Source organism: Alteromonas sp. ABH4_457, from assembly GCF_056160625.1.
In genome coordinates, this window is record NZ_JBSWXN010000007.1 from 57,672 (window position 1) to 173,014 (window position 115,343).

Annotated in this window: 97 protein-coding genes and 1 pseudogene (2 of these 98 cut by a window edge); 37 read left to right on the forward strand and 61 right to left on the reverse strand. The window is 48.5% G+C overall.

Features of this window, described 5'->3' with window-relative positions:
* Positions 1-970: the 5' portion of a sugar porter family MFS transporter gene (locus tag ACXAGR_RS18070; RefSeq protein ID WP_474851731.1), read on the reverse strand. Its footprint begins 470 nt before the window's first position; 970 of the gene's 1,440 nt are visible here — the first part of the coding sequence; it begins with the start codon at positions 968-970; its stop codon lies beyond the left edge, outside the window.
* Between the two features lie 271 nt (positions 971-1,241).
* On the reverse strand, positions 1,242-4,526 hold the full coding sequence (locus ACXAGR_RS18075) for a DUF5107 domain-containing protein (RefSeq protein ID WP_474851733.1): 3,285 nt from the start codon (positions 4,524-4,526) through the stop codon (positions 1,242-1,244).
* A 268-nt stretch (positions 4,527-4,794) separates the two neighbouring features.
* Here ACXAGR_RS18075 and ACXAGR_RS18080 point away from each other — a divergent pair, with 268 nt between their 5' ends.
* Positions 4,795-5,712 (forward strand): AraC family transcriptional regulator, encoded by a 918-nt coding sequence (locus ACXAGR_RS18080; protein ID WP_474851735.1) that lies wholly within the window; start codon positions 4,795-4,797, stop codon positions 5,710-5,712.
* Positions 5,713-5,878: 166 nt separating this feature from the next.
* On the opposite strand, the gene ACXAGR_RS18085 is transcribed toward ACXAGR_RS18080, so the two are convergent.
* The 5 genes and pseudogenes from ACXAGR_RS18085 to ACXAGR_RS18105 all read right to left on the reverse strand — a co-directional run bounded on the left by ACXAGR_RS18085 (position 5,879) and on the right by ACXAGR_RS18105 (position 11,677).
* Complete coding sequence (locus ACXAGR_RS18085) at positions 5,879-8,662, reverse strand: sugar-binding domain-containing protein (RefSeq protein ID WP_474851737.1); 2,784 nt, start codon at positions 8,660-8,662, stop codon at positions 5,879-5,881.
* A 330-nt stretch (positions 8,663-8,992) separates the two neighbouring features.
* A pseudogene (locus tag ACXAGR_RS18090) lies at positions 8,993-9,179 on the reverse strand (transposase zinc-binding domain-containing protein); the annotation flags it as partial.
* 253 nt (positions 9,180-9,432) lie between these two features.
* Positions 9,433-9,771 carry an AzlD domain-containing protein gene (locus ACXAGR_RS18095; RefSeq protein ID WP_474851739.1) on the reverse strand — a complete coding sequence of 113 codons (339 nt, stop codon included), beginning with the start codon at positions 9,769-9,771 and terminating at the stop codon, positions 9,433-9,435.
* Positions 9,768-10,493, reverse strand: coding sequence for an AzlC family ABC transporter permease (locus ACXAGR_RS18100; protein WP_474851740.1), 726 nt, complete (start codon positions 10,491-10,493; stop codon positions 9,768-9,770). Before ACXAGR_RS18100 ends, ACXAGR_RS18095 begins: the two co-directional genes overlap by 4 nt.
* A gap of 77 nt (positions 10,494-10,570) precedes the next feature.
* Positions 10,571-11,677 (reverse strand): ROK family transcriptional regulator, encoded by a 1,107-nt coding sequence (locus tag ACXAGR_RS18105; protein ID WP_474851742.1) that lies wholly within the window; start codon positions 11,675-11,677, stop codon positions 10,571-10,573.
* Between the two features lie 156 nt (positions 11,678-11,833).
* Between ACXAGR_RS18105 and ACXAGR_RS18110 the strand changes: the two genes are divergently transcribed.
* Positions 11,834-13,090: a YbiU family protein gene (locus tag ACXAGR_RS18110; protein ID WP_474851744.1), complete on the forward strand. Its 1,257-nt coding sequence runs from the start codon at positions 11,834-11,836 to the stop codon at positions 13,088-13,090.
* Between the two features lie 16 nt (positions 13,091-13,106).
* Here the strand turns inward: ACXAGR_RS18110 and ACXAGR_RS18115 are convergent, their stop codons facing one another.
* The 4 genes from ACXAGR_RS18115 to ACXAGR_RS18130 form a co-directional block, all read right to left on the reverse strand.
* On the reverse strand, positions 13,107-13,808 hold the full coding sequence (locus ACXAGR_RS18115) for an SOS response-associated peptidase family protein (protein ID WP_474851746.1): 702 nt from the start codon (positions 13,806-13,808) through the stop codon (positions 13,107-13,109).
* A 60-nt stretch (positions 13,809-13,868) separates the two neighbouring features.
* On the reverse strand, positions 13,869-14,777 hold the full coding sequence (locus ACXAGR_RS18120) for a hypothetical protein (RefSeq protein ID WP_474851748.1): 909 nt from the start codon (positions 14,775-14,777) through the stop codon (positions 13,869-13,871).
* Between the two features lie 77 nt (positions 14,778-14,854).
* Positions 14,855-15,835 carry a sialidase family protein gene (locus ACXAGR_RS18125; RefSeq protein WP_474851750.1) on the reverse strand — a complete coding sequence of 327 codons (981 nt, stop codon included), beginning with the start codon at positions 15,833-15,835 and terminating at the stop codon, positions 14,855-14,857.
* Between the two features lie 301 nt (positions 15,836-16,136).
* Entirely contained in the window at positions 16,137-16,583 is a 447-nt protein-coding gene (locus ACXAGR_RS18130) for a DUF3859 domain-containing protein (protein WP_474851752.1), read from the reverse strand.
* A gap of 146 nt (positions 16,584-16,729) precedes the next feature.
* Between ACXAGR_RS18130 and ACXAGR_RS18135 the strand changes: the two genes are divergently transcribed.
* Both ACXAGR_RS18135 and ACXAGR_RS18140 read left to right on the forward strand, forming a co-directional pair.
* On the forward strand, positions 16,730-17,587 hold the full coding sequence (locus ACXAGR_RS18135) for an alpha/beta fold hydrolase (RefSeq protein ID WP_474851754.1): 858 nt from the start codon (positions 16,730-16,732) through the stop codon (positions 17,585-17,587).
* A gap of 111 nt (positions 17,588-17,698) precedes the next feature.
* A complete protein-coding gene (locus tag ACXAGR_RS18140; RefSeq protein ID WP_474851756.1) occupies positions 17,699-18,349 on the forward strand; it encodes a sulfotransferase family 2 domain-containing protein in 651 nt (216 codons plus the stop codon).
* A 22-nt stretch (positions 18,350-18,371) separates the two neighbouring features.
* Here ACXAGR_RS18140 and nadK read toward each other — a convergent pair whose 3' ends face one another.
* The 5 genes from nadK to ACXAGR_RS18165 form a co-directional block, all read right to left on the reverse strand.
* Positions 18,372-19,247 carry an NAD(+) kinase gene (gene nadK / locus ACXAGR_RS18145; protein ID WP_119500923.1) on the reverse strand — a complete coding sequence of 292 codons (876 nt, stop codon included), beginning with the start codon at positions 19,245-19,247 and terminating at the stop codon, positions 18,372-18,374.
* 71 nt (positions 19,248-19,318) lie between these two features.
* Complete coding sequence (locus tag ACXAGR_RS18150) at positions 19,319-20,083, reverse strand: 3-hydroxybutyrate dehydrogenase (RefSeq protein WP_474851758.1); 765 nt, start codon at positions 20,081-20,083, stop codon at positions 19,319-19,321.
* Positions 20,084-20,092: 9 nt separating this feature from the next.
* The gene (locus ACXAGR_RS18155) at positions 20,093-21,091 is read right to left on the reverse strand and encodes an extracellular catalytic domain type 2 short-chain-length polyhydroxyalkanoate depolymerase (protein WP_474851759.1); all 999 of its coding nucleotides are present in this window, start codon (positions 21,089-21,091) and stop codon (positions 20,093-20,095) included.
* Positions 21,092-21,143: 52 nt separating this feature from the next.
* Positions 21,144-22,370 carry an E22 family MetX-like putative esterase gene (locus tag ACXAGR_RS18160; RefSeq protein ID WP_474851760.1) on the reverse strand — a complete coding sequence of 409 codons (1,227 nt, stop codon included), beginning with the start codon at positions 22,368-22,370 and terminating at the stop codon, positions 21,144-21,146.
* 20 nt (positions 22,371-22,390) lie between these two features.
* Positions 22,391-23,686, reverse strand: coding sequence for a GntP family permease (locus tag ACXAGR_RS18165; protein WP_474845483.1), 1,296 nt, complete (start codon positions 23,684-23,686; stop codon positions 22,391-22,393).
* Positions 23,687-23,874: 188 nt separating this feature from the next.
* Between ACXAGR_RS18165 and ACXAGR_RS18170 the strand changes: the two genes are divergently transcribed.
* The gene (locus ACXAGR_RS18170; protein WP_303574594.1) at positions 23,875-26,196 is read left to right on the forward strand and encodes a TonB-dependent receptor; all 2,322 of its coding nucleotides are present in this window, start codon (positions 23,875-23,877) and stop codon (positions 26,194-26,196) included.
* A 119-nt stretch (positions 26,197-26,315) separates the two neighbouring features.
* Complete coding sequence (locus ACXAGR_RS18175) at positions 26,316-26,957, forward strand: response regulator (RefSeq protein WP_474852139.1); 642 nt, start codon at positions 26,316-26,318, stop codon at positions 26,955-26,957.
* A gap of 55 nt (positions 26,958-27,012) precedes the next feature.
* Here ACXAGR_RS18175 and ACXAGR_RS18180 read toward each other — a convergent pair whose 3' ends face one another.
* The gene (locus tag ACXAGR_RS18180) at positions 27,013-30,405 is read right to left on the reverse strand and encodes a PAS domain-containing hybrid sensor histidine kinase/response regulator (RefSeq protein ID WP_474851763.1); all 3,393 of its coding nucleotides are present in this window, start codon (positions 30,403-30,405) and stop codon (positions 27,013-27,015) included.
* A gap of 235 nt (positions 30,406-30,640) precedes the next feature.
* Between ACXAGR_RS18180 and grpE the strand changes: the two genes are divergently transcribed.
* From grpE to dnaJ, 3 genes are all read left to right on the forward strand, one after another.
* Positions 30,641-31,255, forward strand: coding sequence for a nucleotide exchange factor GrpE (grpE, locus tag ACXAGR_RS18185; RefSeq protein WP_474851765.1), 615 nt, complete (start codon positions 30,641-30,643; stop codon positions 31,253-31,255).
* Positions 31,256-31,365: 110 nt separating this feature from the next.
* Positions 31,366-33,294, forward strand: coding sequence for a molecular chaperone DnaK (gene dnaK / locus ACXAGR_RS18190; protein WP_474851767.1), 1,929 nt, complete (start codon positions 31,366-31,368; stop codon positions 33,292-33,294).
* A gap of 181 nt (positions 33,295-33,475) precedes the next feature.
* The gene (gene dnaJ / locus ACXAGR_RS18195) at positions 33,476-34,606 is read left to right on the forward strand and encodes a molecular chaperone DnaJ (protein WP_119500929.1); all 1,131 of its coding nucleotides are present in this window, start codon (positions 33,476-33,478) and stop codon (positions 34,604-34,606) included.
* 54 nt (positions 34,607-34,660) lie between these two features.
* Here the strand turns inward: dnaJ and ACXAGR_RS18200 are convergent, their stop codons facing one another.
* Positions 34,661-36,187, reverse strand: a complete 1,527-nt coding sequence (locus ACXAGR_RS18200; protein ID WP_474851769.1) for a DUF3369 domain-containing protein — start codon at positions 36,185-36,187, stop codon at positions 34,661-34,663.
* A 190-nt stretch (positions 36,188-36,377) separates the two neighbouring features.
* Complete coding sequence (locus ACXAGR_RS18205; RefSeq protein ID WP_474851771.1) at positions 36,378-37,346, reverse strand: ATP-binding protein; 969 nt, start codon at positions 37,344-37,346, stop codon at positions 36,378-36,380.
* Between the two features lie 294 nt (positions 37,347-37,640).
* Between ACXAGR_RS18205 and ACXAGR_RS18210 the strand changes: the two genes are divergently transcribed.
* The 3 genes from ACXAGR_RS18210 to ACXAGR_RS18220 all read left to right on the forward strand — a co-directional run bounded on the left by ACXAGR_RS18210 (position 37,641) and on the right by ACXAGR_RS18220 (position 41,643).
* Positions 37,641-37,976 (forward strand): DUF3718 domain-containing protein, encoded by a 336-nt coding sequence (locus ACXAGR_RS18210; protein ID WP_119500934.1) that lies wholly within the window; start codon positions 37,641-37,643, stop codon positions 37,974-37,976.
* A 132-nt stretch (positions 37,977-38,108) separates the two neighbouring features.
* On the forward strand, positions 38,109-38,702 hold the full coding sequence (locus ACXAGR_RS18215) for a class I SAM-dependent methyltransferase (RefSeq protein WP_474851773.1): 594 nt from the start codon (positions 38,109-38,111) through the stop codon (positions 38,700-38,702).
* A 142-nt stretch (positions 38,703-38,844) separates the two neighbouring features.
* Positions 38,845-41,643 (forward strand): rhamnogalacturonan lyase family protein, encoded by a 2,799-nt coding sequence (locus tag ACXAGR_RS18220; protein ID WP_474851775.1) that lies wholly within the window; start codon positions 38,845-38,847, stop codon positions 41,641-41,643.
* A 24-nt stretch (positions 41,644-41,667) separates the two neighbouring features.
* Here the strand turns inward: ACXAGR_RS18220 and ACXAGR_RS18225 are convergent, their stop codons facing one another.
* Genes ACXAGR_RS18225 through ACXAGR_RS18250 form a run of 6 tightly spaced genes read right to left on the reverse strand, consistent with a single transcriptional unit; the run spans position 41,668 to position 48,186 of the window.
* The gene (locus ACXAGR_RS18225; RefSeq protein WP_119500937.1) at positions 41,668-42,342 is read right to left on the reverse strand and encodes a response regulator; all 675 of its coding nucleotides are present in this window, start codon (positions 42,340-42,342) and stop codon (positions 41,668-41,670) included.
* A gap of 2 nt (positions 42,343-42,344) precedes the next feature.
* Entirely contained in the window at positions 42,345-43,952 is a 1,608-nt protein-coding gene (locus tag ACXAGR_RS18230) for a sensor histidine kinase (RefSeq protein ID WP_474845500.1), read from the reverse strand.
* An 18-nt stretch (positions 43,953-43,970) separates the two neighbouring features.
* The gene (locus ACXAGR_RS18235; RefSeq protein WP_119500938.1) at positions 43,971-45,488 is read right to left on the reverse strand and encodes a tripartite tricarboxylate transporter permease; all 1,518 of its coding nucleotides are present in this window, start codon (positions 45,486-45,488) and stop codon (positions 43,971-43,973) included.
* Positions 45,489-45,491: 3 nt separating this feature from the next.
* Positions 45,492-45,962: a tripartite tricarboxylate transporter TctB family protein gene (locus tag ACXAGR_RS18240; protein WP_119500939.1), complete on the reverse strand. Its 471-nt coding sequence runs from the start codon at positions 45,960-45,962 to the stop codon at positions 45,492-45,494.
* Entirely contained in the window at positions 45,959-46,921 is a 963-nt protein-coding gene (locus ACXAGR_RS18245; protein WP_119500940.1) for a Bug family tripartite tricarboxylate transporter substrate binding protein, read from the reverse strand. Before ACXAGR_RS18245 ends, ACXAGR_RS18240 begins: the two co-directional genes overlap by 4 nt.
* An 11-nt stretch (positions 46,922-46,932) precedes the next feature.
* A complete protein-coding gene (locus ACXAGR_RS18250) occupies positions 46,933-48,186 on the reverse strand; it encodes an OprO/OprP family phosphate-selective porin (RefSeq protein ID WP_474851777.1) in 1,254 nt (417 codons plus the stop codon).
* Between the two features lie 259 nt (positions 48,187-48,445).
* On the opposite strand from ACXAGR_RS18250, the gene ACXAGR_RS18255 reads away from it, so the two are divergent.
* On the forward strand, positions 48,446-49,948 hold the full coding sequence (locus ACXAGR_RS18255) for a carboxylesterase/lipase family protein (protein ID WP_474851778.1): 1,503 nt from the start codon (positions 48,446-48,448) through the stop codon (positions 49,946-49,948).
* A 98-nt stretch (positions 49,949-50,046) separates the two neighbouring features.
* Here the strand turns inward: ACXAGR_RS18255 and ACXAGR_RS18260 are convergent, their stop codons facing one another.
* The 6 genes from ACXAGR_RS18260 to ACXAGR_RS18285 all read right to left on the reverse strand — a co-directional run bounded on the left by ACXAGR_RS18260 (position 50,047) and on the right by ACXAGR_RS18285 (position 57,781).
* On the reverse strand, positions 50,047-51,177 hold the full coding sequence (locus ACXAGR_RS18260; RefSeq protein WP_474851780.1) for a ThuA domain-containing protein: 1,131 nt from the start codon (positions 51,175-51,177) through the stop codon (positions 50,047-50,049).
* Positions 51,178-51,188: 11 nt separating this feature from the next.
* Positions 51,189-51,788, reverse strand: coding sequence for a gluconate 2-dehydrogenase subunit 3 family protein (locus ACXAGR_RS18265; protein ID WP_474851782.1), 600 nt, complete (start codon positions 51,786-51,788; stop codon positions 51,189-51,191).
* Positions 51,788-53,479, reverse strand: coding sequence for a GMC oxidoreductase (locus tag ACXAGR_RS18270; RefSeq protein ID WP_474851784.1), 1,692 nt, complete (start codon positions 53,477-53,479; stop codon positions 51,788-51,790). The genes ACXAGR_RS18265 and ACXAGR_RS18270 overlap by 1 nt, the downstream gene beginning before the upstream one ends.
* Before the next feature lie 348 nt (positions 53,480-53,827).
* Positions 53,828-55,012 (reverse strand): AGE family epimerase/isomerase, encoded by a 1,185-nt coding sequence (locus ACXAGR_RS18275; RefSeq protein ID WP_474851786.1) that lies wholly within the window; start codon positions 55,010-55,012, stop codon positions 53,828-53,830.
* Between the two features lie 83 nt (positions 55,013-55,095).
* Complete coding sequence (locus ACXAGR_RS18280) at positions 55,096-56,523, reverse strand: GGDEF domain-containing protein (protein WP_474851788.1); 1,428 nt, start codon at positions 56,521-56,523, stop codon at positions 55,096-55,098.
* Between the two features lie 64 nt (positions 56,524-56,587).
* A complete protein-coding gene (locus tag ACXAGR_RS18285; protein ID WP_474851790.1) occupies positions 56,588-57,781 on the reverse strand; it encodes a LysR family transcriptional regulator in 1,194 nt (397 codons plus the stop codon).
* A gap of 132 nt (positions 57,782-57,913) precedes the next feature.
* Between ACXAGR_RS18285 and ACXAGR_RS18290 the strand changes: the two genes are divergently transcribed.
* Genes ACXAGR_RS18290 through ACXAGR_RS18300 form a run of 3 tightly spaced genes read left to right on the forward strand, consistent with a single transcriptional unit; the run spans position 57,914 to position 60,735 of the window.
* Complete coding sequence (locus ACXAGR_RS18290) at positions 57,914-58,606, forward strand: 4-carboxy-4-hydroxy-2-oxoadipate aldolase/oxaloacetate decarboxylase (protein WP_119500948.1); 693 nt, start codon at positions 57,914-57,916, stop codon at positions 58,604-58,606.
* Positions 58,603-59,700 carry a 4-oxalomesaconate tautomerase gene (locus tag ACXAGR_RS18295; protein ID WP_474851792.1) on the forward strand — a complete coding sequence of 366 codons (1,098 nt, stop codon included), beginning with the start codon at positions 58,603-58,605 and terminating at the stop codon, positions 59,698-59,700. Before ACXAGR_RS18290 ends, ACXAGR_RS18295 begins: the two co-directional genes overlap by 4 nt.
* A gap of 15 nt (positions 59,701-59,715) precedes the next feature.
* Positions 59,716-60,735: an amidohydrolase family protein gene (locus ACXAGR_RS18300; protein WP_119500949.1), complete on the forward strand. Its 1,020-nt coding sequence runs from the start codon at positions 59,716-59,718 to the stop codon at positions 60,733-60,735.
* Positions 60,736-60,886: 151 nt separating this feature from the next.
* On the opposite strand, the gene ACXAGR_RS18305 is transcribed toward ACXAGR_RS18300, so the two are convergent.
* The 3 genes from ACXAGR_RS18305 to ACXAGR_RS18315 form a co-directional block, all read right to left on the reverse strand.
* Complete coding sequence (locus tag ACXAGR_RS18305) at positions 60,887-61,879, reverse strand: patatin-like phospholipase family protein (RefSeq protein ID WP_474851794.1); 993 nt, start codon at positions 61,877-61,879, stop codon at positions 60,887-60,889.
* Positions 61,880-62,028: 149 nt separating this feature from the next.
* Complete coding sequence (locus tag ACXAGR_RS18310) at positions 62,029-63,405, reverse strand: alkaline phosphatase PhoX (RefSeq protein ID WP_474851796.1); 1,377 nt, start codon at positions 63,403-63,405, stop codon at positions 62,029-62,031.
* 106 nt (positions 63,406-63,511) lie between these two features.
* Positions 63,512-66,220, reverse strand: a complete 2,709-nt coding sequence (locus tag ACXAGR_RS18315) for a M14 family zinc carboxypeptidase (RefSeq protein WP_474851798.1) — start codon at positions 66,218-66,220, stop codon at positions 63,512-63,514.
* A 210-nt stretch (positions 66,221-66,430) separates the two neighbouring features.
* Here ACXAGR_RS18315 and ACXAGR_RS18320 point away from each other — a divergent pair, with 210 nt between their 5' ends.
* Complete coding sequence (locus ACXAGR_RS18320; RefSeq protein ID WP_474851800.1) at positions 66,431-67,735, forward strand: porin; 1,305 nt, start codon at positions 66,431-66,433, stop codon at positions 67,733-67,735.
* A 77-nt stretch (positions 67,736-67,812) separates the two neighbouring features.
* Here the strand turns inward: ACXAGR_RS18320 and ACXAGR_RS18325 are convergent, their stop codons facing one another.
* From ACXAGR_RS18325 to ACXAGR_RS18335, 3 genes are all read right to left on the reverse strand, one after another.
* Positions 67,813-68,565 (reverse strand): copper resistance protein B, encoded by a 753-nt coding sequence (locus ACXAGR_RS18325; RefSeq protein ID WP_474851802.1) that lies wholly within the window; start codon positions 68,563-68,565, stop codon positions 67,813-67,815.
* The gene (locus ACXAGR_RS18330) at positions 68,558-70,354 is read right to left on the reverse strand and encodes a copper resistance system multicopper oxidase (RefSeq protein WP_474851803.1); all 1,797 of its coding nucleotides are present in this window, start codon (positions 70,352-70,354) and stop codon (positions 68,558-68,560) included. The genes ACXAGR_RS18325 and ACXAGR_RS18330 overlap by 8 nt, the downstream gene beginning before the upstream one ends.
* Before the next feature lie 63 nt (positions 70,355-70,417).
* Positions 70,418-70,726, reverse strand: coding sequence for a hypothetical protein (locus ACXAGR_RS18335; RefSeq protein WP_474851805.1), 309 nt, complete (start codon positions 70,724-70,726; stop codon positions 70,418-70,420).
* 249 nt (positions 70,727-70,975) lie between these two features.
* Between ACXAGR_RS18335 and ACXAGR_RS18340 the strand changes: the two genes are divergently transcribed.
* Complete coding sequence (locus ACXAGR_RS18340) at positions 70,976-71,104, forward strand: hypothetical protein (RefSeq protein WP_269748665.1); 129 nt, start codon at positions 70,976-70,978, stop codon at positions 71,102-71,104.
* A gap of 4 nt (positions 71,105-71,108) precedes the next feature.
* Here the strand turns inward: ACXAGR_RS18340 and ACXAGR_RS18345 are convergent, their stop codons facing one another.
* Entirely contained in the window at positions 71,109-72,332 is a 1,224-nt protein-coding gene (locus ACXAGR_RS18345; RefSeq protein ID WP_474851807.1) for an MFS transporter, read from the reverse strand.
* Positions 72,333-72,374: 42 nt separating this feature from the next.
* Positions 72,375-72,863: a GAF domain-containing protein gene (locus ACXAGR_RS18350; RefSeq protein WP_474851810.1), complete on the reverse strand. Its 489-nt coding sequence runs from the start codon at positions 72,861-72,863 to the stop codon at positions 72,375-72,377.
* Between the two features lie 226 nt (positions 72,864-73,089).
* Here ACXAGR_RS18350 and ACXAGR_RS18355 point away from each other — a divergent pair, with 226 nt between their 5' ends.
* Complete coding sequence (locus tag ACXAGR_RS18355) at positions 73,090-75,939, forward strand: response regulator (protein ID WP_474851811.1); 2,850 nt, start codon at positions 73,090-73,092, stop codon at positions 75,937-75,939.
* 41 nt (positions 75,940-75,980) lie between these two features.
* On the opposite strand, the gene ACXAGR_RS18360 is transcribed toward ACXAGR_RS18355, so the two are convergent.
* From ACXAGR_RS18360 to ACXAGR_RS18370, 3 genes are all read right to left on the reverse strand, one after another.
* On the reverse strand, positions 75,981-76,505 hold the full coding sequence (locus ACXAGR_RS18360; RefSeq protein ID WP_474851813.1) for a response regulator transcription factor: 525 nt from the start codon (positions 76,503-76,505) through the stop codon (positions 75,981-75,983).
* A complete protein-coding gene (locus ACXAGR_RS18365; protein WP_474851815.1) occupies positions 76,505-77,566 on the reverse strand; it encodes a hypothetical protein in 1,062 nt (353 codons plus the stop codon). Before ACXAGR_RS18365 ends, ACXAGR_RS18360 begins: the two co-directional genes overlap by 1 nt.
* A gap of 108 nt (positions 77,567-77,674) precedes the next feature.
* Positions 77,675-79,798 carry a TonB-dependent receptor plug domain-containing protein gene (locus ACXAGR_RS18370; protein ID WP_474851817.1) on the reverse strand — a complete coding sequence of 708 codons (2,124 nt, stop codon included), beginning with the start codon at positions 79,796-79,798 and terminating at the stop codon, positions 77,675-77,677.
* A gap of 272 nt (positions 79,799-80,070) precedes the next feature.
* On the opposite strand from ACXAGR_RS18370, the gene ACXAGR_RS18375 reads away from it, so the two are divergent.
* Together ACXAGR_RS18375 and ACXAGR_RS18380 are read left to right on the forward strand one after the other, a co-directional pair.
* Positions 80,071-80,601, forward strand: coding sequence for a hypothetical protein (locus ACXAGR_RS18375; protein WP_474851819.1), 531 nt, complete (start codon positions 80,071-80,073; stop codon positions 80,599-80,601).
* Between the two features lie 412 nt (positions 80,602-81,013).
* Positions 81,014-81,400, forward strand: coding sequence for a response regulator transcription factor (locus ACXAGR_RS18380; protein WP_474851820.1), 387 nt, complete (start codon positions 81,014-81,016; stop codon positions 81,398-81,400).
* 58 nt (positions 81,401-81,458) lie between these two features.
* On the opposite strand, the gene ACXAGR_RS18385 is transcribed toward ACXAGR_RS18380, so the two are convergent.
* Entirely contained in the window at positions 81,459-82,445 is a 987-nt protein-coding gene (locus tag ACXAGR_RS18385) for an endonuclease/exonuclease/phosphatase family protein (RefSeq protein ID WP_474851822.1), read from the reverse strand.
* 262 nt (positions 82,446-82,707) lie between these two features.
* On the opposite strand from ACXAGR_RS18385, the gene ACXAGR_RS18390 reads away from it, so the two are divergent.
* From ACXAGR_RS18390 to ACXAGR_RS18415, 6 genes are all read left to right on the forward strand, one after another.
* On the forward strand, positions 82,708-83,310 hold the full coding sequence (locus tag ACXAGR_RS18390) for a BON domain-containing protein (RefSeq protein WP_474851824.1): 603 nt from the start codon (positions 82,708-82,710) through the stop codon (positions 83,308-83,310).
* A 407-nt stretch (positions 83,311-83,717) separates the two neighbouring features.
* A complete protein-coding gene (locus ACXAGR_RS18395) occupies positions 83,718-83,885 on the forward strand; it encodes a hypothetical protein (protein ID WP_161599134.1) in 168 nt (55 codons plus the stop codon).
* A gap of 53 nt (positions 83,886-83,938) precedes the next feature.
* Positions 83,939-84,280, forward strand: coding sequence for a hypothetical protein (locus ACXAGR_RS18400; RefSeq protein ID WP_474851826.1), 342 nt, complete (start codon positions 83,939-83,941; stop codon positions 84,278-84,280).
* Positions 84,267-85,169, forward strand: a complete 903-nt coding sequence (locus ACXAGR_RS18405) for an MlaA family lipoprotein (RefSeq protein WP_474851828.1) — start codon at positions 84,267-84,269, stop codon at positions 85,167-85,169. The genes ACXAGR_RS18400 and ACXAGR_RS18405 overlap by 14 nt, the downstream gene beginning before the upstream one ends.
* Positions 85,120-87,567: an efflux RND transporter permease subunit gene (locus ACXAGR_RS18410; RefSeq protein WP_474851830.1), complete on the forward strand. Its 2,448-nt coding sequence runs from the start codon at positions 85,120-85,122 to the stop codon at positions 87,565-87,567. Before ACXAGR_RS18405 ends, ACXAGR_RS18410 begins: the two co-directional genes overlap by 50 nt.
* Before the next feature lie 90 nt (positions 87,568-87,657).
* On the forward strand, positions 87,658-88,209 hold the full coding sequence (locus tag ACXAGR_RS18415; RefSeq protein ID WP_474851831.1) for a DUF6942 family protein: 552 nt from the start codon (positions 87,658-87,660) through the stop codon (positions 88,207-88,209).
* A gap of 43 nt (positions 88,210-88,252) precedes the next feature.
* On the opposite strand, the gene ACXAGR_RS18420 is transcribed toward ACXAGR_RS18415, so the two are convergent.
* Together ACXAGR_RS18420 and ACXAGR_RS18425 are read right to left on the reverse strand one after the other, a co-directional pair.
* Complete coding sequence (locus ACXAGR_RS18420; RefSeq protein ID WP_119500971.1) at positions 88,253-88,447, reverse strand: hypothetical protein; 195 nt, start codon at positions 88,445-88,447, stop codon at positions 88,253-88,255.
* Between the two features lie 30 nt (positions 88,448-88,477).
* Complete coding sequence (locus tag ACXAGR_RS18425; RefSeq protein WP_474851833.1) at positions 88,478-88,654, reverse strand: DUF1328 domain-containing protein; 177 nt, start codon at positions 88,652-88,654, stop codon at positions 88,478-88,480.
* Positions 88,655-88,948: 294 nt separating this feature from the next.
* On the opposite strand from ACXAGR_RS18425, the gene yfbR reads away from it, so the two are divergent.
* Complete coding sequence (gene yfbR / locus ACXAGR_RS18430) at positions 88,949-89,593, forward strand: 5'-deoxynucleotidase (protein WP_119500972.1); 645 nt, start codon at positions 88,949-88,951, stop codon at positions 89,591-89,593.
* Between the two features lie 24 nt (positions 89,594-89,617).
* On the opposite strand, the gene ACXAGR_RS18435 is transcribed toward yfbR, so the two are convergent.
* The 14 genes from ACXAGR_RS18435 to ACXAGR_RS18500 form a co-directional block, all read right to left on the reverse strand.
* Positions 89,618-90,079, reverse strand: coding sequence for a ferritin family protein (locus tag ACXAGR_RS18435; protein WP_474845572.1), 462 nt, complete (start codon positions 90,077-90,079; stop codon positions 89,618-89,620).
* 229 nt (positions 90,080-90,308) lie between these two features.
* The gene (locus ACXAGR_RS18440) at positions 90,309-90,854 is read right to left on the reverse strand and encodes a type II secretion system protein (protein WP_474845574.1); all 546 of its coding nucleotides are present in this window, start codon (positions 90,852-90,854) and stop codon (positions 90,309-90,311) included.
* Positions 90,855-91,005: 151 nt separating this feature from the next.
* Positions 91,006-91,581, reverse strand: a complete 576-nt coding sequence (locus ACXAGR_RS18445) for a CC0125/CC1285 family lipoprotein (protein WP_474845576.1) — start codon at positions 91,579-91,581, stop codon at positions 91,006-91,008.
* Between the two features lie 9 nt (positions 91,582-91,590).
* Positions 91,591-91,848, reverse strand: a complete 258-nt coding sequence (locus tag ACXAGR_RS18450) for a hypothetical protein (RefSeq protein WP_303574544.1) — start codon at positions 91,846-91,848, stop codon at positions 91,591-91,593.
* Positions 91,845-92,423, reverse strand: a complete 579-nt coding sequence (locus ACXAGR_RS18455; protein WP_474851835.1) for a hypothetical protein — start codon at positions 92,421-92,423, stop codon at positions 91,845-91,847. The genes ACXAGR_RS18450 and ACXAGR_RS18455 overlap by 4 nt, the downstream gene beginning before the upstream one ends.
* A 1-nt stretch (position 92,424) precedes the next feature.
* Entirely contained in the window at positions 92,425-92,754 is a 330-nt protein-coding gene (locus ACXAGR_RS18460; protein WP_474845580.1) for a DUF883 domain-containing protein, read from the reverse strand.
* A gap of 175 nt (positions 92,755-92,929) precedes the next feature.
* Positions 92,930-94,981, reverse strand: coding sequence for a response regulator (locus tag ACXAGR_RS18465; protein WP_474851837.1), 2,052 nt, complete (start codon positions 94,979-94,981; stop codon positions 92,930-92,932).
* Positions 94,982-95,018: 37 nt separating this feature from the next.
* Positions 95,019-95,471 carry a response regulator gene (locus ACXAGR_RS18470; RefSeq protein WP_474845584.1) on the reverse strand — a complete coding sequence of 151 codons (453 nt, stop codon included), beginning with the start codon at positions 95,469-95,471 and terminating at the stop codon, positions 95,019-95,021.
* Positions 95,461-96,972, reverse strand: coding sequence for a sensor histidine kinase (locus tag ACXAGR_RS18475; RefSeq protein ID WP_474845586.1), 1,512 nt, complete (start codon positions 96,970-96,972; stop codon positions 95,461-95,463). Before ACXAGR_RS18475 ends, ACXAGR_RS18470 begins: the two co-directional genes overlap by 11 nt.
* Before the next feature lie 6 nt (positions 96,973-96,978).
* A complete protein-coding gene (locus ACXAGR_RS18480) occupies positions 96,979-97,203 on the reverse strand; it encodes a histidine kinase dimerization/phospho-acceptor domain-containing protein (protein ID WP_119500980.1) in 225 nt (74 codons plus the stop codon).
* 11 nt (positions 97,204-97,214) lie between these two features.
* The gene (locus ACXAGR_RS18485; protein ID WP_303574538.1) at positions 97,215-98,549 is read right to left on the reverse strand and encodes a sigma-54-dependent transcriptional regulator; all 1,335 of its coding nucleotides are present in this window, start codon (positions 98,547-98,549) and stop codon (positions 97,215-97,217) included.
* Between the two features lie 92 nt (positions 98,550-98,641).
* Positions 98,642-100,498, reverse strand: a complete 1,857-nt coding sequence (locus ACXAGR_RS18490) for a putative bifunctional diguanylate cyclase/phosphodiesterase (protein ID WP_474851839.1) — start codon at positions 100,496-100,498, stop codon at positions 98,642-98,644.
* A gap of 178 nt (positions 100,499-100,676) precedes the next feature.
* Positions 100,677-101,594, reverse strand: a complete 918-nt coding sequence (locus tag ACXAGR_RS18495; RefSeq protein WP_119500983.1) for a LysR family transcriptional regulator — start codon at positions 101,592-101,594, stop codon at positions 100,677-100,679.
* Positions 101,595-101,725: 131 nt separating this feature from the next.
* A complete protein-coding gene (locus ACXAGR_RS18500; RefSeq protein ID WP_349585776.1) occupies positions 101,726-102,076 on the reverse strand; it encodes a rhodanese-like domain-containing protein in 351 nt (116 codons plus the stop codon).
* Between the two features lie 207 nt (positions 102,077-102,283).
* On the opposite strand from ACXAGR_RS18500, the gene ACXAGR_RS18505 reads away from it, so the two are divergent.
* Positions 102,284-102,604: an ArsR/SmtB family transcription factor gene (locus tag ACXAGR_RS18505; RefSeq protein WP_119500985.1), complete on the forward strand. Its 321-nt coding sequence runs from the start codon at positions 102,284-102,286 to the stop codon at positions 102,602-102,604.
* 44 nt (positions 102,605-102,648) lie between these two features.
* Here the strand turns inward: ACXAGR_RS18505 and ACXAGR_RS18510 are convergent, their stop codons facing one another.
* Both ACXAGR_RS18510 and ACXAGR_RS18515 read right to left on the reverse strand, forming a co-directional pair.
* Entirely contained in the window at positions 102,649-103,398 is a 750-nt protein-coding gene (locus ACXAGR_RS18510; protein ID WP_474851841.1) for a PRC-barrel domain containing protein, read from the reverse strand.
* 223 nt (positions 103,399-103,621) lie between these two features.
* Entirely contained in the window at positions 103,622-103,978 is a 357-nt protein-coding gene (locus ACXAGR_RS18515; protein ID WP_303574533.1) for a MaoP family protein, read from the reverse strand.
* A 316-nt stretch (positions 103,979-104,294) separates the two neighbouring features.
* Between ACXAGR_RS18515 and ACXAGR_RS18520 the strand changes: the two genes are divergently transcribed.
* The 8 genes from ACXAGR_RS18520 to ACXAGR_RS18555 all read left to right on the forward strand — a co-directional run.
* Positions 104,295-104,459 carry a hypothetical protein gene (locus tag ACXAGR_RS18520; protein WP_474845595.1) on the forward strand — a complete coding sequence of 55 codons (165 nt, stop codon included), beginning with the start codon at positions 104,295-104,297 and terminating at the stop codon, positions 104,457-104,459.
* Positions 104,460-104,585: 126 nt separating this feature from the next.
* A complete protein-coding gene (locus ACXAGR_RS18525; RefSeq protein ID WP_119500988.1) occupies positions 104,586-105,419 on the forward strand; it encodes a LysR family transcriptional regulator in 834 nt (277 codons plus the stop codon).
* A gap of 247 nt (positions 105,420-105,666) precedes the next feature.
* Positions 105,667-106,818 carry a peptidase M16 family protein gene (locus ACXAGR_RS18530; RefSeq protein WP_474851843.1) on the forward strand — a complete coding sequence of 384 codons (1,152 nt, stop codon included), beginning with the start codon at positions 105,667-105,669 and terminating at the stop codon, positions 106,816-106,818.
* A gap of 8 nt (positions 106,819-106,826) precedes the next feature.
* Entirely contained in the window at positions 106,827-107,192 is a 366-nt protein-coding gene (locus tag ACXAGR_RS18535) for a DUF2750 domain-containing protein (RefSeq protein ID WP_474845599.1), read from the forward strand.
* Between the two features lie 58 nt (positions 107,193-107,250).
* Complete coding sequence (locus tag ACXAGR_RS18540) at positions 107,251-107,484, forward strand: DUF2789 family protein (protein WP_303574528.1); 234 nt, start codon at positions 107,251-107,253, stop codon at positions 107,482-107,484.
* A 172-nt stretch (positions 107,485-107,656) separates the two neighbouring features.
* Positions 107,657-109,822, forward strand: a complete 2,166-nt coding sequence (locus ACXAGR_RS18545) for a S46 family peptidase (protein WP_474851845.1) — start codon at positions 107,657-107,659, stop codon at positions 109,820-109,822.
* 143 nt (positions 109,823-109,965) lie between these two features.
* On the forward strand, positions 109,966-111,273 hold the full coding sequence (locus ACXAGR_RS18550) for a ribonuclease J (protein ID WP_474852141.1): 1,308 nt from the start codon (positions 109,966-109,968) through the stop codon (positions 111,271-111,273).
* Between the two features lie 262 nt (positions 111,274-111,535).
* Positions 111,536-115,343: the 5' portion of an EAL domain-containing protein gene (locus ACXAGR_RS18555; protein ID WP_474851847.1), read on the forward strand. It continues 356 nt past the right edge of the window; the window shows 3,808 of its 4,164 coding nt (coding positions 1-3,808); the start codon lies at positions 111,536-111,538; its stop codon lies beyond the right edge, outside the window.

Genomic DNA, 115,343 nt, shown 5'->3' on the forward strand with positions numbered 1-115,343 from the left:
CAACTAAAGGTAAAGCGAGTAAAGTAAAAATTAAGTTCACAGAGCCGGTTGCTACAATGGATTTTAGTGTATCGTCAATATCAAATCCTGCGCTTGTAAAAATTTCCTGCGCGTAATTAAATACTACGTTGATGCCACACCATTGCTGAAATGCAGCCAGTACTATACCAATGATTAACACGGGTTTAAGTGATAGCAAATCCTCAAATCCACTGCCATGCTTTACTGACAAATTAGCCTTTAGTTCGGTTAGAACCTTACTTGTGTAGCTGCTACTACCAATTTTAGCCAACACTTCTCGCGCTTCAGTAAAGCGAGCTTTTTGCGTTAGCCAGCGTGGTGATTCAGGGATTAAAATGGCCAGAATTAAAAATAACATTGCCGGAACTAGCTCAGCCGCAAACATATAACGCCAGCCAATTTGTCCGTTCCAGGTATGCATTAGCTGAGCTTGAGTCGCAGCCGCCGAGTTTGGCTCTGCAATCACTAAATTGATGAGTTGTGCTGCTAATACACCAATAACTATCGTTAACTGATTAATCGAAACTAACTGTCCGCGTTTTTCAAGCGGACTCAGCTCAGAGATATACATAGGCGAAACAGTTGACGCTATGCCAATTCCGACCCCGCCGATAATTCTGGCCCAAACAAAAACATCCACATTGTCGGCCCATGCAGTTGCTGCGGCTGAAATAACAAACAAGACGGCAGACAATAGCAATGCTTTTTTCCGACCAAATGTATCTGAAATTTTGCCAGATAAAATAGCGCCGAAAATACAGCCAATTAATGCAGATCCCATTAACCACCCCGAAACTGAAGGGTCAGACACCGCAAAAAAAGCTTCATAAAATGGTTTAGCACCACCAATTACTACCCAGTCATAACCAAATAAAAAGCCACCGCATGCTGCGGTTAAACTGATCATCCAGATATAAGTCATATTGAGGTCGTTTTGTTTTGATTTCATTATGTCAGTTGCACACTATTTTACTTGAATGCCATTAAATAATTGTAGCCTGCTTATTATCTCGGGCTGAGTCTATAGGATTAATAAGCTTAAAACACTTTGTATTTAGGAATTAATGTTATAGGTGATGCCTTGCATGTAAATGGAAATACCAATTATTTTCGATGGATTATCTTATAAAAATTAACAAAAGTTACATTTACAAACTATACCTCAAAGAGTTAAAGCACCTCTCATAGATCTAGATTAAATGCTATGAGAGGGTGTCAGGTCAGAAACTGCGGGTTAAAATACTTATTTTTTCCGCTGGATTATTCTCACATTCAGCCAATAAGGCCAACCCTTTTTTTGCTAGGCTAGCAATCAGATCCAGCATTTGATCACGGCTTTGCTGAATATCGTCTTCAAACACAAGTAGATTTGGTAGAGATGTAGCAAAATAAGGGATTTTAGCTTGTGTTTGTGTTTCTGTTTCAACATAAGCCAACATGTCATTAAACAGTTTTTGCGCCTCACTGAACTGAGTTAATGCAATCAAGGCTAATCCTTTAAAATAAGATAATTCAGAAAAACTGACTACGGCCATATTCTGAAAATCGTTATTTTCATTGGCACAAGCTTCAAATGCATTTTTTGCCAGTTCAATTTGTCCTAATTGAGTTAACGTCATGCCCAGCCAATAGTTAACTTCTGCTTTGGCTTGCAATAAATGGTACGCTTCGCCTAAATTACCAGGTGTTTCAAACGCAAATTCAAAGTGAGCCAGTGCCTGCTCGAAATTAGCCTGAGCAAACGCTTGCTGGCCAAGTTTAATTTTTGCTCTAGTGTACTGTGCTAGCACTTTCCCTTCACCGCCTTCCCAAGGATGGAAACGACGTGTAGTCAAAACGTCTAAAGCAGCTGTCATTTGGCCGCTATCGTTTAACAAAGCACAGTATTCAATACAGGCATCATCACGACGCAACACTAAATCCAGATTTGATTGCATATATTGCAATCTATGCTCTACTAAATCGCCACTGCGTTTAGTTAACTGGTCGTATTCAAATACCAAGCGGGCATCACCACCAGCAAACTTAAGTGCCGTTAAATAGGCTTCTCTTGCTTTTACTTCATCCTGCTCAATATTCCAGTAGGCAATACCTAAATTACGAAACACAGTTGCATAGTCGCAATTTTGAGCAGCCTTTTCCCACGCCTCGATTGCGTCTTTATGTCGGCGTTTATCATAATAATAATTACCTAAACCATAGCCGATTAACCAATGCGAATTATGCTCTGCTGCCCATTCAAGCAATACCTGTTCCTGTAAGCGAAACGGGAAAAAATAATCTGCATTTTGCGCACACGCCTTTGAAAGCCATTGCGCAGATTCATTATTATTACCTTTTTGCTCAAACAACCAGGCTTTTAAAAATAAAATAACCTGAGATTGTTGCAATGGATTCGGCACTGAAGTTGGAACAACCGGATTAGCTAAATGAAAATCGATTAGTTCAAGTGCCGAGTCATATGCTTTGATTGCGACATACTCAAATGCCAAATCTAAAATAGTTTGCGCATCGTTTCGATATTGACAGGCAAATTTAGATTTAGCCGAATTATCTGCTTTAGCTAATTCCCAGCTAGCCCATACATCCAAGCCGTCTGTTCCAAGCAATTGCTGTAATATTTTTTCAGCTCCCTGATTATCTCCTAACTGACTGTGGCAAATCGACATTAAAGTATATGCGTTGTTATTTTCAGTATTGTTTTTTACACTAAGCTTCAAATGCTCTAATGCGCTGGTATAGTCCTGATTGGCCATATCCAACCTTGCTAGTTGGTAATAACCTGCACTGCGCCATTCAAAATTCCAAATTGCTTTATAAAAGCGACTATAAGCCAACTCTACCTTACCAAGATAATATGCAGCTAACCCCGAAAAATAATGAGCTTCTCCCGTTTCTGGATTAGGATGATAGCGAGTCAATTTAGAAATTGCTTCATTTATATAAGCAAGAGATTTTTCAAATTCGCCGCGTTTAAGCGCTTGCTTGCCTAGCGATAAATTACAACGAAAATCAGCTGGGTCACGTTTTAGCGCTTCCAACCAATAAATTTCTGGCATACGTGTAGGATGCTGATATTGGCGTAAATGCTCACCGATTAAATACAGTTCATCAATTGTCGCTATTTCTGCTGGTGGCAGAGGCTCCTGTGCTACTTCTCTAGTTTGACTAATACTATTTTCATCAATTGGACTAAAGCCACCTAAACATTTACCAGTTGCATCAAACACACTAACAACAAGTTGTGTACCTGAGGTATGGTTTAAACTGTTATTTTGCCAAACTTCACCTGGTTTTAATGATAATAGCTCTTCGTGAATAGACTGGTCATTCTCTGTTACTCTAATCAACAGCTTTTCGTGAACAGCAGACACGTTTAAGCCTAACTCAATTTGACCTGTTTTATTTATTTCACATCTTAATGCAATATTTTCATTCGCTTCTTGCACAGGACCAATTTGCTGAATCGGCCACCAGAATTGAGAAAAAGTTTTGGTTTCATACGGTAGTAAATATGAAAAATCTGGTTGGTTATCTGTATACACACCCGCCATTAATTCAACATATGGCCCACCTTCATCTGTTAATTCTCTATCCCAAGCCCAGCCAAATTCACTGTTCCCCCAAGTCCACTGTTTTTTACCTGGTGCAATATGGCGATTAGCAACATGCACAAAACCACCCTGCTTAGAAAAGTCGTAACCACCAAAAAAATCAGCTGCGGTTTCACACACCATATAACTGGTTGGCACTGGAATATTTTTATACCAACTTAAATCATTGGCGCCAGTGCGACTAGCGTAATCAATTCCATAATAATCATTATTAGCAACCGGAAAATAACTCATGGCTCTAACGGCATGATCTGCAACATAGCGCACATCTGGCGGGAAAAAGCTTTGATAGTCGTCATGCACTTCAGCAGCAACATTCGCCCACCATAAAAAGTTTTGGGTAAAAGAAGTACGATTAAATAATCTAACCTTTAATTCAATAACAGAACTGCCAGGGCGTAAACAAACACCGTGCATGCCTTTCATACGTAATAAAGGATCGTGATCCGACATCCATACAGTTTTTGAACCGTCTGCCTCTTCTTCAATAAATACATCGGTTGGCATATAAGTGCCTGGTCTGTGATGTTGCGGCCAGTTAAACTCAACTCCACCAGATAACCAAGGTCCAGCTAAACCAACCAGCGCTGGTTTAATCACATCCTGCTTATAAAAAAAATCGTAATTGTGATTAGTTTTATCTTGTCCTTTGAAAATACGTCCGCCAATCTCAGGCAAAATTTCCAGATAAATGAATTCGTTTTCTATAATAGCAACCTGATATTCAATATCTTGGGTAGAATTGTGTACTTCATCGACATAAGGTAATGGGTACACTTTACCGCTTTGGCCCTGATATACCCGTTTCTCAAAAAACATTGGGTTCTTTTCAGGTATCCCTAGTGTATATGTAGGTAACGTTGTTTTAGTTAGTTTTGCCGAAACAGTCATTCGATTTTTCCTTTAATAAAGCAAAAATATTTAATCAATTTTTTACAGTTCAGCTGAGGTTTGACTCACCTCGAATATACAACTGCACCGCTTAACTCAATAAAAAACGTTAGATTAGATTAGATTTGGCTTTGAAAAAATGAACTAACTTACCCAAATTGATGGATAATCTTATTTTAACGGGTTTTATCCCTTATTTATCTGTTAAAATTCATTGCGCTTATTGAAACAAAATACACATTTACGACACATAACTTCAGGAGCTGAATTGAACAAAAATATTGAGGCTAAACATATGGCAGAAGATACCATTGCAGAAGGGTTCCCAAGAGAAACCCTGGTGCATGTTTCGATTGAGTCTGTAAAAGCCATGCAGCAACTGCCTTTATGCCGAGCATTATACGTGACCGATGCAGGCCATTTTCCAGAAGCCAAATATCACAAAGTAAATCGACCAGATGGCTGCCCAAATTATATTTTGATTTTTTGTTTAGGTGGCAATGGCTACATAAAAATTCATAACAAAAATGAAGCGGTTGAAGAAGGTCAGGCATTTTTAATTCCGGCTGATACTGCACACGAATATGGCAGTATTGCAAACGGAAGCTGGCGTTTATATTGGGCTCATTTTAATGGTTCAGAAGCCGAAGGGCTTTACCAAACTTTATCAAACAACGGTGAAGATATAACCTTAGTTTTATCCAATCCAGCGCCAATTAGTAAAGCCTTTGAAAACACTATCCGTTGGGTACAAAGAGCTCAAACCATCAATGCGTTAATCTCTCTTTCCGGTAGTGTCGCCAATTTATTTGGTATTTTATCTGATTTAAAACGTTCAAAAATCAAACAAGTTCGCCTAGCTGAAGAACGTATTAGAAACACAATTATCACAATGGAACAAACCCTACGTATACCTATGACATTGGAACAATTATCAGAAGAAGCACTCATGTCTGTCCCTTATTATTGTTCACTATTTAAAAAACAAACGGGGTCAACACCAATGCAGGTTTATACAAAATTAAGAATTAAAGCTGCTTGCCAACTATTAGGTGAAACTCAATTGACTGTTAAAGAAGTCGCTGCGGAGGTCGGTTATGATGACGCTTATTATTTTTCTCGCGCCTTTAAAAAAGTAATGGGAATGAGTCCGTCTCATTACCGGGGCTATTTAGGCTTTATCTGAGGAACAATTGAAATTAACAAACACTCATTTATTTACAAACCAACAATGGATTATTTTAATTTATAAAGTATTTATCAAGTATGTTTATATAGCTTAATTACTAAGCGGTTAAAAAAGTACAGGAAAACCAAAAAAGCTGAGTTTTCCTGTACCAGAGGTCAATCGATTAGTTTGAAAGTAGCGCTTTCAAACTCTCCAGACTTGCCGCTGTAGATGGATTGAATGCATCATTCTCCATATAGTTCAGCAGACTGCTTCTCAGCTGTCTCGCAGCTGGTCGTTCTTTCAAGTTTGAAGTAAGGTCAATTGATGAAAAAATCAATTTACCAGGGCCAACTTTCGCTTCAACTACATTTGCCAAATGACGGTTAGACACAAAATTATCAATAACCCGCACAATTGAAGTTACTTGAGACTCATCCACTTCAATCGACTTGGATTGAATGGCTAGATCCCACCACTGCCAATTGGTATGAGACTCTGTCGGGAAGTGTGCAAAAGCTTGGTGAGCCGGGTCCACTAGCATTCCCATAGTACCGGCTTGGTCAGGAAACTGTACCGGGCTCCAGAAAACTGGAACAAAGCGACCCTCTACACCTTTCAGCTTTTTAAAATCCGGATTTAACAGTACTTTTTTACCTTGTTTTAAGGCTACTTCCGCTTCGTCAAAAGAGGTAGTTATTAGTACTTTGTCAGACTCTAGCTCAACGTTTTTAGGGTAAACCCAGAACGACCAGGCGTTCTTGTAGTCTGTACCAGGTAAAGTCAGTTCTACAGTCAATTTATCGGCTTTGTTGACGTTCAGGTCTAATGAAATATTACCTAACGCAAGATTATTACCGATCGCGAGGTTAAGCTTAGTAAGCTCACCCTGCTTAATAACATTGCCAGCAGAGTTGGAAATAGACCAGCGAATATTCTGTTCTTTTAACTCTCTAAAGAAGTTTGCGACCTCAACAGATGCCACGAACGTTTCACCGTTTTCATACACGGCTTTTTCGAAGCGTATAAGAGGAACAACTTCGCTATTAAATGTCCGGAACTCTTCTGCACTAATAGCCCCTTTAGATTCCCAAAATACATTCAAAAGACCCACAAGTGCGGTTCCCTGACCCGGAAAGTCCTGCAATTGTAATAGATGGAAACCATCAAACCCTGGCGTTTTAAGCGCGCGCTCAATTTCCTCTTTGTAAAGGAGTGCAGCCAATTCTCCTGATGCTGACGTAAAGCTATCAGCTAGTTGGAGCAGGTTTTTCTTTTCCAGCTCCTGTTTGACTGCAATAAAGTTTACAGGTTTTAACACACCAGTGTATTTCGGAATTTCGCTCATATCAGGGAATACAGCATACTGGCCAATTTCATGAGCAATGATGGGTACGTCGATGTAATCACTGTTCTGGCTATGGTCCATATCGAATGAAGGCGCATTATCATTGAAGAAGCCCTGACCACGTATCCAGCCTTTTTCTGTACGACTGGCTACATAGAATTGATCGACATCAAGCGGCCATAACGAACGTGGTTTATGCAATGTATAGGAGGTAGAGGTAAAAAGTCTGCGGTTATCCAGCTTTTTCAGATTGCTTACCAATGATCTAATTGTATCAACATCTCCCTGGAGTTCGTTGCCCATGGACATTAGAATAAATGACGGGTGATTACCATAGGTGTTAATAATTCGCACACTTTCCTGTTTAAGAAAATCAGCTGCAGCTTTGTCGGCTCCCACTGTATGGCTCCAATGCGGTAGTTCTACCTGAAAGTAAAAGCCGATTTCGTCTGCAGCTTCAAACGCGCCTTTTGGTGGGGTCCATGAGTGAAATCTAAAATGATTTAAACCATAGGTTTTAGCTAGCTCAATAATTTTGGTCCATTCTTCTTTTGTGGTAGGCGGATAACCTGTCAATGGGAAAGTAGCTGTATCTAAATTACCGCGAAGGAAAATACGATGATTATTCAGCATCAATTGCCCGTCCCGGCTATGAATTTCGCGGAAACCGAATTTTGTACTTATAGTACTTTTACCTTGTTCATTACCAGATTTTATTTCAAGCTTATAGAGGTTAGGGCTAAATTCATCCCAAAGGGCGACTGCTTCAGGTTTACTAAGTGAAAAGCTTATTTCGCTATTATTGACTTTGGCGTTATCTACAGAGCCATTAGCTACAACGCGGTTTTCCAGGTCGCTTATTTTATAAGAAAGTCCATCAATCATAGGCGCTTGTTGGGTATAACGGACAGCAAGGGTATTATTTTTAATATCAGAATACACTTGTAGATTAGACGGTTGATTGTAAGGTGTAGCAGTTAACTTAAGCGCTCCAACCACGCCATTCCACTTTATTTGGGTATGATTGGTATACGCGTGAGAAAGCTGTTTGCTAGGCTCAAGCGGATAGTTCTCGCTTTTATAGTTAATGGTTGGATGCTGGTCGCTATTGTCGATTCGGATCGTGATCAGATGCTTACCAGGAGTCAACCACTGGGTTAAATCATAGTCATGTGACGCTATCAAACTATCTTTCTTCCCAGCAAATTCACCATCGACGAATATACTTGATTCCCAGATAACACGCTCTAGAGTAAGCATGATTTTAACCCTATCCCAGTTATCAGGAATAACAATTTCTTTTTGGTACCAGGCAACACCAATAAACTCATGTGCACGTGTAAGATGAGACAGAACGTCATTATTTATAACAGGCTTAAGTGAACTTTTAGCACCAAGCTTAGCGTCATCCAAGGTACCCGGAAGAGAAATAGTCTCTCCAGACAAGCGCATTCCGCTCCAACCTTCAGAGTTGCCTTTTCTATCAGGATCGAGCTTCACGACCCAGCTTCCTTCGAGAGACAATGTATTGCTTTGAGGTTTGATATTGTCGAACACAGTACATGCACATACGACTAATGCAAGCGTTACACAGAGGACAATGTGCTTTATTTTATTCATATAATTTCTCACTTTTTAACTACCACAAATTGGTTCCGCGTAGCTTTAACCATGCAAATTAACGACTTTGAAAAAGATTCAGACGCTTACTGGTTTTTCATTAAGCAATTTTAATCCAACAACTTTTGCTGCATTGCTTCGAAGAACTTGTAGCTATTCAATTTTATTTTTATGTTGTTATCGAATGTTGGGGCGTTTGTTACAATATTTAACACCGGTGCTCGACGAAAGAGAATGCTATATTTGCGCATTCATGATGGATTATTTTATTGTCATTAACCTGCAGCATATATAAAGCGGGCGCCTGCGTGTAGCGGCAACGATTAACTGCATTTGATACATTTTTCCTTTGTTGTAAATCGCAGTTGCGCCACCTCGCCCGGTAAGGTAAACACCACATGGTAATACTTTACCGGCAACAACTGTTGTTCTCTGGCCTGATACCTGCGTTTGGCACTCGCCCCTGACGCTTCGGAAAGCGCCGGTTACGACAGGAGTTGTACGCAATCAGCCCGGTATGACAACTATCGCAACCCTACGGGAATTCAGGACGGCATTGCCCTTTATTCAGGATAGAAGTGCAATACAAAATCAGAATAAAATTAGAGATGTGGGAGCGAGAATCTTACCACGGAGCGGTTTAGTCCATTGTCCATTCCCTGTCTTGTGAAAGGTTTATACATCCCCTACAAATTCCGCCAGACAAAGAAAAACTAAAAGATACTCTTAGAGTTCCCGGGCAGTTGACCTTTCCCGCATAGCTATTTTACTCACCCCAAAACCACCTTCATTGCCCCGAACACCACCACCCCCGTGAGAGTGGGTAAACCCATTGAGCGGGTTTTCGACCAAACAATCAGTGTTGCCAGCAGGCCTGCTACTGTCGCTGTCCATGAGGGGATGGCGAGGTGGACCGGTACCAGCGAGCTGCCGAGCATGGCGGCTATCATTGCCGGGCCGGATACGGTGAGCCAGTCTGGCATATCGGGTGTTGTTTCATCATTTGCATGTTTAGCGAGTTTTTTGCGCATCCACAAATAAGGAAGCAGTCTGATTAAATAAGTGCCAACGGCAATACTGACGAGGGTCAGCCACATTTCCTGGCTCATTTCTGGCTCTCTTTCGGTTGAATAGCCTTCATCGCATGAAACACGATGGTGCCGGCTAAGGCGGCAAGGGGAATGGCTGCATTCGGGTAACCGGCTATTTTGCACAGCATAGACAGCACCGCAGCAGTGATAAGAGTGGTGGTCCACAACATGCTGTTGCAGCGCGGGGCAACTAAAACCGCAAACAGGGCGGGCAGGGCGAACGGCAGGGCTTCATTTACGAGTGGCCAGCGTTGGGTAAGTGTATCGCCGGCTAGTGCGCCAAGCGCTGTACCGCCAATCCAGCTGAACCATGCCAGCAAGCCTAAGCTCGTATACCATGCCATCCGATGTGCTTTGGGCAGTTGTGGCAAGCGCACCAGTGCCAGTGCAAATACCTGATCGGTAAGCCCGTGCATCAAAGGAAGCCAGCGCTTATCTGAATCCATGTACCTGGCAATATTCGGTGCATAAACCATATGGCGGGCGTTAATCAGCAATGTCATCAGTACAACAAGTGGCAGGGGAGCACCGGATGCCACCATGGCCACAAATAAAAATTGTGAAGCGCCGGCATAGATAAATGTTGAGATCAGAATGGTTTCAAATACGCTGAAACCGGCCTGTATTGAAATTAAGCCGAAGGAGATGGCTACGGGAATATAACCCCCGAACAAGGGGAGGGCATCCTTCAGCCCCTGACGCCATGGCGAAAAGTCCGGCGTTACTGTAAGCGTATTCATTCCGCAGGTTCCTGTATGCATTTACCGGTCACCCGGTCATAGTGAAAATAGTGTGTCATGTGCAAGGTGAGATGAAATTAAACGTTCCGGGTGTAACCGCGCAGTACAGGGGCGGTGGGATCCAGTAAAGCCAGTATCTCCAGCGCAAGTTCTCTGGCACCGGCAGATGCGCCGTATAACGGTGCTTTTTCCGGCTCTGACGTAACAGAAATAGCTGTACCGGCAATATTACTGGCCAGTGCATCTTCAATACAGGCTTGCAGTGCCGGATGGTGACAAAGCTGACCGCCGAGCACCACCTTTTCCGGGTTGGTCAGTACGCAGGTGGCAGCCACCACCTTACCGGTGGCATTCAGCAAATCAGCGGGCAAAGCGTTGCCGGATGTCAGCGCCATTTCATAAAAGTGTTCAGTATACAGAGATTCAAGCAACGGCGGCGCAGCGCCCAGCCTGACATAACCAATTTCACCGGCCATACCGTCAGCACCACGTACAATATTACCGTTGAGCATAAGGCCGCAGCCTATGCCTCTGCCAAGATGGATATAAGCAAAATTCTTACAGCCGGAATTCACATATTCCATGAGTGTGGCCCAGTTTACATCGTTATCGACGGTCACGGGGCACTGGTAACGATCGCCAAGCAGCTGTGCAAACTGAAGGCCGTGTGCCAGCGGAAAAGGAGAGTGAGGCAGGGCCAGCACATTGCCGGTAACCGGACTGACAGGATCGGCCACCGACACGCCGGTGGCGAGCAGCGGTGCGTTTGTTGCCGCCAGGGTTTTGTCTGTGAGGGTGAACATATCCTGCACGAAATCTGCCTGCAAACGCCCTTTGGAATAAGTCAGATACTCTTCAGAAAGTGTATTTCCGGTAAAATCCGTAATCCGTATCCAGGTGGCATTTTCTTCCAGTGCGAGGGAGAGCAGGGCCCCGAAATCCGGGTTTACTTCATAAATGACCGACGGACGCTTCGATGACACGTTATCCATTTCAGATGCGGTTTTAATCAAGCCTTTATCAGTCAGCCTTTGTGCAGATTCTGACACCGTGGGTTTGGAGATCCCGGTCATTTTGGCTATGGCTGCACGGGACAAACGCTGCGCTTTCTCCAGACACTGAAAGAACTGCTGGTCTGTGCGCATGGCCAGGCTGCCGGGCCGGTGATCAGGCTTGGCTGACATCGTGTGCTGTTTCCTTTCTCTTAAATCTGCTTTGTTAACGAAATGAAAAAATGTCTTTACTCAATGCGGTGCCCAGACTAGTATAATTTAACAAGTTAGGAAACCTTACTTATTTAATTGTGAGGTTAATGATCTATAAAATGAGAGGGAAGTACTGTGAGCGAACCGACGTCTAAATCGTATCTGCCCGACGATATCGAAAAAGCCATTAAAGACACTAAACAACTATGGCGGGCGCGCATTGGCGATGTGCCTGCTTTGCTGGACAATATTGTCGCGGGTCTGGAAAGAGACATTCGAGCTATTGAACAGGATATGCAAAATGGCAACACAGGCTGGCCCGAAGCAAACTACGAAGATATTGCCGCCGGTACGGTCTCCGCGGATGTGATGGCCCTTGTAAAACAACGGGGATGTCTGGTGGTAAGGAGGCACTTTCCCCGTGAACAGGCTGTTAAGTGGGACAAAGAGCTGGTGGATTATGTGGAATCTAACGATTTTGATAATCAGTACCGGGGTCCGGGAGATGACTTTTTCGGGACCTTGTCGGCGTCCCGTCCTGAAATATTTCCCATCTACTGGTCTAAACCTCAGATGGAAGCGCGGCTCAGCAGTCGCATGCAGGATGTACAGGTATTTTTAAATTCATTCTGGAAAACGGAATCGGAAGGCAGGAAATGGTTTGATCCTGCATGTAATTATATTTACCCCGATCGAGTGAGACGCCGCCCGCCCGGCGTGACATCCGGCGGTCTGGGGCCCCACACCGATTCCGGCGCGCTGGAAAGGTGGTTATTACCTGCGTATCAGAAGGTGTTCCGTCATATTCTGGACGGCGACTTTGATAAGTACGACCCCTGGGATGCTGCCTGGCGACCGCTCGTGAATGAGTATGAAGGCGGAACAACGAAATGTTCGGCGTTCAGAACGTTTCAGGGCTGGACGGCATTAAGTGACATTAAACGGGACCAGGGCGTGCTGTTTACCATTCCCGTGCCGGCTGCGATGGCGTATTTGCTTATTCGCCCGTTGCTGGACGATGTGCCGGAAGACAGCTTATGTGGTGTGTCGCCCCGTAAGGTGTTGCCGGTGGATGAGAAATGGCACAGCTTGCTGTTGCGGGCGAAGGCAACCATCCCCGATATGTCGCCGGGAGATTCGGTGTGGTGGCATTGCGATGTGATCCACGGCGTAGAACCGGTTGAAAACCAGCAGGGGTGGGGGAATGTAATGTATATTCCTGCTGCGCCGGGTTGTGATAAAAACCGTTTATATGCACAGCGTTGTGCCGGAGATTTTAAAGCAGGCAGATCGCCGGATGATTTCCCGGAAGAGCATTACGAAGAAAGCTGGGACAACAGAGTAAAATGGTCAGACTTATCTGACGCAGACAAAAAAGCATTTGGTGAATAAACCGGACAGTGCCGGCTCATACGATATCCTCACCGGACGGTACCAGAAAGCAGGAGTCACCGGTTTTCTCACCGCCTTTAAAGGTTTTCACCTCACTGACGGTGAGGCCGGTGTATAGTTTGGGGTCGTCCAGAATGGCATTAACAACAGGATCATCAGGTCCGCCATTTAACCAGGCGTTCACAGCGTTGCGGTTGTGGGGCAAAAAGCACGGAATGGATTTTTCGTGAAACTGGCTGAAACGAGGATGGGGTGGTCTGGTGATCACCGCACAGGCAGCCGTGCCGTTGTCGAACTGCCTGTACACCGCACCGATTAACATGGCGTCCTGCGCTTCCATCAGGTAATGCACTTTGCCTTTTCCCCGCGGATTGGACTCGCCAACTGCGGTGGCAACAACAATACCTCTTTGAGAGCGTACCGCATGTTTCCAGAAAGGACTGTCGAGATTGCGCGCATTGAAAGTAGTACGGTCACCAATAACCAGTCCGTCGCCCTCTGGTCTGGCATCAAACCACCAGGTCGCATCAATGACGTTGTCAGGCGCTGTTATCAGATTGGTGATTTTACGGGCCGGATTTTTACCAAAAGCGGGATAGAAATTCAGTACCCCGCCGCTTTCTTCCTTAAACAAGGGCAGTGTGGTGGTTAAGCCAACTTCTTCTAGCAGGTCAATGACGGCGGGGCAATCTGTCACCCGCTGAATGAATCCGCACATAGCAATGCCTTTCTGAGAATAATCATTACACAGTACAGGACAATCGTGGCGATAACACAGTTATTTGCCGTCTGTGACATCCGGCAACACGAAAGACACTTTATTCGGGTGCAGGCGGAACCATAAACCGGGATTCTCATCAAGCTGTGCCTGTGCGGTGGTTTCGTCTTTGCTGACGGATGTGTTCAGCACCTTTGCATAGGTCACCTTTTTGGCCGGTGCGGTGCTGGCATCCACCACTGACTGAACCAGTTTTTTCGCGCCCAGAATAGCGGCCGGTCCGAGGGTTAAAATCATCCCTGCTGCGCGGCATTCTGCTTCGTCCTGCGGGCTGATTGCGCTGCCACCGGCTTTAAATTTACTGATGTGGTGCTCAAGAATACTGGCAGAAATGGGAATGAGGCCTGCCATGTGTGAGGCTTTTGCGCCGGAGAAAGGCTTGATATAAGCCAGGTGAGACGCCGCATTGTCTTCCGGACCGTGACCGATAAAGAAAATGTCCAGACCACCAAGGCGTTCAAGTTTTTGTAAGTAATCTTTCAGACCTGCCTGTACATCTTCAAGATCCGTTTGCATGGGGGTGAAGCTTTTGATTTTGGCAAAGAATGCATCGCCAAGAATACGCTCGAAATCCCGCACAAAACTCAGGCTGTTTTGCATGCTCATGGGGGCCAGTGCATCCTGTGTGAATACGTTCAGCCGCGCAAGTACATCATCCAGTTCGCCGCTTTTTGCTTTTTCTCCCAGCAAACGGTGAAATGCCTGAGCGCCACGCCCGCCAAGCAGGGCAATGTTAATATCGCCGTCTTTGCCTTCTGCTGTTTTCAGTAATTCTTCCAGCATGGCTTTACCCACTTCCGCTTCTGATGGCAGAACAACGGGGGAAACACCATAGTCTTTGTAGTTGCTGACGGTCGCTTCGTGCTGACTTAACCAGACGTTTTTTTGTTTATTTGCTTGCTGAGTCACTCATTTCACCTGTTAAAACGATTCGGTTCTGTACCCGCTTTATCGATACATAAAAAAATGCCACCGGTAGCATAGCATTAGTCAGGGTTTGTTTCGAGGCTATCCTGAACGCGCAAACTACTCACCGGTATTCTGGTGACGGCTATATCTTCTTTGTTGACGGCATAGCTAATCCAGAGTGCATCACGCCAGACAATACTCTTCGGATAGCTGTAACCGGTGCGTTTATATTTTCCGGCGAATTTCATCGGCGGCAACGTAGATTCATCTCTGGCGAGCAGGGCATGATCAAAGTGTTTGCCGTCACGGCTGAGTGTGACAACCAGCGGCAGCCGGTCTTTTGTGCCGGAGGGGTTATTTACCAGATAGGCGGTGCCATCGGGTAAATTACCGGCGCTCTGTTTGGCCCGTGAATCAGGCATATTGGTAACCGCAGGCAAAGACCAGGTGTCACCGTTATCTTTACTCGCCGATGCCAGCACACGAAAGCTGCCGGCCTGATCGCGAAACGTCATAACAATGTTGTTGTCTGCATCAACAAAGGATGACGGTTCAAGCTCCCTGCTGATGGTGTCTTTGTGGGGTAAATGGGTGAAACTGCCCGCTGTCCATCCTGACGTGGCTGAGGGGTCTTCAGTGTAATAAGGTGTCGCATGCAAACCCGGTTGCATGTGAAAAGCCGTAAGAATGCGGCCTGACGGCAAGGCTTTCAAATCCTGCTCAATAATACCTTGTACCGGGCGTCCGCCGGCACCGGTAACCGGTTTAAATGCACTCCAGTTTATGCCATCTGAACTAGTGGCATATTCAGTATGCCCCTGCTTTTGTGGTGCATCGTCTGGCCATACATTAATAAACGCAATTAAAGTATCACCCTGCATCCACCAACCGCCGCTGGTAACAATGGCGTGCTCCCTGGCCGGTGCAAGCATACGGGACTTATTCCAGTGTTCTCCGTCCTCACTGACACTGTAAATGACATGGGTGCCGGGTCCGTCTTCATCTTTTCCCGACGTTTGCCACTGGCAGAAAAGTTGGCCTTTAAAGCCGGTGAGCACAGCGCCGTGGTTGTAGCCCGCCTGAGTTTCAACACCTTTAAATACGGTAAAGTGCTGTACGCCATCCGGCGATTTAAGTGCAGGGAAAGTGTCGCCGTGCTTTGTAAATAGCGTCGGATTGACGGTAAACGGCGCCGAGGGCTCAGCGGATTCTTCTGAAAACGCACTGAACGGATAAGTGAGGACAAGTAACGCAAACAGAATACGCAGATCTACTTAACGAAAAGCCGTCTGGCGGAATGCAAAGAGGGAAGCTGAGAATGGGGATTGAAACATGGCAGATATTAACACCCCGGGCCGGTTACCAGCGCTTCAGTTTAGGTTTGCGGCGTTGCCAGAATTGAGCGCCTTCGTATGGGAGTTCATGTTCTACAGTGAAGGTTTTGTCGGCAATAATGCTGCCGTTTAGTTCCAGTGTCATACGCCAGTCACCGGCTTTATCGTCAAGGGGCTCCCAGAGAGTATCCCCTAAATAAAAGTCCCAGTCGTTTGAGCGTACATATTCCTCACCGTCGAAGGGCGCCATGGGCTCTCCGTCTTTACCCGGTATGTCGGGGTGATAAATACAGTACCGGACCTTTTGATTTTTCGCCCGCTTGATATTCACAATGAAGCCGAATTCAATATCCAGTTCAAGGGGGATATCAAGGGTAAACGTCTTTATCTTAGGCAACGCTTTGTCTGCAGCATCCCATTTTGAATGGATACCAAAAGTCAGCATTTCTATAACGGGTTCAGGTCTGGCCATGGTCTTATCCGGCTGGGGTAAAATCGCAGGAATGGTATCAAATCCCGTGCCGGTCTCACAGTCTGTTTGAACCCTGTAGAATGCTGGTGGCGATCAACTATACTGTGATAAATGCAGTAAACAGAGTCTGACAGGTGGTTAGCAGTATGAAAATGACAGGCATTGTGGCGGTGTGTGTTTTATTACTGACAGGGTGTGGTGGTTCGGGAGACAGCACCAGCCGGCCAGTGCCGGCTGATAGTGTGCCTGACACAACAGTGACAGAAAATGTCAGTTACCGTCAGGTGCTGGCTCTGAATGCCACATCCCCTGATGTAAATATGGCTTATGGCGAAGAGCCATTGCAAACAGGCTATTTGTGGATGCCCGCAGACGTTGTATCACCGCCGCTGGTGGTTATGATCCACGGCGGCTGCTGGTCAAATCAGTACGGACCGGAACAACTCTATCCTCTTGCCTCAGCGCTTCAGGAAGACGGTTTTGCTGTGTGGGTGCCGGGTTTTCGTCGCAACGGGGATGAGGGCGGCGGCTGGCCGGGTACGCTGGAAGATGTCGTGCAAAGCATCAATTATATTTATCAGCAGAACGAGTTCCGGTTTGACGAAACCAGCGTTACGCTGGCCGGACACTCTTCAGGCGGTCACCTTGCATTGCTGGCCAGTCAGCAAGTCACATTACCTGTTGCGCGTATCACCGGGCTTGCGCCCGTTACGGACATTTTGGCTTACTCACAGGGTGCAAACAGTTGTCAGCAAGCTGTTAATTCATTCATGGAAAGCCGCCGGGAGGACGATCCGCAGGCCTGGGCTGAGGCAAATCCTGTTAATCACAGTTACGATACACCGCTTTGGATCCTTGCCGGTGAGCAGGATATTACGGTGACCATTGAACAGAATCCCATACCTGAGGCCACTTTTGTTGTAGTGGAACGCGCCGGACATTTCGACTGGCTACATCCTGATACGCCTGCTTTTCAGGTGTTTACCTCTTTGCTGGCCCGTTAGCCCCTAGTACAATTTTCGTGTAATTTGCAGTAAATATGCATAAAGTGGCTTTTTTCTGTCATCTGACAACCGTATTCTGAGCCGTATAAGAAAAAGAGTAAGGACGCTGTTTTGTTGTTATCCCATAAGCATCAGTTTTTGTTTGTACATATCGCCAAAACCGGCGGTACCAGTGTAAGAAAAGCCTTATCCTCTCACCGTTGGGATGTTAAATACGGTCTGCCCCAGTTTGTGGTGAACAAGCTAAGCCAGTTCACCGGGCATAAACTGGGATGCCGTTTTCCCCGCCACAGCCGCATTGTGGCAGCCAGTGAAATGTTGCCGGCGGATTATTTTAGTAATCTGTATAAATTTGCCTTCGTGCGCAATCCCTGGGATTTGCAGGTCAGCTCTTTTTATCACATCAAGCGGGAACGCCCTCAGGTGCTGGAAGGGCATGACAACTTTAAAGACTTCATGCGTTTCAAGTTCGATCCGGCACGGCCTTATCAGTATCACATCGATACTTCGCTGCAATTACAGTCTGACTATCTGGTGGATTTGCACGGCAATGTACTGGTAAATAAAGTCGGCAAATACGAAAACCTGCAAGGGGATTTCGATAACATCTGTGAGCATATCGGCCTGAAAAAAATCAATCTGCCCCACAAGCGTAAAGCGGATGACAGAAAACGCTACCGCGCTTATTACGATGATGACCTGGCTGAAAAGGTGGCTAACCATTTCGCCCGGGATATTCAGATGCTGGGGTATGAGTTTTAACCGGGCATAATGCCCGGGAGGATCAGTAAAGCTTGCTGCCCCAGCTCAGTTTATTCCGCAATACATTGAAATAGCTGTAGCCTTTAGGGTGCACAAGGCGCAGGGTATCCTGACTTTTATGCACGCGGATCTCATCCCCGGGCAGAACTGGCAATACGATGTGACTGTCACAGCTCACCTGCAGGCTGTCACTGTTTACTTTTGATACCCGCATTGAAATTGTGCTTTTTGAGTCCACCACGATCGGACGGCTGCTGAGGGTGTGGGGGAACATGGGCACCAGAGTTAATGCATCCAGGTGGGGTACAATGATAGGGCCGCCGGCGGATAAAGAATAAGCCGTGGAGCCGGTAGGTGTGGCAACAATTAACCCGTCTGAGCGCTGACTGAACACAAACTGGCCGTCGATATAAATCTCAAACTCCATCATGTGAGCTACTTTGCCGTGGTGCAATACCACTTCGTTCATCGCGGCATTGTTGCTTTTCAGTTTTTCGTGGCGATACACACACACTTCCAGCAGGAAGCGCTCTTCAACCACGGTTTCACCGGAAAAAATAATATCCAGTTGCTCTTCAATCTGGTCCGGGTGGATATCGGTTAAAAAACCCAGGTTTCCACGGTTTACGCCGACCACATGAATATCAAAACGGGAAAGGACACGCGCTGCGCCCAGCATACTGCCGTCCCCACCGATAACCACGGCAAGGTCGGCTTCTTTTCCGATGGTGACTAAATTAGCGGCAGGGTATTTGTCATTATCCATCTCATCAATGATGGATTCTTCGATAAGTACGCGGCAACCACGCTTATCGAGCCAGGTCGCTATTTGTTTGAGACTGTCCTGAGTGCCGGTATGGTCAGGTTTACCAATCAGGCCAACGGTTTGATAAGTCATAATCTGGCTAATGCCCGCATGCTGCTACATTTTTTCGGACATTAGCACAGAGTTTGATAAAAAAGAAAGGGTTAGCGTGCCACCCAGCCGCCATCAAGTACCATGGTCTGACCGGTGATATTGCGGGCGCCTTCGCTGATGAGAAATTTCGCCGTCGCACCCAGTTCGTCCATTGAAATAAACGCTTTCTTAGGCATAGGCTTGAGCATAATTTCATTTACCACTTCTTCTTCGCTGATCCCGTTTTCCTTAGCCTGGGCAGCAATCTGTTTGTCTACCAGCGGGGTTTTTACATAAGAAGGACAAATGGTATTGATGGTGACATTGCAGTCGCCGGTTTCAAGCGCAATGGTTTTCGCGAAGCCAAGTAAACCGTGCTTTGCTGAGACGTAAGCCGATTTAAAGGGAGAGGCAACCAGCGAGTGTATTGAGCCCACATTGATAATGCGGCCAAAATCATCAGCACGCATACCCGGTAAAAATGCCTGAGTAAGCAGGGCAGGGCCAACCAGCATAATATTGATAAGCTGTTGCCATTTTTCGGCCGGAAAATCCTCAATTTTAGACACATGCTGGATGCCGGCGTTGTTGATAAGTACATCTACCTTCACATCTCCCAGTTTGCCGGGAAGGGCTGCGACCTGCTCAGCATCGCATACGTTAACTTCAACGGCCTGCGCGCTGAAGCCGGCGTCCTTTAATTGCTGAGCCGCAGACTCAGCGGCATCAAGATTAATATCTGCAATGAGTAGATGATGCCCGTCATTTGCCAGTGATTCAGCAATGCCATACCCGATGCCACTGGCACCGCCAGTGATAAATATATTCAAAGCCATGATAGAACCTTAATTTGATGATAATCCAAGAACGATATCGCGGACGGCATTAATCTGCTCTCCGCTGCGTGTGGCGTAATCTTCTCCGGTGTAACCCCACCAGTCCCAGCAGCCCTGAGGATTTAAAGGCATGAAAAGCGATTTGCGGGTTTGCGGGTACACCACCACCATATTGTTACTGTCGGCCCAGTTATTCAAGCCGGTTTGCTCTACGTAAGCTTTGCCCACTGCTTCTGCGTACTGATTACAACCATGAAAACTGACATGCACCCGGCATTGTTCACCTTCACGGCAACTGGCAGGAATATAAGCATAGCCGGTTTCTGCCATGGTAGAGGCATTATCGCCGGCGAGTGTCTGCTGACTGAAACTCACCACCTCACCACTCAGCTCGTCGCTGGCGGGTTGTAAACCGTCCAGCAGAAAGTTGAGCATTTCACCTGCGGCATCATAGTCACAGCGGCCGATATAGGGTGAGTCAGACGACATGCATTGTCCGCCGTTGTTCTTTGTAGGGAATAAATGGGCAACCGGTTTATTGTTAACGTAAGTAATCTGTTCAGCCGGCATCAAAGCCGCATACTGGGCGTTCAGTGCGTCACTGACGGCGCTGTTCACCCGTACGTCGCGGGTGCCGTGAAATAACCAGACCTTATCGTTTTGCAGTGCTGACAAAGGCGCCAGTTTTCCCTCCTGCACCAGCGTTCTTACTTTTCCGGTGAGTGCATTAACATCAATGGCTGGTTCAGTTTTATCAACACATTGACTCAGCGCTGTGCTGATATCACCTTTTGCGCAGTAATAAGGGCCTGCCGCCAGAATACCCGCTCCGTCAATCCAGTCGCTGTAAGCCAGGTGAAACTGATTGGCCATGTAACCGCCGGAAGACAAGCCTGACACTGTGATGTGAGCAGTATCGAGGTTAAGCGCCGGCACCTGTGCCATTGCGCCGGCGCTAAAAAATGCTGAGAGCAGGGCGGCGGTGGCGTTGTTTTTCAATCCGTGCATAAATCGTGTTTCCGTTTTGAATCGTGAATGTTTGAATGAGGAACCGGGTGCATCATTCAGTTTCGTCGTTTAAAAACCGTCGTAGCAGTTGTTCTTTTTGTTTGATGTCTGCCACTCCTTCAAGATGCCCCAATGCGCCTTTCAGGTAACTGAGTTGCGTATTCTTGCCTTGTGATTTCAAAATACTATGGGGAGCTTCAGCCATGTATGGCATCAGTAGAAGATCGGTTTCAGCGGGTAAATACAGCGTTTTCGCCTTAACGTTCTTCAGCCCCTCTTGCAAGGAGCCCCGGTAGCCGGCAACGAACAATTGATTAGCGCGTACCAGGTAAAGCAGGTGGTTGGCATCCATTAAATCAGCACGGTCTTCTGCCCGGCTTCTGAGCCAGTTAATGATTGAATGGGTGGCATGAATATCCTCAAGCGGGTCTTTTTCCTGTGGGGTATAGTCCATCGCTTTGCCTTGCTGATTGAAAAAATCCGGATGCAGCGCCTGCAGAGTAATACTCATGAGTGCTGCGACCAGACCATCTTTTGGCGGATTATCACGGGTATAATCACCGTTATTCCAGTGTTTATCCAGCCGGATTGGCAAAGCCCACTGTTCCAGCGCGGCTGTGGTCCAGGCGTCAGCCTGAGCCGCAGGGATCACGGCAACCATACGGGGCACCCAGTCCGGGTATGTCGCGGCCCATTCCTGTGCCTGCATGGAGCCCATAGAAGGACCGGCAACGGCATGCAGCGATGAAATGCCAAGGCTTTCCAGTACGAGTTTCTGTACGTTCACAAAGTCGCGGATGGTCACCACCGGAAACGACAAACCATAAGGCTTACCGGTTTCCGGATTAATGGTGGCCGGGCCTGTGGTTACCACATTCGGGTCGTAAGCGGACAGGTTTACCAGAGAATCCACACTGATCACAAAGAACTTATTGGTGTCTATGGCCTTGCCGGGGCCGATAATGGCATCCCAGTATCCGGGTTCAGCATCATCTTCGTGATACCGCCCTGCGGCGTGAGAGTTTCCTGAAAAATAATGCGTGATAAGTATGACGTTATCTTTGGCGTCGTTGAGTTTGCCGTAACTTTCCCAGCCAACTTTCACTTCAGGAATAATTTCTCCGCCGTAAGTTTCAAACTGAGTAGTGGTGAAAACCTGCTTTTCTGTCATCAACATGGCTGTACCTGACTGGTTGGGCGGTGTGGCGGCACAGGCCGGTTGGACGGCTACCGCGTATAAGACAATTAACCTTACCAGTATGCTACGAAAATTAGTCATAAATGTAGTCATCATTTTCCTTAAAACAGACTGAACAGCGTAATGGCAATAGCTAAGCCAATAACCGGCACTACCACTGTCAGTGCGGCCATGGCACCGTATGCGGCTTTGTGGGTTTCGCGACAAATAGCACGGATGGTGGTAACAACGTAACCATTATGCGGCAATGAATCCAGCGCGCCGGATGAAATAGACACGATGCGATGCAATTGTTCGGGCTGCACGCCCTGGTCAATATAATGCGGTGCAACCAGCGGTAAAACAATGGCCTGGCCGCCGGACGCTGAGCCGGTGAGTCCGGCGATGACACTGACCGCAATCGCTGCGCCAATCAGTTCATTGCCGGGAATATGCGTCATAATTTCAACGGTTTGCTGAAAAGCCTCTGTGTGTTTGGCGATGGCACCGAAACCCACCACGGCGGCGGTGTTGCCAATGGCGACCAGAGCACCGGTTGTGCCATCGTTAATGGCGGCGGATAAATTATGAAAGTAGCGGAAATTGATGATCATCAGCGTCAGTACGCCGCCTGCCAGTGCAACGATTAATGCCAGTTGCGCCATGCTGTCATGGAGTAAAAAGGATAATGCCAGTACGACAAACAGGGGCAGTATGCCGGTCAGCGGACTGGGGTAATCTCTGGCTTCAATTTCAGGATCGCCGGTGCGGCTTTCAAACTTTTCGCCGTTAGCGATGGCGCGGCTAATCATGCGCTTCAGCCACCAGTAACCGAATGTGGCCATAAAAACAGCAACCAGCAAGCTGACTTCCCATGCTGCAAAGGGAGATGTTCCCAGATATTTTATCGGGATCCAGTTCTGGATTTCAGGTGAGCCTGCTGATGTCATGGTGAAGGTGACAGAGCCGAACGCCAGTGTAGCTGGGATAAAACGGCGGGGCAGATTGGCGTCTTTAAACAGGCTGAGCGCCATGGGGTAAACCGAGAATGCCACGACAAACAGACTTACACCACCGTAGGTTAAAATGGCGCAGGCAAGCACCACAGCCAGCACGGCGTGTTTAAAACCCAGCTTATCGACTATCCAGCGGGCCACGGAGTCTGCCGCACCGGTATCTTCCATGAATTTACCGAAAATAGCCCCCAGCAAAAACATAAAAAACCAGGCCGCAATGAAGCCGGAAAAGCCACCCATGTACAAGGTGACAAAATTCTCTTCGCCCTGAAAAAGAGGAATACCGCTGGTAAGCGCAACAATAACGGCGCAAAGCGGAGCAGCAATAAATAAATTCATGCCGCGGATGGTAAGCACAATAAGGAGGGCAAGCCCGCCTGTAAGGCCAATCATACTGATCATATCGGGTTCCTTAATAACAATCTGTGACCGCAGACGCTTCAGGAACTGAAAAAGATTGTGTCGTTAAATCAGTAAGATGCCCATAGTACGATGGTACTACTTACTGCTACAAAAAATTAACATAGAGTTTACCTCAGACCGCAGCTTCAGTGCCGAATAGTTGAAACAGATAACAAAAGGGACACATCATGATAAACGCACAGAAACCCGTTAACCGCTTTACCCGCACGCTAAGTGCAGTGGCGGTCACTGCCGCATGCTTAAGCAGTCAGACTGCTTTTGCGCAGCAAAACAACGATGAAAGCAGAGGCAAATTAGAGCGCATTGAGGTGACGGCCCGTAAAACGGTAGAGTCATTACAGGAAACGCCTGTTGCTATCACTTCAATCGGTGCAACTGAATTAACGGAAAAGGGCATCAGCGTGCTGACGGAAATTCAGCAGTTCTCACCGAATACCACCATGCAAACCAGCCGCGGTACCAACTCTACCTTAACAGCATTTATCCGCGGGCTGGGTCAGCAGGATCCGCTTTGGGGTTATGAGCCCGGTGTTGGGATTTACATTGATGATGTGTATATGGCACGGCCACAGGGCGCGGTGCTGGATTTACTTGATGTACAGCGAATTGAAGTGCTGCGGGGGCCGCAGGGCACATTGTACGGTAAGAACACCATTGGTGGTGCGGTGAAATATGTTACGAAAGAAATGACCGGTGAACCTCAGTTTAACGCTGAGGTGACACTGGGCAATTACAGCCGCCGTGACATGAAATTAACCGGTCAGATGCCGCTGATTGAAGACAAAGTTTACCTGGGTGTGGGTTATGCAAACCTGAACCGCGATGGTTACGGTGAGTTCCTGATCTCTGCACTGGATGGTCAGGATACAGAAAACTACAACAAAGATCTGTGGGCTGCCAGACTGACCCTGGAAATTCATCCGTCTGATAACCTGTTCCTACGGTTCGGCTGGGATAAAACCGAAGATGATTCAAATGCTAAAGGGGGTTACCGGTTACTGCCAAGCTTACGTACCGACGCACCGCAACCGGATTCTGTTTTCGACTCTTACACCAGCATGCCTACAGACAACTATGTTGAACTGGAAGGCTTCAGCTGGCTCGCCAGATACAATGTGAATGAAAATCTGGAGCTGAAATATATCGGCTCCCACCGCGAAAGTTTTTCTGATACCAATATCGATTTTGATAATACTCAGCTGGATATTTTTGACGTACCGGCCATTTACGATGACTCTAACGATACTCACGAAATTCAGGCGAACTATACCGGCAGTGCGTTCAGCCTTGTAAGCGGCCTGTATTATTATGACGGTGAATCCTGCGGCGTATTTGATGCGGTACTTGGTGTGCTGGGGCGGGACTACGCGGCGCTTGGCATCTTCCCTGAAGGTACGCCGGGTTTCACCCGTGAAGTGTCCGGTTGTAATAACAGTGAAAGCTGGGCGGCGTATACCCAGTTAAATTACGATATTACCGATAAACTCTCTCTGTCTCTGGGGGCCCGTTATACCGACGAAGAAAAACAGGCAACGGTAAATAACGGCACGGTATTGTTTAATCTGTATCCTGAATCCGGCTGGATTGACGGTTATGTCCGTCCTGACGGTCTGACTATGCCGCAGGTGCTGGGCAGCGATTCCGACGGCGACGGCGTGCTTGATGCGCCGGCAACAGAAAGCTGGTCACGTTTTACGCCGCGGGTAGGGGTAGAATATCAGTACACCAGGGACACCATGTTCTTCGCCAGTTATTCTCAGGGCTTTAAGTCCGGTACGTTTAACCCCCGCGCGACAATCAATGAACCCGGTGTATCACCGGAAGTAGTGGACTCGTTTGAACTGGGCGTGAAAAGTGATGTAACCAGTCAGTTCCGCGTCAATGCCACGGCGTTCAGCTACAACCATAAAGATCGTCAGTATATTGGTATTGAAGGTAACTCCGATGATCCCACAGCATTGCTTCAGCGTCTGAGAAACGCCGCTGAAACTGCCGCCTCGGGTATTGAGTTGGAGATGACTTACGTGGTGAATGAGGCACTGAAGTTTGATCTGGCCTACGGTTTTATCGATTTTGAAATTAAAGAAAATAACGCTACGCCGCCGCTAATCGGACTGGCAAGCACACCGGAAAACACCCTGAATTTCGGTGCAAACTATTTATTGCAAACCAGCATGGGTGATTTCATTTTCAACGCAAACTATTACTACCGTGATGACTATCTGCTGTTTGAAACCAGCGACCTTATTGAGCAGGACGCGTACGGTATGGTCAACCTTGGCGTAAGCTGGGAAAGCATGGAAGGTAACTGGTACGGTGGTCTGCATGTGAAAAACCTGACTGACGAAGAATATCTGGTTGGCGGTTATGACTTTGTCACCCGTAATGAGGATGGCAGTTACGGTCCCGGTCTGGGTAACGACACCACGCTGATTGGCTATTATGGTGATCCGCGCACAGTACAACTTACTGTAGGCTACCGGTTCTGACTCTGATTGTGTGTAAACTCTGAAAGGCGGCAAGGGCCGCCTTTTTGTGTTGGATGACTTGAACCCGGAGGCAGACTTCGTCAAAGTAATTCATGAATATGACTCAAACGGATTTACCCATGCAGGCCAATGTACTGATAGCTGATGATCACCCGTTATTCCGTGCCGCCATGCGTCAGGCGCTGGCCGGTATTACCGGTGAATCTGTGATTGAGGCCTCAACATTCAGTGAAGCCAGGGATGCTCTGATCCGGGATGACAGTATTGAACTGGTGTTCCTGGACATTCACATGCCCGGTAACGACGGACTCACAGGGTTGAGTGAACTTCGCACCACATTCCCCGATGTGCTGGTGGTGATGGTGTCAGCCGAAGACAAACCGGCTCTTATTCGCAAAGCCATTGACCTGGGTGCCAGCGGCTATATTCCCAAATCAACGCCACTGCCGTTAATTGCCGGTGCCGTCAGTCAGGTGCTGGACGGTGGTCAGTGGTTGCCGGACGGGCTGGAGGCTGAATTAGCCTCTCATGAAGACGCCGCTCAGGCAGAATTTGCAGAGCGGCTGGCTCAACTCACACCGCATCAGTTTACAGTTCTGAAAATGATGGCAGATGGCTTGCTGAATAAACAGATTGCCTGGGAATTGTCTATTTCCGAATCCACGGTGAAGCAACATGCTTCGGCGGTGTTACGTAAACTCAATGTGATAAACCGTACCCGTGCCGGCGTGCTTTTCCGTCAACTCACCGGCGCGGAGTAGTGTCGGTACATCAGGTAATTGTGACTATAAAGCGCGCAGTCAGGCTGACTATGGTTTACCCGTCTGTGATGATAAGCTTTTTCAGCATGCGCTTTAAGGCAGCGGGTTTTACCGGCTTAGGTAAATAGCGCAAACCCGCTGCAGCCGCTTCGTCTCTCACACCGTCTTCCCGGTTTGCTGTATTGAGAATACCGGGTACATTTTTTTGCCAGAAGTCTTTTAACGCAACGGCCGATGTTGTGCCTTTTTCGCCGTAATCCAGGTGAAAATCAACCAGCATCACATCAGGCGCCTGAGGGCATAAGGCTCTGGCTTGTTGCAATGACTGACTGCCGGTGACCGTCGCGCCCCAGCCGGTGAGCAGGGTTTTCATCGCAGTCATGATCTGATCATCGTTTTCCAGCACTAAAATGTGTTTTTCAGCCAGCCAGTTTGCCGTATTTGCCATGTTTGGATTGATATCTGCTGCAAGCATATTACTACTTTTCTGCAGTGCCCTTACGCCACGGGGCAATGTCACTGTAAATACCGTTCCTTTACCCATTTCCGATTCCAGCGCAACAGGATGACCGAGAAGCTGGCTGATCCTTTCAACGATGGTCAGCCCCAGGCCCAGTCCCTGGTTTCCGGGTAAATGTTCCAGTTGATGAAATTCATTAAAAATCGCTTTTTGCTGACCCGCAGGGATCCCGGTTCCGGTGTCGTACACCCTGATTTGAATCTGATTGTCTGACCGTCGCCGGACGCCAATCAGCACTTTGCCTTCCGGGGTGTAACGGATCGCGTTTGAAATCAGATTCTGGATAATACGCCGGAGCAGTTTTTTGTCTGAACGCACAACCAGTGCAGAGGGAATATAACGGAGTGACAGCGCTTTTTGTTCTGCAATAACCTTAAACTCATCCACCAACGGTGACAGCATGTCGTCGAGGGCAAATTCGGTGACTTGCGGGACTAGTACTCCGGACTCAAGTTTGGTCATATCCAGCAAAGTAGAGAGTAATGATTCGGCACTGTTCAGTGATGTCACCAGTCCCTGTGACAGACTTGCCAGTCCGGTGCCTTCGGTTTTCTGCGACAACATGCCGGCAAACAGAGTGGCAGCATTGAAAGGTTGCATCAGATCGTGACCTGCAGCAGCCAGAAAGCGGGTTTTACTCTCGCTCGCCCGGTCGGCTTCCTGCTTCGCCTGCTCAAGCTGAGCCGTACGTTGTGCTACGCGAACCTCAAGATCTTCTTTTGCTGCCCGCAGTTCATCCTGAATGCGTATATAGGCCGTAATGTCGCTGTAGGTAGTCACGTAACCACCGTGGGGCAACGGGCTGCCGTTAAGCTCAATAACCCGCCCGTCGGGTTGCTTGCGGATATACTGGTAACTGCTGCCGTTTTCCATGTAAGTAACACGTTTGCTTATTTCCGTTTCGACATCCGGAAGATTGCCCAGCAGGCCGCGCTCAGCGTTGTACTGCAATAAGGACTGGATCGGCATACCGGCCTTCAGGAATCCCGGTGGATAGCCAAACAACTCTGTATAGCGGTCGTTCCAGGCCAGCAGGGAAAGATCCTGATCCAGTACGCTTATCCCTTGCTGTATATTTTGTACCGAAGACTGCAATATGTCGTGATTAAACTGGAATGACTGGGAAGCTTCTTCTACCCATTCTACGATGTCACTGAGTTCGCCGTCGCGCTTTTGCGCAATGGCTGAAAGCAGAATACGGGCACCCGGTGTGCCCATCTGAGCAGCCAGTAATTTTTCTACCCGTGACAACAGACCAGCACTGGCAAACCCTTCTGCATATGCAGAAGAATGGGACAACTGACTTTTAAGCGTGCGGTGCACCGATGGCTCCAGTACCCGGCCGGTGAGCAGGAACAGATCTCTTAATCTGATTGCGAGATCAGGGTGACTGTCGCTGACGATATCGCCTGTATCCGGTGCCTGAACAGACCTGGCGCTGCCCTGATTAAAAAGCAGAGACAATCCGGCCAGGGTGACCAGGTTAATAAACAGGCTAATGATAAAACTCCGGCCCAGCTCCAGTTCAGTCGGCGGACTTTCAAAGTAATAGCTCGACAGAATAGAAGGGTAGAGCAGCCAGGCGCACCAGCAACAAAAACCGGTGAAAATGGCAATAATGACGGCTGTCTTTGATGTCTTTTTCCAGTACAGGCTTAACAACATTGCCGGCAGCAGTTGTCCGAGTAACGCGATAGCAATTACACCACTTTTCACCAGTGGCGCCGACTGGCTGACGTTGACGTGATACCAGTACGCCACTGACAGCACAACCAGCACGGTTAAACGTCGTACTGTCAGCAGGGTCGACGGCGTCATGGTGTTATGTGGATCATCTTTAAGGCGGATTTTCAGCCATAAAGGCGTGATAAGGTTGTTGGATATCATGATGCCAAGGGCAAGGGTTGCCACGATAATCATACTGGTGGTGGCTGACAGACCACCTATCAGCGCGGCCAGCGCCACACCGGCATTGCCGGCCTGTAATGGCAATGCCAGTACAAAGGCATCCGTTTTTACCACTGAGGTATCCAGTAACACGTGCCCGGCCAGTGCAACCGGCAGAATAAACGTCGTCATGCCAAGCAGGTAGAGAGGAAACAGCCAGCGTGCGGTGCGCATTTCTCCTTCACCGTTACACTCAACAAAATTCATATGAAATTGTCTGGGTAAGACAAAGAGTGAGCAAACTCCCAGCAGGACGTGACTGGCATACACAAGCGGTGCGCTGTCTGCGTACAGCACTTCTCTGGCAACGGGGTGACTGGCAGCCTGAGCGATTAAGTCAAAAGGCCCGCTGAACAGGCCATAGCAGACAAAAATACCGACGATGGAAAGCCCCACCAGTTTCACCACCGATTCTACGGCAATGGTCAGCACCAGCCCCGGATGTTTATCGGTAAGGTTTAATGTGCGTGTACCGAACAAAATGGCAAACAGAGCCATGAGTCCGGCGACATACAAGCCAACCGTATTGGTTCCCTGTTCCGCATCATAAGCAATCAGGCGGATGCTGGCTGAAATGGCATCGAGTTGAAGTGCGATGTACGGGATAACGCCGGTAAAACACAATACGGTGACTGAGGCAGCCAGAAAGTGTGAATGCCTGAAGCGAAGGGCGAAGAAGTCTGCCAGTGAGGTCACATTATTCTTCTGGCAATAACGGGAAATTTTTATCAGCACCGGAAAAAGAAAAGCCATACCGGCAATGATCCCGGCATACGTCGGTACCAGTGCCCAGCCAAATTGTGACGCCTGAGTGGTTGTGCCGAAAAATGCCCAGGAAGTGCAGTGAATGCCTAACCCTAAACTGTACAGCACCGGATGCTGCTGATTGTCGCGCAAACGCTTGTCTCCCCAGAAGGCAACAAGAAACAAAAACGTGAGATAAATCACGGTAATAACGCCGACAGTCCAGATACTAAACATGACCAGAAAGAGATGAAAACAATTCGTTAACAAACTCTACAGCAAACCCGTTGGCAAGCAAATCACAAAAAAATCGCGGTTTAGCCACAAATTTTTCATGGATACCCTTGAAGGGTGGGTAAGTAACCCCATTAATAGCCCCACTGAACGCATTCACGCAGCCTGTGGCACGGACTTTCCTGTGCAGGCCGCTAAGCAAAAATTCACCGCAGATGAGTATTGTTGGGAGGATAGCATGAGCGAAGATCGCGACGTGCAGGATCAAAAACAGCCTGAAGACGCAGAAGTGATTCAGGGTGAAGTAGTTAACGAAGACGCTGCAGAGGCGCAACCGGTTTCTGAGCACGAGCAAAAAGTTTACGAACTGGAAACGGCTTTATCTGACGCTCAGGCGCAGATTAAAGAACAACAGGACAGCGTATTACGTGCCCGTGCTGATATGGAAAATGCCCGCCGTCGTGCTGAAGCTGAAGTGGAAAAAGCCCGTAAATTCGCGTTAGAGCGTTTTGCCGGTGAACTGCTTCCGGTTATCGATAATCTGGAACGTGCTATCCAGGCCGGTGACGGCGAAAATGATGCGGTTAAGCCATTGCTTGAAGGCGTGGATATGACGCTGAAATCTTTCGTCAGCACAATTGAAAAATTCGGTTTAACACCTATTGATCCACAGGGTGAAAGTTTTAACCCGGAACTGCATCAGGCGATGTCTATGCAGGAAAGTGCAGATCATGCGCCGAACACCGTTATGGCCGTGATGCAGAAAGGGTATCAAATTAACGGTCGCCTGCTTCGTCCGGCCATGGTGATGGTGTCCCGTGCACCTGAAGGTGGCGTTGATACGCAGGCTTAACCGGGGCGGAAGCCAAAAACGACAGATTTTTTCTGGCGACTATTGAAATGGTGCGGGAATAACCCCACTAATAATGCAGAAATTAAAGATTCTTATTTTGGAGACACGTAATGGGTAAAATCATTGGTATCGACTTAGGTACAACGAATTCATGTGTCGCAGTTCTAGACGGCGACAAACCTCGCGTAATTGAAAACGCCGAAGGCGATCGCACAACCCCCTCAATCATCGCTTACACAAACGATGGTGAGACTCTGGTAGGTCAGTCTGCGAAGCGTCAGGCAGTAACCAACCCGACAAATACTTTATTCGCTATCAAGCGTCTGATCGGTCGCCGCTTCGAAGATAAAGAAGTACAGCGCGATATCGACATCATGCCTTACAAAATTGTTAAAGCTGACAATGGTGATGCATGGGTTGAGACCAAAGGCGAAAAAATGGCGCCTCCTCAGATTTCAGCTGAAGTGCTGAAGAAAATGAAGAAGACTGCTGAAGACTTCCTGGGTGAAGAAGTAACCGGTGCTGTTATCACAGTACCTGCATACTTCAACGACTCTCAGCGTCAGGCGACTAAAGACGCCGGCCGTATCGCTGGTCTGGAAGTAAAACGTATTATCAACGAGCCGACTGCTGCTGCCCTTGCTTACGGCATGGACAAGAAGAAAGGCGATAACGTTGTTGCGGTTTACGACTTAGGTGGTGGTACGTTCGATATCTCTATCATCGAAATCGATGAAGTTGACGGCGAGCACACGTTTGAAGTGCTGGCAACCAACGGTGATACTCACTTAGGTGGTGAAGACTTCGATAACCGTGTAATTACTTACCTGGTAGACGAATTCAAGAAAGATCAGGGTATTGACCTGCGTAAAGATCCGCTGGCCATGCAACGTCTGAAAGAAGCCGGTGAAAAAGCGAAAATTGAACTGTCTTCTTCACAGCAAACAGAAGTTAACCTGCCGTACATCACTGCTGATTCGACAGGTCCCAAGCACTTAGCGATCAAACTGACCCGTGCGAAACTGGAATCTCTGGTTGAAGACATGGTGAAAGACTCGCTGAATCCTGTTAAGCAGGCGCTGGCTGATGCTGACCTGTCAGTATCTGATATCCACGATATCATTCTGGTTGGTGGTCAGACGCGTATGCCTCTGGTTCAGAAGTACGTAACTGATTTCTTCGGTAAAGAGCCACGTAAAGACGTGAACCCTGACGAAGCAGTTGCTGTTGGTGCGGCTATCCAGGGCGGTGTATTGTCCGGTGACGTGAAAGACGTACTGCTGCTTGACGTAACGCCTCTGTCTCTGGGTATTGAAACCATGGGTGGCGTAATGACGTCACTGATTGAGAAGAACACTACGATTCCTACTAAGAAATCGCAAACCTTCTCAACGGCGGAAGATAACCAGTCTGCGGTAACAGTACACGTACTGCAAGGTGAGCGTAAGCAAGCTGCCGGTAACAAGTCGTTAGGTCAGTTCAACCTTGAAGGTATCCGTCCTGCGTCACGCGGAACACCGCAAATCGAAGTAACTTTCGACCTGGATGCTGACGGTATTCTGCATGTGTCTGCGAAAGACAAAGATACTGGTAAAGAGCAGAAGATCACCATCAAAGCATCTTCTGGTCTGAGCGATGATGAAATCGAAAAAATGGTTGCTGATGCAGAAGCAAACAAAGAGTCTGATGCGAAGTTTGAAGAACTGATCCAGGCCCGCAACCAGGCTGACGGTATGATTCACGCTACCCGTAAGCAGCTTGATGAAGTTGGCGATGCATTAAGTGCCGACGACAAAGCACCAATCGAAGCTGCTATTTCAGCGCTGGAAACCGCCGCGAAAGGCGAAGACAAAGCTGAAATCGAAGCGAAAACGCAGGAGCTTATCCAGGCGTCTTCTAAACTGATGGAAGCAGCTCAGGCGCAAGCCGGTGCAGCGGGCGGCGCAGATGCCGGTGCTGAACAGCAAGCTTCCGGTAAGAAAGCGGAAGATGACGTTGTTGACGCTGAATTTGAAGAAGTGAAAGACGACAAAAAATAAGCTGTAGTCAGTGTGTCTCCGGTACTTTGTGCCGGAGTGCTGTACAAGCCGGGCGCAGCAGGAAGTTCTTGTTGCGCCTTTGTCGTGTAAAGACCGGCTCAGTGCCGGATGATTTAAAAGTGTGTGGTTTAAGACAACTTGAACCGGGTGCTTGATGTAACGAGTAGGAAAAGTAAGCGATATGTCGAAACGTGACTACTACGAAGTGCTGGGTGTAGATAAAGGTGCTGGCGAACGCGATATTAAGAAGGCGTATAAAAAGCTGGCTATGAAATATCACCCCGATCGCACACAGGGCGATAAAGCACTGGAAGAAAAATTTAAGGAAATCCAGGAAGCCTATGAGGTTCTGACCGATTCGCAGAAACGCGCTGCGTATGATCAGTACGGTCATGCCGGTGTGGATCCGAATCGTGGTGGTGCAGGCTTCGGCGGTGGCGCAGACTTTGGTGACATCTTCGGTGATGTATTCGGCGATATCTTTGGTGGTGGCCGCGGTGGACGTCAGTCCCGCGCACGTCAGGGAGCTGATTTACGTTACAATCTGGAGTTATCGCTTGAAGAAGCGGTGCGTGGTAAAGAAGTTGAAATCCGCGTACCTACGCTGGTGGAATGTGATTCGTGTCATGGCTCCGGTGCGAAAAAAGGTACTTCGCCCACTACGTGTCCAACCTGTCATGGTAACGGTCAGGTACAAATGCGTCAGGGGTTCTTTGCTGTCCAGCAAACCTGTCCGACGTGTTCCGGGCGGGGCAAAATTATTTCCGACCCTTGTAATGCTTGTCATGGTCATGGTCGCAAAGAAAAAACGAAAACCTTGTCGGTTAAAATTCCGGCAGGCGTTGATACCGGTGACCGCATCCGCTTAACCGGCGAAGGTGAAGCAGGGGAGAACGGCGCACCGGCAGGTGATTTGTATGTTCAGGTGCACGTACGCGAGCATGATATCTTCCAGCGTGACGGTAACAACCTGTACTGTGAAGTACCACTTAGCTTCACAACCGCTGCCCTGGGCGGCGAGCTGCAAGTACCTACACTTGACGGTAAAGTGAAGCTGAAAGTGAGTCCGGAAACCCAAACCGGCCGTATGTTCCGTCTGCGCGGAAAAGGCGTTAAGTCGGTAAGAAGCGGCGTGACCGGCGATCTGATGTGTAAGGTAGTGGTTGAGACCCCGGTTAACCTGTCTGCAAGACAAAAAGAATTGCTGCAGGAACTGGACGACTCTATGGGCGGTGATTCTGCGAAGCACCGACCGAAGGAAAAAGGTTTCTTTGACGGCGTGAAGAAATTCTTCGACGACCTGACTAACTAATCAAATCCAAAGCATTATAAAAGCCCTCGTATGAGGGCTTTTTTGTGCCTGATGTTATTCCTCGTCCGGAGCTTGTGCGCGGATTTCCTGAATCTGCTCAAAATGCTCCAGCATGACATGTGTGATGATAGGGTCGAATTGCTTACCGGCATTTTCAGTCAAATAAGCTTTGACATCTTCTGTGCTCCAGGGCGGCTTGTAGCAGCGTTTTGATAACAGTGCATCGACAACATCAACGATAGCCATGATACGGCCTTCAATAGGAATATCGTCACCGGCCAGTCCTTCCGGATAGCCTTCACCATCCCAGCGTTCATGGTGAGTTTTGGCAATGATAGCGCCCATCTTCGCGACAATTTTGTCGGAGCCTGCCAGTAATTCGTAGCCTTTCGCAGCGTGGGTTTTCATGATTTCCCATTCATCCGGAGTCAGTTTACCGGGCTTGTGCAGAATGGTTTCCGGGATACTGATTTTACCCACATCATGCAGGGCAGAAGCATAGCGGATGGTTTCAATAAACTCGTCACTCATGAACAGTTTTTCAGCCAAAAACTCTGACATCAGCATGACACGCTTAACATGGCCGCCGGTTTCTTTACTGCGCATTTCTATGGCGTCACTGAGCACCATAATCAGCTCTTTCTGGGTATGCTGAATATCTTCTTTGTGCATCAGGTTCTGGAAAATGACGGACACATTTGAGGCAAACATTTCCAGCGTTTTCAACTGAAACTTATTCAGCGGCTCGCTTAGTTCCACATACAGAATATTATGGCTGTCTTTGCCCGTGGGGTAGTAGCCGATGAACAGCTCTTCAGATTGGAAATGAGATTTCTTCTCCAGTACTTCTTTCACTTTCTCCGCAATTTCATCCGGGATCTCTGCTGAAACGCCTTCTTTACTCAATCCCACCAGATCACCGCTGGCACCGAGCACGGTCATTTTAGTGTGGCCGTACAAGTCTGTGTGCTGGGCAGATAAATACAGTACAGAGTTATTCAGGTTAAGCAGAGTCAGGGTTTGTTTTAACACTGCGGTGCCGAATTGTCCCAGCGACTGGCTTTCCAGAATTGAAGATGAAGACTGTAACACGCCTTCGATGCCCCGTTTACCTTCCTCAATAGTCTGGATATCACGGTAGGAGCGGATAGCCGTGTACACACAGGATTTCAGTTTTGAAGAGGTCAGTTCGGTTTTCGACTTGTAATCGTTGATATCATAGCGGCTGATCACTTCTTCTTCCGGTGCCTGACCCGGCTGCCCGGTGCGTAAAACTAAACGTGTCGTACGGTTCTTAAGTGTATTGCGAATGGCGTCGATAAGGTTCAGACCAGCTTCATCTGTCTCCATGACCACGTCGACAAAAGCCAGCGCGATGTCTGGCGTATTTTTGAAGAGTTCAAGTCCTTCCTTAGCGCTGTATGCCGACAATAATTCGAGATTGCGGTTCTCAAAGGTAAATTTTTGCAGCGTGAGTTTCGTGACCTTATGCACATCACGTTCATCGTCAATAATGACTACTTTCCAGGGGGGGAGCTTCGATTTCTTGACTGCAATCTCTGACTTCTTAAATAACGGCATATACGACTAAAAAAGTTTGCGTTGCTTAAACTTAATTCACAATCTGCGATACCGCAAATGTGAACAGGCAGATAATTTCAAATTATTAAAAAGCCAGCCTCAGCCTGAAGGTGGCTCATGGTGCCGGAGCGGTAATATTCATTCGAAATGGTCATCTATGACTCAAGTTCACCGGACACCTGGCGAATTTTCAAGCGGAATGTGGTGCCTTCGTCAGGTGCTGAGATGAGTTCAACTTCGCCCTGAAGTTTTTGGATAACAAGGTTGTTAAAATGTTCCGACCAAGACCAGTGCCACCCTGATCCCGCGCAGTGGTGTAGAAAGGCTCGAACACTTTTTTGTGCAGTGAGGCGGGAATGCCTTTGCCGTTGTCACTGACACTGATGATGACGCCGTCATCCACACCATAGCAGCCCACAGTGATGAGATTGCCCCCGTTATTTTTATAGCCGTGAAATCCGTGTCGTTGTGCGTTTGAAAGTAAGTTAGTAAGTAGCTGGGCAATAATACCCGGACTGGTAATGATGATAGTGTCAGGGTGAATATCCAGCTTAAGTTGGATGTTGTCTTTTTTAAGCATAGGCCGCAGGGGATTGCATACTCTGGGAATGTAATCATCGGGAGATAAACGTTCCACGTCCATGGATGTCTGGTCGGCAGAGGTACGTTTGAAGTCCTGTACGAGGTCGGCAGCCCGGAAGAGGCTGGATTCAGCCAGATTGAGTCCTTCATTGCATATATCATTAAAATCTCTGAAGCCTTCTTCCGACAGTTCCCCGGATTCAAAATCCTTATAAATCCCGGCAAGTTCTTCCTTACAGTTACTGACAGAAGTAAGCGCAATGCCGGCCACCAGATTCCCCAGTGCTGCCATTTTTTCTGACTGAACCAGTTTCTCCCGTGCTGATTCCAGAGATCGCAGAGTATCTTCAAGCTCTGCGGTACGATCCTTAACTTTTTGTTCCAGCGTCTGATTAGCTTCAATGAGCTTATTCTCATAATCAGCCCGCTCCTTGGCACTCACTGCCCGGCCGTATAAGTCGGCCAACGCCGCAGCAAACACAATTTCATCGGGATCCCACTGTCTCGGGTTTCCGCGATGTTCGCAGCATATTATTCCAATCATATTACCACGGTGACGTATAGGTACATCGAGCATGGCGTTGATATTCAGGGGCGTCAGGTAGCATTCAGCAAACCGGGCATGTCGGTTCTAGCCTAAAGTTCAATCGAGGCATCACATCCGGTCTTCTATTCGAATGAATGTAAATAGCACTAATTGTTAGTCAATACGGCCACTTGAGCTGGCTAAAACAATCACTCATTTTGCTATCATCAGAGCATTTAAAATTAAGTTATTGATTTTAAATAGATAAAAAAGTTGGCACTTCCATTGCGATAGTAAGAGCAAGCATAACGCTTAAATCTCTTAATAATTGAAAAGGAAATAATTATGAAAGCATTTACGAAAACTCTGGCTGTTGTTGGTTTGTCTTTTGGTGCAATGGGTATGGCAAACGCAAGTCCTGAACTGACGCCTGCAGATACAGCAGTGACGTCAAAAATTTGTGTCACCGCAGCAACCGGCAGCAAACTGAAGCTTCGAAATGCGCTGGAAGATGCTGGTCTGACTAAGCACTATGTTGAAAATAATGTTACCTGTAATGGCCTGCCCATTGTTGAATTTGTTGCACAATACAGCGACAACCCTGACAGCATTAATGCCTTTATCACCAGTGGTAAATATGTGGCTGACAACTACATCGCGAGTGTAAAACCCCGTCATTAATCCGGTTTTGCGTTATGTTTACTTACCCCGCAGGGATGTCGGCATTGCCGGAGCGGGGTGAGGTAAACATCTGGACTTCCTTCCCTATATTCTGTTTACTCTCCCTATCATTCGTTTAATTCCGTCACTTTTATGGAACCCCGTCAGACCGGTGAAAAGTACGATCGTATCGCTCGCTGGTGGCATGAACGTCATCAACATTCTCAATATGGTGTAGCTGCTGTAACCCGTGCACTGGATTACCTTGGTGAGGGAACCATTGCACTTGATGCAGGTTGCGGTGCAGGCGGCAGAATGGTGAGGTTGATGGAGGAACGGGGGCTTGCTGTAACCGGTGTGGATGTGTCTGCTGAAATGATAGCGCTGGCGAAAGCGCAACACCCTGAGCACACGTTTATTCATCAGGATATCTGCACCTTTAAGCCTGAAGTGCAATATGATTTTATTCTTGCCTGGGACAGCCTTTTCCATCTTCCTTTTAGTGCCCAGGAGCAGGTCATTGCTAAGCTGAGCAAACATGTTGCTGAAGGCGGGATCTTGCTGCTGACTTGCGGCAACGATTGTGGTGAACATACTGACAGCTGGATGGATGATACATTCTATTACAGTTCAATTGGTATTAACCGGAATCTTCAACTCATGATGTCAGCCGGACTGACCATCGTGCATACTGAACTTGACCAGTATCCGCAAATACATGTGCTGATTGTTGCCAAAAGGCAATAATAGAAACAGTTCCGATGACAGCGAATTTTCGCATTTGAACCAAACTGACAGAAGTTGACAGGTTTGGCTTGAGTCCTTGCGTGTAATTTTCTAGTTTACGAAAAATTAACATTTGTGTTGATATTTCGGACAAGGAAAATACATGATATTCCAGACTAAGCATCGCGCACTAAAATCCGGCCGCCTTATCACCGGCGCCTTAATCCCTCCCGTCCTTCTGCTCAGTGCCGCATGCGCTGATGCCAGCGACAGACACAGACAAAATCAAAGTGACCCCGCTACCGGTATCATCATGGAATCCCTCGACCGTGGACTGGTTGTTATTCCCGCTGAGCAGGGCAATGCGGTGAGCTGGCGATTGCTGGGCACCGATCCTCTCGATATTTCCTTTGATATTTACAGGAACGGTCACAAGCTGAACGGTAAAAAGCTATCTGGTGCGACTTTCTTCACCGACCCGCAGGGAGACAAAGATGATGTGTATGAAGTTAAAGCTTCCGGCTTGAACAACAAAAATAAACGCAAGAAAGGTCGCAGTGCTGCCATGGCCACAGCCTGGCAGGATGTGATGCTGCAGATCCCGCTGAACAAGCCTGCGGACGGCTGGGTAAACGGACAATCCTTCACGTATTCGGCCAATGACGGCTCGGTGGCGGATTTAACGGGAGATGGCCGGTACGAAGTCATTGTTAAATGGTATCCGTCAAATGCCAAAGACAATTCACAGGCCGGTCATACCGGAAACACGTACCTGGATGCCTACACGTTGGAAGGACAGCAACTTTGGCGTATTGACCTTGGCAGGAATATTCGTTCCGGCGCCCATTATACTCAGTTTGTTGCCTATGATTTCGATCAGGATGGCCGGGCTGAAGTCGCCATGAAAACGGCGGATGGCACTGTGGACGGAGAGGGTATGGTAATGGGTGATACCAACGCTGATTACCGTAACAGTCAGGGATACGTGCTGGACGGACCTGAATTTCTAACCATGTTCGATGGTTTGTCAGGAAAGGCACTGGATACCATTGATTATGTCCCTGAGCGGGGCAGTGTAAGCAGTTGGGGGGATGGTTACGGAAACCGGGTGGATCGCTTTCTTGCTGGCGTGGGCTATTTTGACGGCTCCACACCCACCGCTTTTTTCGCCAGAGGGTATTACACCAGAGCAGTTGTCAGTGCTTTTGACTGGGTTGACGGCCAGTTTGTCAGCCGCTGGGTATATGACAGTAATAACGGCGGTGCAGATGCCGGTGGATATGGTCAGGGAGCCCACAGCATTTCTGTGGGAGATGTTGACGGCGACGGCAAAGACGAGATCGTGTACGGCGCCGCCACCATCGATGACGATGGCCATTTGCTGTACAGCACGGATTTAGGTCACGGTGATGCTTTGCATATGTCGGATATCGATCCTGAACGTCCCGGTCTTGAAATTCATATGGTGCATGAATCACCGTCTGCTTATACCAAAGACGGCACAGAGTATGGCGTTGAATTACATGATGCCGCCACCGGTGAAATCTTATGGCATCGTTCAGGCAACGGTACCGATGTGGGGCGGGGCGTAAGTGCTGATATTGACCCCGCATATACAGGTAACGAGAACTGGGCAACCCGGGGCGGACTGGTCGCTGCCAACGGAACAGTTATTTCGGATACCCGGCCGTCTCAGGTAAATTTTTTATCATGGTGGGATGGTGATTTGAATCGCGAGTTACTGGACGGAAACCGGATCTATAAGTGGCAGCCGGCTACGGAAACCTCTGAAGTCGTACTCGATGGAAGCGAATGGGGAGCCGTGTCGAATAACGGCACGAAAGCAACGCCGGTTCTGTCGGCAGATATATTGGGTGACTGGCGGGAAGAAGTCATTTGGGCCAACAGTGACAGCAGTGCTTTACTTCTCTTTTCTACCACTGAAGACACGGAATACCGTATTCCGGCATTGATGCACAACCCGCAATACCGGACAGCTATTGCGTGGCAAAACGTGGGTTATAACCAGCCGCCTCATCCTTCCTTTTACCTGGGAAGTGATATGAAAGCTATGCCGGTATATGACATTCAGACACAAAAAAGTCAGTTGTGGCTGCAGGCTGTTGCCCGCGGAAATGCAGACTCGGTTGAAATCAGCATTCATTCAAACGGCTATCCTTACAAAGGAATGACACTGTATAAGAGTTTATCTGATGATCCGGAAACCCGGGAATTGCTCACTACTCTGGGCAGTGGTGAAAGCCGTTTTGTGGACACTGATGTTGAACCGGACACCCGGTATTACTACTGGGGCAGTGTGAAAAGTAAGCATAATGAGCCTGAGTTATTGCCTGTGACAACTGCAACATTAACTTCAAGCGACATACCGGATATCCGCACTTTTCATCAAAGTTCTGCCAGTCCGGTAACCCTGAGCTGGTTCACTGCGAATATTGAAGTGAGTAGTGTATTTGTGTTCCGCGCAGAGCGTGTAGAAGGTGAAGCCGATCCCGTTTTTGAACAGGCATCAGGAGTCGCTTCACTTGCTGCGGATTCAACAGAGTGGACAGACGAATCATCAGTGCCCGGTACGCCGTACATTTACTGGCTCGTGTTTGATACTGCGTCAAAAGGCCGGATAACCAGTGATCCGGTGAATGCAGAACGTCTGCTGGAGCCCAAAACACATTTGTCTGCAGTGCAAAATGGTGACGGTATTGTGGTCAGCTGGCAACTGGAAGATTTCCCGCAAGCTATTCGTGGTGTACAACTTTACCGGAACACCAAAGCAGAGCTGAGCGGGCGCACGCGTATCAGCCCGTCAGCGCCGGTCAGCGGCAGCCTGACCGACAACCTGTCACTGGAAAATGGTACAACCTACTGGTACATGTTTAAACTGACCATGGAAGACGGTACAACTTACAACACCGAACCGGAAGCTGCGGTTACTTTTGTGCAGTAGGTGTGAAGCCGGTTTTTGGCGTTGTTATCTCAGCCGGTAGCAGCGCTCGGGGCGGCCCACGTTGCCGTAAACCTGTTCAGCAATGAGCTCTTCGGTTTCCAATAAGTATTCGAGATAGCGACGGGCGGTGGAGCGGCTTACGCCGACAGTGTCACCAACCTGTTGTGCACTCAGGCTGTCTTTAGGCGCTGCAGTAAAGACCTGCTGTATTTTTTGAAGTGTCAGGCCATCTACGCCTTTGGGTAAGCGCTGCGCCTTTCCGTCGCTCTGCCGGCTGAAGAATTGATCCACGACAGTTTGCGTAAGCTCTGACGCACCGGATAACTGCTTATGGCGGTTCTCAAAGTGCTGCAGAGCCTGCTCCAAACGACTTTGCAGAATCGGTTTTACCAGAAAGTCAGACACGCCTAATTTCATTGCCTGCTCCAGTACCTGTACTTCTTTCGCTGCCGTTAGCAGAAACACTTCTGTCTTCTGCAATTCATCGTGATGGCTTTTCATCAGTTCAAGGCCATTACCGTCGGGCAGATAAACATCCAGCAGAAGTAAGTCAGGCTGCATGGCGCCGAGCAAAGCTTCAGCTGCCGCCACGTTATTTGCCATGCCCATCACCATGTAGCGACCGGTTTGAATGAGGTACTGAGCCAGATACTGGGCTACGTGGGGCTGATCTTCAACAATAATACAAGAGTAGGGCATAACTATTTTGACACTTCTGTTCTCGGAATATACACAGAGAAGCGGGCTCCGCCTGATTCCGACTCGCCAATCTCGATACTGCCGTTGCAGCCTTCAAGATGCGTTTTCACTATATACATGCCCACTCCATGACGGGCATCAGATTTTGAGCTGAACGACGGTGCGAAAATACGTTCATATTCAGCAGCGGGAATACCGTCACCGCTGTCTTCAACATCGAAAACGATATTATTGCCCATTTCTTCCAGGCTCACACTGACTTTTGCCGGCCGGTGACTGCTCGCACGCTGGGACGCTTCGATGGCATTATCGATCAGGTTACCGAAGATAGAAACCAGACATTCGAGTAAGTGTTTATCGTTAATCACAGAAAGCTGCGTATCCGGACTGATGTCCAGCGCCACATTGCCTTCCTGTGCTTTGTGATATTTGCCGAACAACAAAGCGGCGAGCACCGGCGTTTGTACCCGGCCGACCAGACTGTGTACCTGCGTCTGCACTTCCTGACTTTCATTGCTGATCAGTTCAAGGGCTTTTTCCACATTCCCCATCTGCAGCAAGGCGGCAAGGGTATTCAGTTTGTTCGAGTAATCGTGAGTCTGAACCCGCAGCAGCTCAGCAAACGCTTCCACCCGTGCAAGTTGCTGTGACAAATGTTCCACTTCATCGGCAGGACGCATCGTCAGCATCAGGCCGGCCATCTGACCCTGAACTTGTAAAGGTACGCGGGATAACACCAGCCATTGCTGATTGGCAAACAGTTCGAAACCACGGATGTGTTTGTCGGTGTTTTTCAGCAGAAATTCTGCATGCTGGGGCAGGATGTCGTTTATCGTGCCGCCGTTTTCGTTCTCAGCGAATAACAATACCCTGGCACGTTGGTTCATGCGTTGTATTTTACCGTCCAGTGTCATGGCAATGATACCGGTCCGCACGGTGTTAAAGATAGCTTCCTGCTCGGCATACAAGCGGCCAATTTCATCCGGTTGCAGACCAAATAAACGACTACGCACACGGTTACCAATCCAGCGCGCGGCAATCACAGCCAACGCCAGAATCACAAAAATAACGCCCAGGATAAGCCAGGTTTGTTGCTCAATGGCGAGGCTTACTGATTTTTCCAAAAATCCCACAGACACCAATCCGATGACATCGCCACTGGCATTGATAACCGGCGCTTTACCACGGATTGACGGACCCATAGAACCCGTTGAAGAGGAGATGTAATAGTTGCCTTCCAGTGCAGCCTGACTGTCGCCGCCTTGCATTGGCTGGCCGACTCGATCTGTTACCGGGTGAAATAAACGGATTTTACTTTCGTTACCAATGACAACATAACTGGCGCCGTAACCGTGTTGCAGCAGAGCGAGTTCCCGCTGAAGCGGTTCAGGAACGGATTCTGCTTCTACAGCATGGATGATATCGGGACGACTGGCGAGGGAACGGGCAATGGCAAGGGCCTGTTGCCCGGTTTTTTCTTCAATGACAGAAGCCAGCAGGTACTGACTGGCAAAGCCTAATACAGCAAGCTGTAGCAGGCTCATTACAACGATGGCGGCAACTAACCAGGATTCCAGTTTGTTACGAATGAAATAACGTTTTGTTGCCACCAGTTATTTTGCCCCTTTTTAGTCCGGCGTTGCCGTTGTATTTGCCCGGCGGTTTTTGACAAAACCTAACAGCGGTACCAGCAACACAACAATTGCCACGATCAGAATCGACAGGGTAAGCGGCCGCTCCCAGATGAAACTGAATGAACCGTCTGAAATCAGCATGGCACGACGGAAGTTACGCTCAATCATGTCGCCCAAAATAAAGCCCAGTAGCAGCGGGGCCATAGGGAATTGTAATATGCGCAGGACAACCGCCACGAAGGCAAACCCGATCATCATAAATAAATCGAATGTGTTAAAGGATACCAGATACACACCAATTAAACTGAAGAACAGAATAAAAATGGTCAGCAGTGATTTGGGCAATACCAGCACTTTGGCCAGATACGGGATCAGTGGCAGGTTCAGGATGAGCAGTACCACGTTACCAAAATACATGGACACAATGACAGACCAGAATACGTCAGGATTTTCCTGCATAAGCAGCGGTCCCGGTTGTAAGCCGTAAGCAATCAGTGCACCCAGCATAATTGCCGTAGTACCTGATCCAGGGATCCCCAGCGTTAACAAAGGGACAAATGAACCTGTACACGCCGCGTTGTTCGCTGCTTCAGGTGCAGCAAGACCACGCTTGGCACCCTGGCCAAACTCTTTCTTGAAGCGGGCAGGGGCCAGATTTCTTTCTGCGGCATAGGCCATAAAGCTGGCGATGGTTGCACCGGCACCGGGCAAAACACCAATTAAAAAGCCAAGGATGGATGAACGGCCTACTGATGGCGCGATTTCTTTTACTTCGTCTTTGCTCAGCTTAAAGCTGCCCAATTGATTACCGCCCATGCTGGTGTCTTTAGCACTGTCTGGTTTGATCACATTCATCAGTGCTTCAGACAAGGCAAAAGTGGCCATAGCAATCAGCAGAAAGCTCAGCCCATCCAGCAAATCGGGCTGGCCGAAAGTAAAGCGCTCAGTACCGGATGACGGGTCGATACCAATGGTGGACAGGGCAAGACCAAATACGGTCATCATCATGGCTTTTAAAAATTCGCCGTTGCTGGAGAACGCTGCAATAGCGGTTAAACCTACCAGCATTAACATCACGTAGTCGCCGGAATGGAAACTCAGCGAGACTTCTGCCAGCGTAGGAGCCGCTACCATCAGCATTACCGCACCGATGGTACCGCCTGTAAACGAGGCCCAGGCCGCGATGGCCAATGCTTTACCGGCCTGTCCCTTCATAGCGAGAGGATAACCGTCGAAGGATGAGGCGACGGTGCCGGCAATGCCCGGTGCGTTAATCAAAATGGAGCTGGTTGAGCCTCCAAAGATGGCACCGTAATAAACCCCGGCCATCAGAATCATGCCTGAACTGGGACCGATACTGTAGGTGATCGGGATCATTAAAGCGATGGCAGTAATGGGTCCTAAGCCCGGGAGCATACCGATAAAGGTACCGACCAGACAGCCAATCACAACATACATCAAATTGTGCCACTGGAATGCGGCATCCAGGCCTATCATCATTGCATCAAACATGAGTTAACTCCAAAGGCTGCCGGGGGCCAGGTAAATATCAAGAAGTTGGGTCATGAGGAGCCAGAAAAACACCACCATAGGGACTGAGGCGAACAGCACTATGCGGGCGCGTCTTTCTCCCATAACCCAAAAGCCGGAAATCAGAAAAATAAGTGTTGCCACGATGAACCCTAACGGATCGAGCAGCGCGCTGTAGATCACCATCAGCAGCATAACAATCGCGGTCTGACGAACGGTATGTTTAGTGATCCCCAGCGGCTTTTGTTCGCCCTGTGGTTCTTTGCTTTTAATAACATGGCTGACGATAGCTAAAAAACTGAACAGGGCGCCTGCCATGGCGTAGAGTTTTGGCATAGTGGATGAATCCACAACTTCATATTGTTCAAACGGTAGCAGAGGAATTTGCCAGGCATAGATACCGTAAAACGTGAAAAAAACGAGAAACAGGGCAGGGCCGGTTAACTGACGTGTCATTGTTGTTGCTCCTGTTGAATAAAGCCAAGTTGAATCATCAGGGTCTTAATTTGTGCTTCCTGGGCTGCCAGGTCTGCGGCAAAATCGTCCGTGGTACGGAACAAATCCATCCAACCGTTCCGGTCACGAACTGCCGCCCACTCAGGGGTTTTCAGCAGCGCGGCGTATTTATCGATATATTCCTGTACTTTTTCATCAGATGTATCAGGCGCTGCAAACAATCCACGCCAGTTTACGAACGTTGCGTCGTAGCCCAGCGATTTTAAAGTGGGAATATCCGGATAGGCGGGCACGGTTTCAGGGGCTGTGATGGCTAAAATACGTGCCTGGCCACCTTCTGCAATTTCCAGTGCTTCGCTTAATCCGGTAGAAAGCATTTGTACTTCACCTGAAAGCAGTCCGGCTTTTGCCTGACCGCCTGCGTCATAAGGGATGTAGCGGATGCGGGCACCGTCTAGGCCGGCAGCATTGACTGCCAGCGAAGCCACCAGATGATCCATACTGCCCCGTGCAGAACCGCCTGCGATGGTCAGTTCACGGACGTTTTTGGACAGGATCGCTATGGCTTCATTCCAACTTTTGATGGGCGAGTCTTCTCGCACCACAAAGGCGCCGTAGTCGGCAATTATGCTGGCAACGGGCTTCACATCACGGTAGCTGAAGGGGACCTGACCGGTTAACGCACGGATTACAATAGGCGTAGAATTAACCATTAACATATCGCCGTGTTTGTTACCGGATTCAATCAGATAAGCGATAGCGCGACCACCACCACCACCGGACATGTTCTGAAACGAAGCGTTATCTGAAATACCTGACTTCATCAACGCTTCCCCGATACCACGACCGGTAGTGTCCCAGCCGCCGCCGGGACCGCCGGGGATCAGAAAGTGATCCTTGGCGAAGGCACTGGCACTCACCAGCCACAATATTGCAGCACTAATCAAAACAGAACGCATGAATCCCTCCGTTAAAAGTCGTAATGGAAACGCATGGTGATGGCATTGCCGCTGGTTTCATCACCCACAAGCGCTTCTGTGCCGGGGCCTGACACTTTGCTATGCACGCCGTTCAGCATAATTTTTGTATTTTCATCGATGTAGTAAGACACACCCGCGGTGAAGGATTTGGCCCGGGTACCCTGAAACTCGCTGGTAGCATCCATAGACGAAACGCGGGCGGCTATTTCCCACGCGTCTTCAACGCCTTTGGGCTGATTGAAACGTGCGCTGCCTTTGGAATAAGACTTGCTCTCGCCGGTTAGCATGTAGCTGGCCTGAAAGTAATAGCCGTCGTAGTTTTCGTCGTCGGGCAGGGATGCAGGATCGCTGGTGGCGATATTGCGACGGGCTACTTCACCCTGAACCAGTAAGTTTTTGTACTGGTAGGCGGCTTCAATGCCGTACTGACTCAGATGGTCAAGGGGCACGATATCACCGCCTGCGGCATAATTTACCAGTCTCACGTTCGGCTCTCTGACTTCCGCGCGGGCGAAAGAGGCTGACAACTGGCTGTTATCCATTTTGCGGTACGAGCCCCATGAGCCCAGGTGGATCAGATTGTTTTCTTTAAATTCGTGAGCCCAGGTGAGGCGTCCGGTGGTTGCCAATGAAATGGCGGAGTCATCATCGGTACCTTCTGCGCCGAATGCATCGTTTTTATGTATACCCACAGCGTAACGTAAACCTGTTGACGGGAAGTATTGATACGCAGCCACACCCCAACGGAAATAGGGCGACATAGTATTTGCCATGCTCGCACGCTCAATTAAAGCCATGTGCTTAGAGCTGGTCAGAGCGTCAAGAGTAATGTCTTCACGGATTTTACCGAACTTAATCGTCGGGCCGTTTTCAAAACCGGTATATTCAAAACGAAGTAACAAGATTTCGATGGTTTCTTCGGCGAATTCCAGAATCATCTTGTATTCCAGATCGCTGCGTTCGCCTTCTACCGACAACCGCGCACGGCGGGGAAAAATAGTAGAACCTGTGTTGCCTTCGTTGTCTGCATTGTAGGCGCCGTCGAAGATGTTAGCGTCTATCTGAAGTCGCCCGCCTAACGTCACCCATTTATCGTCACTGGCGTCTTTCGCTTCCATTGATGCGAGCTGTTGCTCTAACTGAGAAAGCCTGTTTTCAAGAGACTGATTACTGGCTGATTCTGTTTGTGCCGAAGCCTGATAAGTGGCTGCCAGACACAGCAAACCAATTGTTGTTTTATGCATCACAAAGTACCTCAATGTTTCGTGACGCAAGAATATTGTTAGTCCTTTGTTAAGGCTATGTAATGGATGTTTTTGTGCTTGAAAATATAACTGTCTGTTTTGTTCGTTTTGTCCATGAACACAATGAACAAAATGGATCAGGTTGCAGAAATAAACGAAGCTTTACCGGTAACAATTACTGTCTGATAATGTTAAGTTAATGTTATTATTGCATAAACTTTAACGGTGCCTGTCACCGGTTTCTATGATGAGGACCAGGATGTTATTCACTTTATTTTCCCACCAGCGCTTTCGCGGGTGTTTTTCTGTACTGTTTTTAACTATTTCGTCGCTATCCTGCGGGTATGCTGCCGGCCATGATACGCCTGAGGTGACTCTCGCCTCCGGTAAAGTAACCGGACAACATGCAGACGGAATAAACTTTTACCGCGGTATGCCTTATGCCAAAGCGCCGGTGGGTAACTTGCGGTGGCAGCCGCCTCAGGAACCGGATGCTATTGCATCGCCCTATGCAGCAAATTCGTTTTTTCCTCCCTGCCCGCAGCGGGGCAAAGATAATGGCAGCGAAGACTGTCTGGGGATTAATGTATTCTCCCCACAGGCGGATGACAATCAGACTGCCCGGCCAGTGTTAGTGTGGATCCATGGTGGCGGGTATGTAGGTGGATCAGGTGATTTGGATCCCAAAATCGTTTCACACTGGGTAAGTCAGGGACTCGTACTGGTATCGTTTAACTACCGGCTTGGTGCACTGGGTATTTTTGCACATCCGGCTTTATCTCAACCTGATGGTGTTAACTATAGTGTGATGGATATGGTCGCTGCGCTGTCCTGGGTTCAGGACAATATCGCTGAATTCGGTGGCGATCCCGCCAGGGTGACGATTGCCGGCGGCTCTGCAGGTGGCATGGCCGTGCAGATGCTAATGGTAACACCCAAAGCTGAAGGTTTGTTCTCCGGCGCGATTTCTCAAAGTGGCTACGGCACCTGGCCGTTGCCACGCACTTCAGGTGCACCGGCTCTTCAGGGCAGCCCGGATGCAGAGATCCTGTCCTCTGCCATCGCACAGCGGGCAACGGGAACAGACAAAGTCAGCAGGGAGCAGCTTTATCAGACCAGTCCGGAAGCATTCGTCAATGCGATAAACGGCTTTCACCTGCCGGTTGCAGACGGTATCACGTTGCCCGACGAACCGGCGCGATTGTTTGCTCAGGGGAAGCAGCACGCTGTACCTTATATTAGCGGCGGAAACAGTTACGACGGCAATGTTTATCCCTATTCCGGTGTGTCACCTCAGCGCATGCTCACCTTAACGGCATCTGCTGCTGACAGTGTGCAAAAAGCGTATGGACTGGGCGAGCAGGCGCTGACGGCCTTACCTTTTCAACATTTGTTCGGTGATTTGCGTTATGTTCTGGCCGGTATGGTGACAACCGGCGCAATGCAAACCGTTAAGCAACCGGGGTACCGTTACTTTTACGATGTTGCGGATGAGACTACGCCGGGGGCAGGTCATGCCTCAGAAACCTTTGCACTTTTTAAACCTGCCGGGAATGATGCTGTTAAAGCGATGCAGGCGTACTGGCGGAATTTCATAAGAACCGGCAACCCGAACGGGCAGAGCTTATCTGAGTGGCAGCCAGTGGATAAGCAGGACAAGAACTGGATGGTTTTTGATAAGACAGCCCATGCTGAAAAAGAGGTCAGAGCCGGAAAGCTTGGCATATTGCGACAGGTTTATCAGACGCGGGTGAACCCTTAACCCCGTTTGTTATTATCAATAACAAGGCATATCTGCCGTTAAACGAAAAAAGGCCCGGAATGACCGGGCCTTATCATTTCAACTGTTCAGCGAAAATATCACTGCTTGCAGGTATCGTTACCTTGTCCCGCCGTCCACTTCATACCGTTCTTTAATAACTTAATGTTGTATTCAGCGTTGTAAACTTCTTTGCGGTGACCGATAGCGCTGTACATTGCGCGGCCTTCGCCGATGCAATGGGTCCAGACCAGCGGATGATCTTCACCCATTTCCAGTTCTTTACCCGGCACATAAGTAGTTTCATCTATGGCCACTACGATGTCGTAGCCTTTGGAGGACACGCTGTCTGAGAACGAATACCACTCATCATTTAATTCCCAGCGGTCAGGGATCCCTTCTGCCACACCGGTGCCGTGACGGGTAACATCCAGCGATGCATCCTGGAACCAGTTGTCATCACCCGGATGGCCGATAAACTGAGCACCAATCAGCACATCACGATACCAGTCCCAGAAATACACCGAGTCGCCGGCTGATGCATGAATGCCCAGGAAGCCGCCGCCGTTATTCATGTAGTCTTCAAACGCTTTACGTTGTGACAAAGTGAGGGTGTCACCGCTGACATTATTCCAGATCACCACATCAAATTCAGACAGGTTTTCCGGTGTAAATGCACTGCCTTTGGCGCTGACAGAAACACCATAGCCCATTTCTTTTGCCAGCTTGCTCAGGTTTTCTGTGGCAGCAGTTACTGATTCGCCGTGGTCATAGCCATTGATTTTCTGATAGATCAGCACCTGAACAGGTTCTCCACCCAGGTCGAATTCCACCGGTTCTGAATCGAACCTTGCACAACGTGCAATCTTATCTTCACGGGTGACCGGCAGTGCTGCCAGTTCTTTACGCATAGCCGCAGCGTTTGCATCGTCTTCAACACCCACACGGGCCAGTAACTGGTCCAGTGTGATCAATGTACTGAAAGAAGGCATTGATTCACTTAAGATCCACGCCGGAATTTTAGCCAGTACGCCGGGATAGTGTTTTTCAACAATGGCTCTGGCTTTCGGGCGCATTACCACATCGTAAGCCGGCATAGAGCTGGAAAAAGGCACATCCCGTAAGGAACAGTCGGTTAAAGCCTCTGCGGCAGACGCGCTGCCTGTCGCTACCAGACTGCCCATTGTGATGCTGCCGGCAAGAATGGCTTTAAGCATATTTTTCTTCATCATCAGGAGTCTCCTTACATCGGCCAAACGGTCATCCAGGCTTTGTCCCCTTTCTTATAAGGGATATCTTTGTAGTCGCCCGGTATGTCTACGTGACGGAGCACCTGAGTGCCGCCTGTTTTCGACGTAAAGAAACCAAAGATCATCAGCTGCTTGTAGAGGGTAAAGTAATGGGGCAGGCCATCTTCTTTACCGTCCCAGGGCGAGTCTTCACCGCGGTTAAACGCCAGCGCCTCACTGTCCAGCTTTGAAGCCAGTGCCGTTTTCTGTTTCTGGCTTAAGCCAACGAAAGGCTTACCATATTTTTCCTGACTGCGTGCATCCACATCTTTAAATCCGGCTTCCATCAAAGCCTGTTGTTCCGGTGTGTAGCATTCGCGGATCATGCCGATAAAGAACGCCGGCAAACCCGCATCTTTTGCTCCCGGCGTATCAGTTCTCGGTAATACGGTTTCGCACAGTTCAGTAATCAGCGCGACGGTGTTGTCGTCCAGTCCTGAGTCTTTTACAGAGGTCAGGGCCGGTTGCTCCTGCCAGACGGCCATGGCCGGAGAACAGATAAAGCTTGTGCCGGTGGCGGTTGCGATAAGTTTTAGTAAATCACGACGATCCATTACAGATTACCCCGCTTGAGTTCTTCTACTGCAAAATCTGCGGCACGGGCTGTCAGTGCCATGTAAGTAAGTGAAGGATTAACACACGAAGACGATGTCATACAGGCTCCGTCGGTAACAAATACGTTAGGCGCATCCCACACCTGGTTGTGCTTGTTGAGGACGGAAGTCTTAGGATCCCGGCCCATGCGGGCAGTGCCCATTTCATGAATACCTTTACCCATGTGGTAAGTGGTTTCCCAGGCGGTGGCGTTTTTAAGACCGATGCTGTCAAACATTTCTACAATGTCTTCTTTCATGGCTTTACGCATTTTCAGTTCGTTGTCACGGATTTTGGCATCCATTTCCAGCACCGGCAGTCCCCATGCATCTTTCACATCATGGTTCAGACTTACTTTGTTGCGGTGGTCCGGCAGAATTTCACCAAAACCAACTGTACTGATGCTCCACGGACCCGGCTCACTGAGACCGTCTTTCAATCCGGCTCCGATACCTAAGTCGTCAGCGCTGCGGCTGAAACCTGAACGGGATGCGTTACCCTGGAAGCCGAAGCCACGGAGGAAGTCACGTTTGTCATCGCCCCAGTTTGCAAAGCGGGGAATGTAGAAGCCTGTTGGCCTGCGGCCATAGACGTATTTGTCGAGATGGCCTTCAATTTCTGCCATACCGCCCAGCATGTAGTGGTGATCCATGACATTGTGACCCAGTTCACCTGAGCTTGAGCCAAGACCGTTATCCCAGACATCACGGGCTGAGTTCATCAATAACCAGGCAGAGTTCAGTGCCGAGGCATTCAGGAAGACAATTTTGCTGTGGAAAACTTCAGTTAGTCCGGTTTCAGAATCAATTATTTCAACTCCGGTAACCCGTTTGGTGTCTTTATCGTAAATCAGCTCTTTTACGATGGAGAGCGGGCGCAGAGTAAGATTGCCGGTTTTAAGTGCTGCAGGCAGGGTTGCAGACTGGGTACTGAAATAGCCGCCGAAAGGACAGCCCGTCCAGCACTTGTCACGGTGCTGACACTTCACACGACCCTGTTCGGGACGTTGCTCGGTAATGTGCGCAGTACGGCCCATAATTAATTGACGCTTGCCCTTGTACTGTTTTTTAAGGCGGGCTTGTACGTCTTTTTCCACAGCATTAAAAGCAAATGCCGGCAGGAATTCACCGTCAGGCAATACATCCAGACCGTCGCGGTTACCGGAAATTCCGGCAAACTTTTCAACATACGAATACCATGGTGCCACATCTTCATAGCGAATAGGCCAGTCAACACCCACACCTTCTTTACCATTGGCTTCGAAGTCTTCAGGGTTTAAACGGTAAGACTGACGACCCCACAACAAAGAGCGTCCACCCACCTGATAGGCACGAAACCACTGGAAAGGTTTTTTTTCCACATAGGGAGATGTTTGCGCAGAAGCCCATGCGCCCATTGTGGGTTCATTAAAAGGATACCCCTTACCACGGGCCATATTGGGTTCAGCGGCCAGTGCTTCCAGGCTGGGACGACCGTGGTGTGGATAGTCCCATAAATTTTTACTCATGTTGGTGTAGTCTTTGATGTGCTCGACGTTTTCGCCGCGCTCAAGCATAAGTACCTTCAGGCCCTTTTCGGTAAGCTCTTTAGCAGCCCAGCCCCCGCTGATACCAGAGCCGACTACGATGGCATCATATGTATTTTTTGACATTTTCGCCCCTGTTTAAGTTGAAAACGATCTGCGCCTGTTTTTGTCCCTACAAGCAGATCACACAGTGAATCCTGACCTTAACCTGATTGATTTTGTTTGTAATTAATATGGTTAACAAAAAGTAAATTTAGTAACACTATAATGTATTTATGTCATCGATGTCATTATAAAATTGTCGTGTTTTGTAACAGACGTGGGGGTGTATTTGTAAGCGCTTTCTTGCTTGCCTGCTATGCATATGAGCAGTAAGGGGTTTTTGAAAAATTAATGTCAGAAGGAAATTGTGAGATTTTGTTTCAATGGCTCACGGTGTCAATATGCCGTGAGCCGGAAAGTCCACCCGAAACGTTATCCGGAAACAGCAGGGTTTTCAGTAAATGCAGCGGCAAAACGGGAGGCTTCGTTATGTGCCATACACAGGTGATACAAGGTACTGGCTGCCATTTTCGGGTCCACGGGCTGTCCGTTGCTGTCAATAACATACGTGTAGTGAGCTTCAAGTTGCGGATGGGAGAAGCCGTCAATCAACTGGTGGATGGCAAATGTAGCACTGGCAATGTCCTGCTCACGGTTTGCATTGTCAGGCAAAGTGCTGTGAACCAGTGCAGCTTTGATCCACTCCGTCATCGGCCAGCTCTTAAAGGTGGACGATACGACAGTTCCTTCAGGTGTAACTGTATCGTGCAACCAGCGGTTACCGGGCGTCAACCCGTAGTCCCTGGCATGGCGGTATAATACCGACTGATAACGTGTGGTATCTGTGCCACTGACAGTCTGAAATTCATGCAGCAGCCATACCCACTCCATCATGTGGCCGGGTTCTACACTCCGGCCGCCGGTGAGGCATGGCTGCCAGTCTGTGGTGAAAAACTCAAGCAACACACCGTGCTGTGCATCGAAAAAATGCTGCTCGAACAGTGCATACACCTGATTGCAGCGTTCAAGCCAGAACGTGTCGTTACTGACCCGGTACAAATGAATAAAGGCTTCGAACAAATGCATGTGCGGATTTTGACGCCGCGTGGTGTGAGCAAATGTCCCTTCAAGCCAGCCGCCATGATCACTTTTCAGAACAGTATCCACGTGCAGTGCAAGGTTTTTCGCTTTCAGCAGAGCATGGTCATCATTCAGCGCGTCTTTTTGCCAACTGTATGCCAGCAGAAAAAATGCCACATCATACAAATCGGTAGCGGCATTTTTTACTTTATCGGATGCATCAAGGGTCATCGGGTAAAAGCCGGGAAGGGCGTCAGGACAGGCATTGCTGATAAATTTTTCCGTTGCCTGCGCCAGGGCTTTACCTTCAGGCAGGAACCCTTTTTTATAGCCGTAGCACATTGAAAATATTTGTCTTGATTGCACCCGCATACGCTTGTCGGCTTGCCAGTCGGGCTTGCCTTCACCATCAAAACATTCCAGTGCGGCGCCGTTTTCAGCAAAACCCTGTGCAGCCCATTTCGGAAACAATGATGTCGTCAGCCAGTGGTCGAAACGCTGCCAGGCGTCGATAAAATCGCGATGTATCGTTTCCATGAAATTTCCTTGCACTACAGATGAATGGACAACGGACACGCATTGTAATCGTCAGTACATGGGTTTGACAGTGTTTTTGCAGTCTAAAAAGCCAGCTGGCGGACTACCTTGTTGCTACGATGACCAATTCCGGCGGACCGCGGAGGCACCAGTACGTTAGCGGACACACGATTTCTGCCTCGTTGTTTTGACTGATAAAGGGCCTGATCCGCGCGGCTCACTGCGCTGCTGATGCCGCCTTTTGTCAGATTCGTGACGCCGAATGATGCAGTAACCGGTATGGTTGTACCTTCTTCATTTCTGAATATCTCGTCATCAATAAATTTACGCAGTGTTTTTGCCACCACCATCGCGCCTTCCGGGCAAGTGCCAGGTAATAAGACAGCAAATTCTTCGCCGCCAAAACGACACAGGCTGTCGGTGTCCCGAAGATTTGTTTTAAGCAGTTCTGCAATGCGTTGCAGCACCATGTCGCCGGCAGGATGACCGTGAATATCGTTCACCTGTTTAAAATGGTCGATATCCAGAAGCAAAAGTGAAGCAGTCACCGGGTGGCGGCCGGAGCGGGTGCTCTCATATTGAAGGACTTCGTCAAACGCCCGCCGGTTCAGAAGTCCTGTGAGCGGATCTGTTCTGGACGTGATCAGCAGGCGGTTCTCCATCCGTCTGCGGTATTTATCAGCTTGCTCAAATAACGTAGCACTGATTGTGACCAGAATGATAATCAGCCAGCATACCGCAACGGCATAAGCGCCGACCCTGTCTGAGTCGTCGATGGATACGATAGAACGCACCAGCAGATAGCCAAAACTGAAGACCACGATAAATCCGGTAGTAAACTGAAACCGAGCTATCCTGCCGCCAATGTAGGGGGATAACACTGCGCGCAGCGCGCCGTGATTGGCAGTGCTCCACAATGCAGAACAACACAGCAAGCATAAACTTACTGCAGAGATAAGCGACATTTCGCCGTGAAAGCTGTGAAGAGAGTAGGCGTAGCCGAACAGAGCAAGGGACGGAAGGGACAAAGCAACAAACGCAAACCCCTGGGAACAGAGTGGCCGGTGGTTAATGCGTAAAATAACGGAGCACCAGACTAACATGAAGGTGATAAACGTGTTTAGCCCTACATGGTTTGTCAGACCATTACTATGCTCTTGTGCAGCTATACGGTTAAACGGAATAACGTAATCTGACAGTCTCAGACTGAGCAGACTGTCGATGAGAAGAACCAGAGACAACATGAAACTCAGCCCGAGCAGCCATTTAATATTTTGCCGGTGACCGGGACGGTTTACAAATATACATAATGCCAGAATAAATATTTGGGCGCAGGTAAACGGATGGGTAGCAGCCTGGTCACCTGACGGCCTGTAAAGATAAGGTATCTCAGTAAGGTAGCCGGCAATTGTGACTGCGCTGATGAACATAATAAATACAGATAACGAACGACTCGCACTCAAAGCCAGAAGGACGAGATAACGGGGTCTTCCGGATTTTATATTTGCCATGATAAATTTTCCCCGCCATTGCATGTATTAATGTAAATTACATGGATTGTTGCTTTTTTATACTTTAGTCTAGTTTGTCTGTCTTTGCCCTCAGATGATCTAAAAATTCTTTTTGTAACCGGGTGGGGTGCCAGTTTTTTCTTAATGTATAGCCAATCTGTCTCGGAGCATCGCTCAGGGGCGTCGGGTTGACCGCCAGCAATCCAGCGGCAACATCAATTTCAACCTGGCGGGCAGGCAGGATGGCGGCGCGGTCGCTGTTGATTAGCAATCCGCGAATTGCCATCAGTGAGCTGCATTCAATCACTTCGTAAGCGTGATCGGGACAAATGGCTTGTAGCACATCACCAAAGGCCTTACGTGCAGGTGTACCTTCTTTTGCCGCAATCCACTTCAGTGATTGCCAGTCTTGTGTCGTGAGGGAGCATTTGGCGGCCAGCGGATGGTGACTGCCGGTCACAATTGACAGGTAATCATCAAACAAAGGGATCTGTTCAATATCGTCAGACAGGGCGGGGAAGCGCAGGGCGCCTACCAGTATATCAATATGTCCGTGCAGCAAGGCATGCAACTGCTCTTCATAAGGACCGTCGACAATGCTTATGTTGGCGCCCGGCGCTTCTTCAAGCAGAGCGAGTACAGCTTTGGGAACAATCTCAGACCGTGCGAGCGGTAAGCTGCCAATACGCACGCTACCCAGCTTTTCACCATTTAATTCTGCGACTTCATCCAGCCCCTGGCTGAGTTCTGAAAAATACAATGAGGCAATACGGGAAAACTGTCTGGCACGCCAGGTGGCCTCAACACCGGTGGGGGAGCGGTTGAACAGGGTTTGCTGGCACAAGGTTTCCAGATCACGGATAGTTCTGTGAAGCGTGGGTTGAGACAAGCCCATTTTTACTGATGCAGCCGTGTAACTTTGCAATTCAACAATATGTACCAGAGCATCAAGTTGCCTTGCAGTGACCCCCCGCAGAAACGACGTTCTGCCATGCTTGTCGGCACTGAATAAAGTGGTGGCAAAGCTTTCCAGCAAACTGAAGGCACGGCCAAACCGGTTAAGAAAAACATCTCCCTCCGGGGTTACGAACATACCGGAGGAGGAACGGGTAAACAGCGTCCAGCCAATGCTCTCTTCCAGTTTTTTAATGCTTTGAGTAAGGGCAGATTGGGTGAGGTGCACTTGTCGGGCTGCTTCTGACAGATTGCAGTACTTTTTAATTTCAAGTGCACAGTGCAGGTGCCGGATATTCAACATGGCATGGCAAACCAGTAGCGATTTTTTGCCATTATAGAAAAAAGTAATGATGCTGCACAGGTTTCTAAACGGCTTTTTAACATTTACCGGCGCATACTGAGCCACACCAAAAAGTCAGAAGGGTTAAAGGTTATGGCAGTATGCGTTACGAATTGTCCACGTGCATCTGAGGACACGCTGAAAAAATATGAAGGCGCGGAAGTGGCTACCGTCCACGAAGCTCAGGGTCGCAAAGGTTTGCTGGCTGATTACATGCGTCCAATTTACCGCCCGGCCAGTATTTCCGGTACGGCTGTAACCTGTCAGGTTGCCCCGGGTGACAACTGGATGATCCATGTTGCTGTTGAGCAGTGTCAACCCGGAGATGTATTAGTTGTATCGCCCACCAGTCACTGCATTGACGGTTTTTTTGGTGACTTGCTGGCTACCTCGCTAAAAGCCCGTGGCGTAAAAGGGTTAATCATTGACGGCGGTGTGCGTGATACCGCAACGCTGCAGGAAATGGAATTTCCCGTCTGGTCTAAAGCTATTTTTGCCCAGGGCACAGTGAAGGAAACCATCGCCAGCGTAAACGTGCCGGTGGTTTGTGCCGGCGCACTGATTCATCCGGGCGACATTATTGTTGCCGATGACGATGGAGTCGTGGTTGTGCAGCGTAACGAAGCGGATGCAGTGCATGAAAAAGTACAGAAGCGTCTCGATAACGAAGCATCCAAACGGGATCGCCTGGCCGCCGGAGAACTGGGGCTGGATATTTACAATATGCGTGAGCGTCTGGCTGAAAAAGGCCTGAAATATGTGTCTTACGAGGAGTACAGCAAGTGAAGGCCATTCCCTGCCATCTGATGCGCGGCGGAACGTCTAAAGGCTTGTATTTTCTGGCATCTTCGTTACCGGAAGATACCGTATTGCGGGACCAGGTTTTGCTGGCTGCAATGGGATCTCCGGATGACAGACAAATCGACGGTGTGGGCGGTGCCCATCCGTTGACCAGCAAGGTTGCAGTAGTCAGTCCGTCTACCAGAGACGATGCAGACGTGGATTATCTTTTCCTGCAGGTTGTCGTGGATAAAGCCGTGGTTAGTGATGGCCAGAATTGCGGAAATATTCTTGCAGGCGTGGGTCCTTTCGCGATTGAACAAGGCTTAATTGACGCGCAGGAAGGTATCACCAGTGTGCGTATTCACATGGTGAATACCGGTGGTCTTGCGGTAGCACAGGTTGAAGTTAAAGACGGTGTGCCGGTATATGAAGGTGATGCCCGTATCGACGGCGTGCCGGGCACGGCAGCGCCGGTTCTGATTGATTTCCTCGATGTTGCCGGAGCCAGTTGCGGTGCATTATTTCCCACCGGCAACGCCAAAGATGTGATTGATGGTGTGGAAGTGACCTGTATCGATAACGGCATGCCTGTTGTGCTGTTAAATGCCGCTGACTTTGGCTTAACAGGCGATGAGTCTCCTGCGGAAATTGAAAAAAATACCGGCGTTAAAGAACGCATTGAAAGCATCAGGTTACAAGCGGGCCGGCAAATGAACCTTGGTGATGTAAGCGATAAAACTGTCCCTAAAATGTCGCTTATATCGGCCCCTGTCCGGGGTGGTTTGCTGAATACCCGCACCTTTATTCCACACCGTGTGCATGATGCCATAGGTGTCCTGGGTTCGGTGAGTGTTGCTACAGCCTGCGTGGTGGACGGTTCCATCGCCTACGGCTACCTCAAAGGTTGTAGCGACTACTCCCGTCTTGAAATAGAACATCCAACCGGCAGTTTTACTGTGGCAATGGATGTGGAAGGCAGCGGTTCGCTGTCGACTTTAAAAATTAACCGTTCTGCGCTGTTGCGCACAGCCCGTTTGCTCATGCGGGGAGAAGTGCTGGTCGCAGACTCAGCTTTCTCTGCGCCCGGGAAACAATAAGTTACAGGATTGATTATGATTATTGATTGTCACGGCCATTACACAACGGCACCGGAACCACTTCAATTATTCCGTGATGCGCAACTGGCGGCGTTTAAGGCGGGTAAAGCGTTACCTGAAGTTCCTCATATCAGTGATGAGCAAATTCAGGAAAGTATTGAGAAAAACCAGCTTCGTTTGCTGATTGAACGCGGTTCAGATATGACCATTTTTTCTCCCCGCGCGTCAGCCATGGCGCACCACCTGGGGGACGAGGCCGTTTCTAAACAGTGGACCAGCGCATGTAACGATTTAATTAAGCGTGTGGTGGATTTATATCCGAAGCAATTCATCGGTGTTTGTCAGCTGCCGCAATCACCGGGCGTGCCGATTAAAAATTCAGTGGACGAACTGGAGCGTTGTGTAAACGAACTGGGTTTTGTCGGGTGTAACCTGAACCCGGATCCTTCCGGCGGACACTGGACGTCAAAGCCGCTGACAGATGAAAGCTGGTATCCGTTCTATGAAAAAATGGTAGAACTGGATGTACCGGCAATGATTCACGTGTCCGGCTCCTGTAACGCAAACTTCCACGCTACCGGCGCTCACTATATGAACGCAGACACCACGGCATTCATGCAGTTCCTGCAGGGAAATCTGTTTAAAGAGTTTCCGGATCTGCGCTTTATCATTCCTCATGGTGGCGGCGCAGTGCCTTATCACTGGGGACGCTACCGTGGTCTTGCCGATATGCTTGAGCAGCCCCCGTTACGTGAGCACGTGATGAAAAATGTGTATTTTGATACATGTGTGTATCACCAGCCGGGTATCGATTTACTGTTTGATGTTATCGATCTGGACAACATTCTTTTTGGTTCAGAAATGATTGGTGCTGTGCGCGGCATTGACCCGGAAACCGGTTACTACTTTGATGATACGAAACGTTATGTCGATGCGCTGGATTTAACTGAGGAACAACGTACTCAGGTTTACTCAGGGAACGCCCGTCGTGTTTATCCCCGTCTGGATGCAAAACTGAAATCCATGGGACTGTAATTCAGGCAAAAAAATACCGCCGGGATGAGCTCCGGCGGTCTAAGGGTCCTGCCTTTTGGCTGGAGGAGTAGTACCAGGTTGAAAATTAACAGGCTCAATTCTCAAAAGGTGAACTCATCTTAATGCAAATGAGAATGTTTATCAATAAGGTTTAGCCAAAAAGTCCGGGTAAATCGCAACTGTCTCTTTTTCCCAAATCTCCGGTGCTGGTTTCCAGCCATTTCTCAGCGGTTTTTATGCCTTCCTCCTTCAGTTCCAGAAGGAACGCCCGTGAATTGTCGTACTTACTCATCTGGTCAAGGGCAGACATTAATTCACTGTTTTCTATGATGTGTGTGCGGGTTGCCCGTATGCGTTTCTCAAAATCGCCGGAAACCCAGCCCCACCGTTGAGACGAGGTTTTAATGTCCAGCATTGAGCGCATCTCCCGCAAGAATGCACAGTGAAATGTGAGTTCAATGATGCGGTCACTGATTTCTTCTGAACGGACGGGCAGTGGTCCCCGTTGTAACGGTTGCAGCAGCACAATCAGAACATCCTGAGCGTCACAACTGTGGATCAACGGAAAGATTGCCGGATTGGCCGCGTAGCCACCGTCCCAGTAGTGTTTATTATTTATCGTCACCGCTTTGTAAACGTTGGGCAAACAGGCAGAAGCCAGAACGTGACTGACGGTCAGCTCCTGTTCATTAAAGAGTTCCAGTTTTCCCGTCGTCACTTCAGTTGCGGCAATGAACAAGCGAAAAGGGGAGTGGTGCTGCAGTGCTTTGAAATCAGTGATTTCATCGAGCACATCCCGCAGCGGGTTGATGTCCATGGTATTGATGTCGTAGGGGGAGAAATGTTGAAACATGCTCATCCACCATTTGTTCAATGATTGCTCCAATATTTTCGGCATGGGCATCTGTACACCTTTGTCAGCGATGGCTTCCCAGAATGCATCCAGTTGCGCCGCTGCACCCCGGCGACCGTCTTTACGCCAGCCTTCAGCCAGCATTACTGCGTTCATTGCGCCGGCACTGGTGCCGCTGATGCCGTTAAACTCCAGCCATTCCTCTTCCAACAGCCTGATTAACACCCCCCAGGTGAAAGCACCGTGGGCCCCGCCACCCTGTAAAGCGAGATTAATTTTCAGTGGTTTCATCGCCTGTTCCTTAAGTTATGCTGCTATGCAGCATTTTCAGGATAGCATACGGTTCTGCCCGGGGTTTAGTGCAAAATTGAATAAAAAATAAACATTTCAGGTGGGAGGGGGAAACGGACAGCCTTATCCGGCTGTCCGGTAAACAGGTATTATGAGCTTCTGGCTGACCAGGGACCGGTAATTGCGACGGTTCTGGCCGGTGAATACAAATTAACAAACAGGGTACTGCCGTCCGGTGAGAAGCATGCGCCGGCAAGTTCGGTTTGATCATTTAAGCGGGCAAAAGGATACACACTGCCATCCGGGGTTATACCCCGCAGGTGGTTGTCGACAACGTCTGTGTACTGATCTTCACAAACAATTAGATCACCAAAAGGTGCAACAGTGAGATTGTCGCCAAAGTTGAACAGAGATTTGTCTGTACTTTCCAGGAACAATTGCAGCCGGCCCGGCTTAGCTGCTTCGTGTTCTGTGCCTTCAGACGTAGAAGGCTGATAGCGCATAATTTGTCCCAGTTGCTTTTTGCCGCCATTGGTGCAGCAGAAATAGAGTTCACCGTCTCCCCAGTGGATCCCCTCACCACGGGCGAACAGGGCTGCACCGTCTGCATATCCCCGTTTGCGGAGATCATCTTCCGGACTCTCCGGGTCTGTCAAATCTATCCAGCTGGCGTCGAGCCACTGTTGAAGCGGCATCGCCGGGTTAACCCAGTTGCGGCTGTCGTAACCCGGACTGGCTTTTATTGCCAGCGCCTGAAGTCTGCCACCTTTGATAAGATCGCCGGGCACATCGGGAATAAAGCGGTAGAACAGGCTGTCTCCCCGGTCTTCCGTCATGTAAACAATACCGGTGCGGGGATCCACTGCTGCAGCTTCATGGTTAAAGCGACCCATGGCTTTAAGCGGCTCAGGTGAGACAAGGGTTTGTGCTGTTGAGGGGACTTCAAAAACCCAGCCGTGGTCTTTATTGTTATAAGCCGACGGCTTATCAATACTCTCTTCGCAAGTGAGCCAGCTGCCCCAGGGAGTAATGCCACCGGAACAGTTCCGGATTGTGCCGCATAAACTCACATGCTGGCTCTCTGTTTCACCGGTAATTAAGTTATACACCATGGTAGTCGTGCCACCAGGCAGTGCGTTCCCGTCGGGGGCGGTGTCGTAGGCGTCTGCAGTTTTGTGCGAGGCAACCGATGCAGGCTGTAAGGCCCGGTCTTTTGGCGTAAGCTCATGGTTTCTCACCAGAGCCACACGTTGTTCATCCAGTTTGAAACAGCCCATTCCGTCAGCTTTATCCGGCACATTCAGGCCGTCAGACATGGCCTGGCCCAGCGCTGAAATGACTTTATAAGTAAAGCCTTCCGGTAAATCCAGCAGGGAAGCGGGATCCGGTTTCAGCGGGCCAAACCCGGTCGCTGCACGCAGTGCGCCTGCGGCATGCTGAGTTGCTGCATTCGCGAGCCCGCCGAATGCGCTGCTACCAGCGGAAAGGGCCGCGAGACCAAAGGTGAATTGTCGTCTTGTTATCATTGTTGTGTTCTCATAAAAAAAGGTATTGTTACAATATAACAATACCTTAATTCTTCATGCCAGTCTGTTACGTTAAGATGAAACCGTAACAGGATTAACCGTCAGATCAGCGTCGTGGTGATGCATGCGCTGCGCCACGGAATATAGCATTCAATAGCATGACGTTCAGACCATCCATATATGCGCGGCTTGAAGGGTCCTGGGTAAAGCCTATCACCATGCCTTCGCCGGACGGTTGCACCATCAGAAATGGCTTATAAGCCAGCTGTTCGCGGTTCTCGTCCCATAAATATCCGGATGCGAGCAGCTCATCAGCACCTTTATACCAGGCAACATTTTTACCGGCATCCAGTTTCATGGGCGCAAAAATAGTATTGCCTGTTACCAGCGAAACCACTTCAGGATTGACCCCTGCGGTAAGCCAGTGCTCCTGGTCCACTTCAACCTTCGCAAGGATTCCGGCGACGTAATCCGGTGAACGCTGGTTGTTTTCAATGCGGCGTATAAGTTGCGATTTATCAGTAATATGTGAACCGGCCACATGACCACGGTGGTCTGCCTGTTCATCTGCTACCACCGTTTCATCATTAAAGCTGTATTCCAGATCTGCATCCAGCAGGCCGTTATCCGGTGAGGCTGCAAAAGCGGTTGCCTGTGCAAAGGTAATTAACACACCTCCCTGTTTTACCCAGGTCTTGAGGTTTTCAGCGCCGCGCTGGCCTAAGGCTCCGTCGTACCAGCCTGCGGGCAAAATGATCACCTGATAGTGGTTCAGGTTTCTACTTGCCAGCATATCTGTCCGGATTGCGGTGACCGGATAGTTAAACTGCCGCTCAATAACAAAGCGGGTGCTGCCGGCGCTCAGTGAGCTGGTGGGAGAATCCCAGGCCATAGCAATATTGGGTGCAGACATCACCGGCGTACTGCGGCTGCCAAAGCTGGGACCGTCAGTTACCCAACTGCTGTCAGTACCAGTTACCAGCGCGCCGGTTTGTGCTGCCAGAGCAGCAATCTTTTCACCGGTGCCTTCGCCATTGGCTTTCACTTCAATAATTAATGTACCCGCCGGAAACCGGCGCTTGTCGTCGAGAGTGAAGGCTTCATCAGCACTTTTTAAATGGAGCCCCTGTTGCAGCGCAGCAGTCAGAAAACGGCCTGCTGCGGCATCACCCCAGGGCACCAGCCAGGCAACACTTGCGTCCGGTTTATCCACATTGCCTTTCAGGGGCATATCAGGTGTCACGTAGCTGCCTTTTACAGATAAACCATCATCACAACTGTCGGTTTTAACGTTGAATAACAGTGGCAGAGACCAGGCTGTCACATCATAAATTTCATCGTCCAGCTTGCGGGCCCGGCGCCGTTCCTGCTCTTTGATGAATGATTCCGCCATATCGACCTGGCGGGTAAACGTAGTTTTCACAAAACGGCCACGGGGCTGGGCAGTATCAATGATATAGGCACCTTTGTTATACCGGGTGCCGCATGCTTTAAATGATTCGCCTGCCTGTTTTACTTCGACACCGTGGGTCGCCATTAATGAAGCAAGACGGTGGCTGCCGGCACGGTCGGTGGTAGCCGGAATAATAAAGGTACGCTCGTCATCTTTTTTACCGGCTTCAATAGCATTAACCTGATACTGGTAAAAATCAGTGAGGATTTTTTCACGGTTATCCGCTGCTGCTTCGAGGGTAGAAAGGGAGGCAACAAAGTGCTTTTGCACAGGATCGCGATAGTGATTCACTTTGCCGTCTTTATTTCTGAATGTCATACCACGGGTAGAAGCCACTTCATAGGTGGCAGCAGATGCTCCGTAAAAAGTAGGCCAGCTGTCTCCATAGCCCGGATAAAATGCGTCATAGACTTCGCGGGTAAAATAGTCAAAACCCATGCGGTCAAAATGTTTACCGTTGTTTCTGCCTATTAAATCGTTATTGTCGAGCTGTGCCTGCTGCATATGCGGGTTGACCGGGCTCGCTGCCGGCACGAAAAAGTAAGTGGAGTCACTGCCCATTTCGTGTAAGTCGATGACTACCGTTGGCTTGAAGTGGTTCAGGGCATTCACCCGGCCCAGCGTTTCAGGCTGGGTAATGGCGAGCCAGTCGCGGTTCATGTCGAACAGATAGTGGTTACTTCTGCCCCTGGGCCATGGTTCATTCTGATCGACGCTCAGGCGATCATCGCTGTCCTGTAAGCCGGTGGAGGAATAGTAGTTGTGCGTAAATCTGGTGCGGCCATCGGGGTTCTGCAGCGGGTCAATAAAGACCAGTGTGTTTTTTAGCACCTTCGCCGTTAACGGGTCATTCTGTGCTGCCAGCAAGTGATAAGCCGTCATCATTGCGGCATCGGTACTGCTGATTTCGTTGCCGTGAACACCGTGCTGAAGCCATACCGATGAGGGCAGGGAAGCGATAAGCTTATTAGCTTCATCACGGGAAGTTTTTCGCGGGTCGGCCAGCCGGTTCATATTTGCTGCGAACTGCTCCAGGTCTTTAATATGCTCAGGCGAACCGATAGCGACATAAATAAGCGCCCGGCCCTCCCAGCTTTCTGCGTATTTAACCAGATGGACCCGCTCCGGAGCCGCCCCTGCCAGTGCTTTGAAATAGGTCAGCATATCACTGTGGGTCGTGATGCGTTCGCCGGTGTTATACCCGAGCACCGATTTTACCGTGGGGATGGACGGGCTGTACTGTGCGCCAGGCCACATTTCAAAACTTTCTGTTTGCTGGGGCGTGCTTGCAATAGCTTTTCCTGCACTGAAGCACAAAGAGGCTGTGAGTGCAGAAATGGTGAATAAGTGTCTGAGTGTCATGATTTTCCCGGTCAGATATTTTTATTATGCAAAGTGAATCATAGCAATTAAAAGCACCCCGCAACATTTCCCTTATCAATGGTTTTCAGGCCTTTATCGAATCGTTTTACTGTAATTCGTCTTAAAAATAAGCATTTACATTTGTTTTACTTGAAGCTAACCGGTCGTACCAGTAGGATGCGGCCCTTTTTCAATAATCATAGAGTTTTTATGAAGCATCCTTTATTCGTCCGTACAGCGCTTGCGCTTTCTGTAGCCGGACTGTTCTCTTCTTCTGCTTTCTCTGCAGGTTTTCAGGTCAATGAACACAGTGCGAACGGACTGGGTCGCGCTATGGCGGGTCAGGCTGCAAAGCCGGAAAACGCTTCTGTGCTGGCAACTAACCCGGCTGCTATCACCGCGTTTGATAAAGCACAATTCAGCGCCCAGGTCAGCTACCTTGACCCCGAAGTAGATATCCGTGGTGATATGACCACCTCAGTAGGCGGCGCAACCATTACCAGCGATGCCAGTGCTGAAGACATTGCTGAATCAGCCGTCATTCCTTCCATTTTTTACGCTGCGCCGGTTAACGATAAGTTCTCCTGGGGCATTGGTTTGTTTACCAGCTACGGCCTGTCGACAGATTACAGCGATGATTACAATGCGCTGCATTATGCAGATGAAGCTGAGATCATCTCTTTTACTGTAAATCCGGCTGTCGCCTGGAAAGCAACGGACACGTTGAGCCTGGGACTTGGCCTGAATTTTACCTATGCCGATGCGAAAATCAGTACCTCTATTCCTCAGGTCTTCGGCCAGGTGATGGGTAATCCGGCGCTGGGTAATCTGACTATTGTTGAAATGGCTGGTGATGATATCGGCTATGGCTGGAACGCCGGTGTATTCTGGCAACCGGTTGACGGCACCAATGTGGCGTTAAGTTACCGTGCTGAAACACAGCTGGAACTGGCCGGTGAAATTAAGTCAGATCTGGGTGTGCTGATCCCTGAAGTTGCTGAGCTGTATAATCAGGGCGGTAGTCTGGATTTGAATTTCGCTGCAGTCACTGAGCTGGCCATCGATCAAGAAATTGATGAGCAATGGTCTGTACAGGCCAGCGTGAATTACACAGACTGGAGCACCTTTGACAAGCTGGAAGCGAATCTGGACAGTGGCTATGATTTGCTGCTAAAAGAAGAAGATTTTGAAGATACCTGGCGCTGGAGTACAGGTGTTACTTATCAGTATGATGAGAAGCTGACGTTGCGTGCCGGTTATGCTTATGATGAAGGCGCTGTGAGTTTTGCACACCGCTCACTGAGCATTCCTGACACAGATCGTCACTGGGTAAGTGCCGGAGCAACCTGGGCGCTGACTGATGACACCAGTGTGGATATGGCCTACGTGTATATCAAAGGACGTGAAGCGGCGGTATCTCAGCAACGTGCAATCGGCTCTATTGTCAGCGATCTTACCGCTACAGAGCATGCGAAAGCGCAAATTCTGAGCGTACAGATTAATACCGCATTTTAACAGGCCGGGGCATCAGCCCCGGTGACATATTCAGATACTAAAAGCACAGCAGCAACGGCCGCTGTGCTTTTTTATTGTCAGAACCAGATCCGCGCGCCGGCAATAAAGCCGAATTCGGACGTGTCTTCACCGTTTGCAGCGGTAGTGTTCGCAGTTTGTCCTAACTGCTTTTGCCAGTAAACACCAAAGTATGGCGCAAACTCCCGCACCACTTCCTGACGGTAACGCAAGCCGAACCGCACGGATTCAACACCGGCCTCTCTGCCAAAGCGCTCTGAATCTGTCAGGTTGGTGTTCACCGTTAACCTGGGTTGAAGGTAACTGGTTTGTGTCAGCAAAAAGTCATATTCAAACTCGTTAAGCCACTGAACGTCGCCGTCTTCATTAATAAGCAAACTGGAGTCAGTTTCAAAGTAGTAAGGCGCCAGGCCTGTCAGACTGAATACTGCATAGTGCTCTGCGTTCTCCCCGGACGACATTTCACCTTTCAGACCAAGCCCGGCCTGCAGTGACCAGAAGGATGAAATCATGTAGCTGTAGCTGATATCTGTTCTTTCAAGGTCGGTGGGATGACCATCGTTTTGCTGATTTTCGCCCTCAGTCCTTAACACTACGCGGTGATAATCGCCGCCGTACCAGGCGGTGGCATCCCAGGTAAACACATTTTCTTTATCTGTATTACGGGATAATTCCAGCCTGTCGAGCATGACTTGCCAGGCTGCCATTTCCATCATCGGTGAAGGCCAGTCTGATTTATCCTCTGCCATTGCGCAGGTTGAGAATGTAATACTGCTAAGCACAGCAACAGCTACAAGATTGAATTTAACCATGATGATGCCCTCCGTGCTGAACACTGACTACCCTGAACATGCCGGCTTCCATGTGATAAAGCAGGTGGCAGTGGAAGGCCCAGTCACCCATCGCATCCGCGGTGATAAGTAATGACACTTTTTCTGAGGGTTTTAAGCTGATGGTATGTTTTCGCGGGCGGGGATACTGACCATTTTCCAGTTCCATCCACATACCATGTAAATGGATAGGGTGGTCCATCATAGTATCGTTTACCAGCACCAGCCTTAACCGTTCTCCGTGACGGAACACTACCGGTCCGTCAACCTCGCTGAACTTTTTACCGTCAAATGACCACATGTAGCGCTGCATGTTTCCGGTAAGGTGAAGTTCGAGGTTGCGGGACGGTTCCCGTTCGTCCCCCCAGGTTTGTGCTCCGGTGAGATCTTTATAAACGAGTACCCGGCGACCGTCATTACCCAGGCCAATACCGGGTTCGTCCAGTCTTGAACGGGGATTCGCTGCAATCATCGCTGCCCCCGGACCGTGTCCGTCCGCGTCGTGATGGATGGCAATATCATCGACGGCAGGTTTGCCGCTGCCCTGCATGTCGTGACCACCGTGGTTCATAGCAGCATGATTCATTCCACTGTGGCTCATGCTGCCATGGCCAGTATCGTCGTGATTCATACTACTGTGGTCCATATCACCATGATCCATGCTCATGGCATCCATACCGCGTTCTGTAATCGTCCGGCGGGGAGGGACGGCGGCGCTCATGCCAGGCCGTGGCGCGAGCGTGCCGCGAACAAAGCCGCTGCGATCATAACTTTCGGCAAAGAGGGTATAAGCTTTGTCCTCTTTGGGCTGCACAATGACATCGTAACTTTCTGCGATGGCAATACGGATTTCATCAACGGTGACAGGTTTTACCGGCTGACCGTCTGCCGCGACAACCGTCATTTCCAGCCCCGGAATTCGGAAGTCGAAATAAGTCATGGCGGAACCGTTCACCAGCCGCAGCCTGACTTTTTCTCCCTGATTAAACAGAGCTTCCCAGTTCATCACTGCATCCCGGCCGTTCATCAGGTAGGTATATGCGCTGGCTGACACATCAGCAATATCCCTGGGATCCATCCGCATGCTGTTCCACATACTGCGAACATGCCATGTATCGGCCAGGCCTTGTTCTTCCACATCTTGTAACGTGTCGAAAATGGTCCGCTTCTGGTAGTTGTAATAACCTTCAGACACTTTAAGCTTGCGGAATATTTCGTGAGGATCTTCAAATGTCCAGTCTGACAGCAGGATCATATGTTCTCTGTCGGCACCAATATCGCCGTCAGCGGGATGAATAACCAGCGGGCCAAGATGTCCAATCTGTTCCTGTAAGCCCGAGTGGCTGTGGTACCAGTAGGTACCGCTTTGTTGCAAATCAAATTCGTATCTGAAGGTTTCGCCCGGCTTGATGCCGGCAAAGGACAAGCCCGGCACACCGTCCATGTTGGCGGGCAAAATGATGCCGTGCCAGTGGATTGACGTGTCTTCGCTGAGGGTATTAGTGACGTTAATCACTGCCCGTTCACCTTCGCGAAAACGCAGTAGTGGCCCCGGCATCTGACCGTTGATGGTAATGGTGTTATTTTTCTTGTTGCCAAAAGAAAATGTTTGCTGGCTGATCTTCAGATTAACTTCATCATTACTGGTCTGAAATTCAGTGTTCCCCTGAGCAACAGCCCAACGGGGGGCGGCCTGATATAATGCCATCGCTGACATTGAGGTCACCGCGCCGCAAAGAAAACGACGACGTGACGAATCCTGGTTGTTCATAGCTATTTCCGGTTAAAAAAGTAATGTCCGCCTGCATGCAATGCAGGCGGTGTTTAACTGTAACTAACTTAACCGGATAGGGGGCTTGAAGGGCGGACCACCATGAGCAGTCAGCGGTTCTGATATGGTGCTAGTGGTATCATTCACCACAACTGCTGCGGTAAAGTGCGTAAAGTGAGACAGCACGAACAGGCTACCGTGGCACATGGAGACATTACAATGACACTCCTGTTTACAGCAATCTTCCTGAGTCATACCAGACATCATGACATCAGGCTCTGAATGTGCCTGCATGTGGCCGGTCATATTCATTTGTGCAGTTTGCATAGCATGGTGCCGTGCAGCATCGTGCACATTGCCTTGCGCGTTCATAGTGAACACACCAAGCAGGCAAACCATTAAAAATGCAGTGAAGACTTTCATCAGGGGAATAAATTGTTCCTGTTCATTTACTCTCTCAGGATATAACGGTCGCCGGACGCTATGCAAGAACAGACACGCAATCATACGATTCTGTTGCCGGATTTTACGGCGGGCGGCTTCATGCTAAAGTTTAATGTTTAAAAATTGTTAATGTGTGGTAAATTTAAGTTGTTGATAACCAAAAACGGGAAGTCCTCTATGAACCACCGTATTGATAAAATGAAAAACTATCTGAAAGATTGTGTGTCTGATCCGGTATTGTATTGTTTTGCTGCGGGTCTGATGATGCTGCTTATTGTGGAAAACAATCTGGTGATCAATCTTTAAAGCCTCAGGCTTTTTCTTTCATATCTGTTGAAGTCAGTTTTCTCAGTGAGGGGAATTGCCAGATTCCCCATCCAACCACACCAAAAGCTGTGATTGCTCCAATCAATGCAGCGCCGCCGGGCCCTGCTGCGGCAGCTACCGTTCCCGCTCTGAAATCTCCCAGTTGATTTGATGAGGCAATGAAGATGGCGTTCAGCGCGCCTACACGTCCCCGCAGTGCATCCGGTGTATTATGCTGAATAACGGAGCCGCGGATAACCACGCTGAACATATCTGATGCGCCGTAAATGAATAAGCATGCGCAGGCTATCCAGATACTGGTCGTCTGCGAAAATACCAGTACGGAGCAGGCAAAGACAAACAGGGCAGTGAATAGTGTATAACCGGCGTGGCGGAAGTCGGTTTTAAATTTCGACAGATAAATGCCGATGAGTACCGCGCCAATAGCGGGCATGGCCCTCAGCATGCCCAGCCCTTGCGGACCTGTGTGCAGAATGTCCGCGGCATAAACGGGTAACAATGCCACGACGGAACCGCCCAGCACGATGAGTAAATCCAGCGACAAACTTCCCAGTACGATGGGATTTCGCTGCATGAAATGTACGCCTTCCCACAAGGCTTTTTTACTACGTTGTCCTCCGGTATTAGCAGGACCAATCGGGGGCAGAAACAAGAAACAGATGCTGATCACAAAGCAAATTACGCATACTGTCCAGTACACTTTGAAGTCCATTAACGCTATCAGCAGCCCGGCGACGAAGGGACCGGCGGTTAATGCCAGATTCCACACGGTGCTGGTAATCGCGATGGCTGCGCCAAGCCGGTCGGGGGGCACCAGGTTGGGCACAATGGCCTGCATGGACGGAGATATAAACGCTTTGACGGTGCCGAGTGCCATTAATAACGACAGTAAAACCCACTTATTAAAGTTTCCGTCGTGCATCTCAAAGGCGATACAAAGAATGATACCCAGCCAGCAAACGGCCCCGGTTTGCAGTACCTTCTTACGGGACATATGGTCGGCAACCCAGCCGGTAAGGATAAAGAAAACATACACCGGGACGATTTGAAATAATCCTACCAGCGCCAGGTCGAAGGGATCTTTTGTAGCCTGATATAAATGCCAGCCTACAGCAGTGCCTAATATGGAGTCTATGACACTGAACAGCCCTCTGCCGGTGAGAAAAGCGTAAAATCCGGGCGGAAAACGTCCTGATTGTTGTGTCATGGTATCCTTTACTGGTTGAGCATCCTTTTACGGAGCAATGACTTAACGTAGATGTTGGAAAATTATCTCTTCAGTTTGTTTGCCAAGGTCCCGTAATACGTTGATATCCTGAGCCGAAAAAGTGCGGGGCGCGTCATAGATAACGCACAATGTACCCAGCTCGTAACCATCCGGAGATTTCAGGATCATGCCAGCATAAGCCCGGATAAAGGGTTCTCCCTTAACCAGCGGACTCCCTGCAAAGCGGTTGTCCTGTGTGGCATCAGGTACTATCAGGTATTCTTCTTCGGCAATGGCATAAGTACAGAAAGATACATTACGCGGGGTCTCAGTTTTATCCAGACATTGTCTGGATTTAAACCACTGGCGATCTTCTGCTATCAAACTGATAAGGCATATTTTACAGTCAAAATACGCTTGCGCGGCTTTCGTTATCGCATCTAACCGTTCATCCGGCTCAGTATCTAGAATTTTCAGGTCATGCAACGCTTTTAAGCGGGCGTCTTCGTGGGGCAGAACGGGATAATCCATACAGGGGTCACTTCAGATCCGCAAGGGACCGGCCAATGTTTGTTACGACAGGTATGGGATTCTATATTAACTCTGCCCGGTGAAGAATATTTTTTCTTTAAATTTGAACTATAGTATAGAGACTATGTTTTAATGCGTTACGCTGAACGCGGTTTACGTGTGTAACATGTTGTAGCAGCGGAAAAAAACAGGATTTTTTGAGGTGGAAGGTCAGGTAAAGGAATAGATGTTTAAAGTTCAGTCGCACATGCAAAAACTGCTGGCCACTTTTCTGGTCTCAGCAGGCTATATATTGTTTGGACTGCTCAGTATATGGGCTGCCATTCCGCCCGGTTTTGCTACGGTAGTCTGGCCCGCTGCCGGCCTCGGTCTGCTGGCCGTACTTTTGCTCGGTCCGTTTGCATTGTTTGGTGTGTTCGCCGGTGCTGCAGTGCTTAATTTCATTATATCTTTAAATTATGCCGGCGGAGAACCGTCGTTGTTTGTTTCCGGCATGATGGGGGCGTTCGCGGCAACACAGGCGCTGGTCGGGCGGGTACTGATTGTCAGTGTCATTCCCGCGCCGGTTAATTTTGTGCGTCCTGCGGTGGTGGCGAAATTTTTATTGCTCGGAGCAATTATCAGCCCCTTAACCGGCGCCACTTTGAGTAATATTTTTCTCTGGGCACAGGGGGTTATTTCTGACCAGGACTGGTTTAAAAACTGGGTAAGCTGGTATATGGGCGATGCTATCGGCATCGTGTTTACCATTCCCTGGCTGCTGGTATTTACACCGAAAACCCTGTCTTCTCATGTATCCAAGGTCCGCTTTGTTTTTTACTCCCTGATCACTATTACTTCCTGCACGGCGCTGCTGGGTTGGCTGGTGACCAAAACGGAAATGGAAAAACACAAAGTTGAGTTTACTGTTAATGTGAACGTTCTTGAGCGTGCACTCAGCGGTGAACTGTCCAAAGTCTCAGATATCCTTCAGGCGCTGGCGGGGTTTGTCAGAATTCAGGAAGATGTCACCCCTTCAGAGTACCGTGTCTTCACGCTGGATCTGTTAAAGCGGAACCCGTCAATTCACGGGTTATCATGGAATGAAAGACTGGAAGGGCGGGAACTGAAGGCATTTGAAACGGCTATGCAGGCGAGTTACGAGACCTTCGATCCCACCATTCATTTTGAAGTGAAAGGTCTGGATGCAAAAGAAGATATGGTGGCGGTAGATAACCGTGATACCTATGTGATCGTGTCATTTATTGAGCCTATGACGGGCAACATAAAAGCACTGGGGCTGGATGTTTATTCACAAATATCCCGCCGGAAAGCGTTGGATAACGCGTGGTCCAGCCATCGTTTATTCCCCACTGCGCCTATCAACCTTGTTCAGGGAGACAGCTCTGAACCCGGCGTACTTATGTTCATGCCTGGTGGAAAAACTACCGGATCAAATCATTCCGGTTATGCCACTGCGGTTTTGAAAGCTCAGGAAATGATTGAGAATGCCTTTGGTGATTCTCTTTTGCCTACTCTGGGTGTACTGGTCTTTGATCCGGCGGCACCGTCCGGCCAATCCACCTTGTTCCGGCAAAATCTCTCCGGCGAAGACGTAGAATTCCTGACTACAGGATGGAATAAGCCGGCAGAGGACAGAGCGGGCTTCCTGGCTGAGCGTTTTCCGCTAAATGAGGTCAGGACAATTACGGTCGGAGGACACAGTTGGGTTCTGCTGCAGGTGAGCGACAGCAGTTTCCTTTATCAGCCCTGGGGTGTGCATTTACTGTTGGCAGGTTCTGTGTTGTTCGCCGGGCTGCTGGGCTGGTTCATTATTATTGTGGCCGGACATACTGATGAAATTGAATATCAGGTCAAACGACGTACCCGTGATTTGACTCAGGCTAACAGCAGACTGGTTGAGTCAGAGTATGCTCAGGCTGAAGCGGTTAAAGACGCAGAACGTTCAAACCGTGCGAAAAGCGAATTTCTGGCCAATATGAGCCATGAAATCCGTACGCCGCTGAACGCCATTCTGGGATTAAGCCGGTTGGGGCTGAACCAGGAGCCGCCGCCCAACTTCCGTGACAAGTTCGAAAAAATTAATCATTCCGGCGAGCTGTTGCTGGGGATCATCAATGACATTCTGGATTTTTCCAAAATCGAAGCGCAGAAACTGGAACTTGAGGAACAGACTTTTTCTATAAAGGAGATTATCAGCCAGTTGCGGGATTTATTTATCGAGCAGGCCAAAGCGAAGGGGATTGAACTGCAATTCCGTTTCGACGGCAAACTTCGCCCGTGGCTTACCGGTGACTCGTTGCGTCTGCGGCAGATACTGGTGAACTTACTCAGCAATGCCATTAAATTCACCAGTGAGGGAAGCGTTACCCTGGTTTGCAGGTATGAAGATATCGACGATCATGAATGCCTGCTGGTAATTTCAGTGACAGACACCGGGATTGGCATGTCGGAAAGTCAGCAGAAGGTAGTCTTTGATGCTTTCACGCAGGCGGACTCATCAACCAGCCGCAAATTTGGTGGTACAGGGCTGGGAATGACCATCAGCCATCGTCTGGCAACCGCCATGGACGGGAATATCTCAGTAACAAGCCGTCAGGGCGAGGGCACGACTTTTATAGTAAAACTGCCGTTTAAGTTACCTCAGCCACGGGAAATTGATGAGTTTAAAGCTGAGCGGGCACGAGTAAGAGACAACCGTGAAGGGGCTTTTAGCGGTCACGTATTACTGGTAGAAGATAACGAGATTAACCAGGAAGTGGTGGGTGAACAGTTACGTCACCTTGGACTGGATGTCACCATGGCAGATAACGGGGCGCTGGCTGTGGCTGCAACACGTCGTCATCATTTTGATATTATTTTAATGGATATTCAGATGCCGGTGATGGACGGCTATGAAGCGACCCGGCAAATCCGCGAATCAGGGATCAATGTACCGGTTATTGCTCTGACCGCTGCGGCCATGGTGGAAGACAAACGTAAAGCACTGGAATGTGGCATGAATGATCATTTAAGCAAGCCATTCCGGCAGGAAGAAATGTATGCGGCACTGACCAAATGGTTGAATGCATCATAATCTACCCTGACGTCACTCCGTGACGACGGCAAGGGGTAATATTATTTGCCCGGTGACATCTTTTGCAGTTTTCTTTGTAAAGTCCGGCGGTGCATTCCCAGTGCCTTCGCTGTAGCGGAAATATTGTGTTCGTGGTCGTGCAGGGTGCGCTGAATATGTTCCCACTCCGCCTGTGCCGGCGTCATCGGTGTCAGCGATTCTTTTTCATCTCCGGCTGACACCACCCCGAGGCGTTGCAAAATTGTCTGGAAAGAAACCGGTTTGGTTAAGTAGTCTGTGGCACCGCTTTTGATGGCCCGCACGGTGGTAGGAATGCTGGCGTATCCTGTCATCACAATCAGGTGTCGGGGGCAAAAGCGGGCGGCCAGCTGCTCAATAAAATCCAGTCCGGTTTCATCCTGCAACATCATATCGAGTAAAATTGCATAAACACCGGTTTGCTGGTAGTGCATGGCTTCACTGGCCGATACAAAGCAATGTACGTTAAATTCTGTTTTGGTGGCAAACCGTCTGGCAAGCACTTGTGAAAGTCTGGGATCATCGTCAATGATAAAGATAGTCTGCATTATTGCTCTGCCGGCAAAATAACCGTGGTTTCAAGTGTGAGAGTGCCCCGGCTATCAATAATTTCCCAACTGACTTTGCCACCGAACCGCTCAATTGTTGCGTTTGTCAGCACACTGGCAACCCCGTTTCCTTTTTCGCTGTGAACAAGTTGCCGGCCGATGACCGGTGCGTGTTCAGGTGGCGCATTATTCAGCGGATTAGCTATCCGCAACGTCCATTGACCGGTGCTGACAACCTGAGTGATGCTCACGCCGTTGTCTGCTTCACCGGACGCTTCCTCACAGGCATTAACGACAATATTTGTAAGCGCAGGCAGCAGAGTGCGGTCAGCGTGAATATTGCAATCGCTATTACAGGTTTGCCAGTGAATAAGGGCTTCCGGTCTGGCAAGAGTCAGACTATGCCGTAATGCTTTGATTAATCCTGAACTGCGGTAGGTTGTGGTGCGGGACTCTCTGACATCATCAGCCACTACCCGCCAGTCAGATAACAAACCATTCAGTCTGCTGACCTGTTCACTGAGCTCTTTTATGAGTGCCGGATCCGGGCTGTCCCACCATTCTTCCAGTAGTAAATTAATTGTCTGAACCGGCGTTGCAGCATCATGGGTAAGTTGTGCGGCGGCAGTGCCAATAGCCAGGAGTTGTTCATTTCTTAACTGAGTTTCTCTGAGCGCAACAATAGCCGCATTGCGCTTTCTTAACTGGCGGCGGTAATAAAAAATGATGGCTGCAAGAAACACGCTCGTGCCGGCAAAACTCCACACCATATTGGCTGCATGCTGCGCCATGCCATCGTGATGAGAAGCGGGGGAAGCAAGCAGTTGTAATAACTGGGCACCGGTACTGATAAGCAATACCGCCGTGGCCAACCTGAAGGGAAGTTGAACCAGACCGGCGACAAGGGGGATCAGTAATATGATGGCGTAGGGATTACTGGCCGCACCGTTCAATCCGATAAGCCAGTTTATCAGCACGATTTCCATCACTGTGCAGATAAACAACGCTACGGCGTTCAGCCGGCGCTTTTCGGGTAGCAGGGTGAGCAAGATCAGTAGCATCAGCGTGGATTACCGCATTGTCTGTTATTCCGGCGTACTGCTTCTGCAGAGCGGGCCTGATTATAGAGTGCTCTGCGGCGTACAACCGCAGAGTATAAAGTGTTAAGGCTAAAACGCCAGTGTTACGCCAAGGTCAAAAGACCGCCCCCTTCCGGCAATCTGCGCGAAGCCCTGTTCCGGCGTTTGCTTAAATTGAGCAATGTTGACACCGCCAGCGGGCTCTTCAAACCAGGTATCCAGTAAATTATGGATGTCGAAGTGGAAAGTCATATTACCCTGTTGCCAGGCAGTAGACAGATGCAGCAGTGACCAGGCGTCAGTGGTGTTCTCATTGCGCCGGTTATCCACATCGTTTTTACTGCCTGTCCATTGCCACGATAATGCTCCGGAGAACGACGATATGGCATATTCAAGGCTCATAGTATTCTGTACTGGTATGATTTGGTAAAGATTGCCTTCTCCATGGCGGCGCTCACCTTGTTGCCAGCTGAATGCTGTTTTCCAGGTCAGTGCCCCTGCTTCATTGTCAAACAATCGCTTCGATGCTTTTACTTCAGCACCGGTAAGGGTGGCGTCTGTGTTCACAAATTGCAGAATGTTTCTCTGTCCTGCAGCGGAGTCTGTGCGGTTGAAAGTACCGGTGACGTCGACGTCAGTGTAGTCTGATACCCGCGTGTACCAGATACTCACTTCTGCAGCCCAGTCTGATTTTTCTGCTTGCCAGGACACCGAGGCTGTACTGGCGGTTTCAGGTGCAAGATTGATGTTGCCGATATAGCCGTTGCCGTCACCGAACCAGCCAATCATGGAAGTTGCCATGGCGCTGGTTCCCCAGCTGTAACGTTCATAAAGGTTAGGGGCGCGGTTCTTTCTTGCTAAACCAAGTGTCAGGCTTTGTTCGCCGGATAATTTGCGTGTAGCCAGCAACGTGGCGTCGAACAGTGTGTCAGACTGACTCCGGTCTGCTGAATTAAATGCGCTGGCTGCTGCCAGATTGTTTGCCATCATCATCCCGCTGCTCGTTGACATATCACCCATGGACATGCCACCCATGGACATTCCATCCATGCTGCTGTTGACATATGCCTGAACTTCACCGGTATCCGTTGTGACATATTCAGCGCGCAGCCCCGCCTGATACTGCCAGTCTTTATCAGCGGCGGACAACCATTCAGCCCAGGCTGCAAGGCGGTCCCGCTCCCCGTCATTAATGTTGATGTAGTCATTGGGGCCCATCATGGCTGAGCCTTCTACGGCCGGCCACCAGTCGTCCAGGCGATTGGCGTAATATTCCTGACCAAAAACAAAGGTACTGCTGTTGTCTGCCGGCATTGTCCACTTCAGCTTTAGTGCAGTGTCGTGGCTGTCTGTGTTCATTGGCATCATGCCTGTTTTCTCCGCCGTGAAGAAGCCCATTTCATGGGTGGTATGACGGGTACTGGCGGTGGCATCCAGGGCAATATCTCCGAACTGTCGCTGGTACAGGGCCGTAATGCCTGTACTGGTATTGTCAGTCATGTCCATGTACTGGTTCGGGAAGCCCTGATAGGGGATACGCTGGTGAGAAATGCTCAGTTGCAGGCGTTGTGATGCATCCTGATAACCACCAGTCAGCAAATGGTTTGTGGCTTTATAAAGGGTATCAAGTACCAGGTTACCATGCCCGTCTTCGTAGCTTTCTGCTTTGGACTGATTTCCTGCATAGCTCAGATACCATGTGTCACTGGCAACAGTGGCATCAGCGCTCAGGGTTCTGCCATTGTCGTTGCTTTGATAAAAATACCCCAGCGACCCTTTCTCAAACGTTACCGTATCACTTGTATTAAATGCCGGTGTGAAAGTAGACAATGCAATAACCCCGGCAATATTGTCACCGCCGGCACTGACCGGAGACACGCCCGGTAAAACGGCAATGGTATTGACCTGATTGGCGGAAACATACGACAGAGGCGGGTTCATCTGGTTACCACAGGCTGCAGTAACAGGCACACCGTCGGTGAGTAGCTGAATGCGGTCGCCCATCATACCATTCATCACCGGTAATGCAGAGACACCGCCTGCCGCTGAAAACGTGATACCGGCTTGTGCCAGGCGTGATGAGAGGTTCTCATCACCATGAAGATGAGACTGGCGGGTGGTGACTTCGATGGTTTCCACCAGAGTTTCTCCGGCAGAAGCTAATGTACTGAGCAGTGTGGCTGCAGACAATACAGCATAGGGGAATGGTTTCACTTACGTTTTCCGGTTATTAAATCCGGCGATAGTGTAACGGCGGCGTCGCAAAACCAACATGCGGCAAATTGTCGCACATGTTCAAAAGTTAAGCGTTTGAGAAGTTTGGCGATATTTATTTGGCTTTAAGGAAGATAAGCCCTTATTCAGGCTCAGAAATCATGTAACAATAGCCGCTCATCCGGTCCATCCTTGTCATACTAATGATTAGTTGCGGCTTTATCATATTGGTTATACGTTTCAGGTATAAAGTTATTCTGTAGGATATTGTAGTGTCTGATAATCTGGTTTCTGTTAAGACTCTCGATAAAGAGCAACTTAAACACGCAACAATTTTTTCCGGTATCAGCCCGAAGGCCATGCGCCGGGTGTTTGCTGCGTGGTGTATTTTTTGTGTTGTAGTCGCCATTATTGTGGTTATGGCTCCTGATTTATCCCAGGTTTTCCAACTTACCGTGTTTGGTGTACTGATTGCGTTTACGCTGGCCATGTTTGGTCAAAGCCGTATCGCTGAAGGCTGGCCGGCTGTACTTTCAAGTGACGATGAAATTTGCGTGATCCGCGATCCGCAAAAGCGGGAATTTATATGTGTGCCTGTCAGTCTGGTTACCGCAGCTGAACCCGCGCTGATAAAGCCGAATAAAAAAGCACTGGCGCTTATGCTGGATACGCAGCGGCTATCGGAAAACGATGTCAGTACCCTTAATCAGGCGGTCTGGCCACGGGACGACCGGTTGCTGGCTCTTGCGCACTTTATATCCCGCGATAAAGCATGCCGGAAAATTAATTCCTTCCTTTCCTGATATCCATTTCCCCGGTGTTTGCACGAAAAGTGAGCAGGTGCCGGTTGACTTGTCCCAATTTGGCCTGCCATGGGGACAATATTCACAGATAGAATTGTTTTTCAAATTTCATTAATGGTAATGTTGTCTTACCTTTGAGCATGAAATCAGTACGTTTATTTCTTTAAGATTTTGATATTCATCAACAATATTCGTTGCGGCGGCAACTGTAATCTGAAATAAATGCCGCTTATACAGAGATGGCGTGAATTCTGCACTCGTAAATTCTGCAGATACATGTGCAGAAAGGTAGCAACTTGATTGCTGCACCTGTAGCACCAGTACAAATTAAATGTGCGTTTCCTTAAGTTTTAGGGTCCATGAGACCTGTCGCAGAAATGCGGACAGAGTGTGAAAACAGCAAGGAGGCAACATGACCCCCGGTACAATTTTACAAATTCTGGTCGTTGAAGACGATCCTGTGGTAGCAAGCCAGCTAACCTGCTTTTTGACCGGTTTGGGATGGAAAGTGGATTTTGCTGCCAGCGGAAAGCTGGCTATCCGTCTGAGCAAGGCTCAGCGATACGATGCTATTCTCCTCGATGTAGCGATGCCGGATTTAACCGGTGCGGATATACTGGCACAAATAAAACAGGCCTGCGATTCGCCGGTGTTACTGATGAACCCCGGGCAAGACCCAGCAGGTAACGCAGCCTTCGCCGCTGCAGATGACAGTGTTCCGGATCCTTCAGACTACCGTGACATTGTGAGTCGTTGTCAACGTTTTGCCACACGGGAACCGCTGGCAATCACAGCCTGACAAAACGCCCTCAAAAGAGAGTTCATGGAAACCTGTAGCTGAAAAGCCACAGGTTTTTTTATGCCTGTTTAACTGATGGATTAGTTCTTAATCTCAGTGTTGTAAGTAAGGGAAAGTGGTCAGAGCCTACATCCGGCATTCTTTCTATTTTGACCAGTTCGAAATGCTCTGTATGAAAGACATGGTCAAGGGGCCAGCGCAGTAACGGGTAATCCGCATGGAAAGTGTTGAAAAAACCACGGCCACGGCGGGGATCCAGCATGCCACTTATTTTTCTGAATTTTCGGGTCGTCGGTGACCATGCCACATCATTGAGGTCGCCGGTGACAATGGCCGGGTGCTTTAACTTTGCCATTTCTTTTCCTACCCGTGTCAGTTCCTTATCCCTGGGGCCGGCAGATTTGTTTTCTGTAGGACTTGGCGGTTTAGGGTGTACAAAATGGATTTTTACCTGAGTACCGGCCATTTCCTGCCAGATTTCCATAGACGGTACGTCATCTTCAATAATGAACCGGATTTTTTCGTTGCCGAACGGACGCCGGCTATAAAGATGCATGCCGTAAAGATTTTCCAGCGGGCAGGAGAGGCGGTAAGGATAGTCATCATGAAGGACCGACAGAGCCTGCTCCCAGTCTTTGTTGCTTTCCAGCGTCACCAGAATATCCGGTTTACGTTGCCTGGTAAGATTAATCAGTGCGTTATAGTTATCGTTAGTCATTAATACATTGCTGGTCAGAATGCTTATTGTGCGGTCGTCATCAGTTGCTGATACCTGATTCACTTCTGTGCGCCATACCGGTGTGTAAGGGATCACCCATGCCAGTTGATAAAGCAAAGCACAGACAGCACCGGCCTGCATGCACAGCGCCAGTAAGGGCTTTTCGATATACCAGTATGTCCAGACTAAGGTGAGCACAAGTAAAATAAACGCCTGTTGCAGACGGGGAAACTCCCATACGCGAATTAACCAGTGCTGGCCGGGTATGTGAGGCAGTATCGCAGCCACAATAAAGAAAAGAGTAATGATAGAGAGTACTGTTGTCATGGTTCGTCCGATGAAATTACTGTCCGGAGTCAAAATTCTTAGCTTACTTATATAAAGACTTTCTGCCCGGTTCGATCAAACGAGGTGATTTCAGCAATTGTAAATGCAAGGTAAAAAATACGGGGTTCTGAGAAAAGTTTGCATGAAGGGAAAGAGTTAAAAATTAGAGTTAACGATAAAAAGTTATATTTTTCAGTTGTTTAATTTCATGGCATGAAGTTGGCTTCAGTTATTTTGCTTGATAATTAAGGAGAGCAAAATTATGAAACGTTCAATTCTTTCACTGTTAGTAGCTGGTACATTAACTACTTCTGCTTTTGCAGGATCTATGGATACTGCGAACAAGTGGGAGGAAGGTGCCAAGGATGCCTGGATAGACGGCAAAGCCGAAGCAACATTACTGTTTAACGGTAATCTGAATTCTTTTGATATCAACACCGACGTTCAGGATGGCAAGGTTATTCTGACCGGTAAGGTAGATAACTCGGTTGATAAAAAGCTCGCGGAAGAGCTGGTAGCAAATATCGACGGCGTAACAGATGTTGATAACCAACTCACAATTGTAGAAGAGCATGACTCTGAAGCTATGGCCGGCGATGACATGGACATGGACTCTGCAACCGGCAAACTGACAGATGCTAAAATCGCGACTGTAATTAAAACCCGGTTGCTGATGGACTCTGACATTTCCGGTTTTGATATCGACGTGGATGTTGAGCAGGGCAATGTTACGCTTACCGGTACAGTAGACTCAGACGCTGAGCGTGACCTGGCCGTTGAGATTGCGAAAAACGCCACAGATGTTACAGACGTTGAAGACAACCTGAAGGTCGTTCAACAGAAAACAGCGATGAAAAGTGAATAATACTTTTTAACTGCATAATCCGGAAAGGGCTGAGTTATCTCAGCCCTTTTTTATTGCATCCCGGTTAGTGAACCTTGCTGAAAAACCTTCCTTCCCGTCTGTGAAAATATTTCCTGCCTGTAGTAAAAAAGTATCATTGTCTTTTCAGGTTTACGTAAATTGTTTGGGTGTAATCGCCCGCATCCTTTCCCTATGATTTTTCTTCTATGATAATGAATTAATACTTAAGTCTAATAAAACAGTAGGTTACGAAAACGCCGGTCATGACGTTGAAGCACGGCGGTGGCTTTTGCGGCGTTTCTGTAAGGTCTTTAAAAATATGGCGCGGAAATTGGAATATTAGAAATAGTTGTGAGAGTAAATAAGTCATTTACCGGAATTCAATTCTACGCACGCAAGGGAGCAGTATGAAATTTCTGAAGACTAAACACCGTCCGTTACCGTCAACGTCATTTGAGCGTCTCATTCACTCGCAGCCAGTTTTTAACTGGTTCGATCGCTACGACAAACGTGACCACAAAGCCGGTAAGGCAACAGCAGGTGCAGTGATGGCGGAGGCAGCGACCGCTAAGTAAGTACAGGAAAGCGATCCGGACGGCCCTTGAATTAAACAACGATGGTGAAAAACATGAATTACTTAAAAATTGCAGTAATGACAGTGTTACTTCTGACCAGTCTTGTAGCTCTGGGGTCCGGAAAGCAACTTTCAACCTGGCTGGGGGAAACGCCGGCAGAAACATCAGCTGGTGCTGATCTGGCAGAAGTTGAGGCGGTATTTAATGAGTTGGAATTTGACCCGGCGAATTCGTTTCATCAAATTCGTAAGCAAAGGATTGAGCATTATCTTGATTTGGCCCGTAACTATGATGATAGTGACTGGGACTACAGCAGGGATGAAGCTCTGCAGCGGGCTCAAAATATAATGAATCACCACGAAAGGAAGGAAAGTGGTATCTATGCCAGCTTATAGACAAGGTGCTTTCGCCTTAATTATTTGTGTATTTTTATTGGGCGGCTGTGCCGGCGCGCCCGACATGCCTGAAAATTCTGCTGTACAACCGCAGGACAACACACAACCTCAAAAAAACGAACCTGCACTGGCTGAAGAGCTTGCGAAAGGGAAAGACGTTACCGTACAAACCAGCCAGGGAGCCGTATCCGTTTCTCCGGTAGTGGTTGCAGTAGGTGATACCCCTCAGTCAGGGAATACCGGTGATGGGGTGTATTACAACGATCCCTGGGAAGGCTTCAACCGGGCCATGTTCAGCTTTAATAACGTGTCTTATCAGTATGTACTTTTACCGCTGGCAGACGGTTATCATTATGTAGTGCCAGGGGTGGTGAGAGACAAAATTGGTAATGCCTTTGATAATCTCAGAGAGCCGTTGAATCTGGTCAATAACACCTTTGCCGGCGAGTTCGGTGAGGCTGGTGCAAACTTAGGGCGCTTTCTGATCAATTCTACGGTGGGACTGCTCGGCTTATTCGACCCGGCATCCGACTGGTTCGACATCAAACCGCAAAAGCAAACCATCGCAAATACCTTACAACGCTATGATATTGGCTCCGGCCCTTATCTGGTTATTCCCATTTTAGGTCCGTCTGATTCCCGGGGCGCGTTATCTACGCTCACCGAAGGGTTTGTCCACCCGGTAAATTACATTGCCGAACCACCGGAAAGCTATCAATTGAGGATTTTTGAAGGTTTTGATGACTTCTCAAATCAGTCAGATACGTACAGGAAACTGTATGAGCAGGCTGAGGATCCTTACATCTATTTCCGTAATCAGTACATTCAGGGACAGCGACGTGACGAACTCTTCGAACTCAGTGAACGCGAACAGCAAGATAACCAGTAAGCTGGCGGCAGGGATTGTTTCAGCCCGCTGGGGTATTCTGGTTTTCTTTATTGCGGTTTTAGTGTGGCTGGGATTGTACATATCGCAATTTCGCATTGATGCATCCGCAGACACCTTACTGGTGAAAGATAACAAGCTCTACATTCAGACTCAGGTTGCTGATCAGACATTCGCCCCACAGGAATTTATTCTGCTGGCTTATGAGCCGGTTTCTCATGATCTGTTCAGCCGGCAGACATTTGATGATATTGCTGCGCTGTCGGCAGAAATCAAGAAAATCGACCGTGTTGAAGCTGTGACATCCATTATCACCGTGCCGCTTATTAATGATGCCGGTGCACTTACCGGTGATACCGATGTGGCTTCTCTGTCATGGGAAAAGCAGCAGTATTCTCCCGCGCAAATGAAATCGATGATTTCAGGCCATCCGATTTTTACTGATCTGCTGGTTAACCGTCAGGAAACCGCAACGGGCATTCAGATTGTTTTTAAAGACAATCCTGAACTGGCAGAAATAGACAAAGAAATTACCGCCATTCAGGCCAAAGTACTTGACGGTAAGAGCCTCAGTGACGCCGACAATAAGAAAATTGAAGCGTTAAAGGCGAAGGCTGATCCTATCCGTCAGCAACTGACCACACAGCGAAGAGCCGAAATCGAACAAATTGAACAAATCACGCAGTCTGTGTCTGACAGAGCCAACACCTACCTTGGCGGTGCCTATGTGGTAGGCCAGCATCTTATAGATATCATCAAGTCAGACCTGGTGAATTTTGGCACTGCAATCGCTGCGGTTATCGTGTTACTTCTGGCCTTATTGTACCGTTCATTTAAGTGGGTATTCTTTCCGTTACTTTCCTGTACAGTAAGCGTATTTCTGACCATGGGCCAGTTCGGGTTGCTGGATTTACGTACCACGGTCATTTCCGCAAATTTTGTAGCTTTGCAACTTATTCTTACCCTGGCAGTAATGATCCACGTTATTGGCAGTTACCGCGAAATAAGCCGGGATAACCCTGAGTATTCTCAACGCCAGCGCATTATCGCTACGTTGGAAGATAAACTGTCTCCCTGTTTTTACGCCACGCTGACAACCTCTGTAGGATTCGGCGCTCTCATCTTTTCAGGCTTGCAGCCGGTGGTCGCATTTGGATGGATGATGCTGGCTTCCATGTTGATCACCATGGCGGTAAGTTTGCTGCTGTTCCCGGCTTTGCTGTCATTTTTACCGGCCAGTAAAGAAACGAAAGAGTACGGTTTTATTAAAGCATTGCTGGAACGCCTGCGCGGGCTGTCGATGCGCGCACCATTGGCTGTCAGCGGGTTTGTGCTCATTGTGTTTGCTGTTATGGCTGCGGGCATCACACGGCTTAATGTTGAAAACTCCTTTATTAATTACTTTGATAAAGACACGCAAATCTACAAAGAACTGGCGTTTATCGACCGTGAATTTGGTGGTTCTACTGCCCTGGATGTCATTATTACACTGGATGAACAAAACGCGTCGAAGGAACTGGTACTGACGGCAGATTCTGTCGCACAATTGCAGCTGGCGCAGGCGGCCATTAAGGCATTTGACGCCACAGGCAGTGTGACGTCGGTAGTAAATTTTACTGAACTGGCAAAACAGTTAAATGGCGGAAAACCTCTTACTGAGTATGAGCTTACCTCTATCTACCGTTTACTGGATGAAAAGGTGGTAAATCAGCTGGTGGGGGCGTATTTTTCTGCTGAAGATAATGCCTTTCGTATCTCTACGCGTATTCAGGACACTACGGAAGGGCTGAACCGTCAACTGTTTATGACCCAACTGCAGTCTGACTTAAAAGCCACGGGGCTGGATGATTCTCAGTATGAACTGACTAACCTGTTCGTGTTGTATCAGGATATTCTCAGTCGTCTGTTTGACTCCCAAATCAAAACTCTCGGCATTGTGTATGCTGTGCTGGCGCTGGTGCTGTTTGCTATTTTCCGCTCGCTTAAGGTCACACTGATTGCGCTGCTACCGAATATTCTCACCACGCTGGGAATTTTAGGGATTATAGGCTGGTCCGGTATTTCTCTTGATATTATGACTATCACTATTGCGGCCATAGCCATGGGCATAGCTGTCGATGATACCATTCACTTTTTACACAGTTACCTGTCTGGTATGAAACAGGGAGGTGGCAGCGCAGACGCGGGGAGCCGTTCAGCGTTCGGGCATTCCGGACTGGCTATATTGTTCACCTCTACCATTATTGCAACGGGTTTCTCACTGTTCGGTTTTTCTGACTTTTTACCCAGTGTGTATTTTGGCTTGCTGACGGCACTGGCGATGCTGCTGGCACTGTTTACTGACCTGAGTTTATTGCCGGCGCTGCTAAACCGTTTTGTTGGTAAGAAAAGTAGCGGGTAATGCCCCAGCAATCAGGTATGATATATAGACGAATAAAGGCTTGCAGCGATGCAGGCCTTTTTTACTGATGGCTGAGAAAGGAGCTGAGCAATGCCTGAGGCAGATTCCGTTGCAGGGTTAGGGTGTGAAGAGGCGTGTATTCAGGTGTTTATGGCAAACCGGCCTGATTATCCTCTGACGGGGCCTCCGGGACAATTGTTGCCGGCAAATAATACCCTCATTGAGAACATAAACCGGGAATGCGGAAACGGCTGGCGTAAAGTATTTAATGTCTACGCAAAATGGGTATTTGCCTTGTCAGAGAGTGCCGGCACAACGCAAAGCATTTCGTCATGGCAGCAGTATCGTGACGAGCTGTTGCTGACAGAGCAGGGAAGTACTGCACTCTGGTTTAAAGCGCCGGAACACTTTAACCCCGCCAGATTAAATATTGTGATGGGCAAAACCTTTGCCGGGACGTTGGGACTAACAGACAGTGTGGAATGGCTGACGGCTGATTTTGCTGTGTGCTTGCAACGGTCACTGGTTGTGACGCCGTATTTTGACTACCGGCAGCTGACAAATGAAAAAATTGGTTTTCTGAATTATCTGATCAGAAGGAGGCCGGCTTTACTGAAACAGGCTATGGGGTGTCAGACATAAAAAACCAGACCCGGAGGTCTGGTTTTGATTTTCTCAGAACTGATTAGCAGTCTTTGTCTTCTGCATTCATGCCTTCTTTGGCATCTTCACAGGCGTCTTCGACTGCATTACCTGCATCGGTAACGACTTCGTCGAGTTTTTCACCTGCGTTTTCTGCTTCACCGTCGCCACAAGCGGCCAGTGAGAATGCGAAACCTGCTACTAACAGTGCTTTAAGCATTAATTTAGATAAGTTCATAGTCCTTTCTCCTTGTTCCAATGTATATTGTTAGACTCTAGGTGATTTGCCGCGTAATGCATTTGCGACCAAAGAGATCACCAGCAACGCTACAAACACGAAGAATAAAAACTGAGCAATGCCTGATGCTGCACCGGCAATGCCGCCAAAGCCAAAAACTGCTGCGATAATGGCGATAATGAAAAATGTAACTGCCCAACCTAGCATAATTATTTCCTCATATTGCTCTAGTAAATGACATATTAACTTATGCTGGTATTGTGCCATTATTTAAGGTGTTGAAAATTAAGGGTTATTTTTTTGTTTTGCTGCGTTTGGGCCTGATGGACAGAGCGGTAGTTACAACATACTTGCATTTTTTACACAGTCTCCGGAAAGCTTTCATGCAGTGCATGAGAGACGCTGGTACACTAGATTTATATTTCATCATTTATTTAATCCGGCTTACCTGTGGCCCGCCAGCCGGTGCCGGTCCCGCTTTCGATACACGGACAACTATTCATGAGTAAAAACCATTCTGCATTTATCGGTTTGATGCAAAGAGCAAGAAACGTAAAACGCTGGCCATTGATGGCGCAGTTTCAGGAAGAAATGTTATCAACGCATATTTATGAAGCGGCGGTGGTTGCTCACATGCTCGGGGCAATTGCAAAAGACGTATTTAACGAAGATGTTGAGCCTGACCGGGTAGCCTCCATGGCTATTTTCCATGAAGGCAGTGAAATTGCCGGTATGAGCGACATTCCCAGCCCGGTAAAATATCACGACCCTGAAACTACCATGGCGATTAAAAAGCTGGAGCGAAGGTTTGAAGCCATGTTACTTCAAACGTTACCTGAACCACTACGTCAGCGTTATCAGCCTCTGATTGAGCAGGATAAAGAAGATATTCATGTGGCGCTGGCGAAAGCCGCAGACGTATTGTGTGCTTATCTGAAATGTGACTATGAGTTATCAAAATCTAACTCAGAGTTTTCAAATGCTATGCACGAAATGGACATACAATTGAAAAAATACCGGGACACGTTTAAATGTGTGGATTATTTCTGTCAGGTATTTCTTGAAGATGCAAAAGGAACGCTGGATGAGCAGACCCGCGATTTAGACTGGGTAGAAAGGGCTAATACACTGAATATTAAAGAATAACAGGGAACGTTTAACGTTCTCAGTTCAGGCGCGGTCTTTCAATAACCGCGTTCTGGCTTGTTTCAGGGATAATAATTCATCATAACATTGCTGCATGCGGGTGCGGATTTTCCGCAACAACTGAGCACAAGACTGGCTCTGTTTTTCGTTTAACGCATCATCAAACTGTCTCAGAACCCGTGATTCCAGCGCTATCAGTTGCTCAACAAACACCTGCTCACTGTTTGCAGAAAGCTTACTGACTACATGGGTATAGAGTTTTCTCGCTTCGATAAGCAGAGACGTTTCAGTAAAATCACTGTGCTGACCTGCATAAGGCATGAGATCAGTACAGGCTTGTTGCTTCTCTCTTAGTATACGCGAAAACAGGGCGCGGGTACTGTCGCAGCTCACGGCTTTAATTCCGTCACTGTAAAACGTGATACCGCTTTGCAGCACATTGATGAGATATGAAATATTATCAGACGGATAATTAGCAGCAGACACAGCGGATTCCCTTTGTTGCAAAACTCTGTATGGGAATTTGCAGGGATCAGGCCATATGCTGTCTCTGCTAGTGAAAATTTATATTTATGATATGTAAGGATTTTTTTCCAGGTGCTTAAACAGGCAGCGTGTGGAAGAAACGGGTAAATACATCTTTACAATTTGCTCTGTAAAAAAGTAAAAGCCGGCATTGAGAACAATGCCGGCTTTTAAGTGCTGATAACAGTAATTAAAGGTTGTACATTTTCACATCGCCTGCATTACCGGAATAGGTAGATACAGTGAGATCCTGAGTGAAGTACACGAAATGTACCTGAGTCGGATTACCGGTGTCATCGTAAAATACTTCGCCGGCATTACCGGGAATGTATCCGCAGGCGCCACTGTAGTAGTAAGCGTTCCAGCCAGTCACCAGGGGACTGTTGTAGCTGGCCAGCGCATTCACCGGTTCCGGGCTGCTGTAAACTTTGTTCCACAGGTCCACACAGCCGGCGGTATCCGCAGTGCTACCCTGAGCCCAGCCATCGGATGTGAAATCTACAGATTGTCCGCCGATATTTATCGGCGTTGTCTGGCGAATCTGATATTTGGCCTGTAACAGCGTAATGCCTGACTTGAATGCGCCCATCTGACCCTGAGTGACGGCATTGGTGGCATCTTCAGATAAATCAATAAAACGGGGAGCAGCTGTTACTGCCAGCACGCCAAGAATGACAATGACGATGACCAGTTCGATTAATGTAAAGCCTGCAGAATATTTAATAGTTTTCATCATGGTATAAGGTTCTGATTAACGACATGATGAGAATAGAGGAAAGGAACGTTTGCGCCAATAAAGAAACGCCTGAAACGGGTATTTCAGGCGTTTATCAGGTATAGAGCAGAATCAGTAAATGGCTGCCCCGGCGATGCTTACAATTCAGATATCAGGCAGGTTTGTTTGCCAGCAGTTCACTGACGGTGAACGCTTTTTTACCCAGAGTTGCCGCATCATTGCTCATTCTAACCATGATTGAAAAATACACGTCTTCCATGGTCTGTGTTTCAACGGTCATCTCTGTGGTTTGCGCCGGGAATGGCTGGGCTACGCCGGAACAGCCTGACATTGTGCATTGTTCTTCCTGCAGTACAGGGATTTGAGCAGCACTGGTGTCTTTTACCAGGCGTTTGCCGGTAGTCATTTTGCGTTCAACATCTGTTTTCACGATAGCCAGATACTGATAGCCGGCGGCCTGAGCGATTTCAGCTGCGCGGTATAAAGTGTATTCCTGCACCAGCGCCGCATCGGTGGCTTCTGTGGCGCGGAACATCACCCTGTACTCCGCATCAGACAGTTGAACAGATGAATATCCGTACTGTTTCTCAGATTTTGCCGCCTTATATGGCGTTGGCGCTGAGTCCGGAACACTGCTGCAGGCACTGAGAATCAGCACACTTGCTGTTAAAACCGGTAAAAATACGTTGCGCGTTTTAATCATTAATCCTGATGCAAAACCTGACATAAGGTGTCCTTATCCTAAAAAATTGAAAACTGCCGTGCGGGCAAAAGCAAACAGGGCTTGCCGGCGCTTGCCGGGTGGATCATCACTGGTTGCACCTTTCCAGGCACCGGCACCGAAACAGGTAAGCAGGGTTTCGGGGCGGGCAACAAAAAGTCTTGCTGTCACTTTAGCATGGTTCACTGCAACCGCACTTTCATATTGCGATATTTCGTAGTTTTCCTGCGCCTTGTCACGGGCGCGGAGTGCCGAACTTAAAAACAGGTTCATGATTTTGTTTCCTCCTGTTTTTCCTCTTTGTTCACACCAACAGCCTGCAACAGCGTTCTGACTGCAGGCATCAGCGAAATATAGCGGTAAGCATTTCTGGCTATCGCAAATGCAGCCACCGCCAGAGCGAGATTAAGCACAAAAACAATCAGTGCTGTTACGCCGTTGTGAACGTTGAAATGATGCAATGTGATGGCAATACCGATATTGGCGATAAGCCAGCAGAAGCAGGCAAACACGAATGACGCCAGAATTGATATGCCGGTAACTACCACTGATTGCCTGGCCACATTCACTTCGGCTGCGGTAAGTTCCGTCAGTGCTATCAATTCCTGTTGCTTTTGGAACAGCACCCATTGCGCATTGGTTATCATGTCGTCGAGCGAAGGATCAGACTCATCGGAAGTCTCAGTTTCTTCGTTGCCTGCGTCTTCAGTATAAGGATCCTGACGGCCTTCCGGGAATTCTGAGCGGGAAGGAGAAAAACCCCGGTCAGTATCACTGACCGGGGGTTCGTCGGGAATGTGCCCGGTGACCATCTCTTCACCGGGACCAGTCGGCTCCCTGACGCTCATGTTACTTTTTACGTAAAAGTGAAGTAACCAGCATACCTGCAGCAAACGCGATACCTGCAGTGGCTACCGGGTTTTCAATGGCGTACTTACGTACCCCTGAGGCCTTCCACTTCGCATCCATCTGCGCCTTACGTGCTGCCATGTTGTCAGCAGAGTCAGACGCGGTGGAGCGGATATTCTGTTCGGCACGGGCCGCTGATTCAGCCAGCTTATCTACAGACGAGTGCAGAGACGCCTGAGCTTTGTCTGTAAAAGGATGAGTCGAATCAGCCACACCGTTAGATGTCTTTGTTGCTGAAGCTGGTGAAGCGGTTGATGCTGCATTAGCCATAATAATTTCTCCTTTTTGGAATGTTCATAAGGAGTATTGCAAGGCCAATACCACTACGATTGTTTGTTGCAAAGTGTTGATATTTAATAATTTTTGCTTTTTCGGGGAATTTGTAGTGTTTCCACGTACCTGAGTTTGTTACAGGTTGCCTGTAATAATTGCAGGCAACCTCTTACTAAAACAGCGTGGCAAGATCGTTCCGGTTGACAGGTTTGAGCAATGTGCCGGCGATATCGATGTCTTTTAAGTCATTTTCATCAGGCTCACGGCCACTGACAATGTATATTTTTACATCTTTGTGCTCCTGACGGATATCGCTGGCAAGACTGATCCCGTTAGCATCCGGCAGAGTTAAATCCAGCAGGGCGGCATCGAATGGCTTAATGGCAATGAGGGATTTCGCTTCACGGGCATTATGAGCAACCTCAACACTGTGGCCGAGGTGACTGAGCAATAACTTCATCAGTTCTGCAGCATCGTGGTCATCTTCAACCAGTAATACCTGTTTTCCGTCAGAATCACCGGGTTGATTGTCACTGGTATCTGAAAGCGGGGAAGAGGACTCCGTTTCAGCTGTTTTATAAGGTACAAACTCCAGCGCTTTATTGACATTGGATGCTTCATCTTCTGAAGGCTTTGCCATTCCCGGTGTGCTGATAAGATAACGATCCAGTATTTCGAACAACGCGGGCTTATCGATGGGCTTGCCCAGCACATCATCAAATCCTTCGTCCAGCAGCGACTGTCTCAGGCCTTTTCTGCTGGCGGCGGTAATTGCCACTACGGCGACATTACACTGGTGTTTACGCATGGCTTTAAGGGCATCAATGCCGTTCATAACGGGCATGTGTATATCCATCAGCACCAGATGATAAGGTTTACCCGCTTGTTCAGCCTGCAAAACAGCTTCCAGCGCTTTAACTCCATTCTCTGCATAGGACACAGTTGCATGACACTGACTGACCATATGACCGGTCAACTTTCTCAGTTCACGTAAGTCGTCGACGATAAGTACCCGGCCTGTGACATGAAGATGGTTCTTGCTGAGTTCATCCGGCGTTGGCGCTGATAACCGGAATACGTCAAAATGCTGTTCGGTGATGTCACCGGGGTCAATGGTGAAAGAGAAAGTACTACCGCGGCCAAATACTGACTCAACACTGATTTCTCCGCCCATTTTGGACACCAGTTCACGGCATATCGCCAGGCCAAGACCGGCGCCGCCATGGTTAGCCCGCATAACATCTTCAATCTGCTCAAAAGGACGGAAGATGTCATCCAGTTTGTTCGGCGGCATGCCGATACCCGAATCAGTGACCCGGAATAACAGCAATTCTTTATTATCAGATTTTCGGGGAGGCAGGGTTTCCACTGACACCCGGATGGTGCCGGTATCAGTAAACTTAACCGCATTACTGATAAGGTTGATTAATACCTGTCTGAGCCGGGTAGGATCGGCGGTGATAAAATCCGGAATATCATTTTGCGAAAATACTTCCATGGAAAGCCCTTTGTCTTTCGCTGCCAGATTCATCAGTGAATGGACGTCTGTGAGAAAGCCGTTGAGATTCACTTCTCTGAGTGAAAGCTCAAGTTTATTAGCCATAATACGTGACATATCCAGCAAATCATTCAGCAAACTGAGCAGGTGTTTGCCATTGGTGTGGATAATCGACAGTTCCTGGTTCATCGGTTCGTTGGCTTCATCGTCAAGCAACAGCTCGGTGTAGCCCAGAATGGATGTCAACGGTGTGCGTAGTTCATGGCCAAGGTGGGCCAGAAACTTATCTTTTGCTTTATTTTGTTGCTCAACTTTATGACGTTCGATGCGCTCGTTTTCTATCTCGCGACGAACCATGGCATATCGCATAGTCCGCATGAAACGGGGGGATTCAATTTCGCTTTTGTTCAGATAGTCAGCTGCACCGGCACGCATCACCATGTCATCCACCTGACTGTCTGTCTGGCCGGTCAGAATGACAACAGGAACAGTGATACCTGCAGCTTTAAAGGTGGCAAGCACATCAAGCGCGTTTTCTGCCCCTAAAATGTAGTCCAGCAAACAGATATCAAAGGTGCGCTTCTGAAAAGCATCGATGGCGGCTTTGCCGTTTGTCACCCATGTGATGTGGAATTTAGGGTCTTCACACTGGGACATATAGTCGGCGGTGAGGAAATAATCATCCTCATCGTCTTCTACCAGTAAAACCCGAATAACTTCTGCCACGCTCGTTTCCCCGTGCACTATTTATTGCTGCCCACTTTTAATCGTGGGGTAACTCTACAAACTCAATCCAGTAACGTCCTAATGCCCGCATGAGGTCAACCAGACCTTCAAAATTTACCGGCTTGGTGATATATGAAGCGCAGCCGAGATCATAGCCTTTCAGCATGTCTTCTTCCTCTTTCGATGTCGTCAGAATGACCACAGGAATGCCTCTGAGCGACGGATCAGCCTTGATTTCCTGTAAGGCTTCACGGCCGTCCTTCCTGGGCATATTTAAATCCAGAAGAATGAGACTGGGGCGGGGCGAGTCTTTCGGATCGGCATATTTTCCTTCACGGCGCAGGTATTCCAGAAGCTCTACACCGTCTTCGACGCAATACAGATTATTCAGTACACGGCTTTCTTTAAGTGCATCGAGGGTAAGCAGACGATCGTCTTCGTCGTCATCTGCCATCAGAATATTTATCGGGGTGGCATGTTTAAGAGACATGTTTTACTACTCCTTCGCTGTTTGTCGCAAACGGTTCGCCATCGACAGGCATCGTAATGACAAAGCGCGATCCTTTGCCCGGTTCACTGAATGCTTTTATAACGCCATTGTGCCGCTCAACAATCCGGCGGCAAACGGCTAGTCCAATGCCCGTTCCTTTGTAGGCACTTCTGCCATGTAAACGCTGGAACGGCGCAAATATTTTTTCAGCAAAAGACTGTTCAAAGCCAATGCCGTTATCTTCAACTGTGATGGTTACCCATTCGTATTCATCTTTCAATAAAATGGGTTCGAGTTCTTCCTCCGCGGACGGGCGGGAATTCAGGGAAATAACCGGTGGTGTGTCTTCGGATCTGAACTTAAGTGCGTTGGACATCAGATTGAGCAACAATTGTTCAATTTGCGTTTTATCGCACTGCACCACCGGAAGGGAGCCTGCATTGATGGTGGCTTTGCATTCTTCTATTGCAATTTCCAGGTCACTGGTGACATTGTCGAGGATCTCAGACAAGGCAACTTTTGAGAAGTCCTTACCTCTTGTGGTCACCCGGGAGAAGGCGAGTAAGTCACTGATTAACATCGACATGCGTTCAGCTGCATTGAGCATGCGCTGCAGAAAGTCTCTTCCCCGTTCATCCATCACGTCAGCATAGCCAGCTTCCAGACGGTTACCGAAAGCGCGAATCTTCCTTAACGGTTCCTGCAAGTCATGGGAGGCGACGAAAGCGAAATCTTCCAGTTCGCGATTGCTCCGGGATAGCTCATCTGCATACAGTTTGAGTTCCTGCGTGCGACCCTCAATTTTATCTTCCAGTTCTTCGTTGTATTCTTCCAGATCCCGCTGATGCTTAACGGTTTCCCGCAAGTTAAGGCGCAATAAGATAAGAATAGCGATAATCAGTAAACCGGTAGTAATACCGGAAATAATGAGGGTCGTTACCGAGTCTGAACGCAGGCGCATCAGGCTGTCGAGGTGCTTGACCTGTGCCTCTCTTTCCGTGGCATCCACCCTGTCATAACGTAAATCGAATTCATCGTATAAGCTCAGGCCCAAATCGGTATTCACCAGAGATAGTGCTTCGGAGTATTCACCGGCACGGGTAAGCTCTACAGTTTTGATAAGCTCGTTAATTTTCGCCTTACTCAAATCGATTAAATCTTCGATATTATCTTCCTGTTCGGGAAGATCCGATTCCACAGATGCGGCTTCAACTTCTTCAAGCAGTTCATTGAGCTTGTTCAGGGTGATGGTGTAATCGGTGAGGTAGGCTTCATCTTTGGTTAGCAGGTAACCCCGTTGCCCGGATTCAGCACGAAGTACAGCCATGTGAAGTTTATTGATAGCATTGATCACGCGGTTAGTACTGAACAGCCTGCTCTCAAGAGAGGCAAGCTCATCCAGTGTACTGACAACGTAAAATGCATTTCCGGTAATAATGACAATGACCACGGTAACCAGCGTGATCCAACTGTAAGCAGATTGAACAACTTTATTCAGCATACATTATTATTCCGCCGTGCCGCTGGCCAGTTCATCCATCATTTCTGTCAGGGCGTGGCTGCAATCTTTTGTGCTTACGATAATTTTATCCAGCGCTTCCTGCGCTTTTTCTACCGGAATATCGCCGTTCAGCGCCATCTTTACCAGTTCGGCCTGCATCGAGATGCGGTTGAGCGGTTTTCTTGCATCATGTACCCACTTTGCAATTACCGCCAGCTTTTCATCAGTCATGGATCCTTTCCTCAGGACTCGTCTTTGCTCAAATCACCGTATGCGTGCAAACGGTTATAGAGTGTTTTGGTACTGATCCCCAGCATCTCTGCTGCCAGTGTTTTATTACCGTTCACTTTCTCGAGAGTGGCATAGATTAGTTCTTTTTCCACATCCTCAATGGTCCGTCCGGCTTCCAGCGCCGTCGTCGTCGATTGTTTTTTCGCGAAAGGAGATTCAATTGTTTTCGGTAATTCTATGTTGGTTTTATCCGGGTCACTCATGATGGCAGCACGATGCACAAAGTGACGCAGTTCACGTACGTTACCCGGCCAGTCGTAAGCAGTGAGGGTATCGAGCTGGGCTTCATCCCATTCAAAACGGGTATCATTTTCTTTATTGAATTCTTCAATAAATTGCATGGCCAGAAGCGGAATATCTTCCTTGCGTTCCCGCAATGGCGGGATCGTAATGGGAAACACGGCGAGACGAAAATAGATGTCTTCCCGTAATACTTTGCTTTCAGCAATTTCTTCCATCCGGCGGTTTGTCGCTGATACGACGCGGCAGTTTACCGGAATGGTTTTGGTTCCGCCCACGCGGATGACCACTTTATTTTCCAGTACCCGTAACAGGTTAGGCTGCATATCGATAGGCATTTCAGTGATTTCATCTAAAAACAGCGTACCGCTTTCAGCCTGTTCAAATACCCCTTCCTTACGATTCACCGCGCCGGTAAAAGCACCTTTTTCGTGACCAAATAATTCACTGCCGATCAATTCTTTAGAAAACGCACCACAGTTGGTGGCGATGTACGGGCCGGTCACATCAGAGGCCTGATGAATTGAGGCGGCAACCACTTCTTTACCCACGCCGCTTTCACCCAGCAACATGACGTTTGCGCTCGTGCGGCTTACCCGTTCAATAAGTTTATACAGTTCTTTCATTGGCGCTGATTCACCAATGAGATGACCGAAATACTTCTTAATTTTATTACCACCGGAAGCCGGTTTTTCTTTTTTACCGGACAGGGCTGCTTCGATGTCTTCCCGCTGTATGGGCTTGACCAGATAATCGATATTCGGCCCGCACAGGCCCTTGATAATGCCGCGGACAGAAGGATGGCCGGTAATTAACGTCACTTTGGGACGTTTGGGCAGGGCATCGAGTTCTTCAAAAAGGTGGACGCCGCTACCGTCGGGGAGCATGAAATCCAGCAGAACATGGTCGAAGGTTTCTTTTTCCAGCCATTCCCTGGCTTCGGCAAGGTTGCCTGCGGTCAGAATGTCATGACCCAAAAATTCGATAATTGTGCAAGCTACCTCGGTAAACTCAGGGTCGTCATCCACAAGTAAAACAGTCAGCACTGTGTTAGTCCTTTAGTAAAAATTATTGTCGCAATGTACGTTTTACAGGGTGTCTGCGGATTAAGATCACGCATTATTTTATAATTATAAATTCAGTGACCGCCGGCGTGAGTACGGCTTTGCGGTGATGTCAGGGAAGTACCGTCCTGCATCACAGAAAGGATGTCTTTTGCCGGCATGGGTTTGCCGTAAAGATAACCTTGTGCGATGTGACAGTCCAGCCGGGTCAACAGGCTGGCTTGTTGCTGTGTTTCTACACCTTCGGCGATCACATCGATCCCCAGGTTACGGCATAAAGACACAATGCCTTCCACTATTTTTGCGTCACGGTTTCCTTCAGCCAGACCACGAATAAAGGACTGGTCAAGTTTGACAGTATGAATATCCAGTTCCCGCAAGTAGGCAAATGAACTCATGCCGGTACCAAAGTCGTCAATCGAGGTGGCAATGCCCATTTCTCTGAAATCTGACAATACACGGCGGCTTACCGCGATGTCCACCATCGTTGCGCTTTCAGTGAGTTCAAACTCCAGCAAGGCCGGTTTAATACCTGACTTTTCCAGCAAACTACGGACAAAGGGGATGAATGCGCTGTCCATTAAATTATAAGCAGACAGATTGACAGAAACAGGTAATTCAAACCCGTAGGATGACCAGGTTTTGATCTGAGTGACCGCCATTTCCACCGTGTAACGGGTAAAAGCATGAATAATGCCGCTTTGTTCGACCAAATCAATGAATAACGAAGGTTGCAGCAGTCCTTCTTCAGGATGCTGCCACCGTACAATGGCTTCGGCGCCTGCCAGCCTGCCACTGCCAATTTCTACTTTGGGCTGATAATGCAGTACAAATTCTTTATTGTTTAATGCAGAGCGAAGCTGACTGCGCAACGTCACTTTAATGGTGCTGTTATATGCCAGTCTTTCATTATAAATTTGCACGCCAAGACGCAGTTTTTTTGCCCTGTGCATGGCGTTTTCAGCATTTCTGATCAGCATTTCGTGGTGATGACCATGCTCAGGGAAACAGGCAACACCAATACTGCAACTGACCTCAAATGCACTGTTTCCGATAAATAACGGCTCGCGGCAATCGTACAGCAGGGTAAACGCGCGGCTGAGCACATCGTCTGCCGGCAGGTCAGGGTGCCAGATAACAAATTCATCACTACGGTAGCGATATACCTTGACGCCTTTTCCGGCAATATTTTTTAACCGCTGTGAAAAAGCAAACAACATTCTGTCACCCATCGCGTGTCCCAGCGCATCATTTATTTCTCTGAATCGGTCGAGATCAAGAAAAAACAACGCGCCATGAGTTGAGTTGAAGGTATCACCGGACAGCAGCGCATTGCGGTTGGGAAGTTTGGTCAGTGCATCTTCAAGAGCCAGTCGCTCCAGCGTGTTGTTAGCCTGCTCAAAGCGGCGGGCAATAAAGGCGGACATCAGCAGGGCAGCCCACACTGCAACCCAAAACGTAATAAAGCCGGCGACAGAAAGGGTGTTGACTATCTGTGAGGATATCTCAGTGAGATCTTTTGTGCGCCAGATAACGGTTAACGGGGCTCCATCTGCGGTTGAAGGCAGTTCACGGATATAAAGACGCAGGTTATTAAATTCTGTGACCGGCTCGCCTGAGTTTGCCGTCAGTGTGTCGGGAAGGTCAACTATGCCGGACTTTTGATACAAGATTACCGGACCCCGTTTCACCATTATTACCGCATCAGGCATCAATCTTTTGTTAATGGCCGGCTGACTGGCAAGGGTGCTGATAAAAGGCATCTGGCTGTCGAAATACTGTTTTTCAAAATCGGTTTCAAGCTCAATCAGAATGCCATGGCCGAGGTAGCACAATACGCCTATCAGCAGCATAGATAAGCCTGTGGAGCCTGCCAGCAACCGCTTGCGCAAGCTGGCTTTATTATGTTGAATTTCGACTCTATGCGGCATTGATTGTGGTATCCGCTTTGGAAGGCTGAATCTCAGGTGCAGACCCTGTGGTTCCGGAATAACAATAAATGATGGTATGTGGCACGGGTCCCTCCTTTGTTATTATTTTATACGGGACCTGTTTGTTATACCTGCTTACGCTTTTTGGGGCAACTTTTGCGCCCGATTTGCGTGCTGTTTAACGAATTAAAAAGCCTTCCGCTTCTGCTGTGGGAAGATTCATTGACTGATAGCGCAGTTCGCCAATAAAAGCACGGGCAGCGGGTCCGAGACGGTCTCCGTCTTCAAAACAAAGATACAACAGGCCTTTACGTATACCGCTGGTCTCCATCGGAAGTGGTTTCAACAGTCCCTGATTGAGCTGTGGCTTGATAATAGCCAGTGGCAGCCATGCGAAACCCAGACCTTTGCATATAATGTCGATTGATGTACGTACGTGGCTTACTGTCCAGCGTTGGTCGGCACCCAGCCAGCCGGATTCGGCTTTGCGTTCTGCAGACGAATCACGCACCACTATCTGACGGTGAGATTTTAAATCTTCTACGGTTAAAGCACGTTCAAGCTGATGCAGCGGATGGTCCGGGTGGGCAACGGCAACAAATTCGATTTCGCATAAATCTTCGCTGAAACCGTTTTTAACTGCAAAAGGTGAGATAGCAATATCTACTTCAGCAGCTTTTAAAAGTGAATTTGCACCATTAAGTACGGTTTCCATCAGTTCTATCCGTAAAAGGGGATATTCCTGAGAGACTTTATTTAAAACATTATATAAAAGCGTAGGCGGGAAAATAATATCAACAGCAATGCGTAATTGCGTCTCGGTACCACTTTGCAGGTTCGTTGCAACGGCTTCCAGTTTGTGCGCTTCATCAAGGAGAAAATTAGCACGGCGCAGCATCAAATCACCGGCCTCTGTTAATTTAACTTTTCGCCCGTCATTTTCAAATAAAGTAATGCCAAGGGCTGTTTCCAGTTTTTGAACGGCGTGATGCACACTCGACTGACTTTTATGTACCAGCTGTGCTGCCTGATTAAAGCCACCTGCATCCACGACGGCTTTAAACATCCGCCACTGCTCTAACGTTGCTTTCAACATAATTTTCCGTGTCTGTCTTTAATCAACCACTAAGGTAACTTTGCTTCTGTTTCTGATAATCAGTTTACCTCAGAGCGCACGCTGGTAAAACACGAAAGCATAAAACCTTATCAGCCGGTTGCGCCGGTCTGTCATTCAGGGAAGTGTTTACAAATATCTATAACAGGACAGGTGATCACAGAGACATTTTCGTATCCCATCAATGCAAGTTGTTCTGCAGCCAGTTTGGCACGGACCCCTGATGCGCAATGTAAATAAACCGGTTTGGCGGCGTCAGGGAACTTTTCGGCCATCTTCATCTCTAATACCCCCCTGGGGAAATTGATAGCGCTTTCAGACGGCTGGTTCTGACATTCACCCGGCTCACGAACGTCAATCAATACGCCGTCGTTTCCGGCGCATTCCGACGCTGCCTCTTGAGCGGTGATAATTCGTAAGGGCAGGGTGATAGAAGCAATGCGTTCCTGAATCGTCTTCAGCATGGTTATTCTCCGGAAATGGTCGGGTCATGACAGTCATGTCCCCCGAGAGTGATAAAATTTTACAATATAAGCTAAATTTAATATAGCTTGCGGTAAATAAACAGTGGTAATACCTTGGAACGCATGTTATTTACGATGAACATTGTTGATAAGTGAGAATCATTTACGCTTTAATACCCACAAATAAATAATAAAGAAGTACTACTAATGACAGCGACTGCAAATAACATTGACACAGAAGAATTATTATCCCATGCCTCCGAGGCAGAGCGATATTTAAAGCAATTAGCGAACAAAACCCGCCTTATGGTGTTGTGTTCTCTGCTAAATGATGAATTTTCTGTATCTGATTTACTGACCCGGATTCCGGTAACTCAGCCGGTACTTTCTCAACATCTGGCACTTTTACGTGAGGCCAACATGGTGGCCACCCGTCGTGACGGGCAAACAATTTACTATAGTCTTGCTGACGACAGAGTGAAGCAGACTATAGGCCTGCTTTATGGTTTCTTCTGTGCTGCAGAGTGACATCTCCGGTTCTTATTGAATAAAGGCGGCGGCTGCCGCCTTTATTATTTTCGATCTGTCATTAAAGGTTTACTTGCCAGAGACGCAAGGTAGTCGGCGTCATCAAGGCGGTCATCATCCACTTCCGGTAATGCCATCAGGTCATCATGACTGACGTTCACATGAATCTTATGCGTCGACCAGTCGATGTCTTTTATCAGCGCGGGAGCGAGCGCAATTTTTTTCCCGCCGGGCAGCCAGTTTCGTGTATCAATAATGAAAAGCTGAATGGCCCAGTTGCGTTTGTCGATGACAAAATCACATACGTGACCTGTGTCCTCGCCCTGCGCACTGATATCGTACCCGTTTACTTCGTCGCAGGACCGTAAGTGATTTTCAGGCTTGCTTTCAAGGCTGTCCATGTCGTCCTGCATACTTTGCTGATCAACAAGCTCTGTAGGATGTGAGAAGTCGCCCCAGGCACCCGGTCCCGTCCAGTAATAGCCGTAACCGAAATATTTAAATAAGATTTCTTCGTATTCCCGCGATAACGGTTTGTGGTCGTCGATGGACGGACTTTCTTTCAAAGCATCTTTGGTCATAGACACATAGAGTTTTTCTTCTGTGTCATTCACCTCAGTAAGTGAAATGGGGGAGAGTACAACTTTGCGGCCAAGGGGCAGCCACTTGTGTGTATCGGCCACAAAATAGCGGATAACGAAATCCTGATCATCAAACAAAACATCTTTGCACTGACCAATGTCGCCGTCAGTGGCATGAATTCCGAATTTTGTCAGGGTATTAAAAGCAATCATCTTTTTGTCCTTTTTGCCTGCTTAAACCATAAGCGCAGTGAAATCCCGGTCTTACAAGTACTGAGATTGCACGGGTATACATGCTGTTTCGTACAGGCAATCTAAAAAGATCACAAAAAGCTGCGGGAAAAAGTAAAAAGTTAAGGCGTGAATAAAACAGCAAAACCTGACCGGTTCCGTGAAAGAAACCGGGCAGGTTCATAAAGATGACTGTGAAGATGAATCAGGCGACGTCGAATGTTTCGTCTGAGTAGTCATCATCAAATTCGGCCGCGTTGCTGGCCGAACTGTGTAACGTGTAGAAGTTACGTTTTCCACGGGCTAGGTGTACGTACTTTTGCCACGCTTTTTCCAGTCCGTTCTCAGCCGGAACAGTACCGGAAATGAAAGCGACAAAGTGTTTTTCATCAGCGGATTCAGGTTGTATTGTGCCTGATTCCAGATCACACAAAGTTTTACCGTAACGTGTCAGCAAGTCGGCCTCTGGTATACTGAAGTCTCCGGATTTTTTAAAACCGTACGGAAATTTTACCCTGTCGATGAAGGGCTTTGGAGCTGGTCGGATATCAAACGTTTTCATGGCGAAGTCTCGAAAAGGAGTAAACTCAGCAGACTTTTAAATCAATAAAAACATCATGGGAAACAAATTTTTTTTACCTTTAAGATAAATAATTTTGAATGTGCTTTTGTCAGGACGACAAGCACCGTGAGCAGTCCGGGAAACGGGCTCAACGGGGAAATTAGCCCTTTAACGCTACACTATTGAGGTAGCTAATGAATAGAGGGTGGTTGATTTTTGTTCAGTGAAATTATTCATCGTCACGATGATTAATTTTTGTTTCCCATTTTTGTCAGCACACTGATAATGGAGATGTGGCAATAACTATGAGACTGCAATGAGTAAAGACTATCGTTACCAGCGTGAAGAATGGGACTCGGTAGAAGATGGTGACCTTCACGGCAAAAAAAGCCAGGACCGTCGTCATCAGGTGAAAACTAAGCAAAAGCGTGACGTTCAGCGTCGCGAAAAACAGCGAAGGCTTCACCAGGAAAGTTACTGATAACACGCGATTAATGTTATCTGAGCAACGCATCAGTTTTCTGATGCGTTGTGTACATTTTTGTTTTACAACCATAGAAAGCTGTGAGACCGTATACCCTGTAACGTGACTCGCTGTGTAGCATCTATGGATATCCGCTTTTTATCTACCTTTCTTGAAGTTGTTAAGACCCGGCATTTTGGTAAAGCCGCAGAGAATCTTTATCTGACGCAATCTGCTGTCAGCGCCAGAATTAAATTGCTGGAAGAGTATTTTCAGACCACTTTATTTATACGCCACCGCAACAGTATTCAATTGACCCAGGCTGGTGAGAAACTCCTTCCTTTCGCGCATCAACTGACCGACACGCTAAAAGACGCCAAACGGGAACTGCAAGCCGAATCCGGCGAATTTGTGGTGTGCGCCGCTACCCAGCTGGCCAGTGAAATGGGGTTCACGTCTGTGCTGGGAAAAGTTCATCAGGCATTTCCAGACTGGTCTGTAAAAGCCGAAGTGCTTACGCTGGACAGCTTATCCCGTCAGCTTCATGAAAGAACCATCGACATTGCATTGTCTTCAGAACCGCTGAAGTCTGAAGAAATTCTGAGTACCGAGTTGCTGTGTGAGCCCCTTGCTATGTTTGCTTATGGTACTGAAGCAGAAGAGCCCGCGCCGAACACCTATGTGTCTGTAGAGTGGGGCAGCAAAGTCAGGGATAAGTTACAGCAAATCAGTCCTCAGCTCCGTGATGCCAGACTCAGTACAAATTCTCTCCGGCTGGCTGCCAGCAGCCTTACTGAAGAAGGCGGCTTTGCGTTGTTACCGGAATCGGTTGCAAAAAAACTGTTACCGGCCGGGGAACTCCGTTGTGTCAGTACTTTTGAGGATCTCTCTGCGACGGTTTATCTTAATACAATGAAATCGGTTAAACGTCCCGGGCTACCCGCACTGCTCGATTTACTCACATCCGCTCAAGTGTGATATTACCTGTATCGTCCGGTCACTCACCTTTTTATTTACATCGTCAGACTGGCGTAATACCAGTCTGAATCTGGAATTTAATTCTGTTTGGGTTATGATACCCGCATACGGTTAAACTTTCGCCAGGCTGGCGGATTAAAAGTTACCGTTTATCTCTGTGTCTGACGGATTTAGCACAGATGAGAACCAAATCACTATTAATACTGTATTGACTGACAGAATATGCGGCCATGGAAGGAGTAAAAGCATGCGTTGTCTGAAAATATGGGGTCTGGTAACCACGTGTTTGACCTCATGGGCGGTAACAGCCTCTGTTGAAACTGTCTCTGCGGAACCAGTTCCGTGGAAATATTCCTCATCTGTTACCAGTGTGGTACAGCTACAGCCTGCCAACGGCGAAGTGTTCAATTCTGTTGCTCAGGGCGCGATAACGTTCACCCTGGAAAATGGCCTTAACGTGGTCATGCTGCCCATGGATACAGCCGCCGCCGTCACCTTACATTTGCAGTTTGATACCAACCGGTATCCTGATAAACCTTTGCCCGGATTACCTGCGCTGGCTTTCGACGTATTGGCAGCAAATCCCGCTTTGTCAGATTTTAACGGTGATCTCCGGTTGGTCAGCGGCGCCCGTACCAGTCAGGTGAGCGTGGATACGTCCGGCGAAAAAGCTGTGGAAGCGGCTAATGTGCTGGCACAGGCTGTACGCTATAACGGTATTGATGAAGACATTCTGGCAAGAACAAAAGCAGAACACTGGCGGAACTATGAAATTGCCGGTTTGCAAAAAGCTACCGGTATTAAGACCGGTAATATAAGCCGCGGGACAGTGCAACCGGAAGCGGCTTCATTTTTGAACATCACCGGCGATGATATCCGCAACTATCTGACTGACACACTGGTGGCCAGCCGCGCCAGACTCTTTGTGGCAGGTGATTTTATGCCGGGTAAACTGGAACAGGCCATACGACAGGCATTTGCCGGCATGCCGGCAGGAAACGCAGGTGCTTCCGCCGGTGAAAACCGCTATGCCGGCTACACGTTAGTTCACCGTGAAGTGGCAACGCCGGCCAGCCGGGTAACAGCAGCTTTTGCGCCGGAAAAACGCTTAACGGCAGGGGATAAACCTGCTTCCAGTTTTGTGTTGATGCAACACCAGCGCGGTGAATTAATTAATCAGTTAGCAAATCTTTACGCTTTTGACTTGCAGGAAAGAAGTCTGACCCAATATATCAGCTATATTCATCAAAGATCAGTCGTCCGGTCTGGCAATACTGTGGAGAGAAATCCCATGGCAGATTCATTATCATCGGGTAACGGAAAGCCGGAATATCAAACACAGGATGATAAGCCGGACGCTGAAAAATTTAAGTCAGATAACCGCTTGCCGGTTCTGTAAGGAAATGTATGTCTTTATCTCACCCTCTACTGGAAGTCAGTGCTGAAAAACGCCTGCAGGCCACCGTTGAATCCGTCATTGAACATGGCGAGGTGTGGATCTTAAAAGATGACGATGGTTGTGTGATGCTCACTTCTGATGAAGAAGACGGTGTGCCGGTATGGCCCGATGAGGCGCTGGCTGCACTTTGGGCTACGGATGAATGGTCTCACTGTGAGCCGTTACGCATTTCCCTGCAGGATTGGATGCAAAAGTGGACACCGGGCCTGTTGAAAGACGCGCTGGTGGTCATGGTTTGCCCTGTACCGGGCGAAGAAGGCGAGATTATTGAGCCGGACGTCATGGCAGAGAAAATTCTCGCCGCAAAAGGCTGATCGCAGTTGCTGCCTCTTACGTTAAAACCGTATCAGAAATGAATAAAAGGAGCAGCGCATGTTATTGCAACAACCCACAATGCAGGATCTGTTCGCTCAACTGGGTCTGGACAACAGCGATGAAGCGATGGAAAGTTTTGTCGAAAAACACCGGGGTTTGAACGACAGCAGACACATTGAAGATGCACCTTTCTGGAATGATGCACAGGCTACATTCTTGAGAAGTGCGTTGCTGGAGGATGCTGAATGGGTCGAAATCATCGATCAACTGAATGCTGAACTGCATCATTAAATAAAGTCACGCCCTGCATCTGACAGGGCTTTTTTTAGCTCTTCCCTGACACATTTTCACACACTCTTTAGCGTCTCATCGCGATGCAGTCTCCTTTTGCAATTTCCATTCTGACGTCTGCCGGGTAAACTAAGGACGTATAATAACGACGGAAAAAAGCAAAGGAATCAAGATGTCCCGAAAAACAATCATTGCTGCGTCAGTAGCATTTTGCTGTGCTGCGCTTCCGGCACTGGCAAAAGAAGGTATGTTTACCCCTGAACAGCTCCCGCAAATAGCCGGTGATCTTAAAAATACCGGTCTGGAGATTTCCCCTGAAACACTCTCTGACTTAACCGGTTTTCCCATGGGCGCGATTGTTTCCCTTGGCGGTTGCTCTGCTTCCTTCGTTTCCGCACAGGGTCTGGCCGTTACCAACCATCACTGTGCCCGGGGCTCAGTGCAGTACAACAGTACACCTGATAACAATTATCTGGAAAACGGTTTTCTGGCAAAGGAACTGGCAGATGAGTTGCCGGCCGCGCCCGGCACGCGCATGTTCGTTACTGTGGATTTTACCGACGTGACCAGTCAGGTGACCGGCATGCTCAGTGAGGATTTACAGGGGCGGGAACGATACGATGCCATTGAGCAAAACCGCAAGGCGATTATTGCTGAATGCGAAGCAGAGCCCGGATACCGTTGTTCCGTACCGGCTTTTTTCCAGGGACTGGAATATAAATTAATCAAGCAAATGGAAATACGCGATGTACGCATAGCCTATGCACCGGCGGAGTCTACCGGGACATACGGCGGGGAAATTGATAACTGGATGTGGCCCCGCCACACAGGGGACTTCTCATTTTACCGCGCTTATGTTGGACCGGACGGAAAGCCGGCAGACTACAGTGAAGATAATGTCCCTTATCAGCCTGCACAAATACTGAAGGTCTCTGCAGCCGGGTTGGATGACGGCGATTTTGTTATGGCCGCAGGTTATCCCGGTTCGACAAACCGTTATGCCAGACATTCACTGGTTTCCTATACGTTTGACTGGTTGTATCCAACGAACCTTGATTTGGGAGGGCAGTGGGTTGATACCATCAAGGGCGCCTCTGAAGAGGGCAGTGATGCGCGGATAAAATATGATGCCTTACTCGCCAGCCTGAATAACTTCCTGAAAAATATACAGGGACAACTTGAAGGCGCTAAGAGGGTGGGACTGGTTTCGCGCCGCGCCGAAAGGGAAGAGGCTCTGACTTCCTGGCTAACGTCGCAGGGTAAAAATGCCCTGGTTGACAATATCAGTCAACTGGATAGTGTCATGGACGAGCGCATCAGAAACAACAAGCAAAATTTCTGGTATAAAAATTTGTCTCGCGCACAGCTATTGTCAGTGGCGAAACAGCTTTACCGCAATGCAATAGAAAGTGAGAAGCCGGATGCTGAACATTTACCGGGTTTTCAGGATCGGGACCGTTCACGGCTGGAAGAAAGCCTGACACGGGTTGATCGCCGCTTCGATGCCACTGTTGATAAAGCGGTATGGAAAAAAATGATTTCTCTTTATATGGCTCAGCCTGAAGATGCACGGGTAAAAGCCTTTGACAATGCTATGGGTCTGAAGGCCGCTGCCGATAAAGGAAACCTGGATGAAGTACTGGATACTTTTTATCGTGAAACTACACTGAAAGATACTGAAATGCGGGTAAACTGGCTTAAGGCCGGTCGCAGTGAATTTGAGAGCAGTAAAGATCCTTTCATTCGTCTTGCTGTGGCGTTATATGACACTGAAATGCAAATAGAAGATGCCACAAAAGCGCTGCGGGGGCAGTCTGCTGCCTTGCAGCCTCTGTATATGCAAGCCATTATTGACTGGCAGAAATCAAAAGGTAATCTGGCGTACCCTGATGCCAACAGTACTCTGAGGGTGACTTACGGAAATGTACTCGGCGGCTCGCCAAAAGACGGTTTAATCTATGAACCGTTTACCCGTCTTGAAGGTATTTTAGAGAAAGACACCGGGGAAAGTCCCTTCAATGCACCGGCAAAATTGTTGTCGCTGATTGAAGAAAAGCAGTACGGACCTTATAAGCTGGATAGTATTAATAGTGTGCCGGTCAATTTCCTTACCGATCTGGATTCCACCGGCGGTAACTCAGGCTCTGCAACGCTGAATGCCAATGCTGAGCTGGTTGGCTTGTTGTTCGACGGTACATTTGAAAGTGTCAACTCAGACTGGGATTTTGATCCCCGTACAACACGTACTATTCATGTTGATGCGCGATACATGCTGTGGGTAATGGAATATGTAGACGGCGCAACCAATCTCATTGATGAAATGACCATCGTGAAATAATTGCCCGTTCTGACTACGTACGGCCTGTGATTGACAGGCCGTTTTTATTTTAACTTCTTGATGGGGAGGTGATTATCAGCTCACTTAATCCGGCAAAAGATGATTTATGGTTTATTCCGCTGGGCGGTACCGGTGAAATTGGCATGAACCTGAATCTTTATGGACACGACGGACAGTGGTTAATGGTGGATTGCGGCGTCTCATTTAATGAGCCTCTGTATCCGGCCGCTGAAACGGGCGTCACAAAAGATGCCTTATTTTCTGTTGTCGCGCCGGACCCGGAATTTATCACCTCCCGCAAAGAGCAACTGGCCGGGCTGGTGATAACCCATGCTCATGAAGATCACGTCGGTGCGGTTCCTTACATCTGGCAACGGTTTCGTTGTCCGGTTTATACCACGCCGTTTACTGCCGAAGTGCTGCGCCGTAAACTGGCCAGGGAAAATATGGCCGGGCGGGTGCCAATTATAGAAGTGTCGGAAAACACCACCCGCACGATTGGGCCTTTCACCGTGCGCTGGCTGGCTATTACTCATTCCATTCCTGATCCCTACGCCATATTGATAGACACCTCCGCAGGTAAAATTTTTCATACCGCTGACTGGAAAATCGATGCGCAGCCTGTGTCAGGCAAGCCTTTTCAGCACACACTGTATCAGGCCCTGCAGGACGAAAACATTCTGGCCATGGTGGGGGATTCTACCAATGCATTGAAGCCGGGCATGTCACTGTCTGAACGTAATTGCTTCGATGGCTTGTTATCAGTCATCAAGCCATTGAAGGGCAGAGTCGTGGTAGCCTGTTTTGCCAGTAACATAGCCAGATTGATTTCTTTGGCACGGGTTGCTCAACGGACCGGGCGTTACCTTGCCCTGCTTGGCCGCTCACTCATCAACATGGTCAGCATTGCCAGGGCTCAGGGCTTCTGGCCGGAAGATATTACGCTGGCAGATCCAGAACATATTGGCTACTTACCACCCGAAGAAGTGCTGGTGGTGGCAACAGGCAGCCAGGGAGAGCCCCGGGCTGCGCTCTCCCGTCTGGCAACAAACAGTCATCCGCAACTGGAGCTGGCCAGAGGCGATCATATTATTTTTTCCAGCATAGTGATACCCGGTAACGAAAAGCCGGTTGAGCGGTTACTGTCCCGTTTTGCGGCCATGGGAGTCAGTACGTTGCTCAGTGAAGACAGCCCGTTGCCGGTTCACGCCAGCGGTCACCCCTGTGCTGAAGAACTTAAGCTTATGTATCACTGGGTGAAGCCGGAAATTGCCATTCCTGTACATGGCGAAGCTGCACATCTGCAGGCCCATGCAGATATTGCAAAATCATGCGGTATCCGGAAAACCTATGTGGGCACCAATGGTGATCTTTACCGTCTCGCTCCTCAGGCCGGTATCAAACGCGGCGCGGTGAAAGCCGGCCGGATCCCTATCAGGGAAAAGGACTGACACGTATTAACAGCTTCTTATTTTTCAATGAGGTATGTAAATTTATCCTCAGGTCAGGCAGTGCCGCTTTCATTTATGTGCAGAATCGTTAAACTGCACACCATAGACAAATAGCAATTGCGGTTCGCTGTGTCTGACCGGTAAAAAAACGGTGCACGGCGAAGTTGTCAGGCCCGGTGAGGCCTCTCATGTCGAAGTGAAACGACACCTGATGATAACAATGAAAATAATGCGCAAGTTCCCGGACATCAGGGAACAATTAATGACACTGTTGTTTTTTATTCTGTTTTTTCTTACCGGCACGGTGAATGCCGCTCCTCTTATCGAAGATCCCACTTTTTTACAGCTCGGTACCGCCGATGGTCTGGCTCAGGACAAGGTTCAGGATATCGTACGCGACCGTGACGGATTTATCTGGGTAGCGACAGAAGGAGGCGTGAGCCGCTGGGACGGTTACCGCTTTGTTACCCTGGAAGGTCCTGACGGATTGTTCGTCAACAACGAAATCCGTAATTTGTTTGTCGACAGCAGCAATCGTCTGTGGGTTTCCACTTATTCTGACGGCGTTTATTTTTTTGATTTAAACAGTAACCGTTACCAACTGGTCAGCAGAGTCAGTTATTTTGATGAAGAAGGTTGGACCCAGGGTGCTGATGCCTTCGAAGAACTGGCGGACGGTTCTATGGTGGTGGCGCTGGAACAGCACATTATCAGATATTATCCCCAAACCGGTGAAAGTACTGAACTGTATCGTCTTACCAAAGAGCATATCGGAGAGGGGAACGTAATCAGGGATGTAAAGAGTATGGGCGACCAGCTCTTTATCGCCACAAGTTACGGCCTGGAAGTTATGTCACTGTCAAAAGGGCTGGCAAGTCTTAAAACTCTCAACTATCTGCCTGCCGGCGATATCTCCAATCTTTCTGTTAATACAAAAACCTTATATACCCCTTCTCCGGATACATTATTTATCGGCACGGTAGGGGGGCTTTTTTCAATCCCGGTGACTGACCTTACCGAAAAAGATGATGATGTTATTGAGGTTCAGGGCAGCCGTGTCGTTAAAGATCGCAATATCTGGACAATGACACCGGCCGGTAACGGAGAGTACTGGCTGGGCACTGACCTGGGACTGTTCAGGTTGTATCGTGAAAATGACCAGTGGCAAAACAGCCATATTCTTTATCCCCATGCAGGCATTATTGCGCTGGCTGACAAAAGTATCCGGAGTTTGTTGTCTGATGAGCAGGGGAACTTATGGATGGGCAGTGTATATGGTGGTCTTTTGTTCTGGTATGCCAAGCCATTAGGTATCGAGACGTATCAGAACACCATTCGTGACGATAAGGCGGTCGTGGCAGATAACACCGTATGGTCATTTTTGCAGGAAGACGACATTCTCTGGGTGGGTACCAAAAACGGATTAACAGCATTCAATCTTAAAACAGAAGAAAGCCGGCATTTCCTTCGTGAAGATGATATCGCCAACAGCAGCGATGTCAGTATTATCATGAATATCTATCCTGCGCCGGGTGACAATTTAATTCTGGAGACATACAGAGGACTGCGGATGTTCTCTAAGCAAACCGGAGAAATCAGTCCGCTGCCGTCACATACACCGGAGGCTGAAAAAGTTTTAAATGACTGGAATTTTGGCACAGCAACGGACAACGAAGGCCGCATTTATTTTATTTCCCGGGGCTTCTGGCGCTACGATCCGGCCACAGAAAAACTGGAATCTCTGCCGCTTGATATCGAAGGCATTAACGCCAATTATTCCTTTACCTTTCTTGGCGCAGATAAGCGCTACCCCGGCAAGATCTTCTTGTCAGTGAGAGACGCCGTTCTGATGGTAGATACCACGGATTTCGGGATCCGCGATGTCTACCGGTTTCCTGAAAAGGAACGCAATAATATCAGCGCGGTTACCAGCTTCATGGTCGACAGTCACGATGTACTCTGGCTGGGCTTTCCCAGTTACGGCATGGTGGGTTTAGACGCTGAAACCTTTGCTGTGAAAACATACCTGAACGGAACAGAGTCGTTGTTCACAGACATTGTTTACAGCCTCACCGGAGATGAAAGCGGGAACATCTGGTTTACTACCCATGGATTCCTCGGGCGTTATTCACCTCTTTCCGGTTCCGTAGAGCGGTACCGTTACGGGGAAGACATCAGAGTCTCTGAGTTTAATGATGGCGCAGCGTTAAAGCTTAGTGACGGACGGCTGGCATTTGGTTCTACGGCAGGATTCGTGTTGTTTGATCCGGAAAAATTGCTGGATAAAGCAAAGCAACGGGCCCGTAGCGTGAAAAAAATGGTGATCAGCAACGTGTTGCTGGACTCCCGCATGATCCATGAACCCATGCGAAACCTTAGCGGTGAACATGTTACGTTTAATCATGACGATTACGGCATTACTATTCAGTTCACTGCGCTGTCGTCCAGTTACAGCCGCGATACAACATTCCGCTATAAGCTCGTCAGAGAAAATTCGGTGGTCAGTGAGTCGGTCTCCAAAAATGGCAGTGTCACATTTGCATTCCTGTCTCCGGGCGAATATCACTTTGATGTGTCCCCGTTAAAGCAGGACAACGATGTGGTGCTGCTGCCGGCTTCTTTGTCTTTTACCATTCCGTATCCGCCGCTACGTTCACCGGTGGCTTACAGTATTTATTTTTGCTTTCTGCTGGTTTTACTTGCCAGTTATCTCTTTCACCGGCAGCGTCAGCAAAACCGCTTACATCAGGCGCAACACCAGGTGCGTTTGTTCGGTGACGCGTTTCAGCACACCCGTGACTGGGTAATGATTTTCGACAACGCCTATATGCCGGTGGCTGTGAATCCTTCATGCTGTGCAGCATTCGGGCTCGACAGCGACAAGGGACTGGAACGCCAGCTGAATCGTATGTTTGAGAACTCGCCGCGACTGGGTAAAACGTTAAGAGAAAAATTATCTGTTCTGAAAGCCGGCGAGTTCTGGAAGAGCGAAGAAAGTCTCACCGGTGCTGATGGCCGCCATTATGACGTACTGGTTGAAGTCTCTGTGACCGGCACGATGACTGATGCGGATAAAATCGACCATTACCTCATTATCATGTCAGATATTACGGAGCAGAAAAACGCCGAAAGAAAGCTTATTAAAGTGGCGAACTACGACAGTCTTACCGGTCTGGTTAACCGGACACTGTTGCTCGAAAGGCTTGAACAGGCCATTGAGCGTGCCAATCACCATGGTAGCGAAGTGGGGGTATTGTTCGTCGACCTGGACAGGTTTAAAGGCATTAATGATTCTTTAGGGCATGATTATGGCGATAAATTACTCAGGATTGTTGCCAACCGCATGCTGAACCTGGCATCACCGGACGATACTGTAGCCAGACTGGGCGGTGATGAATTTGTTATTGTGACTGAAAATGTTACTGACAGGCAGAAAGTCGGCGAGTTTGTGGGGCACCTGATTGAGTCCGTTGAAACCCCTATCGCCCTTGGCAACGAAGTGGTGCGGGTGTCTGCCAGTGTGGGGATTTCTTTTTATCCCGAAGATGCCTCTGAGCCCGCTGAGTTGCTGAAACAGTCAGATGTGGCCATGTATACGGCGAAGAAAGATACTGTGTCCGGCTTCAGTTATTTCACTGAAGATATGAATGCCAAAGTCCGCGACAGACTTAAGCTGGAAAACAGGGTGAAAAAAGCCTGGCAGGAACAGTGTTTTTACAATCATTATCAGCCCATCATAAATGCGAAAACCGGCAAAACTGTCGGCGTCGAATTACTGCTTCGTTGCTCACTTAATGATCCTCCTTTATACCCGTCCGAATTCATTCCGGTACTGGAAGAATTACGTTATGTGATTGATGTGACCCGTGCTGCCATGCAGAGCGCCGTGGATGATCTCATAACGTGGTATGCGGACGGCTTTGAGGGGTATGTGGCAATTAACCTGTCAGCTTTACACTTTAAAACCGAGTTCGATATTGACGGTGTGAAAGCCTTACTGGATGAGGCCGGTTTGCCAAGAAGTGCATTGCGCTTCGAGCTTACTGAAGGGATCCTGATGGATGATGCGG

Coding starts and splice junctions, on each gene's coding strand:
- ACXAGR_RS18325 (WP_474851802.1), bottom strand. CDS start 68,565: ATGGTTAAATTCAATCTTGTAGCTGTTGCTGTGCTTAGCAGTATTACA.
- ACXAGR_RS18260 (WP_474851780.1), bottom strand. CDS start 51,177: ATGATGAAGAAAAATATGCTTAAAGCCATTCTTGCCGGCAGCATCACA.
- ACXAGR_RS18265 (WP_474851782.1), bottom strand. CDS start 51,788: ATGGATCGTCGTGATTTACTAAAACTTATCGCAACCGCCACCGGCACA.
- ACXAGR_RS18335 (WP_474851805.1), bottom strand. CDS start 70,726: ATGAACGCGCAAGGCAATGTGCACGATGCTGCACGGCACCATGCTATG.
- ACXAGR_RS18445 (WP_474845576.1), bottom strand. CDS start 91,581: ATGTCAGGTTTTGCATCAGGATTAATGATTAAAACGCGCAACGTATTT.
- ACXAGR_RS18085 (WP_474851737.1), bottom strand. CDS start 8,662: ATGAATAAAATAAAGCACATTGTCCTCTGTGTAACGCTTGCATTAGTC.
- ACXAGR_RS18345 (WP_474851807.1), bottom strand. CDS start 72,332: ATGACACAACAATCAGGACGTTTTCCGCCCGGATTTTACGCTTTTCTC.
- ACXAGR_RS18405 (WP_474851828.1), top strand. CDS start 84,267: ATGCCAGCTTATAGACAAGGTGCTTTCGCCTTAATTATTTGTGTATTT.
- ACXAGR_RS18355 (WP_474851811.1), top strand. CDS start 73,090: ATGTTTAAAGTTCAGTCGCACATGCAAAAACTGCTGGCCACTTTTCTG.
- ACXAGR_RS18105 (WP_474851742.1), bottom strand. CDS start 11,677: ATGTCAGCCAAGCCTGATCACCGGCCCGGCAGCCTGGCCATGCGCACA.
- ACXAGR_RS18225 (WP_119500937.1), bottom strand. CDS start 42,342: ATGCCCTACTCTTGTATTATTGTTGAAGATCAGCCCCACGTAGCCCAG.
- ACXAGR_RS18135 (WP_474851754.1), top strand. CDS start 16,730: ATGAAAATGACAGGCATTGTGGCGGTGTGTGTTTTATTACTGACAGGG.
- ACXAGR_RS18290 (WP_119500948.1), top strand. CDS start 57,914: ATGGCAGTATGCGTTACGAATTGTCCACGTGCATCTGAGGACACGCTG.
- ACXAGR_RS18240 (WP_119500939.1), bottom strand. CDS start 45,962: ATGACACGTCAGTTAACCGGCCCTGCCCTGTTTCTCGTTTTTTTCACG.
- ACXAGR_RS18255 (WP_474851778.1), top strand. CDS start 48,446: ATGTTATTCACTTTATTTTCCCACCAGCGCTTTCGCGGGTGTTTTTCT.
- ACXAGR_RS18360 (WP_474851813.1), bottom strand. CDS start 76,505: ATGCAGACTATCTTTATCATTGACGATGATCCCAGACTTTCACAAGTG.
- ACXAGR_RS18150 (WP_474851758.1), bottom strand. CDS start 20,083: ATGGCTTTGAATATATTTATCACTGGCGGTGCCAGTGGCATCGGGTAT.
- ACXAGR_RS18525 (WP_119500988.1), top strand. CDS start 104,586: ATGGATATCCGCTTTTTATCTACCTTTCTTGAAGTTGTTAAGACCCGG.
- ACXAGR_RS18095 (WP_474851739.1), bottom strand. CDS start 9,771: ATGAGCCAGGAAATGTGGCTGACCCTCGTCAGTATTGCCGTTGGCACT.
- yfbR (WP_119500972.1), top strand. CDS start 88,949: ATGAGTAAAAACCATTCTGCATTTATCGGTTTGATGCAAAGAGCAAGA.
- ACXAGR_RS18315 (WP_474851798.1), bottom strand. CDS start 66,220: ATGACACTCAGACACTTATTCACCATTTCTGCACTCACAGCCTCTTTG.
- ACXAGR_RS18475 (WP_474845586.1), bottom strand. CDS start 96,972: ATGCTGAATAAAGTTGTTCAATCTGCTTACAGTTGGATCACGCTGGTT.
- ACXAGR_RS18115 (WP_474851746.1), bottom strand. CDS start 13,808: ATGTGCGGATTCATTCAGCGGGTGACAGATTGCCCCGCCGTCATTGAC.
- ACXAGR_RS18415 (WP_474851831.1), top strand. CDS start 87,658: ATGCCTGAGGCAGATTCCGTTGCAGGGTTAGGGTGTGAAGAGGCGTGT.
- ACXAGR_RS18535 (WP_474845599.1), top strand. CDS start 106,827: ATGTCTTTATCTCACCCTCTACTGGAAGTCAGTGCTGAAAAACGCCTG.
- ACXAGR_RS18440 (WP_474845574.1), bottom strand. CDS start 90,854: ATGATGAAAACTATTAAATATTCTGCAGGCTTTACATTAATCGAACTG.
- ACXAGR_RS18520 (WP_474845595.1), top strand. CDS start 104,295: ATGAGTAAAGACTATCGTTACCAGCGTGAAGAATGGGACTCGGTAGAA.
- ACXAGR_RS18075 (WP_474851733.1), bottom strand. CDS start 4,526: ATGACTGTTTCGGCAAAACTAACTAAAACAACGTTACCTACATATACA.
- ACXAGR_RS18340 (WP_269748665.1), top strand. CDS start 70,976: ATGAACCACCGTATTGATAAAATGAAAAACTATCTGAAAGATTGTGTG.
- ACXAGR_RS18330 (WP_474851803.1), bottom strand. CDS start 70,354: ATGAACAACCAGGATTCGTCACGTCGTCGTTTTCTTTGCGGCGCGGTG.
- grpE (WP_474851765.1), top strand. CDS start 30,641: ATGAGCGAAGATCGCGACGTGCAGGATCAAAAACAGCCTGAAGACGCA.
- ACXAGR_RS18400 (WP_474851826.1), top strand. CDS start 83,939: ATGAATTACTTAAAAATTGCAGTAATGACAGTGTTACTTCTGACCAGT.
- ACXAGR_RS18425 (WP_474851833.1), bottom strand. CDS start 88,654: ATGCTAGGTTGGGCAGTTACATTTTTCATTATCGCCATTATCGCAGCA.
- ACXAGR_RS18505 (WP_119500985.1), top strand. CDS start 102,284: ATGACAGCGACTGCAAATAACATTGACACAGAAGAATTATTATCCCAT.
- ACXAGR_RS18470 (WP_474845584.1), bottom strand. CDS start 95,471: ATGTCTCTTAAACATGCCACCCCGATAAATATTCTGATGGCAGATGAC.
- ACXAGR_RS18490 (WP_474851839.1), bottom strand. CDS start 100,498: ATGCCGCATAGAGTCGAAATTCAACATAATAAAGCCAGCTTGCGCAAG.
- ACXAGR_RS18165 (WP_474845483.1), bottom strand. CDS start 23,686: ATGATCAGTATGATTGGCCTTACAGGCGGGCTTGCCCTCCTTATTGTG.
- ACXAGR_RS18390 (WP_474851824.1), top strand. CDS start 82,708: ATGAAACGTTCAATTCTTTCACTGTTAGTAGCTGGTACATTAACTACT.
- ACXAGR_RS18200 (WP_474851769.1), bottom strand. CDS start 36,187: ATGCCGTTATTTAAGAAGTCAGAGATTGCAGTCAAGAAATCGAAGCTC.
- ACXAGR_RS18540 (WP_303574528.1), top strand. CDS start 107,251: ATGTTATTGCAACAACCCACAATGCAGGATCTGTTCGCTCAACTGGGT.
- ACXAGR_RS18385 (WP_474851822.1), bottom strand. CDS start 82,445: ATGACAACAGTACTCTCTATCATTACTCTTTTCTTTATTGTGGCTGCG.
- ACXAGR_RS18170 (WP_303574594.1), top strand. CDS start 23,875: ATGATAAACGCACAGAAACCCGTTAACCGCTTTACCCGCACGCTAAGT.
- ACXAGR_RS18550 (WP_474852141.1), top strand. CDS start 109,966: ATGAACCTGAATCTTTATGGACACGACGGACAGTGGTTAATGGTGGAT.
- ACXAGR_RS18245 (WP_119500940.1), bottom strand. CDS start 46,921: ATGCGTTCTGTTTTGATTAGTGCTGCAATATTGTGGCTGGTGAGTGCC.
- ACXAGR_RS18205 (WP_474851771.1), bottom strand. CDS start 37,346: ATGCTCGATGTACCTATACGTCACCGTGGTAATATGATTGGAATAATA.
- ACXAGR_RS18275 (WP_474851786.1), bottom strand. CDS start 55,012: ATGGAAACGATACATCGCGATTTTATCGACGCCTGGCAGCGTTTCGAC.
- dnaJ (WP_119500929.1), top strand. CDS start 33,476: ATGTCGAAACGTGACTACTACGAAGTGCTGGGTGTAGATAAAGGTGCT.
- ACXAGR_RS18530 (WP_474851843.1), top strand. CDS start 105,667: ATGCGTTGTCTGAAAATATGGGGTCTGGTAACCACGTGTTTGACCTCA.
- ACXAGR_RS18215 (WP_474851773.1), top strand. CDS start 38,109: ATGGAACCCCGTCAGACCGGTGAAAAGTACGATCGTATCGCTCGCTGG.
- ACXAGR_RS18420 (WP_119500971.1), bottom strand. CDS start 88,447: ATGAACTTATCTAAATTAATGCTTAAAGCACTGTTAGTAGCAGGTTTC.
- ACXAGR_RS18495 (WP_119500983.1), bottom strand. CDS start 101,594: ATGTTGAAAGCAACGTTAGAGCAGTGGCGGATGTTTAAAGCCGTCGTG.
- ACXAGR_RS18460 (WP_474845580.1), bottom strand. CDS start 92,754: ATGGCTAATGCAGCATCAACCGCTTCACCAGCTTCAGCAACAAAGACA.
- ACXAGR_RS18180 (WP_474851763.1), bottom strand. CDS start 30,405: ATGTTTAGTATCTGGACTGTCGGCGTTATTACCGTGATTTATCTCACG.
- ACXAGR_RS18220 (WP_474851775.1), top strand. CDS start 38,845: ATGATATTCCAGACTAAGCATCGCGCACTAAAATCCGGCCGCCTTATC.
- ACXAGR_RS18305 (WP_474851794.1), bottom strand. CDS start 61,879: ATGAAACCACTGAAAATTAATCTCGCTTTACAGGGTGGCGGGGCCCAC.
- ACXAGR_RS18500 (WP_349585776.1), bottom strand. CDS start 102,076: ATGCTGAAGACGATTCAGGAACGCATTGCTTCTATCACCCTGCCCTTA.
- ACXAGR_RS18365 (WP_474851815.1), bottom strand. CDS start 77,566: ATGCTACTGATCTTGCTCACCCTGCTACCCGAAAAGCGCCGGCTGAAC.
- dnaK (WP_474851767.1), top strand. CDS start 31,366: ATGGGTAAAATCATTGGTATCGACTTAGGTACAACGAATTCATGTGTC.
- nadK (WP_119500923.1), bottom strand. CDS start 19,247: ATGACTTATCAAACCGTTGGCCTGATTGGTAAACCTGACCATACCGGC.
- ACXAGR_RS18380 (WP_474851820.1), top strand. CDS start 81,014: ATGACCCCCGGTACAATTTTACAAATTCTGGTCGTTGAAGACGATCCT.
- ACXAGR_RS18350 (WP_474851810.1), bottom strand. CDS start 72,863: ATGGATTATCCCGTTCTGCCCCACGAAGACGCCCGCTTAAAAGCGTTG.
- ACXAGR_RS18545 (WP_474851845.1), top strand. CDS start 107,657: ATGTCCCGAAAAACAATCATTGCTGCGTCAGTAGCATTTTGCTGTGCT.
- ACXAGR_RS18160 (WP_474851760.1), bottom strand. CDS start 22,370: ATGACTAATTTTCGTAGCATACTGGTAAGGTTAATTGTCTTATACGCG.
- ACXAGR_RS18175 (WP_474852139.1), top strand. CDS start 26,316: ATGCAGGCCAATGTACTGATAGCTGATGATCACCCGTTATTCCGTGCC.
- ACXAGR_RS18310 (WP_474851796.1), bottom strand. CDS start 63,405: ATGATAACAAGACGACAATTCACCTTTGGTCTCGCGGCCCTTTCCGCT.
- ACXAGR_RS18480 (WP_119500980.1), bottom strand. CDS start 97,203: ATGACTGATGAAAAGCTGGCGGTAATTGCAAAGTGGGTACATGATGCA.
- ACXAGR_RS18270 (WP_474851784.1), bottom strand. CDS start 53,479: ATGTCAAAAAATACATATGATGCCATCGTAGTCGGCTCTGGTATCAGC.
- ACXAGR_RS18155 (WP_474851759.1), bottom strand. CDS start 21,091: ATGCACGGATTGAAAAACAACGCCACCGCCGCCCTGCTCTCAGCATTT.
- ACXAGR_RS18510 (WP_474851841.1), bottom strand. CDS start 103,398: ATGATTGCTTTTAATACCCTGACAAAATTCGGAATTCATGCCACTGAC.
- ACXAGR_RS18300 (WP_119500949.1), top strand. CDS start 59,716: ATGATTATTGATTGTCACGGCCATTACACAACGGCACCGGAACCACTT.
- ACXAGR_RS18250 (WP_474851777.1), bottom strand. CDS start 48,186: ATGCATAAAACAACAATTGGTTTGCTGTGTCTGGCAGCCACTTATCAG.
- ACXAGR_RS18515 (WP_303574533.1), bottom strand. CDS start 103,978: ATGAAAACGTTTGATATCCGACCAGCTCCAAAGCCCTTCATCGACAGG.
- ACXAGR_RS18285 (WP_474851790.1), bottom strand. CDS start 57,781: ATGTTGAATATCCGGCACCTGCACTGTGCACTTGAAATTAAAAAGTAC.
- ACXAGR_RS18100 (WP_474851740.1), bottom strand. CDS start 10,493: ATGAATACGCTTACAGTAACGCCGGACTTTTCGCCATGGCGTCAGGGG.
- ACXAGR_RS18130 (WP_474851752.1), bottom strand. CDS start 16,583: ATGGCCAGACCTGAACCCGTTATAGAAATGCTGACTTTTGGTATCCAT.
- ACXAGR_RS18210 (WP_119500934.1), top strand. CDS start 37,641: ATGAAAGCATTTACGAAAACTCTGGCTGTTGTTGGTTTGTCTTTTGGT.
- ACXAGR_RS18235 (WP_119500938.1), bottom strand. CDS start 45,488: ATGTTTGATGCAATGATGATAGGCCTGGATGCCGCATTCCAGTGGCAC.
- ACXAGR_RS18450 (WP_303574544.1), bottom strand. CDS start 91,848: ATGAACCTGTTTTTAAGTTCGGCACTCCGCGCCCGTGACAAGGCGCAG.
- ACXAGR_RS18395 (WP_161599134.1), top strand. CDS start 83,718: ATGAAATTTCTGAAGACTAAACACCGTCCGTTACCGTCAACGTCATTT.
- ACXAGR_RS18320 (WP_474851800.1), top strand. CDS start 66,431: ATGAAGCATCCTTTATTCGTCCGTACAGCGCTTGCGCTTTCTGTAGCC.
- ACXAGR_RS18280 (WP_474851788.1), bottom strand. CDS start 56,523: ATGGCAAATATAAAATCCGGAAGACCCCGTTATCTCGTCCTTCTGGCT.
- ACXAGR_RS18455 (WP_474851835.1), bottom strand. CDS start 92,423: ATGAGCGTCAGGGAGCCGACTGGTCCCGGTGAAGAGATGGTCACCGGG.